General features: G+C 52.0%; 70 protein-coding genes, 1 other RNA gene and 1 pseudogene. 47 read left to right on the top strand and 25 right to left on the bottom strand.

The annotated features are described in order from the left end of the window. Both ABYK60_RS03450 and ABYK60_RS03445 read left to right on the top strand, forming a co-directional pair. A pseudogene (locus ABYK60_RS03450) lies at positions 1–233 on the top strand (M61 family peptidase); the annotation flags it as partial. Between the two features lie 360 nt (positions 234–593). Continuing rightward, positions 594–3,845, top strand: coding sequence for a S41 family peptidase (locus ABYK60_RS03445; RefSeq protein WP_372870529.1), 3,252 nt, complete (start codon positions 594–596; stop codon positions 3,843–3,845). 145 nt (positions 3,846–3,990) lie between these two features. On the opposite strand, the gene ABYK60_RS03440 is transcribed toward ABYK60_RS03445, so the two are convergent. Beyond that, positions 3,991–4,428, bottom strand: a complete 438-nt coding sequence (locus ABYK60_RS03440) for an OsmC family protein (protein ID WP_372870528.1) — start codon at positions 4,426–4,428, stop codon at positions 3,991–3,993. Between the two features lie 447 nt (positions 4,429–4,875). Here ABYK60_RS03440 and ABYK60_RS03435 point away from each other — a divergent pair, with 447 nt between their 5' ends. Both ABYK60_RS03435 and ABYK60_RS03430 read left to right on the top strand, forming a co-directional pair. Continuing rightward, a complete protein-coding gene (locus ABYK60_RS03435) occupies positions 4,876–6,417 on the top strand; it encodes a S8 family serine peptidase (protein WP_372870527.1) in 1,542 nt (513 codons plus the stop codon). A gap of 205 nt (positions 6,418–6,622) precedes the next feature. After that, positions 6,623–8,179 carry a POT family MFS transporter gene (locus ABYK60_RS03430; protein ID WP_372870526.1) on the top strand — a complete coding sequence of 519 codons (1,557 nt, stop codon included), beginning with the start codon at positions 6,623–6,625 and terminating at the stop codon, positions 8,177–8,179. Positions 8,180–8,251: 72 nt separating this feature from the next. Here the strand turns inward: ABYK60_RS03430 and ABYK60_RS03425 are convergent, their stop codons facing one another. Next, positions 8,252–8,974: a YebC/PmpR family DNA-binding transcriptional regulator gene (locus tag ABYK60_RS03425; protein WP_372870525.1), complete on the bottom strand. Its 723-nt coding sequence runs from the start codon at positions 8,972–8,974 to the stop codon at positions 8,252–8,254. A 325-nt stretch (positions 8,975–9,299) separates the two neighbouring features. Here ABYK60_RS03425 and ABYK60_RS03420 point away from each other — a divergent pair, with 325 nt between their 5' ends. Further along, the gene (locus tag ABYK60_RS03420; protein ID WP_372870533.1) at positions 9,300–9,554 is read left to right on the top strand and encodes a TIGR02922 family protein; all 255 of its coding nucleotides are present in this window, start codon (positions 9,300–9,302) and stop codon (positions 9,552–9,554) included. 58 nt (positions 9,555–9,612) lie between these two features. On the opposite strand, the gene ABYK60_RS03415 is transcribed toward ABYK60_RS03420, so the two are convergent. Beyond that, a complete protein-coding gene (locus tag ABYK60_RS03415; protein WP_372870524.1) occupies positions 9,613–10,191 on the bottom strand; it encodes a TetR/AcrR family transcriptional regulator in 579 nt (192 codons plus the stop codon). 124 nt (positions 10,192–10,315) lie between these two features. On the opposite strand from ABYK60_RS03415, the gene ABYK60_RS03410 reads away from it, so the two are divergent. Beyond that, positions 10,316–11,359: an alkene reductase gene (locus ABYK60_RS03410; protein ID WP_372870523.1), complete on the top strand. Its 1,044-nt coding sequence runs from the start codon at positions 10,316–10,318 to the stop codon at positions 11,357–11,359. Between the two features lie 88 nt (positions 11,360–11,447). Here ABYK60_RS03410 and ABYK60_RS03405 read toward each other — a convergent pair whose 3' ends face one another. Next, the gene (locus ABYK60_RS03405; RefSeq protein WP_372870522.1) at positions 11,448–13,820 is read right to left on the bottom strand and encodes a Lon protease family protein; all 2,373 of its coding nucleotides are present in this window, start codon (positions 13,818–13,820) and stop codon (positions 11,448–11,450) included. A 320-nt stretch (positions 13,821–14,140) separates the two neighbouring features. Between ABYK60_RS03405 and ABYK60_RS03400 the strand changes: the two genes are divergently transcribed. The 3 genes from ABYK60_RS03400 (at position 14,141) to ABYK60_RS03390 (ending at position 18,119) form a co-directional block, all read left to right on the top strand. Further along, positions 14,141–16,456, top strand: a complete 2,316-nt coding sequence (locus tag ABYK60_RS03400) for an EAL domain-containing protein (protein WP_372870521.1) — start codon at positions 14,141–14,143, stop codon at positions 16,454–16,456. Positions 16,457–16,549: 93 nt separating this feature from the next. Continuing rightward, positions 16,550–17,773 (top strand): DEAD/DEAH box helicase, encoded by a 1,224-nt coding sequence (locus ABYK60_RS03395; protein ID WP_372870520.1) that lies wholly within the window; start codon positions 16,550–16,552, stop codon positions 17,771–17,773. 97 nt (positions 17,774–17,870) lie between these two features. After that, positions 17,871–18,119 carry a DUF3297 family protein gene (locus ABYK60_RS03390; protein ID WP_240591667.1) on the top strand — a complete coding sequence of 83 codons (249 nt, stop codon included), beginning with the start codon at positions 17,871–17,873 and terminating at the stop codon, positions 18,117–18,119. A gap of 162 nt (positions 18,120–18,281) precedes the next feature. Here ABYK60_RS03390 and ABYK60_RS03385 read toward each other — a convergent pair whose 3' ends face one another. The 4 genes from ABYK60_RS03385 to smpB all read right to left on the bottom strand — a co-directional run bounded on the left by ABYK60_RS03385 (position 18,282) and on the right by smpB (position 21,550). After that, on the bottom strand, positions 18,282–19,310 hold the full coding sequence (locus ABYK60_RS03385; RefSeq protein WP_372870519.1) for an FRG domain-containing protein: 1,029 nt from the start codon (positions 19,308–19,310) through the stop codon (positions 18,282–18,284). 104 nt (positions 19,311–19,414) lie between these two features. After that, on the bottom strand, positions 19,415–20,428 hold the full coding sequence (locus ABYK60_RS03380; RefSeq protein WP_372870518.1) for an NERD domain-containing protein: 1,014 nt from the start codon (positions 20,426–20,428) through the stop codon (positions 19,415–19,417). Positions 20,429–20,615: 187 nt separating this feature from the next. After that, positions 20,616–20,971: a transfer-messenger RNA gene (ssrA, locus tag ABYK60_RS03375) on the bottom strand. 96 nt (positions 20,972–21,067) lie between these two features. Beyond that, on the bottom strand, positions 21,068–21,550 hold the full coding sequence (smpB, locus tag ABYK60_RS03370; RefSeq protein ID WP_214507074.1) for an SsrA-binding protein SmpB: 483 nt from the start codon (positions 21,548–21,550) through the stop codon (positions 21,068–21,070). Between the two features lie 182 nt (positions 21,551–21,732). On the opposite strand from smpB, the gene ABYK60_RS03365 reads away from it, so the two are divergent. Both ABYK60_RS03365 and ABYK60_RS03360 read left to right on the top strand, forming a co-directional pair. Next, positions 21,733–22,167 carry an SRPBCC family protein gene (locus ABYK60_RS03365; protein ID WP_372870517.1) on the top strand — a complete coding sequence of 145 codons (435 nt, stop codon included), beginning with the start codon at positions 21,733–21,735 and terminating at the stop codon, positions 22,165–22,167. After that, complete coding sequence (locus tag ABYK60_RS03360; protein WP_372870516.1) at positions 22,157–22,489, top strand: RnfH family protein; 333 nt, start codon at positions 22,157–22,159, stop codon at positions 22,487–22,489. The genes ABYK60_RS03365 and ABYK60_RS03360 overlap by 11 nt, the downstream gene beginning before the upstream one ends. Positions 22,490–22,548: 59 nt before the next feature. Here the strand turns inward: ABYK60_RS03360 and ABYK60_RS03355 are convergent, their stop codons facing one another. Then, positions 22,549–23,037 carry an outer membrane protein assembly factor BamE gene (locus ABYK60_RS03355; protein ID WP_372870515.1) on the bottom strand — a complete coding sequence of 163 codons (489 nt, stop codon included), beginning with the start codon at positions 23,035–23,037 and terminating at the stop codon, positions 22,549–22,551. 323 nt (positions 23,038–23,360) lie between these two features. Between ABYK60_RS03355 and ABYK60_RS03350 the strand changes: the two genes are divergently transcribed. The 6 genes from ABYK60_RS03350 to ABYK60_RS03325 all read left to right on the top strand — a co-directional run bounded on the left by ABYK60_RS03350 (position 23,361) and on the right by ABYK60_RS03325 (position 32,088). Beyond that, a complete protein-coding gene (locus ABYK60_RS03350; RefSeq protein WP_372870514.1) occupies positions 23,361–24,152 on the top strand; it encodes an SAM-dependent methyltransferase in 792 nt (263 codons plus the stop codon). An 83-nt stretch (positions 24,153–24,235) separates the two neighbouring features. Continuing rightward, on the top strand, positions 24,236–24,454 hold the full coding sequence (locus ABYK60_RS03345) for a hypothetical protein (protein WP_372870513.1): 219 nt from the start codon (positions 24,236–24,238) through the stop codon (positions 24,452–24,454). Positions 24,455–24,664: 210 nt separating this feature from the next. After that, positions 24,665–26,275 carry a diguanylate cyclase gene (locus ABYK60_RS03340; RefSeq protein ID WP_372870512.1) on the top strand — a complete coding sequence of 537 codons (1,611 nt, stop codon included), beginning with the start codon at positions 24,665–24,667 and terminating at the stop codon, positions 26,273–26,275. A gap of 1,047 nt (positions 26,276–27,322) precedes the next feature. Then, a complete protein-coding gene (gene aceB / locus ABYK60_RS03335; protein ID WP_372870511.1) occupies positions 27,323–28,951 on the top strand; it encodes a malate synthase A in 1,629 nt (542 codons plus the stop codon). Between the two features lie 78 nt (positions 28,952–29,029). Beyond that, positions 29,030–30,349 carry an isocitrate lyase gene (gene aceA / locus ABYK60_RS03330; RefSeq protein WP_372870510.1) on the top strand — a complete coding sequence of 440 codons (1,320 nt, stop codon included), beginning with the start codon at positions 29,030–29,032 and terminating at the stop codon, positions 30,347–30,349. Between the two features lie 272 nt (positions 30,350–30,621). Further along, positions 30,622–32,088 carry an HDOD domain-containing protein gene (locus ABYK60_RS03325; RefSeq protein ID WP_372870509.1) on the top strand — a complete coding sequence of 489 codons (1,467 nt, stop codon included), beginning with the start codon at positions 30,622–30,624 and terminating at the stop codon, positions 32,086–32,088. A 55-nt stretch (positions 32,089–32,143) separates the two neighbouring features. Here ABYK60_RS03325 and ABYK60_RS03320 read toward each other — a convergent pair whose 3' ends face one another. From ABYK60_RS03320 to ABYK60_RS03295, 6 genes are all read right to left on the bottom strand, one after another. After that, on the bottom strand, positions 32,144–32,617 hold the full coding sequence (locus ABYK60_RS03320) for a nuclear transport factor 2 family protein (RefSeq protein ID WP_372870508.1): 474 nt from the start codon (positions 32,615–32,617) through the stop codon (positions 32,144–32,146). 59 nt (positions 32,618–32,676) lie between these two features. Then, positions 32,677–33,501, bottom strand: a complete 825-nt coding sequence (locus ABYK60_RS03315) for a zinc-dependent peptidase (RefSeq protein ID WP_372870507.1) — start codon at positions 33,499–33,501, stop codon at positions 32,677–32,679. A 163-nt stretch (positions 33,502–33,664) separates the two neighbouring features. Then, positions 33,665–35,410, bottom strand: coding sequence for a diguanylate cyclase (locus tag ABYK60_RS03310; protein ID WP_372870506.1), 1,746 nt, complete (start codon positions 35,408–35,410; stop codon positions 33,665–33,667). Beyond that, positions 35,407–36,846, bottom strand: coding sequence for an ABC transporter substrate-binding protein (locus tag ABYK60_RS03305; RefSeq protein WP_372870505.1), 1,440 nt, complete (start codon positions 36,844–36,846; stop codon positions 35,407–35,409). Before ABYK60_RS03305 ends, ABYK60_RS03310 begins: the two co-directional genes overlap by 4 nt. Before the next feature lie 306 nt (positions 36,847–37,152). Next, on the bottom strand, positions 37,153–37,536 hold the full coding sequence (locus ABYK60_RS03300; RefSeq protein ID WP_372870504.1) for a CopG family transcriptional regulator: 384 nt from the start codon (positions 37,534–37,536) through the stop codon (positions 37,153–37,155). Further along, positions 37,496–38,239, bottom strand: coding sequence for an AAA family ATPase (locus tag ABYK60_RS03295; RefSeq protein WP_372870503.1), 744 nt, complete (start codon positions 38,237–38,239; stop codon positions 37,496–37,498). Before ABYK60_RS03295 ends, ABYK60_RS03300 begins: the two co-directional genes overlap by 41 nt. A gap of 424 nt (positions 38,240–38,663) precedes the next feature. Here ABYK60_RS03295 and ABYK60_RS03290 point away from each other — a divergent pair, with 424 nt between their 5' ends. Together ABYK60_RS03290 and ABYK60_RS03285 are read left to right on the top strand one after the other, a co-directional pair. Further along, the gene (locus ABYK60_RS03290) at positions 38,664–38,876 is read left to right on the top strand and encodes a DUF3820 family protein (protein WP_372870502.1); all 213 of its coding nucleotides are present in this window, start codon (positions 38,664–38,666) and stop codon (positions 38,874–38,876) included. Positions 38,877–39,000: 124 nt separating this feature from the next. Then, on the top strand, positions 39,001–40,014 hold the full coding sequence (locus ABYK60_RS03285; protein ID WP_372870501.1) for a GNAT family N-acetyltransferase: 1,014 nt from the start codon (positions 39,001–39,003) through the stop codon (positions 40,012–40,014). On the opposite strand, the gene ABYK60_RS03280 is transcribed toward ABYK60_RS03285, so the two are convergent. Next, positions 40,011–41,771, bottom strand: a complete 1,761-nt coding sequence (locus tag ABYK60_RS03280) for a bifunctional UDP-sugar hydrolase/5'-nucleotidase (protein WP_372870500.1) — start codon at positions 41,769–41,771, stop codon at positions 40,011–40,013. The two genes, ABYK60_RS03285 and ABYK60_RS03280, sit on opposite strands and share 4 nt — an antisense overlap. 16 nt (positions 41,772–41,787) lie before the next feature. Then, positions 41,788–42,852, bottom strand: coding sequence for a CNNM domain-containing protein (locus ABYK60_RS03275; RefSeq protein ID WP_372870532.1), 1,065 nt, complete (start codon positions 42,850–42,852; stop codon positions 41,788–41,790). A gap of 149 nt (positions 42,853–43,001) precedes the next feature. Here ABYK60_RS03275 and ABYK60_RS03270 point away from each other — a divergent pair, with 149 nt between their 5' ends. From ABYK60_RS03270 to der, 8 genes are all read left to right on the top strand, one after another. Continuing rightward, complete coding sequence (locus ABYK60_RS03270; protein WP_372870499.1) at positions 43,002–44,123, top strand: bifunctional tRNA (adenosine(37)-C2)-methyltransferase TrmG/ribosomal RNA large subunit methyltransferase RlmN; 1,122 nt, start codon at positions 43,002–43,004, stop codon at positions 44,121–44,123. A 31-nt stretch (positions 44,124–44,154) separates the two neighbouring features. Then, the gene (gene pilW, locus ABYK60_RS03265; RefSeq protein ID WP_372870498.1) at positions 44,155–44,943 is read left to right on the top strand and encodes a type IV pilus biogenesis/stability protein PilW; all 789 of its coding nucleotides are present in this window, start codon (positions 44,155–44,157) and stop codon (positions 44,941–44,943) included. Continuing rightward, on the top strand, positions 44,940–45,911 hold the full coding sequence (locus tag ABYK60_RS03260; RefSeq protein WP_372870497.1) for a RodZ domain-containing protein: 972 nt from the start codon (positions 44,940–44,942) through the stop codon (positions 45,909–45,911). The genes pilW and ABYK60_RS03260 overlap by 4 nt, the downstream gene beginning before the upstream one ends. A 26-nt stretch (positions 45,912–45,937) precedes the next feature. Then, on the top strand, positions 45,938–47,056 hold the full coding sequence (gene ispG, locus ABYK60_RS03255) for a flavodoxin-dependent (E)-4-hydroxy-3-methylbut-2-enyl-diphosphate synthase (RefSeq protein WP_372870496.1): 1,119 nt from the start codon (positions 45,938–45,940) through the stop codon (positions 47,054–47,056). Positions 47,057–47,194: 138 nt separating this feature from the next. Next, positions 47,195–48,469, top strand: a complete 1,275-nt coding sequence (hisS, locus tag ABYK60_RS03250; RefSeq protein WP_372870495.1) for a histidine--tRNA ligase — start codon at positions 47,195–47,197, stop codon at positions 48,467–48,469. A gap of 37 nt (positions 48,470–48,506) precedes the next feature. Continuing rightward, positions 48,507–49,127, top strand: a complete 621-nt coding sequence (locus ABYK60_RS03245; RefSeq protein ID WP_372870494.1) for a tetratricopeptide repeat protein — start codon at positions 48,507–48,509, stop codon at positions 49,125–49,127. Positions 49,128–49,138: 11 nt separating this feature from the next. Next, positions 49,139–50,326, top strand: a complete 1,188-nt coding sequence (bamB, locus tag ABYK60_RS03240) for an outer membrane protein assembly factor BamB (protein ID WP_372870493.1) — start codon at positions 49,139–49,141, stop codon at positions 50,324–50,326. Between the two features lie 80 nt (positions 50,327–50,406). Next, positions 50,407–51,873, top strand: a complete 1,467-nt coding sequence (gene der, locus ABYK60_RS03235; RefSeq protein ID WP_372870492.1) for a ribosome biogenesis GTPase Der — start codon at positions 50,407–50,409, stop codon at positions 51,871–51,873. Between the two features lie 73 nt (positions 51,874–51,946). On the opposite strand, the gene xseA is transcribed toward der, so the two are convergent. After that, complete coding sequence (xseA, locus tag ABYK60_RS03230; RefSeq protein WP_372870491.1) at positions 51,947–53,290, bottom strand: exodeoxyribonuclease VII large subunit; 1,344 nt, start codon at positions 53,288–53,290, stop codon at positions 51,947–51,949. 120 nt (positions 53,291–53,410) lie between these two features. Between xseA and guaB the strand changes: the two genes are divergently transcribed. The 10 genes from guaB (at position 53,411) to ABYK60_RS03180 (ending at position 67,442) form a co-directional block, all read left to right on the top strand. Further along, positions 53,411–54,877 (top strand): IMP dehydrogenase, encoded by a 1,467-nt coding sequence (gene guaB / locus ABYK60_RS03225; RefSeq protein ID WP_372870490.1) that lies wholly within the window; start codon positions 53,411–53,413, stop codon positions 54,875–54,877. Between the two features lie 96 nt (positions 54,878–54,973). Further along, positions 54,974–56,551 (top strand): glutamine-hydrolyzing GMP synthase, encoded by a 1,578-nt coding sequence (gene guaA, locus ABYK60_RS03220; RefSeq protein ID WP_372870489.1) that lies wholly within the window; start codon positions 54,974–54,976, stop codon positions 56,549–56,551. A 110-nt stretch (positions 56,552–56,661) separates the two neighbouring features. Continuing rightward, positions 56,662–56,976 carry a glutathione S-transferase domain-containing protein gene (locus tag ABYK60_RS03215; RefSeq protein WP_372870488.1) on the top strand — a complete coding sequence of 105 codons (315 nt, stop codon included), beginning with the start codon at positions 56,662–56,664 and terminating at the stop codon, positions 56,974–56,976. 68 nt (positions 56,977–57,044) lie between these two features. After that, positions 57,045–58,634, top strand: a complete 1,590-nt coding sequence (locus ABYK60_RS03210) for an AAA family ATPase (RefSeq protein WP_372870487.1) — start codon at positions 57,045–57,047, stop codon at positions 58,632–58,634. A gap of 15 nt (positions 58,635–58,649) precedes the next feature. Further along, positions 58,650–62,090 carry an AAA domain-containing protein gene (locus ABYK60_RS03205; RefSeq protein ID WP_372870486.1) on the top strand — a complete coding sequence of 1,147 codons (3,441 nt, stop codon included), beginning with the start codon at positions 58,650–58,652 and terminating at the stop codon, positions 62,088–62,090. Beyond that, positions 62,090–63,781 (top strand): hypothetical protein, encoded by a 1,692-nt coding sequence (locus ABYK60_RS03200; protein WP_372870485.1) that lies wholly within the window; start codon positions 62,090–62,092, stop codon positions 63,779–63,781. The genes ABYK60_RS03205 and ABYK60_RS03200 overlap by 1 nt, the downstream gene beginning before the upstream one ends. After that, positions 63,781–66,129 (top strand): hypothetical protein, encoded by a 2,349-nt coding sequence (locus ABYK60_RS03195; protein WP_372870484.1) that lies wholly within the window; start codon positions 63,781–63,783, stop codon positions 66,127–66,129. The genes ABYK60_RS03200 and ABYK60_RS03195 overlap by 1 nt, the downstream gene beginning before the upstream one ends. Continuing rightward, positions 66,122–66,331: a DUF2997 domain-containing protein gene (locus ABYK60_RS03190; protein ID WP_372870483.1), complete on the top strand. Its 210-nt coding sequence runs from the start codon at positions 66,122–66,124 to the stop codon at positions 66,329–66,331. Before ABYK60_RS03195 ends, ABYK60_RS03190 begins: the two co-directional genes overlap by 8 nt. Next, on the top strand, positions 66,331–66,837 hold the full coding sequence (locus tag ABYK60_RS03185; RefSeq protein WP_372870482.1) for a hypothetical protein: 507 nt from the start codon (positions 66,331–66,333) through the stop codon (positions 66,835–66,837). Before ABYK60_RS03190 ends, ABYK60_RS03185 begins: the two co-directional genes overlap by 1 nt. A 2-nt stretch (positions 66,838–66,839) precedes the next feature. Further along, positions 66,840–67,442 carry a 4Fe-4S single cluster domain-containing protein gene (locus ABYK60_RS03180; protein ID WP_372870481.1) on the top strand — a complete coding sequence of 201 codons (603 nt, stop codon included), beginning with the start codon at positions 66,840–66,842 and terminating at the stop codon, positions 67,440–67,442. Here the strand turns inward: ABYK60_RS03180 and ABYK60_RS03175 are convergent. Together ABYK60_RS03175 and ABYK60_RS03170 are read right to left on the bottom strand one after the other, a co-directional pair. Continuing rightward, positions 67,434–67,832 carry a hypothetical protein gene (locus tag ABYK60_RS03175; RefSeq protein ID WP_372870480.1) on the bottom strand — a complete coding sequence of 133 codons (399 nt, stop codon included), beginning with the start codon at positions 67,830–67,832 and terminating at the stop codon, positions 67,434–67,436. The two genes, ABYK60_RS03180 and ABYK60_RS03175, sit on opposite strands and share 9 nt — an antisense overlap. 523 nt (positions 67,833–68,355) lie before the next feature. Then, positions 68,356–69,210 carry a GGDEF domain-containing protein gene (locus ABYK60_RS03170; RefSeq protein ID WP_372870479.1) on the bottom strand — a complete coding sequence of 285 codons (855 nt, stop codon included), beginning with the start codon at positions 69,208–69,210 and terminating at the stop codon, positions 68,356–68,358. Positions 69,211–69,352: 142 nt separating this feature from the next. Here ABYK60_RS03170 and tadA point away from each other — a divergent pair, with 142 nt between their 5' ends. Next, positions 69,353–69,832: a tRNA adenosine(34) deaminase TadA gene (gene tadA, locus ABYK60_RS03165; RefSeq protein ID WP_372870478.1), complete on the top strand. Its 480-nt coding sequence runs from the start codon at positions 69,353–69,355 to the stop codon at positions 69,830–69,832. 406 nt (positions 69,833–70,238) lie between these two features. On the opposite strand, the gene mltF is transcribed toward tadA, so the two are convergent. Beyond that, entirely contained in the window at positions 70,239–71,672 is a 1,434-nt protein-coding gene (gene mltF, locus ABYK60_RS03160; protein WP_372870477.1) for a membrane-bound lytic murein transglycosylase MltF, read from the bottom strand. A 236-nt stretch (positions 71,673–71,908) separates the two neighbouring features. On the opposite strand from mltF, the gene purL reads away from it, so the two are divergent. The 5 genes from purL to ABYK60_RS03135 all read left to right on the top strand — a co-directional run bounded on the left by purL (position 71,909) and on the right by ABYK60_RS03135 (position 80,016). Then, a complete protein-coding gene (purL, locus tag ABYK60_RS03155) occupies positions 71,909–75,790 on the top strand; it encodes a phosphoribosylformylglycinamidine synthase (RefSeq protein WP_372870531.1) in 3,882 nt (1,293 codons plus the stop codon). Positions 75,791–76,791: 1,001 nt separating this feature from the next. Beyond that, positions 76,792–78,348, top strand: coding sequence for a cytochrome ubiquinol oxidase subunit I (locus ABYK60_RS03150; protein ID WP_372870476.1), 1,557 nt, complete (start codon positions 76,792–76,794; stop codon positions 78,346–78,348). A 15-nt stretch (positions 78,349–78,363) separates the two neighbouring features. Then, positions 78,364–79,503 (top strand): cytochrome d ubiquinol oxidase subunit II, encoded by a 1,140-nt coding sequence (gene cydB / locus ABYK60_RS03145; protein ID WP_372870475.1) that lies wholly within the window; start codon positions 78,364–78,366, stop codon positions 79,501–79,503. A 12-nt stretch (positions 79,504–79,515) separates the two neighbouring features. Further along, positions 79,516–79,629 carry a cytochrome bd-I oxidase subunit CydX gene (cydX, locus tag ABYK60_RS03140; RefSeq protein WP_372870474.1) on the top strand — a complete coding sequence of 38 codons (114 nt, stop codon included), beginning with the start codon at positions 79,516–79,518 and terminating at the stop codon, positions 79,627–79,629. Between the two features lie 102 nt (positions 79,630–79,731). Continuing rightward, positions 79,732–80,016 (top strand): TfoX/Sxy family protein, encoded by a 285-nt coding sequence (locus tag ABYK60_RS03135; RefSeq protein WP_372870473.1) that lies wholly within the window; start codon positions 79,732–79,734, stop codon positions 80,014–80,016. 57 nt (positions 80,017–80,073) lie between these two features. Here the strand turns inward: ABYK60_RS03135 and ABYK60_RS03130 are convergent, their stop codons facing one another. Then, positions 80,074–82,074, bottom strand: coding sequence for a methyl-accepting chemotaxis protein (locus ABYK60_RS03130; RefSeq protein WP_372870472.1), 2,001 nt, complete (start codon positions 82,072–82,074; stop codon positions 80,074–80,076). A 199-nt stretch (positions 82,075–82,273) separates the two neighbouring features. On the opposite strand from ABYK60_RS03130, the gene ABYK60_RS03125 reads away from it, so the two are divergent. Both ABYK60_RS03125 and ABYK60_RS03120 read left to right on the top strand, forming a co-directional pair. Then, positions 82,274–84,964 (top strand): TonB-dependent receptor domain-containing protein, encoded by a 2,691-nt coding sequence (locus tag ABYK60_RS03125; protein ID WP_372870471.1) that lies wholly within the window; start codon positions 82,274–82,276, stop codon positions 84,962–84,964. A 156-nt stretch (positions 84,965–85,120) separates the two neighbouring features. Beyond that, complete coding sequence (locus ABYK60_RS03120) at positions 85,121–85,366, top strand: YdcH family protein (RefSeq protein ID WP_372870470.1); 246 nt, start codon at positions 85,121–85,123, stop codon at positions 85,364–85,366. On the opposite strand, the gene ABYK60_RS03115 is transcribed toward ABYK60_RS03120, so the two are convergent. Beyond that, entirely contained in the window at positions 85,354–88,422 is a 3,069-nt protein-coding gene (locus ABYK60_RS03115) for an efflux RND transporter permease subunit (RefSeq protein WP_372870469.1), read from the bottom strand. The genes ABYK60_RS03120 and ABYK60_RS03115 overlap by 13 nt on opposite strands. A gap of 3 nt (positions 88,423–88,425) precedes the next feature. Continuing rightward, positions 88,426–89,538: an efflux RND transporter periplasmic adaptor subunit gene (locus tag ABYK60_RS03110; protein WP_372870468.1), complete on the bottom strand. Its 1,113-nt coding sequence runs from the start codon at positions 89,536–89,538 to the stop codon at positions 88,426–88,428. Positions 89,539–89,695: 157 nt separating this feature from the next. Here ABYK60_RS03110 and ABYK60_RS03105 point away from each other — a divergent pair, with 157 nt between their 5' ends. Both ABYK60_RS03105 and ABYK60_RS03100 read left to right on the top strand, forming a co-directional pair. Further along, positions 89,696–90,316, top strand: coding sequence for a TetR/AcrR family transcriptional regulator (locus ABYK60_RS03105; protein ID WP_372870467.1), 621 nt, complete (start codon positions 89,696–89,698; stop codon positions 90,314–90,316). A 53-nt stretch (positions 90,317–90,369) separates the two neighbouring features. After that, positions 90,370–91,269, top strand: a complete 900-nt coding sequence (locus ABYK60_RS03100) for a DUF6268 family outer membrane beta-barrel protein (RefSeq protein WP_372870465.1) — start codon at positions 90,370–90,372, stop codon at positions 91,267–91,269. Positions 91,270–91,351: 82 nt separating this feature from the next. Here the strand turns inward: ABYK60_RS03100 and ABYK60_RS03095 are convergent, their stop codons facing one another. Continuing rightward, positions 91,352–91,447 carry a chalcone isomerase family protein gene (locus tag ABYK60_RS03095; protein ID WP_372870530.1) on the bottom strand — a complete coding sequence of 32 codons (96 nt, stop codon included), beginning with the start codon at positions 91,445–91,447 and terminating at the stop codon, positions 91,352–91,354. Between the last annotated feature and the right edge of the window lie 3 nt (positions 91,448–91,450).

The raw sequence follows: 91,450 nt of genomic DNA, 5'->3' as shown, positions 1-91,450 counted from the left end.
CCGACGGCTTTGATAAACGTCTGGCTGACTTCAAACCCGGCGATAAGGTGCGGGTGAGCTATTTTGCCGACGATAAGCTCAGCGAGACTGAACTTGAGCTTAGCGCCCGCCCCGAAGGCAAGGCCGAAATCAAGCCGCAGGGCAAGGTATCGTCCAAGCAGAAAGCCTTCTTCAAGGCCTGGCTCGGCATTGATTGGCCGTTCGATGCCAAGGGCGAATTTAAGAAGAGCTAAGGCCTCTAACTTATCCTAAGAAATACCGCCGCAGTGTAACCACAGCGGCGGTATTTTTTTGGGCGGGTCTGGTTTCAGCTCACTGTATTGCCTCGAACCCTGGTTGTAGTTTCAGTTAACGCACAGGGTGCCAAATACACATTTGCTAAAACTTCTGTTAACGGTTTCTGCTGCCAAGGGCGTGCTGCTCTGGTAGTGTCGGGTTTATTTTGCCAAGCCCAGCATCGGCTTAAGTTTGCGCCTTTATCTGGACTCGGCATGGAACTGCGCCAACTCAGGCGTTTGGCGGCATGGTTTATCAGCGATAAACGTTCCTGATACAGACAAAAAAGATAGCTAAAACGACAGGACAATCACCCAATGAAATTGCGTCTCTCCGTTGCCGGTTGCTTGCTGGCCCTGGGCACCTTTGGTCTGCCAGCGTATGGCAGTGAAGGTTACTTCCGCTTCCCTGAATTGCGCAAGGATACCCTGGTGTTCACCGCCGAAGGCGATCTCTGGCTTGGCCGTGTCGGCAGCGAACAGACTAGCCGTCTGACCACCCAGGCCGCCGAAGAAACCCAGGCGCGCATTTCTCCTGATGGCAGCCAACTGGCCTTTGTTGCCAACTATGATGGCAGTGATGAAGTGTATGTGATGCCAATTAAAGGCGGTGAACCCAAGCGCGTCAGCTTCGAGAATGCCCGCGTTCGCCTGCAGGGCTGGAGCCGGGATGGCAAGGTGCTTTATGCCACCGATAATGCCTTTGGCCCTGCCAATCACTGGGTGCTGCGCCTTGCGGATCCCGTGTCGCTGAAGACCGAAGACCTGCCACTGGCCGATGCCATTGAAGGCGCGCTCGACAGCAGTGGCGACTATGTGTATTTCGTGCGTTTTGGTCTGCAGGCCACCGGTGACAATGCCAAGGTGTATCGCGGCGGTGCCCGTGGTGAGCTGTGGCGCTATAAGCTTGGCAGTAAAACGGAAGCCGAGCGGCTGCTGTCTGGTCATGAAGGTTCGCTGCGCCAGCCAATGTTCTGGGATGGACGCCTCTATTTCATCAGCGACGCAGATGGTAACGACAACCTCTATTCGGTGACGCCGGATGGTCAGGACCTTAAGCAGCACAGCCAGTACAAAGACTTCCAGATCCGCGCTGCCCGTATTAATAACGGCAAGCTGATTTTCCAGATGGGCGCCGATATCCGTACGCTGGATATTGCCACTGGCAAAGACAGCGTTCTGCCGCTGCAGCTGACGTCGGATTTCCCCGCCCGCCGCGCGCGTTGGGTAAATAATCCCATGGATTATGTCAGTGACGTGCGCTTTGCCCCCTCTGGCGATAAGGCCGTAATTACCGCCCGCAGCCAGGTGGCCATTGCCGCAACCGATGGTCGCCGTTTGGTGCAAATCAGTTCGCCTGCCGAGAGCCGGGTATGCAACGCCGTGCTCGGCAGCGAAGGCAAGTATGTTTACGGCATCAGCGATGCCTCCGGTGAGCAGGAGCTGTGGCGTTTCCCTGCCGATGGCAGTGAGGGCGCGGTGCAGCTGACCAAGGATGCCAAAACCATGCGCATGAGCCTGGTGGCCTCTCCGGACGGACGTTATCTGGCCCACGACGACTACGAAGGCAACCTGTACCTGTATGACATCAAAAAAGGCAGCAACAGCCTGATAGTCTCCGGTCATCAGGGCCTGGGACCCTACGGCGACATTATCTGGTCACCGGACAGCCGTTTTATTGCCCTGTCGATGAGCGAATTGGGCAAGCAGCGTCCTCAGGTAGTGCTCTATAGTCTGGATGAGAAAAAGCAGCACAGTCTCACCAGCGACAAATACGAGTCCTTCTCCCCGGCTTTCAGCCGCGATGGTCAGTGGCTCTACTTCCTGTCGAACCGTGAATTTAACGCCACCCCAGGTTCGCCATGGGGCGATCGCAATATGGGGCCGGCGTTTGACCGCCGCACCGGCGTGTTCGCGCTTGCGTTGACCAATGATGCCCGCTTTGCCTTCGAGCGCCCCACCGAACTCAGCACCCCGGCGCCCGAGAAGGGCGAGGGCGAGCTTAAGCTCAAGGTGGACTGGGATGGTATCCAAGGCCGCCTGTGGCAAGTGCCTGTAGGAACAGGGAATTTCAGTAACCTGAGTCTTGGCGAGGGTAAGCTTTATGTGCTCGATGGCGATATCGCCGGTCAGCAGTCATCACTGAAGGTCGCCAAGTTTGATGGTCTTTCGCCCAAGCTTGAGACCTTTGCCGACGATATCGGCAACTATGTGTTGTCGGCTGATGGCAAAAAGCTGCTGCTGTCGAAAAAGAGCAATGGCAAAGAGCTGCTGATTGTGGATGCCGGCGACAAGCTGCCCGGGGATCTGGCAAACGCCAGGGTGCGTACCCAGGATTGGCAGATGGAGCTTAGCCCCAAGGCTGAATGGCGCCAGATGTTCGATGATGCCTGGTTGATGCACAGAGACTCTTTCTTCGACAAGAAGATGCGTGGCCTCGATTGGCAAGCTACCCGCAACAAGTATCTGCCACTGCTGGAGCGGGTCACTGACCGCCATGAACTGAACGATCTTTTTATGCAGATGATGGGCGAGCTGGATGCGTTGCACTCACAGGTACGTGGCGGCGATGCTCCAAAGGATGCCAATACGCCAAATCCCGCTGGCCTGGGTGCCCGTTTGGCGCAAAGCTCCCAGGGCGTGAAGATTGAACATATTCTGAAAACCGATCCTGAGCTGCCCAATATGGCACCGCCGCTGGCCCGTCCCGGCGTGGATGCCCGCGAAGGCGACCTTATCACCGCCATCAATGGCCGCAAGGTGGCTACCGTGGCCGATGTGGCTTCAATGCTGCGTAATCAGGGTGGCAAGCAGGTGCTGTTGTCACTGAAGCGCGGCAGCAAGGCGGTGCAAACCGTGGTGTGGCCAGTGTCGGCACAGGACGAAGCCAAGCTTAGATATCAGGACTGGGTAACCCATAACGCCTCCAAGGTGAGCCAGGACAGCGATGGCAAGATTGGCTATCTACACCTGTACGCCATGGGCAGTGGTGACATTGAATCTTTCGCCCGTGAATTCTATGCCAACTATGACAAAGAGGGCCTGATTATCGATGTGCGCCGTAACCGTGGTGGCAATATCGACAGCTGGGTGATTGAGAAGCTGCTGCGCAGGGCCTGGGCCTTCTGGCAGCCAACTCACGGTGATGCCAGCACCAACATGCAGCAAACCTTCCGTGGTCATCTGGTGGTGCTGACCGACCAGCTGACCTACTCAGACGGTGAAACCTTCTCTGCCGGTATCAAGGCATTGGGGCTGGCGCCTCTTGTTGGCAAGCAAACTGCCGGTGCCGGCGTCTGGCTATCTGGCCGTAACGCCCTGACCGACCATGGTATGGCGCGGGTGGCCGAGTATCCTCAGTATGCCATCGATGGCCGCTGGGTGATTGAGGGTCGTGGTGTGAGCCCGGATGTCGAAGTAGACAATCTGCCTTATGCCACCTTTAAGGGTTTCGATGCCCAGCTCGCCAAGGGCGTTGAGATGCTGAAGGCCAGAATTACCGCTGAGCCTGTGCCCGAGCTTAAAGCCAAGCCCATGCCTGCCAGGGGGGAGGCGGCGGACATCAAGTAAGCGTGAGGCCTGTTTAACTCAGGCAAAGAAAAAGGGCGACCAGGTCGCCCACAGTTTGAGGGCTGTACCGGCAACGTAGTTCCCAGTCGGTACGGCCCGTTTTTTATCCTTTCACCAGCCTGGCGCGATAGACCCAGAACCCGGATTAGAAGCGGATTTCCACTTCACAGTCGAGGGTGTTGGCGATAAAACAGTTGGCGTGTGCCTTCTCGTGCATTTTTTCCAGTGTTTCGCGGCTGACTTCCACTCCATCCATAAACTCCACTTCGGGATTGAGCTGCATATAGTTCACTGCCAGCTTGCCATTATCGCGTTTGCCAAGTTCGGCCAGGGCATTGTCGTTATAGCTTTTCACCGGCAGACGCTTTAAGTGCGCGATGGCGAGGAAGGTGAGCATATGGCAGGACGACAGCGCCGCCAGCAGACTCTCTTCCGGGTTTACCATGGCTGGATTGCCTTTATATTCAGGTGCCGATGAGGCCTGAATTTTCTGGCCGCTGCCGAAATGAATGAGGTGATCGCGGTTGAATTCGCCTTCCGGGGCGTCGCTGGTCTGCCAGCTGGTCTGCAAACGGAAACTCACGTGGATGCTCCTTGTTGGGGTAATCGTCTTATTGCCACTGCCGGTAGCAGCCCGTATGTCATTGGCAATGAGGAGTGGTAAAGATACGTCAGCAAAGCTGGTGGGGTAAAGTGCTTGGCGGTAGTTGTTTCTTTATTGCCTCATTCTGGGAATAGAATGGTGATGAGCAGAGGAATGTCTGGAATGATATTCGCGTATAAGCGCTGCTTTTATAGCTTTTTGTATTGATGTGAGTGTGCTTTATAGTTTGTGACTCGGCCGCCGCAGTTGATTTGAACTACAGTTGAGAACGTTTTTATATAAAGGTACGGTCCGGGTTGTTGGCTTGCCCTCCCGTGTTTATAAGTTATCAATAGAGGTTGTTACACTTCATTAACCCAATTCCGCAGCAAGGAAGTTGAAATTTGCCAACGGACGGGCCTCCAGAACTCACGTAAGGAGCCGGTCATGCGCACAGTCCTTCTGCCTCTGGTTGCCGCTGTTTCTATGGCTCTTGCACTGCCAGTGCAGGCTGCTGAAATGTCGCGATACATAGTCAAATTCAAACAGGGCCAAGCCGAACAGGCGCGATCTGGCATTCACGCAGCGGGCGGGGAGATGCTGCTGGATTTGTCCCGCCATAATGCCGCTGCATTTATGTTGCCTGCCAGTGCAATGTCGGGTCTTATGCATAACCCCAACATCGAATATGTGGAAGCCGATGTACCTAGGTATCCCATGGCGCAGACCATTCCATATGGTATACCCATGGTTCAGGCTGATGAGGTCAGCGATGATGATGCCGGTTTGCTGACAGTCTGTATTATCGATTCCGGTATCGACCGCCAGCATGAAGACCTGAACGCTAATCACCTGACCGGGACGAACGATGCCGGTACCGGAAATTGGTTTACCGATGAAAATAGTCACGGTACCCATGTCGCAGGCACTATTGCCGCGCTGGACAATGATGATGGTGTTATTGGTGTTAATCCCAATGGCCGGCTGAATATTCATATCATCAAGGTATTTGACGCTTCTGGCTGGGCGTACTCATCCAGCCTGGTTGCGGCGCTGGATAAGTGTGACGATGCCGGAGCCGTAGTTGTCAACATGAGCCTTGGTGGTCCGCTTAAGAGCCGCACCGAAGACAGGGCATTTGCGGATGCCGAGAACAGAGGGATCCTCAGCGTGGCTGCTGCCGGCAACGACGGTAACACGCGGCATTCCTATCCGGCGTCTTACAGTGCCGTGGTTTCGGTTGCGGCCATCGATTCTGCAAAAGTGGTTGCTGACTTCTCACAACGCACAAGTCAGGTAGAGCTGGCTGGTCCCGGAGTTGGGGTCTTGTCTACCGTGCCAATGGGGGCCGCGCAGTTGGCCAGCGTTACCATAGATGGCGGTGCCGTGTCAGCGGTGGCGATGGAGGGCTCAGTGCAGGCAAGTGTCAGTGGCAATCTGGTGAACTGTGGTCTGGCTGAAACTCCCTGTGCCGCCAATGGTCAGGTATGCCTGATAAGCCGCGGGAATATCAGCTTTGCTGAAAAGGTACTTAATTGTCAGACGGGAGGCGGCGTTGGTGCCATTATCTATAACAATGTGGCCGGTGATCTCCTGGGCACCTTGGGCGGTGTGCAAACAGCTATTCCTTCAGTTGGGGTCTCTGACACGACAGGCGCGGATTTGCTGGCAAAGCAGGGGCAGCTGGCAGATGTGACGGTCGCTGCTGACCATTATGCATATTTCAGTGGAACCTCTATGGCGACTCCCCATGTGGCGGGTGTCGCGGCACTGGTATGGAGTCAGCATTTGAACTGTAGCAACAAGGAAATCAGGGCAGTACTCAGAGCAACTGCTGAGGACTTGGGGCCAGTTGGCAGGGATGATGCTTATGGCTATGGTCTTGTACAAGCCAAAGCAGCATCAGATTATATCTATGCCAACGGCTGTACTGTAAGCGGCGGCGGTGGCGGCGGTAGCGATACATGTAAGGGAAAACGGTGTAAATAGCTGTTGTCGCATTATTGTGAAAACGCCGCCATGATTGCGGCGTTTTCTATTATATGCAGCAGCGACATTAAAGGGCGTTAGATAGTAGTCTGTGTACGCAATAAATATGGTGTTTTTGTTTTTGGATGAAATGAATACAGGCTATGCAGAGTTAAAAAAAAACTTGTAGGATGGACACACTTTATTCCACTCATTAAGGACAGCCATGGCTCACATTAATCAGGGACACTGGCCAAAACAAATCCCCTACATTATCGCGTCTGAAGCCTGCGAGCGTTTCAGTTTTTACGGCATGCGCAACATCCTCACTCCCTTCCTGATGACGGCTTTGTTGCTGTCGGTGCCAGAACATCTGCGGGCTGGTGAAGCTAAGGATGTGTTCCACTCCTTCGTGATTGGCGTGTATTTTTTCCCGCTGCTGGGGGGCTGGATTGCCGATCGCTTTTTCGGCAAGTATCACACCATTTTATGGCTTTCGTTGCTTTACTGTGTGGGTCATGCCTTTCTGGCGATTTTTGAAGACAGTAAAACCGGCTTCTACTCGGGATTGTTTCTGATTGCTCTGGGCTCGGGGGGCATAAAGCCGTTGGTGTCGTCATTTATGGGTGATCAATTCGATCAGAGCAATAAGTCGCTCGCTCAGAAAGCCTTTGACATGTTTTATTTCACCATCAACTTCGGCTCCTTCTTTGCGTCTTTGACCATGCCCCTGCTGCTGAAATATTTTGGCCCGGCAGTGGCGTTTGGCATTCCCGGGGTTCTGATGTTTATTGCCACGGTATTTTTCTGGGCTGGAAGGCAGCGTTACGTGCATATGCCGCCGCAGGAAAGGGATCCCAACGGTTTTTTGCCTGTAGTGAAAACCGCGCTGCTCAGCCCAGATGGTGGCCGCAGCGGATTGATACTGGCAGTGATAGGCACAGCGTTGGCGCTGGCGGCTCTTGGATATATTCCCACATTGGGGCTGGTAACCTCTTTGTGCCTTGCACTGGTACTGCTGATGGGATTTGTGGGGGTGGGAGCCACGATGCAGCTTGAGCGTGCCCGTACTCGTCATGGCGATGATGCGGTTGAGGGCGTGCGTTCGGTAATGCGTATTCTGGTGCTGTTTGCGCTGGTAACGCCCTTTTGGTCGCTGTTCGACCAAAAAGCCTCTACCTGGATTTTGCAGGCCAATGAGATGACCAAGCCTGAGTGGTTTGAGCCTGCCATGATGCAGGCGCTGAATCCGCTGCTGGTGATGATCCTCATTCCTTTCAATAACTTTGTTTTGTACCCCACGCTTGAGAGGATGGGTTTTCGACTCACGGCGCTGGGCAAGATGGCCTCAGGCATAGCGTTTTCAGGGTTATCCTGGATAGTGATTGGCAGTATTCAGCTGATGATGGACGGCGGCAGCGCCGTGTCCATAGTATGGCAGGTGTTGCCTTATGCGCTCCTTACCTTTGGTGAGGTGCTGGTATCGGCAACAGGGCTTGAATTTGCCTACAGCCAGGCGCCCAAGTCGATGAAGGGCACCATCATGAGCTTCTGGACCCTGTCGGTTACGGTAGGCAATCTGTGGGTATTGCTCGCTAATGCCAGCGTAAAAGGACAGGGTATGACCGATTGGATTGTTGGCACAGGGCTGTCGGTCACCGCATTTCAGATGTTCTTCTTTGCCGGATTTGCGCTGGTTGCTGCAACGATGTTTGCCTTATACGCAAAAAATTATCGTATGCAGGATCACTACCGGGCAGCAGGGGTTGCCAACCCAGGTTGAAGCGCCCAAACAGGGACTTCAGTACCATAAAAAAACGCAGCCATCTGGCTGCGTTTTTTTTATTCTGGATGCTTACTCAAGGATGTTTGCGTTGTGGTAAACGTTTTGCACGTCGTCACAATCTTCCAGCGCAGCAATAAACTTATCGAAAACTGCCACGTCTTCTCCGCCGACATCGGTTTGTGTCTGAGGAACGAAGGTGATTTCTTCCACTTCAAAGTTTACTTCAGGCATTGCATCTTGCAGGGCTGTCTTGGCCTTGTAGAATTCTGTATGAGGTGCATAAACGCTTACCATGCCGTCTTCTACTTCCACATCACTCACATCCACATCTGCAGCCATGAGAATTTCAAGAATTTCTTCATCGTTCTCACCGGCAAAAACGAAAACAGCCTGATGATCGAACATGTGAGCAACTGTGCCTGGGCCGCCGAGCTTAGCATCGTTTTTTACAAAGGCCTGGCGTACTTCAGTGAAGGTGCGCTTACCGTTATCGGTCAGACAGTCTACAATCACCATGCAGTTGCCCGGACCGAAGCCTTCATAGCGGGCGGTATCATAATCTTCACCGCCACCGCCTCTGGCCTTTTCGATACCACGCTCGATGACGTGTGCGGGAACCTGATCTTTTTTGGCGCGGTCAATCAGACGACGCAGTGAGAGGTTGCCGTCGGGATCGACACCACCATTTTTGGCACAGACGTAGATCTCTTTTCCGTAGCGGGAGTAGAGTCGGGTCTTTTGGGTGGCGGTTTTGGCCATGGATTCTTTGCGGTTTTGATATGCTCTGCCCATCTTGTAATCTCGTTAACGCACAAAAAAATTTTCCGGATTCTACCAGCTTTCTGCGGGGATGTGCACCTTTGGCTGAATGCATGGCTAAACGGCTGTAGAAGTCACGGTTTAGTAAATAGTTGAGCTAACCCCCCCGGCAAGTATTGCGCTCGGTAAAGATTTATAGTCATATGTAAAAACTAATGGCGTGCTAAGCTGTTATATGGGCAAAGGCAGGATGCGTTGGCCCGATACTCGACCCTTTGAGTCGGTTGGAAAATCAGGCTCAATACAGAAGGAATTACTTAAGATGCAAGGCGGTAAATCAGAACAACAGCTTGCCAACATGGCAAACGACTTGCTTGACTTTGAGGCAGAAAACGGGGCTACCGTGACTGTATTGTATTACGATGCGCCAGCCGGTCTTATTATGCATAACGCTGTGCTGACCGGTTTGCCAGTCAGTGATACGGGGCGGGTCATGATTCCTCAGTCGTTCCGTAATAGCAAATCCATCATAGCGGTGCTGGAAGGAGAGTGTAAAATTCTCAACTCGCTCGGCGAGCGGGTATACGCACAAAAAAATATCGGTCTTGGTTGATAGTTTTCCTCCCTGGCACGCTGACAAAAATCCCGGCTTTATACCGGGATTTTTTGTATCAGTTGCAGCTATCTTTCAGCAGTTTGCTGGCCAGGCGACGTAAGGTTTCATCAGAGGGATGAGTTTGCGCCAGTGTGCGAAGTCCATAAACACCCATTAAAAAATACTCGGCCCTTTCATCGCTGGTCTGATTGGCTGGTATTTCTCCACCGTCCATTGCTTGCTGAAATTTCGATGCCAGCCCTCGCTTGCAACTGTCCAGACTTAGGCACAAGAGCTGACTGATTTCTGGGTCTTGCTGTGCCAATTCATTTAATGATTTGGTCAGCAAACAGGCTTTATCTGCACCACCAAGGCACTCAGATACTATATTGGCAAGGTAGGAAGCAAGTCCTTCGATGACTTTATCCCCTTCGGGAAAATAGGCCTGAAACTGGGCTGTTCTGTCACTCTGGTACTGTTCAATTGCCGCTACAAGCAGGCCTCTTTTATTTTCAAATGCACAATATATCGAACCGGGATGCAGGCCCGTGGCACGGGTCAAATCCTGCATGCTGGTTTTACTGTAGCCTTTCGCCATAAATGCTTGCATGGCTTGGCGGAGCACTTGTTCTCGGTCAAATTCGGCGCTGCGCATATCTCACGTCTCTTGTTGCGTACCGCCATAGGGTAACAGAATTTTTGAATGCACGTTCAAAAAAATACTTGAATGATTGTTCAAGAATCTTTATCTTGAACGCATATTCAAGTAGGAAGCCGTTATGACAGATATTCTATTTACACCACTGCGCCTCAATGAGCGCCTGACGTTGAACAACCGTATTCTGATGGCGCCATTAACCCGCTGTATGGCGGGTGAAGGACTGGTGCCAACTCAGCAAATGGCTGACTACTATGGTCGTCGTGCTGATGCCGGGCTAATTATCAGTGAAGCCACTATTATTCGCCCTGATGCACAGGGCTATCCCAATACCCCCGGGATTTTCACACAGGCACAAATCGCTGGTTGGCGTCTGGTTACAGACGCTGTGCATGAAAAAGGCGGAAAAATATTTGCTCAGTTGTGGCATACCGGCAGGGTTGCCCATCCACATTTTTGGGGGGGAACCGATGCATTGGCTCCGTCTGCGGTAGGTATAAAGGGCACAGTACCAAGAATGCGTGAACTGAGTTACGTGGTTCCGCGCGAGGCGACAGTAGCTGACATTGCGCAGCTGGTGGAGGATTATGCCAAGGCGGCAGAAAATGCCATTGAAGCGGGTTTTGATGGTGTCGAAATCCACGGCGCCAACGGTTATCTTATCGATGAGTTTTTGCACCACGACACTAACCGTCGTGAAGATGAGTTTGGCGGCAATCCGCAAAACATGATCCGTTTTCCGCTACAGGTGGTCGATTCCATAATTGCGCGTATCGGAGCCAATCACACTGCCCTGCGTATTTCGCCGGCAGCTTACTTCAATATCCAGCCCGATGCCCGTGACCGTCAGGTATTTGATTTACTGTTGGCTGAATTGGATAAGCGTGAGCTTGCGTACCTGCACGGTGGCATATTCGACGACAGTGTGGAATATGATTACCTGGATGGCAAAGTGAGTGAATACCTGCGTCGCCATACCCGCCACACCTTGGTCGGCGTGGGTGGCTATAGCGCTGACTCTGCAGCAGAGGCCATAGCTGACGATAGATTTGAATTGATTGCCATCGGTCGGCCTTTCATTGCCAACCATGATTATGTTGCCAGAGTCAGAGAGGGCAAAGAAACCATTGCGTATTCTGACGAGCAGCTGCCGATTCTGTATTAAGTTGAAATAGTCGAAAAAAAGCCCCGTATTTACGGGGCTTTTCAGTGGGTGTTTAGGCCTTGTCAGTTAAGCCATTGTTGGGTGTTGCTCAGTCATCTCTGGCATTTTTTGCTATTTGATTCAGCCTGGCCATGGCGCGGCCAAGCAGTGTTTCCAGGCTGGCGTCATCTACATTGCCCACATCCAGACCGGTAAGCAGCGCCATGGCCTCAGTTACATGATCTACTGCATAGATGTGAAACTCGCCGTTTCGGACTGCTTCAACAATATCCTGACGCAGCATCAAATTTTTAATGTTGCTGGCGGGAATGATTACTCCCTGTTCTTTGGTGCGCCCCTTAATGGCGCAGACATCAAAGAAGCCTTCAATCTTCTCATTAACACCACCAATGGGTTGGGATTCTCCGAACTGGTTCATTGAACCTGTAATTGCCAGATCCTGACGCAGTGGCACACCGCTGATAGCAGACACAATAGCGCAGCATTCCGCCATGGAAGCACTGTCACCATCTACGCCACTGTAGGATTGCTCGAAGGTAAGATAGGTGGTCAGTGGAATGGCTTTTTGCCTTCCCAGCAGTGATGAAATATAGGCCGTGAGGATCCACACTCCTTTGGTGTGGATCCGACCGCCCAGGCGCACTTTGTGCTCTATATCCAGTACCTCACCTTTACCGAAGGCTGTAGTGGCCGTGATGCGATTGGGGGCGCCAAATTCGTGATCTGTGGTGGATATGACCGACAGGGCGTTGATTTGGCCGGTAACCATACCAGCTGCACTGAACAGGGTTTGTCCGTTCTTGAACTGCTGCATCACCATGTCTTTCAGACGGCACACCCGCAGCTCCTGGTTTTTCAGCGCCATCTCTACATGTTCCCGGGTAATTTCCCGGGCTCCTACCTGTTTGGCACAGTAGTTGGTTTCCCGCAATAAATTGGCAATGTTGGCGGAATGCAGTGACAGTCTCGTCTGGTCATCGGCCTGACGGCTGGAATATTCCAGAATCCGCTCCAGTGCACAGCGGTTGCAATGCAGCATGCTATTGTCGTGCACAATCGAGGAAATAAAGCGGGCATACAGGGCTTCGGATTCATCCGTGCGAGGCATGACATCCTCAAAATCGGCAGTAACCCTGAATAGTTCATTGAAGTCGGGATCGTAGTGCTGCAGCAGCTGATAGGTTTGATAATCGCCAAACAGAATGATTTTTACATCCAGCGGAATGGGCTCCGGTGCCAGCGAAATGGTACCCGAGAGCGTGACTTCCCGCTCCAGGCTGTTTAAATCGAGATTTCGCGAGCGTAATGCTTTTTTCAGGCCATCCCATACATAGGGGCGCTCCAGCACTTTAATGGCGTCCATCAGCAACACGCCACCATTAGCCCTGTGCAGCGCACCGGGGCGGATTAACGAAAAGTCGGTAAAAACAGTGCCCTTAAAAGTGGCGTTTTCGATATAACCAAACAGGCTGTGATAACTTGGGCTTTCTTCAACTACTACAGGGAACTGGTGCTCGTCCTGACATACAAGCACATTGATTTGATATCGTCTGGGCATTTTCTTATCCAGTGCGGCATAAGCAAGTCCCAGCTGCTCTTCACTTTCTTCGAGGAAAATATCCAGATTATCGAGTATGTCTTTTTGCATCTCGACCAAAAAGCTGCGGATTTCTTCAAGGTCGCGATATTTGCTCTTGAGCGGTTTAAAGAAGTGAGCCAATACTTCTTTGGCTACCTGTTCATCGTGCTCCTGTTGCTTATCGGAGAATTGCTCTTCCCATTCGGTAAGCTGACGAATGATACCGCGCAGACGTTTTTCCAGCCCTTTAATGGCAGTGTCAAATTCGGCGCGTTCTTCGTCGGTTAGGGCATCGTAACTTTCTTCGGTGTGGGGCTCTTCGCCATTCATGGCAATCAATTGATAGTCACCCTGCACTGAAATCGACAGGCTGATATTTTTCTCTTTGGCCTCTTGTGACAGTGCAGTCAACGCCGTTTCCTGCTGACGGGCCAATTCACCCTTGAGCTTGTCTGCCCGGGAATAATACATCTCATTGTCGAATGCCAGCGGCATAGCTTTGACCAGCCGGATCATGAGTTTTTCAACGTCTTTTTTGAAGCCATTGCCTTTACCAGCAGGTAAGCGCAGTACCCTTGGCGAGCGGTTGTCATCAAAATTGGCAACATAGCACCAATCATGCAGTTGACTGTCTTCAAATTGATGGCGTTTCAAATAGCGCAGCATCATGGTGCGCTTGCCCAAGCCATTCTGGCCGATGGCGTAGATGTTGTAGCCCTTTTCATGGATGGACATGGCAAATTCAACCGCGCTTTGGGCACGTTCCTGCCCAATGATGTCATCCAGTGGTGGTAAATCGGCCGTAGTTTGGCAATCCTCGGCCAATCCTGCGAGGGTTGATACCCGATAAAGGCTTTGGGGATCCAGTGGGGTTATGGCCATATAAACCTATCCTTTAAGATTTAATTCTCTATGACTGACAATAAGATGGCTGAGAATGAATGGCAAATCACTTTGTGGTGACTGCTGGAAAATCAAGCAAATTTAAGCCGTTTATAATAAGTGCTGTAAGGCGTGAGAGTTGTGGAGTTCAGCCCGCAATTAGCGCTGACAGTCGAACTGTGCCAGCTCAATAACTGTGTTGGCTGTCAAACACAAACAGTATGTCACCCTTTATAATGTTGCCCGTTTTCACGAGGCCTTATTTGCATGGCTGGTCGTGAGCGGTAAACTGTTAGAGAGAGTATTTGTTGGGGAATGGATTGAATACAGGAAGTAAACCGGATCGTTACCAGGCACTGACAGGCATTTTGCCTTTGTTGGAGCTCTTTGCAAACGCTCACTCTCTTAGACTGAGTCTGGCACATGGTGACAAGGTACTTTGGTGTTTTGGCGATAACGCCTGCACAAAGGAATCTGCCGTGGTGACGGTGAATGGACTGAACCAGATCTGGTGCCTGGAACTTTACGGTGAGCAATTATCAGAGCCTGTTATTTCCCGCGCTCAGGTGTTGCTCGAAGGGGTCTGTGCATTGTTAACCGATGACAGGAACGCACTCTTACAAAGCTTCCTCAATGCTTTCGAAGAACACATCTGGATAAAAGACACCCAAGGACGTTATCAGTTTGTCAATACAGCCACTCTGCTATCCTGGAATCGTTCTCCTGATGAGTTGATTGGAAAGACTGACACAGTGCTGTTTCCGCAGCGAAAGGCCGATTTTGAGAGTACGGACCAAGAGGCTGCATTGGCTGGCCGCCCGATTATTGTGGCGGAATGTATCGACAGGGATGTGGACAAGGGCCGTATCTGGTTGGAAACGGTCAAGGCACCCATGTATGACGTTCATGGTCAACTGATTGGAATCATAGGTAACACGCGGGATATCGCCCGTTATAAAGAAGCGCAAGAGCAACTGATGCTCACTTCCAAAGTATTCGAAAATGCCATTGAAGGGGTACTGATCACTGACCCGAACGGGGTGATCACCGATATCAATGGTGCCTTTGAAAAAATTACTGGCTATACCCGAAGTGAAGTTATTGGCAAAACGCCAAAAATGCTCAACTCAGGGCGCCACGACAGAGACTTTTTTGAGAATTTCTGGCGCACCCTCAAATCGCAGGGACACTGGCAGGGCGAAATCTGGAACCGGCGAAAGAATGGCACCCTGTACGCTGAACAAATATGCATCAGCACCGTGTATGCAGAAGATGGCGCTGTTAGATGTTATGTCGCCGTTTTTTCGGATATTTCACTGTTAAAGCAAACAGAAGCTGAAGTGGCGCAGCTGGCCTGGCACGATCCTTTAACCAAACTGCCCAATCGTTCCAAATTGACGACCCTGATGCAGCAACAACTGAAAATGGCTGCCCACAGTAAAACACGGTTGGCACTGCTGCTGATTGATGTGGATTTGTTTAAACATATCAATGACAGCTTCGGCCATGTCACCGGTGATAAGGTGTTGTTTTCATTGTCTGAACGTTTAAGCGCTTTGCTGGATGAAAAGGACACCCTTGCGCGGATCGGTGGTGATGAATTTGTGGTGCTGACGGAAGTTGCTTCGCGCAATGAGGTAACCAATGCGCTGGAGTCCATTCAAAGAGCTTTTGATACCAGTTTTAATGCTGCCGGTCAGCAGGGTGGGGTGCGCCTCAGTGCCAGTATCGGCATCGCCATCTATCCCGATGATGGTAAAGATCCCGATACCTTGCTGAAGAATGCTGATGCGGCCATGTACCGGGCCAAACAGCAGGGGCGTAACAGCCATGCTTTTTATACAGAGCAAATGACTCAAAGCTCAATTCAGCAACTTAAACTGCAGACGGCATTGCGTGAAGCCGTACGCAACAACCGTTTCTATCTGCTTTATCAACCAAAAATTGACCTACAAAGCCGCAGGATCCATGGTATGGAAGCGCTGTGTCGCTGGACAGACCCGGAGCTTGGCAGCGTATCGCCTGCTGACTTTATTCCGGTTGCCGAATCCATTGGACTCATGCCGGAAATAGGTTTATGGGTGTTGAATGAGGCATGTCGCCAGACCAAGAGTTGGATTGATGCCGGTCGTGATCCCGGCCGGGTTGCGGTTAACGTGTCCGGTTCCCAATTGGCTGTGGCTGGTTTTGTTGATGACGTGGCGGCGGTGCTGAAAAAACATAAGCTTCCCGGCGCCAGTCTGGAGCTTGAAATCACCGAAAGTATGTTACTGCACAATCCCGACGGCGCCATTGAAACACTGGAAAGACTGAAAAGCATGGGGCTAACCCTTGCTCTGGATGACTTTGGTACCGGCTATTCATCACTGAGCTACCTGCGCAAACTTCCAATAGATACCCTCAAGATTGATCAATCTTTTGTGCGGGATCTGCGGGATGATCAGGACAGTGGCGCTATTACCAGGGCGATTATTGCCATGGGGGAAGCGCTCAGGCTGAGTGTTATTGCTGAAGGGGTTGAAACCGAAGAACAGGCCAAGCTGCTTTGCCAGCTTGGTTGCACCCAAGCCCAGGGCTACCTGTTTGCCCGCCCACAATTGTCTTTTGACCTCGCAGCCATGTTGCCAGTGTTGTAACCCTTAACTGGCAAAGGGTTCCGGCCAATACCTGAACAAATCAGTGATGCAGTGTTAACATAGCGACTTTTGCGTTGTCGGCCGGAGCTTATCGTGTCATTTGCAGCCTTTGAACTGCCACTCCCCTTATTGCAAAACCTGCATTTGCTTGGTTTTATGCAGCCCACTGAAGTACAGGCGCTGGCTATTCCCGCTTTTATGGCGGGTGGCGATATCATGGTGAAAGCGGCCACGGGAACCGGTAAAACGGCCGCTTTCCTGTTGCCCCTGATGACGAAACTGCTTACCGACAGTGCGCCACAGCGCAACCAGCCGGCACCCCGGGCTCTGGTTCTGGTACCTACCCGTGAGCTGTGTCAGCAAGTGTCTGATGCGGCGGCTCAGCTTGCCAAAGGCTCCGGGCTTCGACTGGCCATGGTCTATGGTGGTGTACCGTTGGAGAGCCAGCTCAAGACCTTAAAAGGCGGCGTCGACTTGCTTATTGCTACTCCCGGCAGGCTGATTGATCACCTGAAAAAACGAAGCCTTCGAATAGACACCGTTGAGCTGCTGGTGTTTGATGAAGCCGATCGCATGCTCGATATGGGCTTTGAAGATGAAATCCGCGCCATTATCAAAAAGCTGGGGAAGACACGTCAGACGGCGCTGTTTTCAGCGACCTTGGGTGAGGGGGTATGGCGGGTGGCCAAAAGCCTGATGGCAGCCCCAACTTTGGTGGAAGTTGCGGCCGCCAAAGAGGATAAGCCGCTGATAGAAGAGCGTATCTACGCCATTGATACGGTGAGGAAATATGAATTTTTGAGCCATCTGCTCAGCCAAAACAACTGGGCTCAGGTGCTTGTTTTCAGCCGTACCAAAGATGGCGCCGATAAGCTTACAAACGGGCTTATCAATGCCGGTCACAGCGCGGTAGCCATGCACGCGGATCTTTCACAAAAACAGCGTGAGCAAAACCTGGCTGGTTTCAAGTCCGGCACCAGCCGGATCCTGGTGGCAACTGACGTCGCCGCCCGAGGGCTGGATATCGAGGCGCTGCCCTGTGTTATCAATCTGGAGCTGCCTTTCAAGCGCGAAGATTATGTGCACCGTATCGGACGCACCGGCCGGGCAGGGGTTCCTGGGCTTGCCATAAGCCTGCTCGACCCCAGTGACGAAGCCCTGCATCATGAGCTGGAAACCTATCTCGACCGCCGTCTTGCCCCCCAATGGTATCCGGGGTTTGAGCCTGATTTAACGGTCAAAGCAGAACGTCCACGCAGCTTAAGTAAAGCCGCTCAAAAGCAAAAAGCCCGCAAGCGGGCGTTGGCAAAACGATAAATATCAACCCCGGGACAGGGCGCACTGCCTGCACTATTGAGCAAGGCTTGGTGATTGCCTACAATGGCGCAGGTTTTATTTACCCAAGATGACGATTATGACCGATACCAAAGTACCACCAGCTCTGCCAGACCGTTTGTCCATCAACCCACGCAGCCCGCACCATGTGGCTGAAGTGTTTGAGTTTGATGTGGGCATTCGCATCAACGGCAAAGAGCGCAATGACGTTGAAGAATACTGCATCAGCGAAGGCTGGATTAAAGTGGCTTCTCACAAGGCTCTCGACCGCCGCGGCCAGCCCCTGCTGATGACCATCAAAGGCGAAGTAGAAGCTTTCTACAAGTAATCTTGTGGCTTCCGCAGACATAAAAAACAGGGCAAAGCCCTGTTTTTTTGTTCAGTGTGATAGGTACTCATCCGTTTGCTGTTGCGGTTTTGAGGGAAGCAGTCATACAACTAGGATTTTTCTTGCGTTATATGAGGTTGTAAACTCCTGCTTGCAAAATTCCTAAAAAACGCAATAGCTTTTTATGTCAGCGGTTTGATACTCAAGTTCAGGGAATAGAGTTGCTTCAGTTATTCCGCAAAGCCTCAATTGATTTCGCAAATCATTCTTTTTTTCTTCTGGTACTATTGCGTATGCAATTTCAGGTATAGTCTTTTTAAGGTTATGCTCAACCTTCATGAATTCTTTGTTAAAGTAACATTTTCCGTAATGTATGGTGAATTTTCCACCTTGTAGCATCAAACGTTTATTTATTGTTGGCGGGTCATAAGTCACTATAGCGTTGCTCAGAGGTATTGGATATACATCATTCCCTGCGTAAGTAATGTCAATGAGTCCTAAGTCAAAAGGAGGGGATACATTCTTCATTGCAGCAAGTTGTTTTGAAAAAATGTCAAATGTCAGAGTTTTAGCCCAAAAATCCTCAGGATTGATTTTGTTTTTATTTAGATAAATATCATATAGTTGAAATGGGTAATTTTTTGAGTTTTTTAACGTGATAAGATCGAACCTTAAAAAATCAAGGACTGCAGCATCAGTTTTATATGCAAAGTCAGCTTGATATTCAAATGGAGACTCGTATTTAATTTGGCTAATTAATAACTCAAGAAAGAATGTCGAACGACCAATTTTATCATCATGTCTATCTTGTTGAAAAATAATCAATTCACCATCTTTATTTTGTCGTGTTTCTTTGTCCACAACTTCAGATGTTGCAAAATATAATGCTACCAGAAGATTTTCTGTCCAATCTAGCAGTCGGGTAGGTAAACCATAATGTTGTGCGTAGGTCAGTAGCTCAAGAGTATTGGTGTGCTTTTCCTTGGCTTCTGGGTGCCTGCGTACAAATTCACTCAGTAACTTGGCTTCATCATAATACTTACCGCTTCCGGGACTGGTTTCACGAAATACCGATGGTACTAATTCCCACGATTTATCAGCGTGCCCCCTAAACCAGCACTTACCAACTTGGGCGGCGGCAAACTCAATCGCATCGGCGATACAGGTGATGGGTTTATGCCATTCAGCCATTGGTTATGCTCCATGAGGTGATGTAGCGGCTTCGATAGCTTGTGCCGCTGGAAAATAATCGGTTAGCAGAGACTCTTTTTGTACAGGATTCTTCCAGTTATTCATCACTGCTCTATCAATAAACCGGACTTTTCACCACAGGCGCTGCAGTTGAGACTGTATTCACTGCCGCGTTTGCTTACCTTGGTCTCTTTACTCTGGCAACTGGGGCAGGGGCGCTTCATTGGCGTATTACCCTCACATTGGCTGCACTTTACGTAATACCCGTACTGCCCCCAGCTCGGCTGTAATTGGCGAGGGCTCTCGCAGTGCTTACAGCTAATCTGAAGTTGAAGTGGTTCAAGTTTTAGTGGCTGAAGTTGATGTGACTGAAGTTTATTTGACAGTTCAGCAGGTTCTGTTTGGACGTTTTTTTCAACTTCGGCGCTGCTGTATATCGGGGCGGTCGGCTCCTGGATGCTGTGTTCTACAGAGCCAGAGCTGTGCTTCAGCAAAAAGTCACAAATTGCACCAAGTTCGCTTTGGTTGAAGGCAGGCCTTGTATCAAGAACATTTATCACCCTACTGATACTGCCTTTAAGGTTCATTAATTCGTTAAGTTTATCGACCAAAAATTCTGATTTGACCAGTCGCTTGGAAATGTCCTTGGGAATGGTGTCTCTTTCGATAATGGCATTACTTGATATGGCACAGATACTGTGCCAGCAGCGCCCACCAAAGCCTTGTTGCAGCATTAAAAATTTCGGCAGGATCTTGGTTTTGTTATCAATTAACAGCTGTTGAAGCAAGTTACTCTGTAGTTCTACCTGCTTGATGGGGGAGGCCATGCCTTGCCATTTCCCCTGCCAACTGCGACTCCATTCCTGATGGCTGTTTACAGTGACTTCGCCGGTAATACTTTTCGATTCAATGAGAATAAAGCCATAGGTGTAAACAATCAGATGATCGATTTGGGCAGTCTCGCCATTGTGGCTGAGCTGCAAATCGTTAAACACCATGACTTCGGGATGGTCTTTAAATGCACGGCGAAGGAAAAATGCGACACTTGATTCCTGCTTTTCTCCGGCGGCAATCAGTGGATTGTCGCTGCCTGTTAACTGCTTGTCTTTAAGGATCACACTAAATTCCCTGTGTTTTACGGCAACTTAGGTAATTTTGCCACAGGGTAGGGATGCGCTCAAGCGGGGGGCGGTTGCACTTGCCTTTACAATAAGATCAAACAAAAGGGTCACCATTGCGTGTGGTCCTTTTGTGGAAAAACACCAATAAAAAAGACGTCCGAAGACGTCTTTTTTATTTTAGGTTTGGTGGAGGCGGCGGGACTTGAACCCGCGTCCGAAAAACCTACGCTCAAGGCGCTACATGCTTAGTCTCTCTTTTATTTAACCGCTCGAACTCCGAAAGACAGGATTTCTAACGGTGAGCCTGGTACTGTTTTGCGGTTCACCCCCAGACAAGGTTCCCTCGCTAGCACGATGTAAGGTGACCATCATATCCACTGCCCATGTGCGAGACCTGTGGTAGATGGCTGGCGCTAATTAAGCAGCCAGAGCGTAGTTATCGTCGTTTGCAACTATAACTTTGCGGCTTTTTACGAGGCCAACCGCCCCTCGGCATGCTCCCGGAGTTTCGCGAATCCCGTCGAATCCAGAATCGCCCCCAAGATGGTTTGATTGTACTCCCATGCAGCCCAGAATTCCAAGGCATTATTTGGCAGTGACAATCAACTGTTTGTTTTCCGCCCGAAAACAAACAGTTTATTTGTTCTTCATCACCCGGGCTTTTTCCAGGGCCCAGTCGCGCTGCTTGATGTCTTCACGCTTGTCGTGATCTTTCTTACCTTTACCCAAACCTATCTCTACCTTAACCCAGGCACCTTTACGCCAGTACATGGAGATAGGCACGATGGCATAGCCCTGACGTTCAACCAAACCGGCCAGACGGTCGATTTCTTTGCGGTTGAGCAGAAGCTTGCGCGGGCGGGTCGGGTCACACACCACGTGGGTGGAGGCCGCGTGCAGCGGGGTAATATGGCAGTGGTGCAGGTAGGCTTCGCCGTTTTTCAGCATCACGTAGCTTTCAGAGATGTTGATTTTGCCGGCGCGGATAGACTTGACCTCCCATCCCATCAGGGACAGGCCTGCCTCGTATTTTTCATCGAATCGGTATTCGAAGGTCGCGCGCTTGTTGCGGGCGATCGTGGCCGGCTGAGCGGCCTTTTTTGCATTTTTCTTTACCATAGGCGGGCTATTATAGCGTGGGGTATGTAATTTGGAATTGACCACTCAAGAATATTTGTATCTTTTGGCAAGCGAATGTTTTTATTGGTGAGTTTTTGAGCTGGTGAGCAACTGCCACACTTTGGTAAAGCCGTGGTACAATCCGCGACCATATGTTTTCGCGATAACATGAATGTAAGCCAATGCCTAAAGTTACCCGCAGTGTGCTGGTCAGATTCAGTGCCATGCAAATGTACAATCTGGTCAATGATGTCGAATCTTACAAAGAGTTTTTGCCTGGGTGCGTCGGCGGCAATGTGATTTCGTTTGATGGTCACACCATGGTCGCCTCGGTTGATGTGAGCAAGGCCGGCATTGCCCGCAGTTTTACTACCCGTAATCAGGTGGTTGAGGGGCAGCACATTGCCCTGAAGCTGGAAAATGGCCCCTTTAAACATCTGGTGGGTGAGTGGCGCTTTACCGAGCTTGCCGAGGATGCCTGTAAGGTGGATTTCGAGCTGGATTTCGAGTTTTCAAGCGGGCTGGCTGATTTTGCGTTTGGCAAGGTATTTAAAGAGTTGGCTGCTTCCATGGTGACGGCGTTTACCAATAGGGCAAAGGTGGTGTATGGCCAGTGACAATGAAAAGTTCGGCGTGGATGTGATTTATGCGCTGCCGGCAAAGCAAAAAGTCGTGCATGTGATGATTACACCTGGCACGACGTTTATTGAGGCGGTGCGCCAGAGTAACATTGCCGGTTTTTTCCCCGAGATTGATTTGGATAAGGTAAAACTGGGGAGCTTCAGCCGTCTGGTTAAACAAGGTGATGAAGTCATGCCCGGTAACCGGATAGAGATCTACCGCCCATTGATTGCCGACCCCAAAGATGTACGTCGTCAGCGGGCTGAAAAAGCGAAAGATGAAGGCCGCGCTAATAAAATAACCGGCGGTAAACTGTAATTTTTCACATCATTAGTAAAAAAGCGCCCTTGGGCGCTTTTTTACTGTCTGATATTTGCTTAGAACTTGCGGATGGATTTAGGGTCGTTCTGACCTTCTTCAACCAGAGGCTTACTGTCACCGCGCTGCTCTGGCACCAGTGGTTGGTCGTCACTGCCTGTCACTGTAGGCAATTTGCTCTGCTCCAGCGGCGTGTTGAACTCGGCAGACAATTCATAATCGCCACTGACCTTGGTGAGGCGATCGTTTTCAAAGTGCAGCACCAGCTCTTTATGGATGATGCTGGCATCGCGGCCGCTCTTGAAGTGGTACACATAATACCAGGTGTCATCAGCGAAACTGTCTCTGAGTACCGGACGCCCCAGCACGTACTCTGCTTGCTCCCGGGTCATATCAATGCGCAGTTTTTCTACCTGTTGCGGCTCCATGTAGTTGCCCTGAGGGATATCCGGCTTGTACACCAGCCAATCGAAAACACCGCAACCGGACAGAGACAATGAGAGGGCCGCGGCCCCCAGCAGGGTGAGACTATGTTTCTTAATCAACATCGTATGTGCTTATTCCTTAAAAACTGCGGCTCATCATACCCAAGGGCAGGCCGGACTGACAAGGGCGACAGCTATTTGACCGTGACTTATCTGTAAGGTTCATCCGTATTGGCGTGAATTAGCCAGTTAAGCTGGCGGGTATCAATCTAAGGTATGAAAGTTCGGACAGTATAAAGGTACCAGGTGACGCAACTCTATCTGTTTGTCTGACAATCAATCGGATCGTGTGTTTTTAGCATATTCGAACTTTGCTGCCCTCTCTATTGCATTGGCTGTGGAAAGTTATAAAAATGTGAGTTTTGAGCAAGAACTCGGAGTCTGATTTGGCTAGTTTGGTATGTGTAGGAACTGGTATCGGTCTGGCAGGACAAATCAGCGTACGGGCCAAAAGTTATATTGAAAACGCCGAGCTGGTGTTCAGTCTGATGCCTGATGGTTTTGCTCAGCGTTATGTTGAAGGGCTAAACTCGAATGTGGTCGACCTGCAGCAGTTTTATGCCCGTGAATATGAGATAAAAAGTCGCCGTGTTACCTACGAGCAGATGACTCAGGCCATGATGGAGGCTGTGATGGCGGGTAAACGGGTAGTCGGTGCTTTTTATGGCCACCCCGGAGTGTTTTCCTGTGTGCCGCACATGGCTATTCGCCGCTGTAAGGCTGCCGGAATTGACGCCTGGATGGAGCCTGGCATATCGGCAGAAGATTGTCTGTGGGCTGACTTGGGGATAGATCCAGGCCAGTGTGGTCATCAAAGTTTTGAAGCCAGTCAGTTTATGTTTTTCCGCCACCGACCTGATCCATGCAGTCATTTATTGTTGTGGCAAATCGCACTGGCTGGGGAGCATACACTGACCCGGTTTCACACCAGTCGGGATCGGCTGAAGGTGCTGGTTAAGCAGCTCTGTGAATGGTACCCGTTGGATCATGAAGTAGTGTTATATGAGGCGGCTTTTTTGCCAGTGCATGAGCCGCAGATTTGCCGGGTTAAGCTGCAGGACTTACCTGATGCACAGCTGACTCCGGTAACGACTTTATTGGTACCGCCGGTAAGAAAGCTTGAACACAATACAGAAGTACTGGCAATGTTGGGATTGACTGCGGCCGATCTTGCCTGAGATTTGCAATATAACAGGGTGTTTACAGACAGCATCAGCTGATACGGGATCTAACAAAAAAATAACAATAAGCGGAGAATCAAATGGCGACACTGAATGAGTTTTTAAAGCAGTTGGGTGAAGATGCGGCACTGCTTGAAGCATACAAAAAAGACCCTGAAGCTGTGATGCGTGCCCATGGTTTAAGTGAAGATGAAATTCAGGCCATACTGAGCGGTGATAAGAATGAACTCAGGTTGCTCTGTGGTGATGAGGAACATCAGACGTTTGTCATCATTCATCATGGGAATGATGGCGAATAAATGAAACGGATTTTTTTCATTGCGCTTCTGTTGGTGTCATCTGTGTATGCCGGTGATTCGACAGAAATTGATGCGTCTTTGAACGACATTGAGGAGCTATTACAAAAGTCTCCGGATGTTGCTCTGGGTAAATTGGATGTTCTGCTCAAGGAGCAGAGTCTGACCCGGGAGCAAAAAGCCCGGGTTGAAGTGTTTCGGGCTATTAATCACATGGTGCAGGGGGATTATGCCTCCGCATCCACTTTGCTTGAAGGTGCACTGACTCATACGTCAGACATCAAGCGCCGGGTTAAAATTCTTGGTTATTTGGCTACCGCCAAGTTGTTGCTGAAGCAATATGCCGATTCTTTAGCGTTTATCGGCGACATGCTTGCCCAAATAGAAGCGATAGATGACCGCGATATTCAACGCTATGCCTATATTCGACTTTCAAGCATCTACTACCAGATGGGGCTGTTTGAGCAGGTGGGTATTTATGCCCAGAAAGCATTGGCTCTAAGCACTGAAAGTAATGGTATGGATAATTGCCATTCTTACCTCTATATAGCCGCTTCATTGATGGAAGCAGGTCATTTCCGAAAAGCTGTCGATGCATTTGAAAACACCCGGTCTTATTGTTCAAAGAATAATTTGCCTTTGATTGTCGCTATGGCAAACAAAGGTAAAGGTTGGAGTTTTTTGAGAGATAAGCAAACAGAACCTGCGATTTCCTACCTGCAGCAGGCATTGGCTGATTATCAAAAGTTTGGCTATGAGCTTGAAATTGCCAGTACCCAAAGTTTGTTGGCCAAGGCATTCATGGCGGCAGATAACTGGAAAGATGCCGAAGCTTCAGCTGTTGCAGCGATAGACAAGGCTGCCGCTGAGGACAGGGCATTACGCGACGCTTGGGAAGTATTGGCTGCTGTCTATGCTCAAAAAGGTGATTTTAAAGCGGCGTTTCAGGCTCAGGAAAAGGAAGTAGAGCATGCCGATCGTATTGTAGACGAGACAAAAGCCAGGGAGATTGCCTATCAGGCGGCTAAATTTAATTTTGAAGAGCAGCGGCGGGAAATTTCGTTGCTTAACAGCGAGCGGGATGGGTATTTGGTTCGTCAGGAAGCCATATCCAGGGAGCACTCTGGCTCGCTGATGGCATCGACAGTGTTACTTGGTGTGTGCCTGTTTTTGTCGCTGTTTCTCGCTGCCGGGCTTGCTCAGCGCAATCGCTTCAGGCGATTGGCGCAAAGAGATGGCCTAACAGGCGTGTACAACCGGGCAACCGGACAGGACAAAGGCGAAAACGCTCTGGTGCGCTGTATGGCAAGAAAAGAGCCTGTTGCTCTGATATTGCTCGACTTGGATTTCTTTAAGCGAATCAATGATGAGTATGGACATGCTACCGGTGACTGGGCTTTAAAAAAAGTCGTTGAAGTGATCCGCCCCGAACTCAAGATAGAGCATATTTTTTCTCGAATCGGAGGGGAAGAATTTATGATAGTCCTGCCGGATTGTACTGGCATTATGGCTGCGGAGATAGCCGAATCCTGTCGGCAGGTTATTGCTGAAGTTGATACCCATTATTCAGGGCACAGGTTTACTCTTAATGCGAGTTTTGGTGTGACGTCTCTGACTGAGCTGGATTTGAGTTTGGATCCCTTGCTTTGCCGTGCGGATGAGTCGCTCTATTGCGCGAAACGTTTGGGGCGGAATACTGTTGTGTTGGATGGTGAGCCATATTCACCTGTGGTCATTGGCAATGCACCGCGTAAACGGGGTAATAAAGCCGCTGTAGTGGCACTTGATGAGATCCCGTCGCAAGTGAAAAAAAACGGCACTTAGCATGCTCCCGTTGCAGCGGCTGAGTGAGCGCATTTGCATTTCTCTACTTTGTTCTTTTGTGGATATGGGCACCGCATAGCGCTGTTCATCTTGTTGTCTATTTCACCGCTTCTTATTGCTTTAAATCTTCTTGCCACAGGAGGGTGGATGCAGCTTTCGCAATATCGCGATTTAACCTTGAAAACGTTTCGTGCTCAGTGAGAAATCTTAATGTGGCGCAAACTATCCGTTTCTTTGATTTGCCTCGGTATCCAAGCCGCTCATTTGGTATGTGTGCCTACCTGTTCTTTTCTTATCAACTGGTTTGCTCTACGTGGAACGTCTTAAGGCGTTAAGGGCAAATTTTCAGTAAAGAGTTCTGCATGTGCTCATTCCAGCTGCCACTCCAACTGCTTCCCTAATACAGTCGGCAATTTTTTTTGCAAAAAAATTGAAAAAAACTGAATTTTTTTCGACTCAACCAATTGTTGCCGGCTTGTTGATCTGGCTACGAACGGCCTGATGTTGTCTTCAAGTAAAAAAGCATTCTTTACGTTTACGTAATGGTAAGAGTAAAACGACTGTTTTAATTGGTGGCTTGGCTTTTGTTTTATTTTTAATTGAATCTAAACGATTTTTTGTGTTTACGCGTGCTGCAGTTCAAAACAATTCTTGATGATTAGACCAAAGTCAAATTACACAATTAAAGTAAATTTATCTTTACGAGTGGTAATTTAATTACGTTTATAGCGAGCATTTACGGTTATTGGTTATTTGGTAAGACAAATTTTATGAAATTAGGAATGGTTCAGTTTTTTGTTTGCCTATTGTTGTTATTATTCAATGTGTTGCGTGTTTGTTTTGTTTTTGGTCTTACCAATTTATCCAGAGTTTGTTGTGTGATTTATCATCGGGATTGCGGCTTTTTGACTGTTGCAATTACAAATGTTTGTCGTTAGTTTTTTGTCTGAAACGAACATTTGGCGGTTTTTTGTGATGTGTAATGAGCCAGCGGTACAGGCTGGTATCTGTTAACGCCACATACTGCAACAGCCGGAGACTGAGACAATGACAGAGCATATGTTGGATAACGAACAGATAACAAAAGGGCTGGAGATCACCGGTCATCAGGTTCAGGGCCAGGAAGATATATTCACCGAGGGTGCATTGGCATTGCTTGAGAGTCTGTGCCGTCAGTTTGCTGCTGAGGTAAGTGGCTTGCTTGATAAGCGTCAACAGCGCCAGGCAAGGATCGATAACGGCGAGCTTCCTGATTTTTTACCGGAAACCCGTGCCATTCGTGATGGTAAATGGTCAATCCGTGGCATTCCGGAAGATTTGCAAGACCGTCGGGTTGAAATAACCGGCCCGGTCGATCGCAAGATGATCATCAATGCACTTAACGCCAATGTAAAAGTCTTCATGGCCGACTTTGAGGACTCTCTGGCTCCCAGCTGGGAGAAAGTGGTCAGTGGGCAGATTAATCTGCGCGATGCTGTGCGGGGAACCATTGAGTTCACGGCACCTGAAACCGGTAAGCAGTATCGACTCAATGACAACCCAGCGGTATTGATTGCCCGGGTGCGCGGCCTGCATTTGAAAGAAAAGCATGTGCGTTTTAATGGTGTTGCCATTCCCGGCGCTTTGCTCGATTTTGCCCTTTACTTCTATCACAACTACCACCAATTGCTTGCCAAGGGTAGCGGCCCGTACTTTTACGTGCCCAAGTTAGAGAGCCATTTAGAAGCGCGTTGGTGGGCCAGGGTGTTTGCCTTTACCGAAGAGCGATTTTGTCTGCAGCCCGGTACCATCAAGTGCACCTGCCTGATTGAGACTCTGCCAGCGGTGTTTGAGATGGAGGAAATCCTCTATGAACTGCGCTCCAACATAGTGGCGCTCAACTGTGGTCGTTGGGACTATATCTTCAGCTATATCAAAACGTTGAAGAACCATCCGGACAGAGTGCTGCCAGACCGACAACAGGTGACCATGGATAAGCCGTTCCTTAGTGCCTACTCACGATTACTGGTCAAGACCTGCCACAAGCGCGGTGCCCTGGCCATGGGCGGTATGGCGGCCTTTATTCCTGCCAAAGATGCCGAAGCCAATCGATTGGTGCTGGAGCGGGTGTGCCGCGACAAGGAGCTTGAAGCCCGCAACGGCCATGATGGCACCTGGGTGGCTCACCCGGGGCTTGCTGACACCGCCATGTCTGTTTTCAACCAGTTTATTGGTGATGACCATTGTAACCAACTGCACATTACCCGAGACGTGGACGCACCGATCCTTGCCAGCGAGCTGTTGAAGGCTTGTGAGGGCGAGCGCACCGAGCATGGCATGCGTCTCAATATCCGTATTGCACTGCAGTATATCGAAGCCTGGATCAGCGGTAATGGCTGTGTGCCTATCTACGGTCTGATGGAAGATGCGGCCACAGCCGAGATCTCACGCGCCTCAATCTGGCAGTGGATCCGCCATGGTAAGAGTCTGTCAAACGGTAAGCCGGTGACCAAAGCATTGTTCCGCGAGATGCTGGTTGAGGAGCTGGCCAATGTTAAAGAAGAGGTGGGCAGCGAGCGTTTTACCCACGGCAAATTCACTCAGGCGGCTGTATTGCTTGAGGACATTACTACCAGCGACGAGATGGTGGAGTTTCTCACTCTGCCGGGTTACGAGCTGCTGACCAAACAACACTAATTCGCAACTGAAACTATTGAACATCTTACCCGCCACACCAGTGGCGGGCAGATCCTGACATCCCTAAGGAGAGTTACCATGAGCAAGTACATCAGCCGCCAGGAACAAATTGATGCCCTGAAAAAAGACTGGGCCGAAAATCCACGTTGGAAGGGAGTGCGTCGTCCGTATTCGGCCGAGGAAGTGGTTTCACTGCGTGGCTCCTTCGTTCCTGAAAACACTGTGGCTCAGCGTGGGGCTGAAAAACTGTGGGAACTGGTAAACGGCGGTGCCAAGAAAGGTTATGTCAATTCCCTCGGCGCCCTGACTGGTGGTCAGGCCGTACAACAGGCCAAAGCAGGTATTGAAGCTATTTATCTGTCTGGCTGGCAGGTTGCTGCCGATGCCAACCTCGCTGGTACCATGTACCCGGATCAATCTTTATACCCAGCCAACTCGGTGCCTGCTGTGGTGGGTCGCATCAATAACTCATTCCGCCGCGCTGACCAGATCCAGTGGAGCAATGGTGTTGATGCGCAAGACGAGAAGTTTGTCGATTATTTCCTGCCTATCGTAGCTGACGCCGAAGCTGGTTTTGGTGGGGTACTGAATGCTTATGAGCTGATGAAAAGCATGATTGATGCCGGCGCTGCTGGTGTGCACTTTGAAGATCAGCTGGCCTCGGTGAAAAAGTGTGGTCACATGGGCGGTAAGGTGTTGGTGCCTACTCAGGAAGCGGTACAGAAGCTGGTTGCAGCCCGTCTGGCGGCAGACGTATCTGCCGTACCTACTCTGGTGATTGCGCGTACGGATGCCAACGCGGCTGATTTGCTGACGTCTGACTGTGACCCATATGATGCGGACTTCATCACGGGTGAGCGTACCAGCGAAGGCTTCTATCGCGTGCGTGCTGGTCTGGATCAGGCTATCGCCCGAGGCCTGGCTTATGCACCTTATGCCGACCTTATCTGGTGTGAAACAGCCAAGCCAGATTTGGAAGAAGCCCGTCGCTTTGCCGAAGCTATCCATGCGCAATATCCGGATCAGCTGTTGGCCTATAACTGTTCGCCATCGTTTAACTGGAAGAAGAACCTGGACGACGCCACCATCGCCAAGTTCCAGCAAGCGCTGTCTGATATGGGCTACAAGTATCAGTTCATCACACTGGCCGGTATTCACAATATGTGGTTCAACATGTTTGACCTGGCTTATGACTACGCCCGTGGCGAAGGAATGAAGCATTATGTTGAGAAGGTACAGGAAGCTGAGTTTGCTGCGGCAAGCAAGGGCTACACCTTCGTCGCACATCAGCAGGAAGTAGGGACAGGTTATTTCGATAAGATGACCAATATTATTCAGGGTGGTGCATCCTCGGTGACCGCACTTACCGGCTCTACTGAAGAAGAACAGTTCCACTGATTTTGTTGTACCACAGCCTTTGCTGTGTTTTCCCTCCGCGCGGTGTTCCTACGCGCCGCGCGGAGTTTTTTAGCTAAGCTGAAATCTTCCCATCCTTTTGTTGTTTCTAACCACGTTGCTTGTGTTTTGCGGCCTTTCATGGGCCGCTTTTTTTATTGATGGGGCAGCGATGGATATTTGACCTTATGCACAAAAGTTGACGCTGGGTGGTCGCGTTGACGGCAAATCCCTGTCTATAATCGAAAAACACTTTGTTAACACGTGGCTGAATCTTGAAAATCGGTGGCAATGAACCTAAAGGGGCCGATTACTGGACCAAGAGAATAAGTGAGCAGGAAATGCCTGCCCTGTGTTCTACAGTAAAAACCCTGGAAAAACTGGCCAAGGATGACGTGTCTTCCATGGCCATACTCGGACGCAGTGTTATGCACGACAATGCGCTGACGTCCCGTATCCTGCGAGTAGCAAACAGTGCTACCTATAACAAGGGCATCAGCCAGGTTACCACTGTGAGCCGTGCCGCTGTGGTATTGGGTTTCGATACCATTCGCAATATCTGCATTACTGCAAAGCTTCTGGCCAGTTTGCTCGAGAATAAAAACCTGACTCCCGGCGTATACCAGAGGTTATTAAAGTTGATGGCACGCTCTTTTCAGGCGGCCATGCTGGCCAGAATGATGTTGGCCGGCCATGATGAAGAAATGCAGGAAGAGGCTTTTATTGCTGCGCTTTTGTATCATCTCGGTGAAAGTGCGTTTTGGAGTATGGGTGGGCCACTGGCAAATGAGCTGGATAAAGCTTTGGATGGGGTGGATGATCATGTGGCCACCCTTTCTTTGGTTCGGGAGCATCTGGGCACGAGTTTTGGTCAGCTCACTCAGGGTATAGCCCGTCATTGGGGGCTGGGTGAGGTGTTGATTAAGTCACTGAACAACCCCGATGAACGCATGCCCGAAATCCGGGCAATATTCGTGGCCAATAAATTGGCGCAGGAATTATCTGAGCCCTATCCGGATCTGGCTGAATTGGAAAAGCGGGTGAAGCAGGGCGCCGAGATGATGGGGCTGAAACCTGAAGAATTTAAAAATCGCGCTATTCAATGCGCCAATGCCACCCATAAGTTGGCGGAAGCCTACGGCGCCAAGGAGTTGATTGAGTTTTTACCGCAAACAGAGCGCTTGCTGGAAACCCAGGAAAGCCTTAATGCCGGGCGCTGGCGTGAAGCGGACGTGTCATTTCAATTGAGAAAGCTAAAAGAGTTAACAGGCTTTGCCATAAATAAGGCTGATATCAACCAGGTGATGCAAACGACTCTGGAAGGCATATTGCAAGGGGTGGGAGTAGACTCCTGCGCTGTGTTGCTCCTGTCTCCCAGCCGAAAAATGCTGCAGCCCAGAATTGTATTGGGTGATAACAGTGAAAAAATTAAACGTGAATTCATTGTTGATATCACAGAGCCAACTCATTTATTCCGACAAGCAGTGGAATTAAAAACGCCGATGTGGATTGACTCTCCAGACTCGCCGCGCTGGCGACTTCAGCTGGATGAGCAGCTTAAAAAGTCCGTGTCAAAGCAGGGTTTTTTATTGGCTCCTATGATGGTCGATACCAAGGTGATTGGCGTTTTTTATGCTGACCGGGGATTATCCGGTAGAGGGTTCGATGAGGAAGAGTTTGATAATTTCACTCACTTTACACAACTGGCGAATGTGTGCTTTTCGGCATCGGTCAGGCAATAGCCTGCTGCCAATATTTTCCGATGAAAAAGGCACCTGACGGTGCCTTTTTCATATGTTACTTTTTTTGCATCAGTTGTTTTTCAAAAGCCATAATGGTGCCGGTAACTTCTTTGGCAACTTCGTTGGGTACGGGAAAACTCAGATGGTATTGCAGTACCTGCCATCCTTTATTGGTTTTAATCATGGCTCCGGTACCTCTGGAGTGGCCGTATTTGTCGTTATAGAGAATTTCATCGAATAGCAGTGTATCGCCATGCTCGATAAATTGACGTGATTGGGGTTTATAGTCCCAGCCGTTGGTCGGTAAAGCGTAGCGGCGAAATTCATCCATGTTCCACCGCTCTTCGGCAGCGGTACCAAGAAATACGGCATTGTCGGTATAGATGGCGAAATAGGTTGGCCAATCGGCCTTGGCGGCCGCACTGTGCAGTGTATCCAGTACTTTTGCAGCTTCAGCCTGCTCCTGAATACTGCCAAGGGTAAAGGGTGACAGTATAAGAGCTGCAATCAGAAGTGTGTTTTTTATCATTTTGTCGGTCATCTGTTGTGGTGAGCTGTTATTTGAGTTGGGTTTACTTTTTCAAAATATCACCGCCATTGAGCGGGATCCAGTCTATAGTAATTTGCCAATTCTTGATAAAGCGCCGGATGAAGCGCTGAAAACTCACGGGATTTGCTAAAGAACACTTCAGTAATCACCGCAAAGAATTCTGCCGGTTCTGTGGCACCATAATAATCGAACAGGCTTGGTGAGCCCCATTGAGCCGCCTGACACAATGAGTCATATTCCCGCTGCATAACAGATGACCAGCTTTGATAGCGTTCGGTACTGGGTAAGGGCGGTGCGCCATCGGCTCGGCCATCTTGCTGGTCTAATTGATGGGCAAATTCATGAAAAATGACATTAAAGCCATCAAAAGGATGGGCGCAGTCCTGTGCTATGTCTCGCCATGAAAGCAGCACCTGTCCCTGATTCCATGACTCCCCTGACAGCAGAGCATGCCGCTCCCATACTACGCCTGCGGCGTCCTGCTCGCTGCGATTGACATAAAAAGCATCGGGGTAAATCAGTATTTGTCTCAACCCCGGATAAAAGTCTGTGTCACGATTCAAAAGCAGCAGACAGGCGTGTGCGGCAATGGTTACCCTGACTTCGTCGTTAATCTTGAAACCGTTACAGCCAATAAACTGCTTTTCCGCTACAAAAACGAGTATTTTACGTCTCAATTCCTGCTGCAGGTGGTCAGGCAACTGGCCATAGGCAAACACTCTGCGTTTCAATATGGCTCGCCAGGATGCGGGAAACGGACGTCGGGCAATACCTTGTCTGCGCTTGCGGATGCGCATCGGGTTGCTGGCGATCCAACAGATAGTTGCCAGCCCAAGCAAAGTGATGACGAAAAGTGCTGACATGGCATTCCTGAGCGAGGGTTTCTACAACAATGGGGGCTGGGGAAAACTAAATCAAGCGGGCGCACTGAGTTGTTTACCACCTTATTGCGGACTGTTATGACGGGCAGGCATGGCTAAACAGGTTACTGGCCGGGCTGTTGATGATGTTTGAGGGTGACTGCAATCAGGACTGCTGGTCACTGAGCTGCCCGGTTGGTGGTGTCACTAATATTATCTCTGAACAGTTTCTTCCGCGGCTTTTGGCCAGATAAAGCGCCTTGTCGGCGGTATCAACCAGTTCAGTCGTGCTCATCATGGAGTCTGCTGGCAACAGGGCTCCACCGATGCTGATGGTTACTACACCTTCTTTGCTGTTTTTGTGGGGGATTTCCAGCTCCTCTACCGCCAGTCGGATGTTTTCTGCAATATCGACCAGAGATCCCCAGTCACAGATGGGTAAGAGCAGAACGAATTCCTCACCGCCATAACGGGCAAAGGTTTCTCCGTGTCCGTGTACCAGCCTGCGCACTGTACTCACTACGGCTTTCAAACAGGAATCGCCGGCAATGTGGCCATAGTAATCGTTGAATTGTTTGAAAAAATCCAGATCAAACATCAGCAGTCCCAGACTGCTTGTCATTGTCTTGGCAGCCGCCAGTTGCTGATCAAAGTAGCGCCGGTTATGGATGCCGGTTAACCCATCGATTTCGGAAATGGCTTTAACCTGAGCGGCATAACTCTTAAGCGTCTCCAGGGAGCTCATCATTTGCTGCAGTTCCAGGTTGTCGGCTTTGGGCAACTCCGTATCCAGTTTCTCGTTGGCAATGTCATTCATGGCGTTACGGGTTGCAATGACAGGTTTAATTATGCCCTTGGCAATGAAATGCCAGTTAGTGAGCCAAATGCAGCCACAGTAGAGCAGTCCGGCTACCAGTATCAGTACCAGAAAGGCGATGGCATCACGCTTAAGTTCTATACCGGCGACCTGGATATTGGCGTCCCTGAGTCTGAATTGATTTTGAAAAAAATCCGCACTGGCCTGGGCTCGGAGTGATTGTTCTTCCAGATGGCTGTAGACGATTTGATAGCGTCGTTGCAGGTTCCTGCTGAGTTCAAAAAGATTATCCTGACCTATCATTTCGTTGCGCAGCTGCGAAACCCAGTTGGCTGCTCTTTGCTGCTCACCGGCAGAAAGGGATTGTATGAGCGACTCCATTTGCAACAGCTCACGCAGCCCTTGCCTCTGTAATAGATTGATTTCACGAGCATCTGAGTTGGTTGCAGCCCTTTGAAGGGTGGTGAACAGTCTTTCTCCGGCATACATAATAGCGACGCTGGCGCTATGATTTTCCAGCGCCTGGCTCAGAAACTGATGGTCACGCCGTGCCAGTGCCTGGTGTGTCAGTGTGTCTTGCTCTGTGAGGATGTTACGGTATTCTTTCGAAAAACTTGTTTGCAATACAGTGACATTATGCGACAGGTTGTCCATTTGCCGCCTTGCCTGCAGCAAGTCCCGCGTCAGGGTATCCAGCCTGGGCAGTTTGGTCAGCATCGTTTCCTGAACGGACGCTTCCTGGCTTAATTCCTGAGCTGCTGCGCCATCAGGGTGGCGCTCTATCAGATCGCGTGTTCCTCTTTGCAGCAACAGCCATTGTGACTGCATGTCACCAAGCAGATCCTGCCGCTGGCGTTCATCGGTAAAATTTTGCAGTTTGGCTATCGTAGTTTGCAGTTGTTCTGCCTGGCGGATCTGAATCATGGCCAACCGCACCGCTTCCAAATCACCGCTCACCATGGCATCGACTTGATGCTTCAATGATTGGGAGATTGTCACCGCGATAAAAACAATACCCACCGTCATCAGAAAGATGAGGTAGAACACCATGGTCAATTTTCGTTTAAGGCTTTGTAAAGGCTTTATTGTCGTCATTTTGCCAAGGCCGCTGTCTCACCAAAGGTGTTTTGTAACCTCAGAATGGTTTGGTTCAGTTCGCCAAATAGCGCTGCGGCTTTTTCCGGATTTCTGCTGACCGCAAAACAGCTGCGAGTGAGTTCTGGATATATCTGCCCCATCGAGGTGCTGGTGAAATGCCCAAGCTGATTGACATCGTTGTTCCAAGTCAGATTTGCCTGGTGACTGGCGAGAAATGCACCGCCTATGGCTTTCAGCTCCGGTGCCTGAAAGTCGGGATGGGTTACAACGTCCATCCGACAGGGATTGCCGCCGCCCATGGCATAGTCATATTGTGCCTGATAAGACCCCATATATTTCAATAGCCAATAGGCGGCCTCAGGATTGCGGCTATCGTAGCTTACCGCAAACGCGTAAGCCCCGACGTAGGGTTTTCCGCCCGCAACCTGGGCGACATCCAGTATTGCACCTTCAATATGCTTTTCAACAGCTGATGATTTATACCACAGATTATTATAGGCAAAGGGCCACATTGCGACCCGGCCAAACGCGACTGCCTCTGCTGCTTCATTAAATGCAAAGGTGTCATCAGCCGGAACTGCAAAGCCTTTTAATTCATTGTACAGGGCGGCCACTTTCAGTTTTTTCTCCATGTTGAGGGACACATCAAAATGCGTCAGCGCTCCGGTTTTACTGTAAGCAGGAGAAAGCCAGGAGTCTCCTTCACTCCATAGCATGGCTGAAAACTCATCGTTGATGTGGGGTCTGTCACCGGACATTAACGCAACACCGTAAAAGGGGGCATTCAATCGTTTCCCTGCAAGGCTGTCACCGGCACGACGGGTAAAAAAGGCAGCAGTATCTCTGAGCTGCGTCAGCGTTTTTGGTGGTGCGAGTGGATAGCCAAATCGTTTATTGAAGGCCTGCTGTTCTTCCGGGTTATCGAACAAATCTTTACGGTAGTGGTTGCCCATCACGTAATTGTTATACGGGATGGCATGTACCTCACCCCGATAGGACAAAATATTCAGCAGTGCAGGATAGTAAGGTTCAAGATATTGGTTTATTGCTCTGGCACCACCGGGATCATAAAGGGTGGCCAACTCTTCAAGGGGAACCGTATAGCCATTGGCAGCCCACTCTTTGGCCCAGCCAGCCTCCATGGTCAGTAAGTCATAACTGCCACGGGCGTTGGTTAATGATTCCTGTTGCAGGGTAAACATATTATCCAGTGTTGTGCTGTACACCCTGACTTCAACACCTGTTGCTTCGCTGAACCTGGGCAGCATTTGTTCTTTCAGGTAGTCGGTCCAAAAACCGGTTTCTGCTACTAAAGTGATGGGGGCTTTGTTTTGGAGGGGAGGAATTTGGTCCAGTGAAAAATCGGCCCTTACCGGGCAGTTTAACAGGCTTAGCAGCAGTCCCATAATGCCAATTCTATTGAATAACTTCATATTGTTGCCCTGAAGGATTCTGCCGGTTATGTCACTCGGCGGGGTGAAGAAAGCAGTGGTGCGCCTTCCCTGATGGCTAACTGGATTATGTACCCGAGGGGGTGGGAATGCCAGAATTAGGGGAAACAGCAGTAAAAAAAGCTGGCAGCTCAAGGATTAAAAACGTTCCATGCTGCCAGAAACCGGGGAGGATAATGCGAATGAATTGGATTGCAGCAGGAGTCTGATTGGACAAACCACTCAGCTTGTTCCTGACTGCTCGTTCTCAGGCTGCTTTCACACAGCGACTGCTGGGGTGAAAATCGGTTAGTCTGTCTTCAGTATTTGCTCAAGTTGCTTACGCTCGGTGCTGCTGAGCCGATAGTGATGTTCAATTAAAAAGCGTAACAGCTTGGACTTTGCCATATCGCAGCCGCTTGCCATTTCTGCCAGCTGGGTAATTGCCGTTTCACCTAAGCTGAAGGTTGCTTTGCGAAAAGGCCCCTTACGGCGGGGAAGCTCTGGTCCATTGGATGCCGGTTTTTGCCGCCGTTCTTCGAGAGAGATGACCGCAGCCTTGTGTTTGGGCAGCCCCATTGCATATCGATTGGCGCCGTCAATGAATTCATCTATGAATTCGTCGATTGTCTTTTTTTGCTGTATTTGGCCGTCAGACCGCGTAGAGTTTTTCTTGAGATCTGCCAGTCCCATAATGTCCCCTCATTTTGCTTATCTGAGCTTGCTGCAATTGGTTGCGTACTTCGGTAACATCGCGTGCCTCAAGCAATTCACAGGCGATGGCACGGATTTCATCGGCGGCTTTGCCGTTGGCTTCGATTTCAATTACTGATAATCCAGATTCTTCACTGTCATCATAGATATTGCGGCAGTAAGTGATGGCATTCAGTACATGGATGTCGTAAGTGCGGCAGACCTCTTTGGCCTCAATTATCCGATTGGCCTGGCTGGGTAATGTAGGGCACTGGGTGATAACGAAGGACGCACGCATCTTGGGGTTAATCATCATACAGGTGGCCACCACATCATCCATGTGACTCACGGTTTTTAAGTCACGGCGCTTGGGGCGCAGCGGCATTAAAATATGAGAGGCTACCGACATGGTGGCGCGAAGTGCCAGATTGTCCTGACCACCGCAATCCACAATCACATAGTCATAGTGTTGTTCCAGGCTCAGCAAATCATTGCGGATTTTGCCGTAGAGTTGCACACAGTTGATGGCTGGCAACTTGGGATTGTTGTTGCGGGCCTGGATCCAGTCTGAGGTGGTACGCTGGGGATCACAGTCCACCATGATAACTGAACCACCACATTCCTTGGTGAGAAACACCGCGATATTTTGGGCGAGGCAGCTTTTGCCACTGCCACCTTTTTCACCGCCGACCAGAATTATCATATTATTGCCCCTTCATTTAACCCGTGAGTCCAGCCTCACTGGTCATTGCATCCGCTAAGCTAGTGCCAATCTAAATGTTGGTTTAACTCTGGTCAATTACCTGATTTTTGACGTTTTTTTTATATTGTCATCCTGTCGGAAGTCTGACGCTGATGCTGAAATTGTCAAAAAAACGACGTCGGGGGCTTCTCTCAGTCACAGATGTTAAAAAGTCTTTAACTACAGAGTGTTAAAACATTGTTGGTGCATGTGAACTGTTGTTTTTGGGCGGGATTTAGTCGATTTCCGTGGCTGCGGAATGTCTTTATATTCCACGGTGGAATTAAATTATTGGATTTAATTGCTTAATGTTCTAGTTGTGGCGGCGCAGATTGTTTCTGCCATTGTTAGGCTAGAGCCCCCGTTCAGAGAACCGACGGAATATATGGACCCCAAGTTATTGAAAGATGCCGTAAATAGAAAGATGCCCTTTGGAAAATATGCCGGTCGGCGTTTACTTGAATTACCAGAGCCTTATTTGGTGTGGTTTAAAGCCAATGGATTTCCACAGGGGCGGCTGGGAGAGGAGCTGGCTTTGGTGTATGAAGTTAAACTCAATGGTCTGGAAGCCATGTTAAGGCCATTGCTGGATGACTGAGCCTGGCATTGTGTTGCTATTCCATGTTCCAGTGCTTACAACATTCAGCCCGATAGTTAATGGCACACAGCCCTCAACATTCGATGCGAACTACTTATCCATACTCTGTTAGTATTCAATCACTATGTCTGACTTTGCCACTGCCATCACCGCTGTAACCTCTTCTCCTGTGCCTGCTTTGGGCAGGCGCATCCGCCGCTCAGTACCTCTGACACCGGGTCTGCTGAACGAAATTGCCGTCCTTTATCACAGCGCCGTTGCTGCCCTTGCCGGTATGGACTACAGCGAAAACCAGTGCCGAGCCTGGAGCGGCGGGGTGCGCAACTGGCGTTACTGGCGCGCCCGTTTGGCAAGCAGTTATGTTCAGTGGTTAAGTCTGGATGGCAAGCTGGTGGGCTTTATTGCCTGTGAGCTTCGCTTTACTGAGCGCGGTTATATCAGCCACTTATATGTTGCGCCGCCATATCAGGGGCAGGGTGTTGCCACTGAGCTGGTCAGGAATTTAATGAAAGCAGCGCCAGAGCTTGGAATTGTGCGTCTGAGCACAGACGCCTCCCGGGTATCCAAAGCGGTATTCGAGCGCTGCGGCTTTACGCTGCATGGCCGCAGCTATCAGCAAAAGTCAGCCGAGGTATTTGAAGGCTTTCAGTTATCGTTCAAGCCCGCTTTTTATGTGGATGCCATGCAAGCCGCTGATGTGCCTGATATAGCGCGGCTGTTTCACCAAGCGGTGCAGGGGGCGGGCGAGTTTTACAGCGCCGCTGAGCGCAGCGCCTGGTCACCTGCGATTCGCTGTGATGCTGTGTGGCGAGCGCGCCTGGCACCGACCCGAGTGTGGGTAGCCCGTAATGACAGCGGCCTTGCCGGTTTTATCAATCTGTTACCAAAGCAGCAGGGTGAAGCTGAAATAGATTGTCTGTTCACTAACCCCAAGCTGGCACGAGCGGGCGTGGGCAGTGCGCTTTATAAGGTGCTCGAGCAGACTGCGCGGGCACTGCAGATTAAACGGCTAACGGTCGAGGCTTCTTATTTCGCCAGACCCTTCTTTTTAAAGCAGGGCTTTAATGAGAACCGCCGCAACGAGCATCCCCGTCACGGCGAAATTTTGGTGAACTTCAGTATGGACAAGCTGCTTTAGCCAAGGTGGCTGATATACGACAGCTGCGGCAACATTTCTTCGGTAAAACCACCGTGTCGTTCAATAAAGCGGATAAAGGCGCCGGGCAGGGTGAGATTGGGTACCGGCTCCTGCCAATGGCACAGTGACAGCGCCTGATAGCCCTCTTTCCCCGATGCGGTGTAGGCCGTCGACACTCCAACGTACACCTTGCCCGCTTCAACCGGCACCCACAGGCCCCCCTGGCACAAGGTGAGCGACAGAATTCGCTCGCCCTGAGCCCGTCTGCCATCGTAGTGGTATTTAAGCCCAAAGGTGTACGGGAAACTGCCGGCACCGGTACCGATGACACTGTTGTTGGTGGCACTGTTAATGGCTGATTCCAGCGCTTCAATCAGGTAGTGGCCTTCGATTGCGTATTTAACCAGTGGCAGCTCAAATGGCAGCAGACGACCGACTACATCGGCCAGGGTGATTTTGCCCTGACTCATGGATTGACGTACTCCGCCGGCGTTGTGCAGTGCAAATTGTACGGCACCATCTAAAATGCGGGTTTCTTCATACATGGCACGGCTGACCCAGGGGGCAACCTCGCTGCCGTGGGGAAGAGATTTGCTTGGCAGACGGGAATGAATAAGCTCGCGCGGCACCATGGCCAGCACCTGATGATCGAGTGCGGTAATGGCAGGGCGGAACTCCTTATCAATTATTGCCTGCATGCGGGGCTCGGCCTCACACCAGAGGATCCCCGGATGCGCCTTCAATTGATTGAGCGCCTCGGCTCTGAGCTCTGCATCTAAGTTATCTATCAGGGGATGTTCATCGAGCATCAGGTAATTGCCCCCGCCAAGGTGGGTCACCTGACCTGCCTTATCAAACTCTATGCGGGCAAGGCCGATGGTTTCAGCATATTTACCAGCATGGAGAATGGGCGTGTTGTTGACCCGCTCGCCCCAGGGCACGCAGGGCAATCCGAGATTGGTAAAATCACCCATCAGTGTGTGGCTGTGGCCGCCCACAATCAGACTGATGCCATCCACCGCAGCGGCCAGTTTACGGTCGCCATCCAGCCCCAGATGGCTGAGCACCAGAATATGATGGATCCCGTCGGCTTTCAGTGCCGCTACCGTTGCTCGGCAGGTTTCTATGGCATCCAGGAAGCTGGTGTCGGGATCGGGTCTGGCGATAACCTGCATCTGGTCGAGGGTGATGCCAACAATAGCCATCTGCTTATCGCCAAGTGGCTTTTTCAGCACCTGGGCACAGCCGCGCTGTTTATCGTAGTGCAGCAGATTATCCAGGTTTGCCAGCGCAAAGCCCTTGGTGGGATCTTCTGCTGATAAATCCATGTTGCCTGCCAGCATGGGGAATTCGATAGCATCGATAAAGCGGTGCAGCGGCGCGTTGCCGCTGTCGATTTCATGGTTGCCCAGCACTATGGCGTCGGGCCGCAGCAGGTTCAGCAGTCTGGCATTGGCTTTGCCGCGGAATTCATTGAAATACAGGGTGCCCTGGAAGGTGTCGCCGCCATGGAGGAATAAAAAGGGCGTATTTGCCGCTTCGGCCTCGGCTCGGGCATTGGCAAGCACAGTCGCAAGACGGCCGTAGCCGCCGCTGTGGGCGGCAACCTTGATGGGCTCTCCAGCGCCGCTGACTTTGAGTGTCAGCGACACGGGATCGAAGTTACTGTGGCAATCATTGATATGTGCCAGTTGCAGTGTGTAGGGAGAAGTCTGCAAAGAAAAAACCTTAACCTTATAAAAAAACTTGCCCGGCATCAGACCGGGCAGAGGATTATTGCTGTTCGTTGTCCTGATCGTCCGACAGGCGTATGCCTTTTTCTTTCATCCGCCGTTTCCACAGCTGCCGCGCGAGGCGTTGCATATCAATGGCAGGATCATTTAAATCGACAATCTCGAGTCCCAGCATGGATTCAATAATGTCCTCCTGGGTCACCAGACCCTGGGCTGAGCCATACTCATCAACCACTACGGCAATCTGGGTATTGCGCTTAATCATCAGTTCCAGCAGCGGTAACACTTTTGCAGTTTCGGGCACCGCCAGCAGGCTGCGCTTGATACTGGCAAGATTGGCATCCGGTGAATCATGGGCACCCAGCAGAATATCCGTCCGTGTAACAAAGCCCTGAATATCATCGGTATCATCACCGTAAACCGGCAGACGGCTGAAGGGTTTGACAATGTATTTATCAACAAACTCTTTCTGGGTCATGCTCATGGGCACAGAAAACATCACAGTGCGCGGGGTCATGATGGCGGTAACCGGCATTTCCTTAACCGACAGGATTTGGGTCAGAATGCGTGACTCCTGAGCATCCAGTTCACCGGATTCATGGCCCAAACGCGCCATGGCGCTCATTTCCTGACGTATGTACTGGCCTTCTTCGCCCTTGCCCAGCAGCTTGGTTACTTGCTGCGACATCCAGATCAGCGGTCGGGTGGCTCGCTCCATCCACAGCAGCGCCAGACTTACCGAAGGCGCCAGACTGCGCCAGTAGTTGGCACCAATGGTTTTGGGGATGATTTCAGAGAAAAACAGAATGATGAAGGTCAGTACCGCTGAGAACACGCCCAACATTTCATCGCCAAATACATAGGCAGCCTGGGCACCGGCAACGGCGGCACCCACGGTATGGGAAATGGTGTTCAGGGTGAGAATCGCTACCAGGGGCGCTTCAACGTTATCTTTTTGAGCCCGCAGGCGTTTGGCCGCGGCGGCGTTATCCTGTTCGAGAGATGCAATATAACTTGGGGTGACGGATAACAGAACGGCTTCAAATACGCTGCATAGAAAGGACACGCCAACAGCAACGATTATGATAATAATGAGGGTGACCATATAAGGTACAAACAACTCCATCGTTTAGGTCAATATTGACCGGCGGCAATGGTAACACAGACTTCGTCTGGCTGCTGGCGAAATTGTCGCTGCATCGGTATAATTCGCGACCCCCCGGGTGGGAATAACTGGTTTTTGAGGTTTGTCTGATGAGTGAAAAGAAGATCAATTTGCTGGACCTGGATTTACAGGGACTGAAAGCGCTGCTGACTGAAATGGGGGAGAAACCCTTCCGGGCTCAGCAGATCATGCAATGGATCTATCATTTTGGCGTCAGTGACTTCAGTGAGATGACCAACATCAACAAGGTGCTGCGCGGCAAGCTTGAAGCGCGCTGTGAGATAGTGGCGCCTGAAATCACCAGTTACCAGAAGTCCTCCGATGGCACCATTAAGTTTGCCATTAACGTGGGTCAGGGCCAGGAAGTGGAAACCGTGTACATCCCTGAAGATGACCGCGCTACACTGTGCGTTTCCTCCCAGGTGGGCTGTGCTCTGGAATGTACCTTCTGCTCTACTGCCCAACAGGGATTTAACCGTAACCTTACAGTGGCAGAAATTGTTGGCCAGATATGGCGGGTTTCTCACTTTCTGGGTTTTCAGAAAGAAACCGGCGAGCGCCCGATTTCCAACGTGGTGATGATGGGCATGGGCGAGCCTTTGCTGAACATGGCCAATGTGATCCCCGCCATGAACATTATGCTGGATGATTACGGTTTCGGATTGTCCAAGCGTCGGGTTACCCTGTCAACCTCAGGTGTGGTGCCAGCACTGGATAAGCTTGGCGATATGATTGATGTGGCGCTGGCGGTCAGTATTCACGCTCCCAATGATGAATTGCGGGATGTGCTGGTGCCCATCAACAAAAAGTATCCGCTGCAGCAGTTTCTGGCTTCTATCCGAGGTTATCTGGAAAAATCCAACGCCAACCGTGGCCGTGTGACGGTTGAATATGTGATGCTCGACCACATCAACGACAGCACGGATCAGGCCCATGAGCTGGCGCAGCTGATGAAGGATACTCCCTGTAAAATCAATCTTATCCCCTTTAACCCCTATCCGGGTTCGCCTTATGGCCGTTCATCAAACTCGCGTATTGACCGCTTTGCCAAGGTGTTGATGGAATACGATCTGACAGTGATTGTGCGCAAGACCCGCGGTGATGATATCGATGCCGCCTGTGGTCAGTTGGCAGGTGATATTCGCGATCGCACCAAGCGTTTGGCAAAAAAACGCATGCAAGAAAGCCAGATTTCGGTCACAATGAAATAACTCATTGTTTGCACAAATAATAGGTTTGAGCATGAAGCAAGGATTGCCATTATTATCTGTAATCTTGGTACTGTCTGCGACTGTGTCAGGGTGTGTTACCGAACAAACCTACTCGGGAACAGATACCCCGGTTTCAGAACGCAGTTTTGACAAGGTTGGCGCAGCCAAAGAGCGAACCCAGCTTGGGCTGACCTATTTGCAGCGCGGTAATATGGAACAGGCCAAATTCAACCTCGACAAAGCCATGAGCTATGCGCCGGAGCTGGAAGAGGTGAATGTGGCCATGGCTTACTACTATCAGACGGTGGGGGATGTGCCCCGTACTGAAGATGCTTATCGCCGAGCAGTGCGTTCCCGTGATGCCAGTGGCGATTCCATGAATAACTTCGGCGTGTTTTTGTGTCAGCAAAAGCGATTCGATGAGTCCGAACAAATGTTCCTCAAAGCCATCGAACAACCGAATTACAACCGTACTGCATCAAGCTATGAAAACCTTGGCATTTGCAGTCGTGATGCAGGCCATATAGAAAAAGCGCGACACTACTTTGATATGGCGCTAAAGTATGACCCGAGGCGCGTTTCCACCCTGCTTGAGTTAACAGAAATTGCTCTTGAAATGCAGGATTATTTGGAAGCAAAACAGATGTTGGAACGCCTGCATTCTGTGGTTTCCGATTCACCACAAAGCCTGGCTTTGGGAGTCGAAATCGAACGCCAACTGAACAATACCGATGCCAGCAGCCGTTATGGCATTTTGCTGCTGGCTAAATATCCCGCTTCACCAGAAGCCAAAGCTTATCGGGCCAGTCTGAATCAATGAGCGAAGAATTGAACGTTTCTTCACAAGAACCACAAGAAGTCCCGGAAACCAGTCTGGGTGCCATCCTCAAAGCCGCCCGTGAAGCGCGGGGCATGTCTGTCGCCGATGTTGCGACGGCTTTGCATTTGCGGCCTTCCATAGTGAAAGACATCGAAGCTGATGACTTCAGTAATATAGGCTCGTCGACCTATGTTCGGGGTTACGTTAAAAATTTTGCCCGCATTGTTGATGCGGACCGACAGCAGGTAGAAGCCTGTCTGGCGCGTCAGGTTGCCAGTGTGAGCCAACCTGCCATGCAGAGTTTTTCCCGTAAAACGGTACGGCAGGCACGTGACAGTCGTTATCAAATGGTCACCTGGCTGGTGCTGATAGTACTTATTGTGTTGATGATATTCTGGTGGTTACAGACCAGTAAGTTTTTCAACAGTGCAGGTGTCGACTTTTCCCACCCGACGGCTGAAGAAGTTGAGGCATCCTCAGACACTGATATGACATCAGTTCCTGTGAGCCTCCCTGGTGTGGCAGAAATGGAAGCCCCTGAGTCTGTCAAGGCAGACGATAACGTTGAAGCTAAAGATAATTTACAGGCTGAGAGCGAAGCGACGCTGGAAACGAATCTGGCTCCGGCACTGCAAGAGCCGGTGCAATTGCCAGAGGCGCAACCGGTCCAATTGCCTGAAACAGAAACCGCAGTTTTACCTGACACGCCTGCTTCAATCACTCAGGACACCTTGGCGTTGGCGCTGAGTGCTGATTGCTGGATCCAGGTGAAAGATGCCTCAGGTAAGGTACTGTTCTCTGAGCTGCGTAAAGCGGGTCAGTCGCTGAATATCAGTGGCAAAGCGCCTTTCAGTTTAATCCTGGGAGCCCCCCAAGCCGTTACTGTGACTTTTAACGGTGAAACTGTCGGCCTCAATGAATTTTCCAACGGCAAGGTGGCCCGTTTCACTTTGCCGAAAAACGGTTAAGCACAAGGCATAAGAAGTATTTGACCATGTACAACGAGACCCCTATCAAACGTCGCCCCTCCACCCGGATATACGTGGGTAATGTGCCCATAGGCGATGGTGCGCCTATTGCCGTGCAGTCGATGACCAATACCCGCACCACAGATGTGGCAGCCACGGTGGCGCAAATTCGTGCGCTGGAAAAAGTGGGTGCAGATATTGTTCGGGTGTCCGTACCTACCATGGATGCGGCTGAAGCCTTCAAGCTGATTAAGCAGCAGGTGCAGGTGCCGCTGGTGGCCGATATTCACTTCGATTATCGTATCGCCCTTAAAGTGGCCGAATACGGCGTAGACTGTTTGCGTATTAACCCGGGTAATATCGGTAACGAAGAGCGCATTCGCTCAGTGGTTGATTGTGCCAGGGATAAAAATATCCCCATTCGCATTGGCGTCAATGGTGGCAGTCTTGAAAAAGACCTGATGGACAAGTACAAGGAACCCACGCCCCAGGCGCTGCTGGAGTCAGCTATGCGCCATGTGGATATCCTCGATCGCCTCAACTTTGATCAGTTCAAGGTAAGTGTTAAGGCATCTGATGTGTTTCTTGCCGTGGAGTCGTACCGACTGCTTGCCAAACAAATTCGCCAACCGCTGCACCTTGGCATTACTGAAGCAGGCGGTGCCCGCGCCGGTGCTGTGAAGTCCGCTGTGGGTCTTGGAATGCTGCTGGCTGAAGGTATCGGCGATACCCTGCGTATCTCGCTTGCCGCCGATCCGGTGGAAGAAATCAAAGTGGGTTTTGATATTCTCAAGTCGCTGCGTATCCGTTCCCGTGGCATCAATTTTATCGCCTGTCCGTCCTGCTCCCGTCAGGAATTCGATGTGATCAGCACCGTAAATGAACTTGAGCGTCGCCTTGAAGATGTGACCACCGCTATGGATGTGTCCATTATCGGTTGTGTGGTGAACGGTCCCGGCGAAGCTCTGGTATCGCACCTGGGACTGGCCGGCGGTCATAAGAAGAGCGGCGTGTACGAAGACGGCGTGCGTCAGAAAGAGCGTTTTGACAACGAAAACTTAGTGGATGCTCTGGAAACCAGAATCCGTGCCCGCGCGGCGCTGATGGAAAGTCGCATCCCGGTCAAAGACGCTGGCAGCGACTGACCCCGCGGTTTTACCTTTGACCGCCAACCCCCTATAATGCGGGGCTCCTTTTGCCATTGAATGTGGTGAAAAGTGCTGGTGGCGATACGCCAACAGTTAGAATTACTGATTTTTAAGCTATCCAACGAGTCGATTACAGTGGCAAAACAGATCCAAGCGATTCGCGGAATGAATGACATTCTGCCAACCCAGTCTCCCGTGTGGCAAAAACTCGAAGGCGTTCTGCGCGAGAGCGTAGCCGCCTTTGGTTACAGTGAAATCCGCACCCCCATCGTGGAAAGCACCGATCTTTTCAAGCGCTCTATCGGCGAAGTCACCGACATCGTTGAGAAAGAAATGTACACCTTTGAGGACAGAAACGGCGACAGCCTGACCCTGCGCCCCGAAGGTACTGCCTCTACGGTTCGCGCCGGTAACGAGCACGGTTTACTGTACAACCAGGAGCAGCGCCTGTGGTATACCGGCCCCATGTTCCGTCATGAGCGTCCGCAAAAGGGGCGTTACCGCCAATTCCACCAATTTGGTGTGGAAGTTTATGGCATTGCCAGCGCTGACATTGACGCCGAAGTGCTGATGCTGTCCAACATGCTGTGGCAAAAGCTTGGCCTGACAGAGCACGTAACACTCGAAATTAACACCCTGGGTGACAGCGACGAGCGTGCCACTTACCGCGAAGCCCTGATAGCCTTCCTCGAGCAGCACAAAGACAAGCTCGATGAAGACAGCCAGCGCCGCATGTACAGCAACCCACTGCGGGTGCTGGACACCAAGAATCCTGAGATCCAGACCCTGCTGGCCGATGCCCCCAAGCTGATGGATTACCTGGGCGAGGAAACCAAAGCACATTTTTCCACTTTGTGTGAACTCTTGCAGGCCGTAGGCATCCAATACCGGGTTAACCCCCGTTTGGTGCGCGGGCTGGATTATTACAACCGGACTGTGTTTGAATGGGTCACCGATAGCCTTGGGGCTCAGGGTACTGTGCTTGCCGGCGGTCGTTACGATGGTCTGGTCGGGCAGCTTGGCGGTAAAGATACTCCGGCGGTGGGCTTTGCCATGGGCCTTGAGCGCATAGTGCTGCTGATGGAAACTCTGGAACTGGCTAAAGATGTACCGGCAGCAGTGGACGTGTATGTGACTGCCATGGGTGACAGCTGTGTTGCAGCGGCTTTTGCCATCGCCAACGAGCTGCGTCAGGCCATGCCCGGTGTGCGTATTATGAGTCACTGTGGTGGCGGCAACTTCAAGAAGCAGATTAAACGTGCCGACAAGAGCGGCGCAGCGGTAGCCCTGATTATTGGCGAGAACGAACTGGCCGAGGGCAAGGTGGCCATCAAGCCACTTCGCAACGATAACGAACAACAGCTGGTGGCCCGTGAGGCGCTGGCACAAGCAATCAACGAATTGATTTAAGTCCCTCTACGGGGATGGATTACAAGGGGACGTGCGCGTGGAAATTTATAGCACAGAAGAACAACAGGTAGAGGCCATCAAGAGCTTCTGGAAAGAATACGGTACTTCCATCGTGGTAGGTGCAGTGGTCGGCCTGGGTGGTCTGTACGGCTGGAATACCTATTCAGATATGAAAGTGTCCAAGGCCGAAGCCGCCTCTGTGGCATACCAGCAGCTGAGCGTTAACCTTGCCGACGAAGCGGCGCTGCTCAAAGCAGCCGAGAGCTTCAAGGCCGAGCACAGCCAGGCCGGTTACGAGCTGCTGATTGAGCTGATGGTTGCCAAGAGTGCCGTTGATGCCAAAGATTTTGCTAAAGCAGAAGAATCGTTGAAAAAAGTGATTGCTGCAAAAGACGCTGCGGCGCTTGGCAGTGTAGCGGCACTGCGTCTGGCTCGTATTCAGGCAGAGCAAGGCCAGCAAGCCATCGCACTTTCGACTCTTGATGCCGTGACAGATCCCGCTTTCGATGCCCAACGCGAAGAAATCAAGGGTGACATTCTGGCAAGCCAGGGTGAAACCGATAAAGCCAAGGCGGCCTATCAGGCGGCCATGGATAAAAGCGGCATTTCAGCAAGTCCGATGCTGAAGATGAAGTTGGATAACCTGAACCAGGCATAAGGAATTCGCCGATGAAGTCTTGGTGTAAAAACCTGCTGGCCGCTGGCCTGAGTTTGGCTGTGCTGTCTGCCTGTTCTTCCAACGATGTGGAAGAAGAGCCGGTCAGTGAACTGAAAGAGCTCAATGCGAGTGTATTCCCGCAAATTAACTGGAGCACAAGCGTAGGGGATGGCGTAGGCGACTACTATTCCCGTCTGCGTCCAGCAGTGGAATACGGCAAGATTTATGTGGCAGACCGTGATGGTCTGGTGGTGGCATTTGAAGAAGAGACCGGAAACAAGGTCTGGGAAGCTGACTTCAGTAACCTGTTCAAAGACCGACTGCTGGGTAAAAACAAAGGTGCCCGTATTGCGGCTGGTATCACAGTTGCCCGCGGTAAGGTGTTTATTGGCGGAGAAAGTGGTTTGTTAGGCGCTTTGGATGCCGAAACCGGTGCTGTGGTTTGGAGCGCTCAGGCCTCAGGTGAACTGTTGTCGGCACCAACCGTGGGTGACAACACTGTAGTGGTCAACGCCAGCTCGGGTTCACTCGATGCCTTTGATGTGGACACAGGTGAAAAGCGCTGGAGCTATGAAAATGCCTTGCCCAACCTGACCCTGCGAGGCACGGGTTCTGCGGCTTTCCTGGCGGGTGGTTTCTTTGTAGGCACCGCAGATGGCAAAGTTGCCGTGGTGATCAAGGAAAATGGTCAGGCAGCCTGGGAGCAAGCCATTTACACACCCAAGGGTGGTAATGAGTTCAGCCGCATGGCCGATGTGGATATGACACCACAGGCCGTAGGCGACAACCTGTATGCGGTGAGCTATAACGGTAATCTGGTATCTATGGAGATGCGTTCCGGACGCATTCTGTGGACCCGTAAATATTCGAGCTTCAATGAGCTGGCAACCAGCGGGGTTCAATTGTATCTGGTCGCTGACAATAGTCGCGTCTATGCAGTGGACCGTCGCAACGGCCTGGAGCTGTGGAGTAATTCAGAGCTTGCCAACCGTGAACTCACCTCGCCGGCTGTGGTGGGTAACTACCTGGTGGTGGGTGATTTTGAAGGTTACCTGCACTTTATCGACCGTAACGACGGCACCATTGCCGGTCGTATCGAAATCGACAGCGATGGTCTCTACAGTCAGCCGCTGGTCATTGATGATAAAATATACGTTCAGGGCCGCAGCGGCAAAGTGGCTCGCATAGTACTTCCTTAAGTCAAGGTTCGACCTTGCCAAGCCCCCGGAAGTACACTTCGGGGGCTTTTTATTGAAAAGATTGTAATAGAGGCAAACACATGATCCCAGTAGTGGCCCTGGTGGGTCGCCCCAACGTGGGCAAATCGACCCTGTTCAACCGACTCACGAGAACCCGGGACGCCTTGGTAGCGGACTATCCGGGGTTGACCCGCGATCGCAAATACGGCCGCGCTTACCTGTCTGGCTATGAGTTTATCGTGGTGGATACCGGTGGTATCGATGGCACTGAAGAAGGCATCGAAACCAAAATGGCCGAGCAGTCGCTGGCGGCTATTGAAGAAGCCGATGTGGTGCTGTTTATGACCGACGCCCGTGCCGGTTTGACCGCAGCGGATCTGGGTATCGCCCAACACCTTCGCAGCCGCGAAAAGGTCACCTTTGTGGTGGCCAACAAGGTGGATGGTATTGATGGTGATTCGGCCTGCGCTGAGTTCTGGCAGTTGGGGCTTGGTGAGGTGTATCAGATGGCGGCGGCTCAGGGCCGCGGCGTTACCGGTATGGTGGAATACGCGCTGGCGCCTTTTGCTGAGGCCATGGGCATTACCCGTGATGGTGAGGAAGAAGAAAGCACTTCCGAGCGTTTTTATACTGAAGAAGAAGCCGAAGCTGAGCAGCAGCGTTTGATGGAACAGCCCATCAAGCTGGCGATTATCGGTAAGCCTAACGTAGGTAAGTCGACTCTGACCAACCGTATTCTCGGCGAAGAGCGGGTTGTGGTATACGACCAGCCCGGCACCACCCGCGACTCTGTGTACATTCCCATGGAGCGCGAAGGTCGTCAGTACGTTCTCATCGACACCGCCGGTGTACGCCGCCGCGCCCGGGTACATGAGGTCATCGAGAAATTCTCGGTGATCAAGACCCTTAAAGCGGTTGAAGATGCCAACGTAGTGCTGCTGGTGATTGATGCCCATGAAGGTATTGCCGAGCAGGACCTGGGTCTTCTGGGTTTTGTGCTCAACGCCGGCCGCGCACTGGTGATTGCGGTGAACAAATGGGATGGCCTGGATCAGGACGTTAAAGACAGAGTTAAAACTGAACTTGACCGTCGCCTTGGCTTTATCGACTTTGCCCGTATTCACTTTATCTCGGCGTTGCATGGCACTGGTGTGGGCCACTTGTTTGAGTCTATCGAAGAGGCATATGAGAGTGCTACCCGCCGCGTGGGTACCTCAATGCTGACCCGTATCATGCAGATGGCACAGGACGATCACCAGCCACCAATGGTTAATGGTCGCCGGGTGAAGCTCAAGTACGCCCACGCCGGTGGTTACAACCCGCCTATTGTGGTGGTACACGGTAACCAGGTAAGCAAGCTGCCTGACTCTTACAAGCGTTACATGATGAACTACTACCGCCGCTCACTGAAAGTGGTGGGTACGCCTATCCAGCTGCGCTTCCATGAAGGCGATAACCCGTTCGAGGGCAAAACCGAAAAACTGACTCTGAGTCAGGAGCGTCGTCGCAAGCGGATGATGAGCCATATCAAGGCCAAGAAGTCCTGATAGCAGCCATTCAGCAAAAAGCCGGGCATTGCCCGGCTTTTTTGTACCCAAATTTTGCTGTGACAGCCTCAGATTAGTCGGTAAACACCTGGATCACTTCGGCGCTGAAGCGCCCCGATTTAAGCTGGGTTTCTACTTTGTCACCCGAGCTTAAGTTGGCAGACGATTGCAGCACCTTGCCATCGCTGTCCTTGGTAATGGCGTAGCCCCGTGACAGGGTGGACAGCGGCGATACCGCTTCGAGCTGATGGGCAACCTGTCCAAGGCGGCTGTGGGCGTCTTCAAGGGTGTCTTTCAGCGCGGCGTGCAGCCTTGCATCGAGATAGCCAAGGCGCTGGGCTTCAAGACGCAGCTTTTGTGCCGGAGACTGGCGCTCAAGCCTTGCTTTCAGTCTCTCGAGCAACATGGCTTGGCGGGCAAGGCGTTTGTCCATGGCAGCGCCAAGGCGCAGTTCAAGCTCATCGAGGCGCTGAATTTGCTGCCCCAGCGCCCGCTTGGGGTCGTGTCTGTCGAGCCTTGCCTGTAAGGCGGCAAGCCTGGCCTGGCTGCCAAGCAAATAATGACGCCAGCTTTGTTGCAGACGCGAGAAGGTGGCCGCCAGCTTATGGCCTTTATCACTCTGATCGCCTGAAAGCAGCTCGGCACCTGCCGAGGGGGTGGGGGCGCGCATGTCGGCTACATAATCGGCGATGCTGGTGTCTACCTCGTGGCCCACGGCGCTCACTATGGTCAGGGCGCTGTTGTAGATAGCATGGGCCAGGGCTTCGCTGTTAAAGCACCACAGATCTTCGAGGCTGCCGCCGCCACGGGTAAGCAGAAGCACATCCACCTCCAGCCGCGCATTAGCAAGCTCAATCGCGCGGATGATTTCCCTGTCAGCGTCTTTGCCCTGCACTGCGGTGGGATAAATCACCACCTCTATGCCCGGGTCCCGGCGTTTCAATACATGCAGTACATCGCGTATGGCGGCGCCGGTGGGGGAGGTGATAACGCCAATGCGGCGAATGGACTCAGGCAATGGCCGTTTGGTTTCCAGCGCAAACAGACCTTCGGCGGCAAGTTTCATCTTCAGCGCTTCATACTGTGCGGCCAGCATGCCGTCGCCTGCAGGGAACATGGCATCAATCAGCAGCTGATAGTCACCTCTGGGCTCATATACGCTGATGCTGCCACGCACCAACACCTGCTGGCCATTGGCTGGGCGAAAAGTGACTGTGCTGTTGCGGCCTTTGAACATGGCCGCACGAATTTGCGAGTGGCTGTCTTTTAAGGTCAGATACCAGTGGCCGGAAGAGGGGGAAGAGTAATTGGATATTTCGCCGCTGAGCCAAATCCGGCCCAATTGCCCTTCCAATAACTGCCGTACTTCACCGTTGAGGCGAGAGACGGTATAAACATCATTTTTAGGGGCTTGCATTGAAATTTCCGGGCAAATGGTAATTTTTCACAATTTTGCATTTACCGCTCCCCACTTGCAAGGTATAATGCCGCCGCAATATTTCACCTCTACTTATCCTACCCAAGGGGAGATGTTGCAATGCTACGTTTAATCAAAGAAGCGCTGACTTTTGACGATGTGTTACTGGTCCCTGCGCACTCTACAGTCCTCCCTAATACCGCAATCCTCAAGACTCGACTGACTCAAAAAATCGAGCTCAACATTCCTTTGGTGTCTGCCGCCATGGATACCGTGACTGAAGCGCGCTTGGCAATTGCCATGGCTCAGGAAGGTGGTTTGGGCTTTATTCATAAAAACATGAGCATCGAGGCACAGGCTGAAGAAGTTCGCAAGGTAAAGATTTATGAAGCCGGTGTGGTTCAGGATCCTGTTACCGTGACGCCAAGCACCACGCTGGCTGAGCTGCGAAAACTCACCGAGCGTAACGGCTTTGCCGGCTACCCTGTGGTGAATGAAGCCCATGAGCTTGTTGGTATCATCACTGGCCGTGACGTGCGTTTTGTGACTGACTGGTCCAAAACCGTACAGGAAGTGATGACCCCGAAAGAACGTCTGGTGACGGTTCCTGAAGGCACCAAGCTGGAAGACGTGCAAAAGCTGATGCACACCAACCGTATCGAAAAGGTACTGGTGGTTGATGACAGCTTCTGCCTCAAAGGTCTTATCACAGTAAAAGACTTCGAAAAGGCTGAGCGTAAGCCAAACGCCTGTAAAGATGAGCTGGGTCGTCTGCGTGTGGGCGCAGCTGTAGGTGCCGGTGCCGGCAACGAAGAGCGTGTTGATGCCCTGGTGAAAGCCGGTGTTGACGTACTGCTTATCGACTCTTCCCACGGTCACTCTGAAGGCGTGTTGCAGCGTATTCGCGACACCCGCGCCAAGTACCCTGAACTGCAAATCATCGGTGGTAACGTGGCCACGGCCGAGGGCGCGCTGGCGCTGGTTGAAGCCGGTGTCAACGCGGTGAAAGTCGGTATTGGTCCAGGGTCTATCTGTACCACCCGTATCGTAACCGGTGTGGGCGTGCCACAAATCACCGCGGTGTCTGACGCTGCTGAAGCCGTGAAGCACCTGGGTGTACCTGTGATTGCCGACGGCGGTATCCGCTTCTCCGGCGACCTCGCCAAGGCGCTGGCTGCCGGTGCTTCGTGCATCATGGCAGGCTCTATGTTTGCCGGTACCGACGAAGCCCCGGGTGAAACCGAGCTGTATCAGGGCCGTGCTTACAAGTCTTACCGCGGCATGGGTTCCCTTGGCGCCATGAGCCAGGGTTCATCTGACCGTTACTTCCAGAGCGATAACGCCGCCGACAAGCTGGTACCCGAGGGTATTGAAGGTCGCGTGCCTTACAAGGGCAAGCTCAAGGAAATCATTCACCAGCACATGGGCGGTCTGCGCTCCTGTATGGGCCTCACCGGCTGCGCTACCATCAGGGAATTAGGCGAAAAAGCCCAGTTCGTGAAGGTGACTTCAGCAGGTATGGGTGAGTCCCATGTGCACGATGTGACCATTACCAAAGAAGCCCCCAACTATCGTACCGGTGGCTGATTGAAAAGGGCGGCTCCGGGTCGCCCTTACTGTACCTGATGTCCGGGCCTTAGGGCGCCGGAACAAGATAAATGCCAAACAAGATAAAGGTTTTCCATGAGCAACATTCATGAGCACAAGATACTTATTCTGGATTTCGGCTCTCAGTACACTCAGCTGATCGCCCGCCGTATTCGTGAAATCGGTGTGTATTGCGAACTCTGGGCCTGGGATGTGACCGAAGCGCAGATCCGCGAATTTGCCCCTAACGGTATCGTTCTGGCCGGTGGCCCTGAGTCGGTAACTGAAGAAAATTCACCCCGCGCTCCCGAGTACGTATTTAACGCCGGTGTACCTGTGCTGGGTATTTGCTACGACATGCAGACCATGAGCGAGCAACTGGGCGGCAAGGTTATCCAGGGTGTTGGCGAGCGTGAGTTCGGCTATGCCCAGGTTGAAGTGCTGAGCGACAGTGCGCTCTTGCGTCACATCGAAGACGGCATTTCCGATGCCGGTAAGCCGCTTTTGGACGTGTGGATGAGCCACGGCGATAAGGTATCTGCCATCCCCGAAGGCTTTGTAGCCGTCGCCAAGACCGAAACCTGTCCGTTTGCTGTGATGGCCAACGAAGAGAAAAAGTTCTACGGCGTACAGTTCCACCCCGAAGTGACCCACACCCGTCAGGGCAAGCGCATGCTGGAACACTTTGTGATGGACATCTGTGGTTGTGACAACAAGTGGCAGCCTGCCTCCATCATCGAAGACGCGGTAGAGCGCATCAAGGCTCAGGTGGGCGACGATGAAGTGATCCTCGGCCTCTCCGGCGGTGTGGATTCATCTGTGACAGCCATGCTGCTGCACCGCGCCATCGGCAAGCGTCTGACCTGCGTATTCGTTGACAATGGCCTGCTGCGCCTCAACGAAGCCAAGCAGGTAATGGAAATGTTCGGCGACCACTTTGGTCTCAACATTGTGCACGTGGATGCTGAAAATCGCTTCCTCGAGGCGCTCAAGGGTGAAAACGACCCTGAAGCCAAGCGTAAGATCATTGGCCGCGTATTCGTGGAAATCTTCGACGAAGAAGCTTCCAAGTGCGTAAACGCCAAGTGGTTGGCCCAGGGCACCATCTACCCTGACGTGATTGAATCTGCAGGCAGTGCCACCGGTAAAGCCCATGTGATCAAGTCGCACCACAATGTGGGCGGTCTGCCGGATGACATGGAGCTGGGCTTGGTAGAACCGCTGCGCGAACTCTTCAAAGACGAAGTGCGTAAGATTGGTCTCGAACTCGGCCTGCCATACGACATGCTCTATCGCCACCCATTCCCTGGCCCGGGTCTTGGCGTGCGTGTACTTGGCGAAGTAAAGAAAGAATACTGCGACCTTTTGCGCCGCGCCGATGCCATCTTCATCGAAGAGCTGCACCGCGCCGATCTGTACAACAAGGTCAGCCAGGCGTTCACCGTGTTCCTGCCGGTTCGCAGTGTGGGCGTGATGGGCGATGGCCGTAAGTACGACTGGGTTGTGTCGCTGCGCGCCGTGGAAACCATCGACTTTATGACTGCACACTGGGCGCACCTGCCATACGATTTCCTTGGCCGCGTGTCCAACCGCATCATCAACGAAGTCGACGGTATCTCCCGCGTGGTGTACGACATCTCCGGCAAGCCACCTGCCACCATTGAGTGGGAATAACCGGTACTGGCTGGCAACGGCAGGCTTTATACCGCCTGGTAGATGGAATTACAGGGTACCCTGCTCAACGTGCTAACCTGAGCCTGTAATAACTTCGCAAGGATGCAAACATGTTACCGTTGCCGGTTGGCAGGGAAGCCAGCCCGAGTGTCGGCGCACCACTGCATGTGCGCCATCGCCCGGAGCGCACCCTTCTTTATCAACTTTCGGCTCGTGGCTTTATTGCGATTGTTGAACAGCATCTGAGTCAGAGCCAGTGGCTGGCCGGTGAGCACTACAGCATGGCTGACAGTATGCTGACGCATCTTACCCGAATGCCGGTACTGGATGAGCATAGGCAGCTTATTCCGGTGGAATCAGCCTGTGCGGATTATTTACAGCGGGTTAGGGTAAGAAGCTCCGCTTGGGTGCTGGCGGAGACTTGATATCTTTAATACTTACATGCATCTGGCATGAGGTTTAGTTACTAGCAATTCAACATGGAGGTTAGACAATGACGTTTAGGGATTTGTTCACGCTAAATACGGAAGCAGCGGCACCGGTTATTCAAATCATCAGTCACGAAACCCTGCGTATTCGCGCTTGCTGCATTCAGTCTGCCACAGACCTGAACAGAGACCTCTACGTATGGAACATGCCCCAGGGCTTGAGAAAATACGATTTCGAAGACGATTCCTGGGAATCGGAGGATGAGGGTGAACAGCCTCAGGAAGCTCTGGAGTGGCTGGTTAAATCTTCGCAAGACCAATCTGGATTCATCCTGCTTCTGGAAGACTTCCATCATTTCCTGAATGAGCACACCCTGACCAGCCGCTTGCGAGCGTTTGCAATTGCAATTGCCAGCCGTGAAATCAATAACGTCACTGTTGTGCTCTCCCAACCTGCTCCGCTGCTGCCTGCAGAGTTGGAGAAAGAGGTGCAGGTGATGGAAATGCCATTGCCGGATGCCGATGATCTGAAAACTCTGATGCTTCAGGCCAAGCAGCGCTATGAATTGGATGACAGGGATTATCAGGAGTCATCCGCTCTGATCGAGTCTGCGCTGGGTCTGTCCACCAGTGAGGCACAATTGGCTTTCTCAAAGGCTGCTTGCCAGTTCAAGCGCCTGACCGAATCTGAAATCCCTTTTATCGTTAAAGAAAAAGAGCAGGTGATTCGCAAGAGCGGACATCTGGAATACTTTCATCCGAAAGCCACGCTCGACGATATCGGCGGCCTGGACAACCTCAAGTCCTGGCTGAACCGCCGTCGTCAGTCGTTCACCAAAGACGCCCGTGATTTTGGCCTGGAAACCCCGCGAGGGGTGTTGCTGCTGGGTTTGCCGGGCACAGGTAAAAGCCTGGCCGCCAAAGCAGTGGCGAATGCCTGGCAACTGCCTCTGTTGCGACTGGATATGGGCAAAATCTACGGCGGTATTGTGGGGCAGTCGGAGGCTAATATCCGTTCGGCACTACAAACTGCCGAAGCGCTGGCACCCAGTATTCTCTGGGTGGATGAAATCGAAAAAGGTCTGTCGGGCATGCAAAGTTCTGGTGCCACAGATGGCGGTACGACATCCCGCGTACTAGGTACTTTTCTGACCTGGATGCAGGAAAAAGAGAAACCGGTGTTTGTGGTAGCGACCGCTAACCATATCGCCCAATTACCACCCGAGCTGTTGCGTAAAGGCCGTGTCGATGAAATCTTCTTTGTGGACCTGCCGGTGCAGCAGGATCGCAAAGACATTATCTCTATTCATCTGAAACGTCGTAATCGTCTTGATGATTTTACGCAAGACGAATTGGATGAGCTGGCGCTCGCCAGCAAGGGCTTTACCGGTGCTGAACTGGAAGAAGCCGTCAAGGAAGCCATGTTTCTGGCTTTTGATGAAGGCCACCAGTTAAACAAGGACGATATCCTCAAGGCCATTCAGGCCACCTCTCCACTGTCATTTACTATGGCGGAAATGATTCAGGATACCCGTGCCTGGGCCAAGGGGCGCGCTGTGGCTGCCAGTTCTGCCGAGCCAGAAGCTCTGGATACTTCCAACAGTAAAAAACTCCGTCTTAAACAGGAAGGTGAAAACCCTTTCGTGAAAAAATAATCTGGATAGCTTGTTATGGAAAACCCGTTTTTTACTGCCCTTGAACAGGAAGGCTTCAAGGCTGCCACACTGGCCAGCCAGACCAAGAGTGTCCTGACGCCGTTTATGAATTACCTGAATAACAGCATCAAGGCACTGGAGAACAAGGAAGTCAGCTGCGAATGGAAGCCTGTCGCCAACAAGCGCTATCAGCTCAAGCCTGACAAACGTATCTGGCAACTGTTGCCGGTGAGCGAAATAGAAGTAGTCGTCGGCAAGGAAGGCTGGTTTGAGATTCTTTCTGTCGATGGTGATCTACCCAATGCTGATTTTGACCCGGATGAGAATGACCCTGTTCTGCAAGGAAAAGGCAAAGGACGACGAGAGACGGGTATACCCGACGGTGGTTATAACGCCTCGGAACATCAGCTGTATTTGCCCGACCTTGAGTTAGATGATGACCCGATATTATGGAGTGGTTATCAGCTGGAACTGCGCCCGTTAGCCGTTCAGCTGGACCAGCTAGCGTCGGTTTATATCGACGGCCAGCCATGTAAGGTTACGAAGCAAACTGACGCTCGTCTGGTTCTGCAAGGTCATGTGAAAGCGAGCAGCAAACTGTCTATTGATGGGCAAGACACGCCTTTCACCCTGATCAAAGGGCTGGATGAATCCCGGCTTAAACAATGGCATGGCAAATCTGAAGGTAATGGCTGGCTGCTGTTTTCAGAGGCTCGTCCACAGCTGGATGGCCATAAGCTGGACGACATTACAGATAAGCAACTGGCTGGGCTGAATTGTGGGTACTTTCAAAGTCAGGGGCGGTCCCTGCAAAGTGATCACTGGGAACTACGTGTAGAGGGTAGCAAACAAGCGCAAAGCCTGATACTGGAAAGTCGTACTAATCAGGAGTTCAAGGATACCGACTCTCTTATATGCCCTGAATTTCCAGCTCTCTGCTGGCAACTGGAAAAAGCTCGGGTTGAAAAGAAATGGATTCAACTCATCGAAAAAGAAGGTGGCGATGATACAGGCAAATCCGATCTGGATTACTTCTTTGGCGATAACCAGAACCTCAAAATCCTCGATTCTACTCAAGGCAAGTCTGATGATGGCTTCCGTGTACTTGAGGTTCGACAGGATGAGCGCCAGATCCTGCTGGCCAGAAATATCAAAGGCAAGAAAAACTGGAACAGCGAGTATCCCTCACAACATGGGAAAACATCTGAGATTCGCGTCAGCGTAGACACCAGCCAACTCAAGCGCCAGAAGGATGCCATCAAACAGTTGATGAATCGCCCTTCAGCAGGCCACTGGCCTCTGATCCAGATATTGCAAAAGCCTGAGCAAACTCGTTGGCCGGATGTGCGATCTGTGCAAATCCCGGAGTCCGGTTGGAAAGTACTGACAGACCCGAACTTCGATGGTTGTGATCGTCAGCGCGAGTTTGTCGCCAAAGCCTTGGCTAACGAAGATTTCACTATTTTGGATGGCCCACCAGGGACGGGAAAGACCACAACCATTCTTGAATTGATCATGCAGCTGGTACTGCAGGGTAAGCGTGTTCTGCTATCGGCTTCTACGCATGCTGCGATCAACAATGTGCTGGAACGCATCAAGGAAAATCCAGCGCTGTCAGCACAGATATTTCCGCTGCGCATCGGGGATGAAAACAACGCCATCGGCGTTGAAGAATACCAGTTCGATAATCTGCTCAGCGGCCTTCAGAAAAAACACGGGTGTGAGCAGCTCAGCAAGCAGCTGATGGTAGATTCTTCCAATCTGGTTTGTGGCACCACCATAGGTATTCTGAGACTGTTCAAAGAGCGCGAGGTGTCACTGGATATCGGCGAACCGCCGTTTGATGTGATGATCATCGACGAGTGCAGTAAAACTACCTTTCAGGAATTCCTGGTGCCTGCGCGCTTTGCCAAACGCTGGGTATTGGTAGGCGACGTGCGTCAGCTATCACCGTTCACCGATCGTGAGCAGATTGTTGCCAACCTCGATAATTTGATGCTGGTTCCGCCCAAAGGCAAAACACTATCTGCAGCAGTCCAGCAAGCCTGCTTCCTGCTGGAGGAGCTGCGAGGTGACCATCGGAATCCCTATTCCCATCCAGTGTTGGTGACTGTTACCCGTGACGTTGCAAGTGCATTGGTTGCAGAAATTCGAACACGTACTTCGCTGCCAAAACTTGCCAAGGGCCTCGATAACCTGTTGGTCGTAACGGCAAACGCAGGACGTGATGCAGATAGCCATCAGCTTGGGCTGAAACAGATCCAGCAGAAGCCGGATCAACTGTATCGCCACAGTTTATGTTTCGTCGAAGAAGGTTGTCTGGGCGAACTGACGGGCTGGATTCCGGACGATATGTTGATTCTGCATCCCGATTGGTGCCGCACGTCCCAAGCAGCGCAGCATAGGGTTTCAGGAACGGTTTGTAAGTCGTTCAAAGTTAAAACCTCTGAATACACGGATACCGTTCATGTTCATAAAGAATTGCTCGACCGTATCGACAGCACTAAATGGTCGGAAGAAGTGTGCTGGCGTCTAGAGCGTGAGTACTGGCTGCGATTATCTGCCAACCAGAAGCAGAAAACCGGTTATCTGGAAGATACACTGGAACGGCTTTTCCCCAAGTCAGTATCAGCTGATGGCCGTATTCATATGCTCAAAAATATCGCCTTCCCATCGATTCTGGAGGCGTTGTCAGGGGATGGTCTGGTCAAACGTAAGAATGATGATCCAACCACCTTGAATCAGGGTTTTGATGCTTATGAAAAATCCCAACGCTACACGACGCTAACCTATCAACATCGTATGCACCCTGATATATCGGTATTCCCTCGGCAGCAGTTTTACCCCAAAGGTGTTCTGGCGGATGGAGGCAAAACGACTTCCGACAGAGCATGGCAATACACAAGGTATGAGTCTCGTAATATCTGGCTGGATGTTCTGGGAACCACATTGCGGGGCAATAGTAACAAGCAGGAAACTCAGGCTCTGATGGCTGAGCTGAAAGCGTTTTGTGATTGGGGGCAAGGCAAAAGCAAAAACAAAAAAGGCGAAGCCTTCGACGTTGCGATTTTGACCTTCTACAAAGGTCAGGAAAAAGCCCTGCGGGAAGCCCTTCAAAAGCTGCCGGGTAATGCCAATCGTTATGCGCGGTTTAATTTCAAAGGCATATCGATCAAGTTGGCGACGGTGGATTACTTCCAGGGGCAGGAAGCGGATGTGGTGTTCTTATCGATGGTGAATACTGATCGTGATGGCTTTATGGACTCACCCAACCGACTAAATGTCGCCATTACCCGTGCCCGCTATCAATTGGTGATTGTGGGGCATCATGAATATTTCTCTCAGCGTTCCCGCACGCTGGAGCTAAAGAAACTCGCAGAATCCTGCCATGTTTCGACTGCAAGTAGCACACAACAGTCGCACCATCATGCAGGTAAGAAAGGGAAGTCTCATTAATGAGTGGCAATCAAAACAACAAAATGAAGTCGTTAGCGGAACATAAAGGGAATGCTCCAGCAGATGCTGCTAATCAATCCAGGCCTGGCAAACATGCTGATAGTAAAGCAGGCTCGCTAGCCTTAACGCTCAGCAGAACCGTTCAGCTGAAACGCTTTCCCATCATCGCCAGATGTACGTTTTTGCGGAAGCGCCCCGATCTGGTGTCCTTGTTAAAGGGCGTTCAGAACAATCCTGCCGATGTTCCTTCTCGACTGAAGGTGTATCTAAAACGGGAAGCGCTGTGGGATGAATCAGGCATCTCGGATAAAGGCCAGCAAGTTATAGATAGCGGCCTGTTCGAAGCCAAAGAGCGCGGTCTTTATCATATCTGGTACACAGATAATGATCCGTTGCTGAGAACTCGTCCGGTCTTGATGCAGCGAGATACGGCGTTCTTTGATCCCAATATGAAAGGCTGGAAAAAAGGAGCGGACGCAGCTCGGTCAGAATTCCAAGTAAAGCAGCCTGTAAAGCTGAACGTTCTGGAAGAGTCCTTTGTCGATCGTAACAAGACTGAGCCTAAGCATTACAGCCTGCAGCTGGCATCGCTCGAACCCGAAGTGATTTGCTCGCCCGAAAAATTAGCACAGATTGAGCTTGAATGGACGCTCGACTTTTCGCAGTCGCTAGTCAGCTTAAAAGGCCAGTTGGATATGTTGCAATTCAAACAGAACAAAACCGGCTCACGCCCAGAAGCTCTGATTCTCTCCATTGACGATTTTGGTGATCGCCTGAACGATGTCATGGCGGCTATTGCCGGAGAATTCGACGGCGATTGGTTGATTGAAGACCGTCGCTTGCAGGCATCTCTGGAGTCGATTCAGCGTTATCCATCCGCTGTCCAGAAATTACAGATCGGTAGCTTGAATTGTTCGGGTCTTTCAACTGTTATAGGTCGGTTTAAGTCAGTTCAGACTAAGCATATTCCCATTCAACCAGTCGACCAGCTTGATGCCGAGAAATGGCAGCGCTTTTGGCTTGAAGATTTCTACAGCGGAAAGTACCAGTCATCGGCGGAGGCCCGTAAACAGCAGTCACAATGGCTGGATCATATTGCATTGAATGACTTTGAGTTACCACTTAAAGAACAGCAGTCCTTGCTGTCAGAGATTTCACGCGAAAGTCAGCCGCAGGCTTATTGGCATGTTGCGGCAATGGCGGATCTGACCCCATCCAAAAGCAAAAAATTGAGGTTGCCAATCAGTTTGGTAAACGGTGATGTATTGGATCTCGATGATCTGCTGAAACAGTTGTCAGGAGGCGAATACATTGAACACATCATCTATTCAGATCGTTATGTACATACCCCACGTCAGAGCCGCAACCTGAGCTATGTGGCTGCTTATTTTTCTGATGCCGAAGGCTTGCTGTTGACGCTGGATAGGCAGCACGGAAAAGAAGCAGAACTGCCAGACAGCTGGTCACGCGAAATCCTGCAAAAGCAAAATGATAACCATGGTCGCTACTGGATTCTGGTTGGTACGGAGCATACCTGGTGCTGGGAATGCAGCAGCGGGCTTGATTTTATTCGTGAGAGTGCTGGCCGATTTATTGTTGATGGCTCACCGACCTTCACTCCGAAAGAAGAGGCTGAGTTGCCTCGATACTTGCAAGACCAGATCAATAACACAGCCGCGGAGGCTCTCTGATGACACGGATCGTACCTCGTCAGGAACAATTTCGAATCGATTACCAGAACGAGCATTTACCGGCTTTGTTCAGCAAACAGGAGTCTGATGCAGACTTCAGTAGCGCTTTGCCGATGCTGAATAGTGAGTTTCTCAGCCGGATTATTTCCATGGCTCGTCTAACTCTGCTGATTGCCTGTGAGCAACTGAAAGACGAATCGCTGATTCAGGCCATCAAAGAGCAGGCAGAAAAAGGCATTCGTATTTATCTGCTATTGGGCGAGAAAAACACCAATAAGGTGGCGATTGATACTCTGTCTGGTCGTTGTCTGATTCGCACGGGTGTGAGCCAGCAAGGTGCTTTGGTGCTGGTAGATCACACCACCACTCAGGCTCAAGGGCTGCTGTTGATGTCTGGTCAGCCTTTGGTATCTGCTGATCAACCCGCCTGGGGAATCAAGCTGGAGCCTCAGCAGATCGATGACAGTTTCCGCAGCTTCTGTAAACTTTTCTGGGAGCAGAGCAACGAGGAATACCTGCAACAGAATCAGCCGCAATCCAGCGTTCAGCATCCGGATGGCGCAGTCGTTACCAACCATTCTCATCATCTATGTGGCACCTTACGCGATTGCCTGGGCGATACGCTGGAAAATCTGCAAGCAGCCTCTCATTCTGGTTTCGGTGCTACCGGCGATGGCTGGCGGCTGCTGTTGGGAACGCAGTCCCGTGAGATAAAAGAGCAGGCTCGTACAGGCGTTGCACTCAGTGATAACCTGATTCCGTCTTTATTGCTATCAAAGGACGGAAACTGGTTGTTGCCAGACCAAACGGATTTCTCTGCGGCCAATTGGTGTTTGAAATTATCAGCACAGCAAAGTCAGAAACTTGGTCAAGCATACGATCAGGCATTTGAAGAAGCTGCATGGCAGTATCGAGGCGATTCTTCGATTCGTGAATACGTTGATCAGCAATCGCTTCGTTTCGCCGACCAACCTGATCAGGAATGTGCGGTTGCAAAGGTTCGTGAAATTGAACTTAAGGATATCAACACTCAGGACATTGACAGCTTCCGGAATGGTAAAGCCGAACAGCTGGCATCTAGGGTGACTGCCTGGCAACGCAGACAACTGGCCCACTTTATTGATTATGACGTGGTGGTGCACCCGCCCTACTGCCCTGAGTCTGCAAAGCCGGATGCCTTGTATCAGGACTGGGAAAAAGCAGAAAAAGATTGGCAGCAACGTCTTGAGCTACTGAACATTGCCCAATCCAAGATTGATCAGCAGCAAGCAAGTATCGCTGACAAGTTAAGAGGCTTTATCAAAGGGTTCTTGCTCGGGCAGGGACAATCGGTGAAATCCCTGAATCTGGAAATAGACATCCTTAAGAATTGGTCTGTCACCAAGGCTACACCGGCAGAGCGAGAGCTGCATCGCCAACAATTAGAGTCCTTGCAGGATAAAATTCGCAAGCGTGGTTCCGACACTGAACAGGAGTTGGATAAAGCCGAGCAAAACCAGCACTGGGAACTCCAGCGTGACAGTCTGAAAGCCGATCAGATGAAAAAGAGCGACTTGTCCCAACAGGTGTTGTCAGCTCTCGAACAGCTGAAAAAGAACAAAACCGAGGCCACTTTTCAGGTTGAGCAAAAATTCAGAGCTAGCTGGATCTCGGCTGCCGAAAGGCTGACAGATCAGCAGCTGAATGACATCGAAGTCAACGGCATCCAACCTGAACAGTTTTTGGCAGAAGCTTTGCCTGAAATACCTCAGGCGGCACCAAAAGACGCTATCGATCCGGAAAAGCAGGCTCGACAGGAGGCTATTCAACAAGCCAAAGCCAGACGTGAAGAATTAACACAACAGGCTCGCCAGGCCTGTATAAAAGCCAGACGAGAAGCTCTGCAGTCGATGGATGTGGGTAAGGCTAACAATTGGAAAACATCCATTAAAGAGAAACCCTGGAAAAAGCATTACAGCGCTTTTGAGCGCTGCTTGGCTGATCATGAACAAGGCGTGAAGAAAATCGAGCGTGATATCCAGGAGGCTCAAAAAGCACTGGTTAACAGCAGGGCTGAACAGGAGCGAGCAGAAAAAGCACTGAATGAACACGGTTCATCGTTTGTATATCAGCCGAAACAAGCATCTGATGCCTTTGCCAAACAGCTCGGTCTGAAAGGTAATACAGCTGCTGAAAACCAATTCCTGTGGCCATCAGAAGAGCTGCCCGTAGAAGGAACAGAACTGCGTACACATCAACAGGATCGTTATCTGGTGATATTCGATGACGACCTGATTGATCGAGCTAAACTGGATGCTGGACGTTTGAACGCAAAAATTGTATGCGACAAGGAGTCCGCCAATGCCTGAACAGAAAATTACCCTGACGATTGATGACGACGGAGCCATTAGCGCCAAAACCAGCGGATTCAAGGGCGAAAGCTGTCTGGAGGCGCTGGATGAATTACTCAATTTGGAAGGTATCGTGAGCAGCGTCAAGAAGACCGATGAATATCATCAGCAGCAGCCTCAACAAACGGCTCGGGTTCAGTCGCTCAGGAGGAAATCCTGATGAGTGCTGTAATCAAAACCGCTACGCCATTTGTGATTGAGGAAGTGCTGATAGAGGCTTTAACAGCGGTTGGGGCTGAACCACAAAGAGTCACTTCAAGTGATGTTGATCTTGTTCAGCGCAATCGACTTCAGCTTGGGGATATTCTAACGAATCGTAGTGATTACAACGGCCGCCAGCTATTTCGGTTTGAGCGAGATCGTTGGGTAATGATGCATGATTCAGATGAGTATGCAGGTCGCACCGTCGATCGCTTTTCAGAAAAGGGTTATATCAAGGTTTCCAGATTTCTGACTGATGTGAGTGGTGCTTACGAATCTGCTTATGAAAAGCATCTGGAAAAACTGGCTGAGCAGGAACGAATCCGCCTTGAGGAAGAACGTAAAGCCAGGGTTGAAACTACTCGCCAGCAAGCCATTGCCAAGGCCAAATCCCAGGGCTACTCCGTTAAGGAAACCACCAATAGTAAAGGCCAGATCCAACTGGTTCTGACCCGGATGGTGTAGCCGTGGCCAAAAATTACGGCGAATACTTCAACGTTGCCCATATTGAACCAGAAAGCCATATATATGGCCCTGGTAAACGTTACGTTATTTGGCTCCAGGGGTGTTCGTTAGCTTGTGAAGGATGCTGGAATCAGCAGATGTGGTCATTTGAGCCTGAACAATTGATACATCGGGAGCAATTATTGGATGACATTCTTCAATACAGGGATATTGATGGCATAACCCTACTTGGAGGTGAGCCTCTACAACAGGCACCAAACACACGTTGGTTATTAAGGTCTATCAGGCGCTCCTCGGGCTGTTCGACGGTTTTATACACCGGTTTTACGTATAGTGAGCTAGTAAAACGTAAGGATTGGGCGTTGCTCAGAGAAAATTGTGACTTGATGATAACCGGTCGCTACTCTTCTTCTTTTAGGAATACGAATCTTCGTTGGAGGGGCTCGTCAAATCAGGAATTAATTTACCTGGCGGGGGGCAGAATTCCTCTGGAGCCGCCAGAAGACGCTAACGAGGTCGAAGTCATTATTGATGAAAATGCTGCTATCAGAGTTCTTGGTTACCCGGACAGCAGCTTTTTCGGGACTTTAATAGATTCAGAGTGACTTGGATTGGTCCAGCCAGACTTCCAGCCCCTGGGTGTTGAGGTTGGCATCTGTTGCCAGCCAGGCGAGGGCCTGTTGCAGGTCTGCCACGGGGTTGATGGTCGCCTGTTGTGTTGTCAGCCAGTCGAGCATGGCTTCGGCAATGCGCTGGTGACGACCTTCAAGCGGGCTGGCGTGTTGTTCGGCGATGGCGACAAAGGCATCCAGTGATGCCAGTAGCTGCCGGACATTCGCGGCAGTCGGCTGAAATGGCCCGTAGTGGGTCAGGTACATAAACCTGGATTCAAGTGCGACGAGCCGTTTGATGCTGGCACGAATGGCGAGCGGGCCTAAATGCACCGGTGTGGTGGTGACAAACAACAGGTTTTCGCCCGCAGGCGAGTTGAACACCTTGTAGGAAATGCCAAAAGTATCACAGGTGGAAATGCTGTGACTGCTGCTGTCGTGAACACAGAAATGGAGTTTGGCGTGTCTGGGGGGCGTCTCAACATGCCGCTCTTGGCGAAAGATGCTTTGTAAAAGCCGTCCAAGGCCTCCTAGTTGAGCTGGATGTTTGTGATGGTAAAGCGGGTGAGTTGGTCATCTGAAGGGGCTAATCCGACATCTTGAGCGTTTTTACGATGCATGGCATTTTTCATGGTTTTTTGTTTAGGTTGTCATTCAAGGCATTGTTTTATAATTTATTTATTATTCTATTGATAATGAAGTGGGAATAATTGCCGATAAATCCATTTGGCACCAAGCCGATGTGAAATAATTAAAAGCCCATGATGTCATGGGCTTTTTTTTGGCTAAAATCACCTTAGTCGGGAAGTGGTGAGCGTCACAGGTGGTGCTTTTTTGTGGGGTCGCCGCCGCATTTAGACGCAATAATATGGATGGTGGCTGCGGAGCTGGATAATTTTCAGGACACTCAGGCGATCACTACCTTGTTCCGCCCAGAGCCTTTGGCTCGGTACAAGGCATCATCCGCTGCCTTAATGGCCTGCTTTATGCCACCCTGTATGGTGCTTACGGGGGCAATGCCTGCGCTGATTGTTATCTTGATAATTTCTCCCTCAAAGTTGAAATGGCTGTCATCTATCAGACTTCGGAGGGTGTCTATTCTTTTACTCGCCTCAGCCACCTGTACCCCTTTCAATTCCAGCAAAAACTCTTCGCCTCCCCATCTGAATATTTGGTCATTCTGACGGATTTGGCTGCTGATTAACTTGGCAAGTTCCACCAGAATAAAATCACCGGCAGGGTGGCCAAAGGTGTCATTTACCTTTTTGAAGTGATCAACGTCCATCAATACAAATACCGAATCTGTTGCTGACTGGGGTAATTGCAATGCCCTGCGATTCAGCACGCCAGTAAGTGGATCTGTTCCCGCAAGTTTTTGTAACAGCCGGTTTTGCCTGGCCTGTTGTTTAAGCAGACTTATCAGTCCTGCCCCGGCTACGAGCAGACCGGTAGATTGAATGATGTCTTCCGGCGCAGCCAGATGATTCAGGTTCAGCAGTTCATCCAGACAGTCGAGTAATGCTCCGAGAAAAGACAGGGCACTGCCACTCATAAGCAGTAAATATGTCCATTTGTGGTGTTGAGTGTGGTGACTTTGAAACATCAGTCCCATCCAGAACAATAGTGGGATGGATTCCAATGCAAACTGACCGTATTTTGGCGATGGCTGAAGTGGCGTTGTAAAGAACAACATGCTTGCAAGCAAGATTGCCAGCAGGCATACCATGATGGGGTGGAGGGAAGTGGCGGGTTTTGACAGCATAGCCTGAACCTTGTCCGATGCTTGCCCTGAGTGTAGTTTGGGTGCTGGATTTTGCCAGTGGGGGGCACGGCCGGTTATACTTGTCCCAGAAATAACAGTGGAAGTCCTCCCTTTGCATCAGTCTGAGCAAGATACCTTTTTTATGTCAATGGCCCTTGAGGCTGCCAAAGAAGCTGAACAGCGTGGTGAAGTACCCGTGGGGGCTGTGCTGGTGAAAGACGGCGAAGTTATTGCCCGCGGGTTTAACCACAATATTGGCCTTAACGATCCCAGCGCCCATGCCGAGATGCTGTGCCTGCGTGAGGCGGGCAGGGTGCTGGGCAATTACCGGCTGCTGGATACAACCTTGTATGTCACCCTTGAACCCTGCGCCATGTGCGCAGGAGTGATGGTTCACAGCCGTATTTCGCGACTGGTATTCGGTGCCAGAGACGAGAAAACCGGCGCGGCAGGTACTGTGGTCAATCTGGTGCAACACTCGGCATTCAATCATCAGATTGACGTGGTGTCCGGCGTGCTGGCCGAAGAGTGCAGTGCCATGTTAAGCAGCTTTTTTCGTCGTCGCCGTAAGGAGCAAAAAGCACTGAAGCAGGCTACTCGCAGTGAGCAGCCTGAATCTTGATTTAAGGTGGGAGAGCGGGGCGATAAAAAGAGGATGTCGCCCTGAAGGCTGGTGAGTCCGGATTAGTCTTCCGGTTGAATCAAACTGAAAAATAACTTTTGACGGCGCAGCAAACGGCTGTGACGAAACTTTATCAGAGTGCGCCGCCGCGCTGCCGCATGGGCGTGGTTGTTATTCGCTTTTCTTTTCATGTAAGGCCCCTTTAAACGCATTGGTCCTTAATGGCCAATTTCCTGATTATTCCCTGCACATTAACAGTGGTATCAGTCTCTTGCAATAGCGCCAGATCAGGGGTTCAGCGTTCCCGGTGCTTTTATGCTCGCCAGTCAACCGGTTTTTGTGTGTCAGTGCCAGTAAAGTGAGGTTACCAGATTTGGCATTGATAACTGCGGTGTGGAGTGTTCGATTACTCAGGTGCCCGGGTATCTTCTGTGACCACAGCAGTTGACGCCGTTTCTTCCGCCAGCACGGCATCGGGTGAGGGGTCTTCCAGTGGTTTATTCTGGTTATCGACCCACACCAGGGTGTCGTAGTATCGGCGGATAGAATCCACGTAATGCACAGCTTCGCCGCCACGGGCGTACCCATAGCGGGTTTTTGAGTAAAACTTGCGCTTTTGCAGTTGCGGCAGTACCTGCTTTACGTCTCGCCAGGCACTGGGGTTGAGGCCCTGAGTCTCCGCCAGACGACGGGCATCTTCCAAATGTCCGAGCCCAATATTGTACGCGGCGAGGGCAAACCACATCCGTTGGTTTTCGGGAATGGATTCAGGCAAGCGGCCAATCAAGTCGCGCAGATACTGGGCACCACCCTTGATGCTCTGGCGGGGGTCGAGGCGGTTGGTGACTCCAAGGGAGCTGGCGGTGGCGTTGGTCAGCATCATCATGCCGCGCACCCCGGTGGGTGAGCGGGCATTGGGGTTCCAGTGGGACTCCTGATAGCTGGCGGCAGCAAGCTTTCGCCAATCCAGATCGCCGGCGTATTCTTCAAACAAAGGCCGGTAGCGCGGCAGCTTGGCGTCGATGGCGCGAATAAAGGCGCGGGTGTCCACATAATCGAAGCGTTTTACGTGGCCAAAATACTTTTCATTGAGGTGGGCAAGAGTGCCTGAACGCTTCTCCAAATGCCAGAATGCCAGTAATTGACTCATCAGTTCATCGCTGTTTTTGGCGGCAAGCAGCCACACTACCGGGCTCTTTTCTTCCAGCACCAAACCGGAGCGCAGCTCAGGCATAAAGCGGCGGTTAATGTCCAGAGTGGTTGAATGAGCCAGAGTAAAAGGCAGCTCCCCGGCGTCAATCAGGGCAATCAGTTCGTCGTTGTCCTTTTCACCGGTTTGTTCCCAGCTCAGATTCGGGCTGGTTTGCTGTAGCTTTGTCAGGGTTTCCACAAAGGCGGAGTCGGCGACCACAGTGATCTTGCCACTGAGTTCTTCTACAGACTCCGGAGGACGGGTTCCCTGCTTATATACCACTACCTGATTGACACGATACAGAGGTGGCCCCATGCGGAAACGATTGCGCCGGTTTGGTGTTTCGGTCATGCCGGCGGCGATAATATCAATATCGCCCCTGGACAGTGCATCATAGAGCTCGCTACGGCTGTTAAAGGGCTGCATTTCCAGGGGCTTGCCGAGGTAGTCAGCAAAACGTTGTGCCAGTTCGTAATCAAATCCAGACAGACCCTGACCGGTACTCATGTATATTTGGGCGCCATAGAGGGTGCCGACCCGCAGTGTTGGTGAGGGCGCCGAAGGCTGAGTTTCACCCACGTCAACCACTGGCGGCTGACAAGCGGTCAGCACCAGCAAGGCTGTGAGCAATATCCAGACTCTTCTCATAATAATCAACGCATTAAACCCATTATTGGCAACATCTGCGACTCGAGGCGGCGCCATTCTACCCTATTTCTTCTGAGCCGTGGCTGAACAGCAGGTAAACCTGTTTCAATCTCGGCTTGTTATATCACAGGAAACTCTGTTTTGAGTATGCGAGGCAGGTGATTTACGGGCCGTATTTCCCTATAATAGCGCCACCTCTGACCCTGTAATTATAAAAAGTAAGGTGAATTGACGTGATGGAGATCATCCGTGGAGCTCCTGCACTCTCGGCGTTTAGAGTGCAAAAGCTGATGGAAGCCTGTGAAAATGCAGCACTTCCTGTACGCCAAATCTATGCTGAATTTATTCATTTGGCGGATTTGAATGAGGCACTCGATGCAACTGAGCAAGAGCGACTCGCCAAAATCCTGACCTACGGTCCCGCCATCGAGCCCCATGCCCCCACAGGAAGCCTCCTGTTTGTTACTCCCCGTCCCGGCACCATCTCTCCCTGGTCCTCCAAAGCTACCGACATTGCCCACAACTGCGGCCTTGAAAAAATCAAGCGTCTGGAGCGTGGTGTTGCTTATTATGTTGAAGCGGATGCCCTGAGTGATGCACAGCACAAAGAGCTCAAAGCCCTTATTCACGACCGCATGGTGGAAGTGGTACTGGCAAGCTTTGACGATGCGGCGGTGCTGTTTGCCCACACCGAGCCCAAGCCGTTTACCAGCGTGAACATTCTCGGCGAAGGCCGTGCGGCGCTGGAACTGGCCAACCGCAACATGGGTCTGGCACTGGCGGAAGATGAAATCGACTATCTGGTGGAAAACTTCACCCGCCTGGGTCGTAACCCCAACGACATCGAGCTGATGATGTTTGCCCAGGCAAACTCTGAGCACTGTCGTCACAAGATTTTCAACGCCGATTGGACCATCGACGGCGCAGAGCAGCCCAAGTCGCTGTTCAAGATGATTAAAAACACCTTCGAAACCACCCCGGACAATGTGCTGTCTGCCTATAAGGATAACGCCGCCGTGATGGTGGGTACCGAGGCTGGCCGTTTCTTCCCGGATGCCGACGGTGTCTACAACTACCATCAGGAGCCTGTGCATATCCTGATGAAGGTAGAAACCCACAACCACCCAACCGCCATCAGCCCTTACCCGGGTGCTGCCACCGGTTCAGGCGGTGAAATCCGTGACGAAGGTGCCACCGGCCGCGGCGCCAAGCCAAAGGCGGGGTTGACCGGTTTCAGCGTATCCAACCTGAAGATCCCGGGCTTTGTACAGCCTTGGGAAGGCAATTACGGCAAGCCAGACCGTATCGTGACTGCGCTGGACATCATGACCGAAGGCCCACTGGGCGGCGCAGCCTTTAACAACGAGTTTGGCCGTCCGGCGCTACTCGGTTATTTCCGTACCTACGAGCAGGAAGTATCAAGCCACAACGGCGTTGAGGTGCGTGGTTACCACAAGCCGATTATGCTGGCCGGTGGTATCGGTAACATCCGCGAAGATCATGTACAGAAAGGGGAAATCACCGTTGGCGCCAAGCTGGTTGTGCTCGGTGGCCCTGCTATGAACATTGGCCTTGGCGGCGGCGCGGCTTCTTCCATGGCCTCGGGCCAGTCCAGTGAAGATCTGGACTTTGCTTCTGTACAGCGCGACAACCCTGAGATGGAACGTCGCTGTCAGGAAGTGATTGACCGCTGCTGGCAGATGGGCGACAACAACCCCATCCAGTTTATCCACGACGTGGGTGCCGGTGGTCTGTCCAACGCCCTGCCTGAGCTGGTAAACGATGGTGACCGCGGTGGCCGTTTCGAGCTGCGCAAGGTGCTGTGTGACGAGCGCGGCATGAGCCCGCTGGAAATCTGGTGTAACGAGTCCCAGGAGCGCTATGTGCTGTCTGTGGCTGCCGAAGATCTCGACACCTTCGCCGCTATCTGTGAGCGTGAGCGTGCGCCATTTGCCGTAGTGGGCGAAGCCACTGCCGAGCCGCACTTAAGCCTCAATGACGAGCACTTTGGCAACACCCCAATCGATCTGCCACTGGAAGTGCTTTTGGGCAAGCCGCCCAAGATGAGCCGCCAGGTTGAAAGCAAAAAGGCGGTAAGCCCTGCGCTGGATCAGAGCAAGATTGCCGTAGGTGAAGCCGTGAAGCGCGTATTGTCACTGCCAACCGTGGCTGACAAGACCTTCCTGATCACCATTGGTGACCGCACTGTGACCGGCCTTGTGGCACGCGATCAGCTGGTTGGCCCCTGGCAGGTGCCTGTGGCTGACTGCGCCGTAACCGCCGCCACCTTCGACACCTACGCCGGTGAAGCCATGTCCATGGGCGAGCGCACGCCGCTGGCTCTGCTGGACTTTGGCGCCTCTGCCCGTATGGCAGTGGCCGAGTCCATCATGAACATTGCCGGTGCCGACATTGGCTCGTTCAAGCGCATTAAACTCTCTGCCAACTGGATGGCTGCCGCCGGTCACCCGGGCGAAGACGCAGGTCTCTATGAAGCCGTTAAGGCCGTGGGCGAAGAGCTGTGTCCTGAGCTTGAACTCACCATCCCCGTGGGCAAGGACTCCATGTCCATGAAGACCGCCTGGGAAGTGAACGGTGAGAAGAAAGCCGTTACCGCCCCAATGAGTCTGGTGATTTCCGCCTTCGGTGCAGTGAATGATGTGCGCAACACAGTCACTCCGGAGCTGCGCTCAGACAAGGGTGACACCAGCATCCTCTTTATCGACCTTGCCAATGGTCAAAACCGCCTCGGTGGTTCGTGCCTGGCGCAGGTATTCGGTGAGCTGGGTGATGTGGCCCCGGATCTGGATAACGCCGCCAGTCTGCGCGGTTTCTTCGAGACCATGCAAAAGCTCGTTGCCGCCAAACAGGTGATGGCATACCACGACAAGAGCGACGGTGGTCTGTTCACCACGCTGGTGGAAATGGCCTTTGCCGGTAACACGGGTCTGGATATTAACCTTGCCGGGATCAACGGCTCTGACCTTGAGCGCCTCTTCAACGAAGAACTCGGCGGTGTTATTCAGGTCAGTGCCGGCGATGAAGCCGCCGTACGCAGCGCCTTCGAAGCTGCCGGTCTTGCCGTACACGCCGTTGCCAAGCTGAACGCTGATGGTCAGGTACGTATCCACGATGGCGAGCGTCTGGTGTTTGCAGACAGCCGCGTAGCGCTGCGTACTGTTTGGTCTGAGACCACCTACCGTATGCAGGCCCTGCGTGATAACCCTGAGTGTGCCCGCCAGGAGTTTGAACTTAAGCAGAAGGCCGACGAGCCGGGCCTGACCGTGAAGCTGGGCTTCGACCCAAGCGACGATGTAGCTGCGCCTTATATCCTCAAGGGCGCTGCGCCCAAGATGGCGATTCTGCGCGAGCAGGGCGTTAACTCCCATGTGGAGATGGCAGCTGCGTTCGACCGCGCAGGGTTTGAGAGTCGTGACGTACACATGTCCGATATTCTCTCTGGCCGCATCAGCCTCGAAGAGTTCCAGGGCCTGGTAGCCTGTGGTGGCTTCTCTTACGGTGACGTGCTGGGCGCAGGTGAAGGCTGGGCTAAGTCCATCCTCTTTAACCAGCGTGCCCGCGACGAGTTCAGCCGCTTCTTCGAGCGCGACAGCAGCTTCGCCCTCGGTGTGTGTAACGGCTGTCAGATGATGTCGAACCTTAAGGACATCATCCCAGGTGCCGAGCATTGGCCACGTTTCGTGCGTAACCGCTCCGAGCGTTTTGAAGCCCGCTTCAGCCTGGTAGAAGTGCAGTCGAGCCCATCGCTGTTCTTCTCGGGTATGGAAGGCTCTCGTATGCCCATCGCCGTGTCACACGGTGAAGGTTTTGCCGAGTTTGCCAACGCCGAAGCGCTGGCCCGCGCCGAAGCTACTGGTACAGTGGCGCTGCGTTATGTAAATGGTCATGGTGACATTGCCACCCAGTACCCGCAGAACCCGAACGGTTCGCCAAACGGCCTGACCGGTATCACCACCCTGGATGGCCGTGTGACCATCATGATGCCGCACCCTGAGCGGGTATTCCGCACAGTGGCCAACTCCTGGCATCCGGACAACTGGGGCGAGGACAGCCCATGGATGCGCATGTTCCGTAACGCCCGGGTAAAGCTGGGTTAATTCCAACGCCGCTATGCGTTGAATAAAAAAGGAGCGACATGAGTCGCTCCTTTTTTTATCCACTTTAGTTAACAGACAAAAAAATGCCCCGGACCTTTCGGGCCGGGGCCGTTTTGCGCTAACAAAACATTCATCACTTCAAAAGCAAAAGGGGGCTTACGGCAATTACAGTGGCTTGGCGGTGTAGAGTTCAACGAACACGCGCTTGTAAGCTTTGATTACACGGTTAAAGAATTTAGTCATGGGACAATCTCCAAAGTCAGTTTCAGGGGGGAGTCTGCCCCTTTCACGTCCGTTGGGGCTGTCTCCTCGATATGGCGGTATATTAGCCATGCACAGCCAACACATCAAACGAGTAAAATTAAATCTATTGATTAGAATAACTAATGAGATACTGTGTGGTGGCGTGCGGCTTTGTTGTGTATCTCTTTGTTTTTACTTAATTAATATCTATGGAATTTCTATATTGGATTTGTTTGTGTAATCCGCTTTATTAATTTGTGTTAATTATTGCATCTTGTGCTGCTGTCGCAACAAAAGTCATAAAAACAGTTATTTTTATGGTGGGCCATTCGTTTCCTATTGGATCTGTCGTGTGGTGTCAATCACGATGTGATTCAAAGTGTGTTCTGGGTTGCATTTCGGCACTTAAGCGGTGACTTTGATTGATTTACATCAATTTCAAGTGGTATAAATTTGCTGCCGGATTTTCGCAAATAATTAGTGTAATTTGCTGATTGTAATAAATATTGGTGGTTTTTTTTCTGCGGAATTCAGTGGGTGCTCGCAATTTATCGCCAAAATGTGAACTGGGTCATTAAGGCTAAAGGTTTCGCCTGCGACGGTATGAATTGTGAGCCATAACGTCAAAATTACGCCTTGGTTTTTACTGACCAGTCAAAGGCAAAAAAAACGAAATTTTAACTATCCTACAAAGGTTGCCTCCCTCATCGATGGGGATCGGATGAAGGTGGCAGGACGCACCAGGTAAGGAGTCACTGATGATTGTCGAAGAGGTTGTTGAGCTATCGCGCCTGCAGTTTGCGCTGACAGCAATGTATCACTTCTTGTTTGTTCCCTTAACCCTTGGCATGGCTTTTCTGCTGGCTATCATGGAATCGCTTTACGTGATGACCAACAAGCAGATCTACAAGGACATGACCAAGTTCTGGGGTAAGCTGTTTGGTATTAACTTTGCCCTTGGTGTTACCACGGGGCTGGCCATGGAATTCCAGTTTGGTACCAACTGGTCTTACTATTCTCACTATGTAGGCGACATCTTCGGTGCGCCGCTTGCCATTGAAGGCTTGATGGCCTTCTTCCTCGAATCCACCTTTGTGGGCATGTTCTTCTTCGGTTGGGACAGATTTTCCAAGCGCCAGCACCTGGCAGTTACCTGGCTGATGGCGCTTGGCACCAACATGTCGGCGTTGTGGATTCTGGTGGCAAACGGCTGGATGCAGAATCCGGTCGGCTCTGTGTTCAATTACGAAACCATGCGCATGGAAATGACCAGCTTTGCCGAAGTGGTCTTTAACCCGGTTGCGCAGGTGAAGTTTGTGCATACTGTGGCCTCTGGCTATGTGGCCGGCGCCATGTTTGTGCTGGCTATCAGTGCTTACTACATCCTGAAAAAGCGTGATCTGCCGTTTGCCCGTCGCTCATTCGCCATTGCCGCAAGCTTTGGTATGGCGTCCATCCTGTCGGTTATCGTGCTCGGTGACGAGTCAGGCTACAAGGTAGGTGAAGTGCAGCGTGTAAAACTGGCTGCCGTTGAAGCCGAGTGGCACACAGAACCAGCACCAGCGCCCTTTACCGTGGTGGGTTTCCCGAATCAGGAAACCATGCACACCGACGGTGCCATCAAAATTCCTTACGCCATGGGAATTATTGCTACCCGTTCATTGGATGAAGAAGTGACAGGTCTTCGCGATCTGATTGATGAGCACGAAGTGCGCATTCGTAACGGCATGAAAGCCTATGCCATGCTTGAAGAATTGCGTGCGGGCAATAAAGACCCTGAGCTTAAGGCTGCGTTTGAAGACGCCAAAATCGATCTTGGTTATGGTCTGCTGCTCAAGCCGTACACCGACAAGGTTGTGGATGCAACCGAGGAGCAAATTAAGGCCGCCGCCAAGGATTCAATCCCTAACGTAGCACCGCTGTTCTGGAGCTTCCGGGTGATGGTGGGTCTGGGCGTCATCATGCTGTTTGTATTTGCTGCCGCTTTCTGGCAAAGCACCCGTCACAAGATTGAAGAGAAGAAGTGGGTTCTCAAGGCCGCCCTTTACAGCCTGCCGATGCCCTGGATTGCCATTGAGTGTGGTTGGTTTGTGGCCGAGTATGGCCGTCAGCCATGGACCATCTCTGAAGTACTGCCCACTTATATGTCGGCCTCCAGCCTGACGGTCAGCGATCTCTGGTTCAGTATCATCTCCATAACCCTGTTCTACTCGGTATTGCTGGTTATTGAGCTTTTCCTGATGGTGAAGTACGCCCGTATTGGTCCAAGCAGCCTGAAAACCGGCCGCTACCATTTCGAGAAACAGGAAGCCTAAGGGAAGGAGTCGACTATGTTTGATTACGAAATCTTGCGTTTTATCTGGTGGGCGCTGATCGGGGTTCTGTTTATCGGCTTTGCCGTGACCGATGGCTTCGATATGGGTGTGGGTGCGTTATTGCCAATTATTGGTAAAGATGACACCGACAGACGGGTGATGATTAACACAGTAGCTCCCCACTGGGACGGTAACCAGGTGTGGCTTATCACCGCAGGTGGCGCGCTGTTTGCCGCTTGGCCCATGGTGTACGCCGTGTCATTTTCTGGTTTCTATGTGGCGATGATGCTGGTGCTGATGGCGCTGTTCCTGCGTCCGGTAGGCTTCGACTATCGTTCCAAGATTGAAGCGCCAAAGTGGCGTAAGTCATGGGACTGGGCATTGTTTATCGGCTCCTTCGTGCCGCCGCTTATTATCGGCGTGGCCTTTGGTAACCTGCTGCAGGGCGTACCCTTCAATTTTGATGAGTTCCTGCGTGCCAAGTACCATGGTGGCTTGTTTGGTTTGCTTAATCCATTCGGACTGTTGGCCGGCCTTATCAGCGTCAGCATGTTTATGATGCAGGGCGCAACCTGGCTGCAAATGAAGACCGAAGGTGAGTTGCGGGTTCGTGCCACCAATGCCGCTCAGATCCTGGCGCTGCTGCTGGTGGTGCTGTTTGCCGCTGCCGGTTTCTGGGTTGCCAATGGCATTGATGGCTATGTGGTCACCTCCGCCATCGACACACATGCGGCTTCTAACCCAGTGGGTAAAACCGTGGAATTGGTCAGTGGCGCCTGGATGTCTAACTACCAGACTTATCCGCTGACCATGGCTTTCCCATTGCTGGGGCTGGCAATGCCAGTGCTGGTTATTCTTGCAAGCCGTCTTAACCGCAGTGGTTTTGCCTTCCTGTTCAGCTCGCTGGCGGTTGCCGGTGTCATCCTGACCTGTGGCGCGGCCATGTTCCCGTTCGTGATGCCATCATCACTGGAGCCGGGGGTGAGCCTGACCATGTGGGATGCCACCGCCAGTGAAATGACCCTGACCGTGATGACCTGGGCTGCCATCATCTTTGTCCCGATTGTGCTTTCATATACCATCTGGACTTACTACAAGATGTATGGTCGTGTGAGCCGTCAGTTCATCGACAACAACAAGCATTCACTGTACTGATAAGGAGTCGCTATGTGGTATTTCACCTGGATTTTGGGCGTACTCTTGGCCTGTTCTTTCGGTATTATCAACGCCCTCTGGCTTGAAAACACTGAAAATATGGACCGAAGGTCAGATGAAGAATAAGCGCCTGTAATATCACAAACCCCGCCCTGTGCGGGGTTTGTTTTTTTGTAAGCTGCGATATGCTGGCGTTGTTATCCATCTGTCCCTTGTGAGTTTTGTTGCATGACCGCGATTACCAATGCCGCCAATCTTGGTCCAAAATCTGCTCAGTGGCTGGCTAAGATTGGGATTACTGAGCTTGAACAGGTGAGGGCGCTTGGCAGCATAGAGGTGATGCTGCGGCTTAAAGGTGCCGGTATTCCGGTGAGTTTGAATCTGCTTTATGCCCTCGAAGGTGCCCTTGAAGGGCGGCACTGGCAGGAAATAAAGTGTGAGCGAAAGGCAGAACTCATCGTGATGTGGGATGCGGCGCTGAGTCAGCACAGGCTTTGGCAGAGCAGGGATTGATAGGCCCGCAACAGGAAAAAAGCCGCCCGGGGGCGGCTTTTGCGCTGCTGAACTTTACTAGGTTCTGAACACCTCAACCTGCTTCTTCAGCTCAGCAGCGAGACTGCCAAGCTTGTCCGCACTCATCACAGTTTCACTTGCACGGGTTTCACCTTCCCTGGCAAGGTCGCTTATCAGGTGCAGATTGTGGGTAATGTCTTCTGCGACCGTACTTTGCTGATGAGTGGCGCTGGCAATACTGGCCGACACTGTTGCCAAATCACCGATGCGGCGGGTAATACTTTCAAGTTCCTGGCCTGTGGTACTGCCCTGGCCTGCACAGGACTGACCGAGTTGATGGGCCTCATTAATTTGACTCGCAGTCGCGCGCACCTTTTGCTGCAGATTGCTGATGGTCTGGCTGATTTCGGCAATCGATGACTGAGTACGGCTCGCCAGGGTGCGTACTTCATCCGCTACCACCGCAAAGCCGCGTCCCTGCTCGCCGGCGCGTGCCGCTTCAATGGCGGCGTTCAGCGCCAGTAAGTTTGTTTGCTCGGCGATGCTGTTAATTACTTCAGTCACCCGACTGATGGCTTCGCTCTCCCGGGCTACGTCTTCCACAGCAGCATGACTGGTGGCAAGCCGTTCACTCAGTATTTCCAGATCTTTTACCATACCATTGAGCATACGCTGGCCATCTGTTGCTGCCGCGTCGACCCTTTGGCTCTGGTTAGCACCTTCAGAGGCGTGTTCCGCAACGTCACGGATAGAAGTAGACATTTCCTCAATGGCGGTGGCGATTTGGTCGGTTTGGGTCATCAGGGCGACAGCTTCCTCGCCGTTCTGGTGTGCGATGTATCGGGATTCTTCGGCGATGTTACCCAGAGTTTGTACCGAGGATTTAAGCGATCCAATCAGCGTTTTTAAATTAGCGGCCATGGTGGCGACGCTGCCGCGGATATGCTGCACTTCGTTCTGGGTGCTTTCGGTGCAGGTTTGCCAACATTGATCAAGTTCACCACGACCAAGGCCCTGCAGTTGCTGCTTAAGCTCGGTAAGGGGCCGCAATGCCCGCACCAGCACCCAGGACAGACACAGGGTAATCAACAAAATGCCGCCAGTTGAGAGCAGGGCATTGGTTTTCAACAGGCTGATGCTTTCTTCATGCAGCTCTGCGGTGGGCACAGTGGCCAGCAGTCGCCATTGCCAGCCGGGCACCTCCCGCAGGATCAGGAAGCGCGGTTTTCCCTGATTGTCGGTGAAGGCGGCTCCTTCAGACGAGCTTGGCAGCTCAGCCGGTGACAGGCCATCGAGCAGGGCGGTATTCAGCGGGCTGCCACTATTTGCGCCAGCGGCAAATATCACCTCATCCTTCTGGTTTATCAGCATAAAGTGGCCGCTGGTTTCTACTTTGAGTCTGGAAACAGCAACACGCAGTGCTTTAAGAGAATCAGTGATGTCGAAGCCAATATAAAGTACCGCAACGACTTCGCCGCCGCGGTCACGCACGGCGCGGTAGTTGGTCATATAGTCGCGACCAAAGAGATTGGCATAGCCTTCATAGCTGCCGCCGGACATCAGTAGCTGATAGGCGGGATGACTTTTACCAAGATAAGTGCCGAGAGCACGACTGCCATCAGCCTTTTTCAGTGAAGTGGAAATGCGCAGAAAATCATCGCCGTCACGGACAAACACAGTGGCTGAGCCGCCGGTGAGGTTGGCATAGCGGTCAACCTTACTTTTGGTGGCATTGATTTGTTCTTTTTCGTGCATCAGCACCGGAGTGTCCTTGCCCAAAACCTTAACTGTGCGGTCTGGTTTATGGAAATTGCCCGGATACATTTCCCGCAGCACGTCGGCGTTACGGCGGGCGAGGGCGGCCAGACTTTGGTACTGCAGCGCCAGCATATCGGTTACCGCATCGGATTTGGCCGACATGGCGGCCATCCCCTTTCTTTCCAGGGTGCTGGAAGCACTCTGATAGGCGATAACTCCCAATAAACTGAATACCAGAAAGGTGAGTACTGTGGTGAGCACGCCTATCTGTTTTGCCAGTGACCATTGGTTGTAGTTCATTGTTTTTCCTTAAGGTCCGGTAGGGTTCCCAAATTTACCGTACTGGCATCAGCGAAAAATTGACCAGCATCCAACTCTTCCGATTCTGCTGTTAACCAATTTAAAACATATTGTATACAAAATAATGTATGTGATATAAACGTTGTGCATTTTGTATCCGGTGTACCGGACATAACAACAACGACTAGGGAGAGAAAACGTGAAACAGAGCAAACTGGCACTGAGTCTGGCGCTGATTTTTGGGGCGCCAACCTTTATCGCAGCCGCTGAAGAGGCCTTGGATGAGAACAAGGTGGAGCGCATTGCCGTCACTGGCTCCAACCTCAAGCGCATCGATATGGAGGGAGCCACCCCCATTACTACCATTACCGCAGAAGAGCTGGCCAAATCAGGTTTTGCCACTGTGGGTGATGCCCTCAGAAGTTCAAACCTCAATGCCTTCGGTTCCTGGGGCGGCGGCTCGAACAACGGCTGGGGCTCACAGGCCACGGTACAGTTGAAGGGGGCTTCGGCGTTTCACACTCTGACGCTGCTCGATGGCAAGCGTATGGCAAAGTCACCTGTGATGGATGGCGGCGCAGCCAACATCAACACCATTCCCATGGCGGCGGTTGAGCGCATTGAAATTCTGACTGATGGTGCCTCAGCCATCTATGGCACCGACGCCATTGCCGGGGTAGTGAACATCATCCTAAAGAAAGATTTTGAGGGTATTCAGCTGGATGGACGTATGGACCGCCCCGTTCAGGACGGCGGTGAGTCATCCAACTTGTCTTTCACCGGTGGCCTGAGTTCAGATAAAGGTCATCTGGTGTTTACATTCGAACATTATGAAGTCGCGCCCATCATGCAGTCTGAGCGCTGGTATACTCAGCCGTTCCTCAAAGAGGGCGGTAATCCTAATGACTATCAGGATTGGGTCAATATCAGTCCAACCGGCCGCACCCTGACTCAGGGGAGTGCCGGTGGCTGGGTTTATTCTGCACCCTTTGCCAATGCCGACAGAAGCTGCGCCGATGTGTATGGCGACAAGTTTTTGGGTGTGCTGGATGACTCAGACTATCCCGGCGACACCCTGTGCGCCTTCGACTACACCAAGGCAGCGGCCACCAGTGTGAATGCCCGCCGCGATAACACCCTGCTGCATTACAGTTACGATCTGACCGCTGAAATACAGTTTACCGCCCGCGCTTACTGGGCTGCCAACGAGACGCTTGATATTTCCGCGCCTGTGCCCTCGTGGATCTCCATTCCTCAGGGCTTGCCAGCCTACACCACAGCCGATGGGCTGCAGTTGGTGGAGCTGGTTGCCGACCCTGATGCCGGGATGAACTTCCGTTTCGACACCGCAGGTGACCGATTGGCTGAGCACCACGACAACATTTATGACTATATGTTGGCTCTGAATGGCAACCATGAAAGCTTTGCCTGGGATTTGGCGGTGAACTATAACAAGTACGCCAACTTTACCTGGGGTACCGGCTATCAGCTTAAAGGCGCCACCACCGATTTGGTAGGCCACTGGGATACAGCCAGCAACAGCTTTGTAGGCTGGGACCCCCGCGATCCGAATTCTTCAATGCCCGGCGGCGCCACCGCCAACTATGATAAGCGCATGACTGCGACTTATCTGGATATTTCAGGCGGTGTGTCCGTAGACCTGTTTGATTTGCCAGGCGGAACGTCGGCCATGTACGTGGGCGGCTCTTACCGTGAGGAAAGCCTGGACTCCAAGGTGGATGCATTGGCAGAAGCCGGGCACATTGTTGGCGGCAACGGTGGCAGCGGTGGTCAGGGCGAGCGTGATGTCAAAGCGCTGTATGCCGAATGGGTGCTGCCGCTGCTCGACAGTGTGGAGCTGAACCTGGCTGGTCGTTACGATGACTACTCCGACTTCGGTGGCACTTTCAACCCACAGGTTTCCTTGCGCTACAAGCCAATCGATGCGCTGCTGCTGCGTACCTCATGGGGCACGGGTTTCCGCGCACCGACTCTGTCAGATCTCTATCAGGGAACCTCTGAAGGCTTTGGTAATATTACCAACTACCTGAACTGTTACAGCAATGGCGAGGACATTGACTCCTGTGCCCGCCGCGACTACGCGCCAACCCGCACCGGCGGTAACCCAGACCTGGAAGCCGAAGAGTCTGAATCACTGAACTTTGGTCTGGTATGGAACATCACCGACGATATCAGCTTCAGTGCAGACTACTGGGAGCTGGAAACCACCAACCTGATTGAAGAACTGTCGGCCAGTGAAATTGTCCGCACCCAGGCCAAACTTTGGGAAGCGGCAGACGCCTTGGGTGTGCCTCGTCCCGATGTGTCCAGTGTGTACGCCGGGACCTCGATTTCTCAGAAGGGTAATGGCCGTATCGACTATGTTGACAGTCAGAAGCTGAACCTGGGTCTGTCTGAGCGTGCTGGTCTGGATATCAAGGCCGATGCCCGCTTCGATACCGAATTCGGTGAGTTCAAGCTGGGCATGGGCTGGTCACACTACTTTAAGTACAAGTCCACCTATGCCGATGCCGGGGTACAGGTGTTGGGTGACGATCTGGCTGGCCGCGAAGGTGTGCCGGAAGACCGCCTTAATCTGACTCTGGATTACAGCTTCGGCGATCACGCTGTGAACTACTATGGTAACTTCGTGGGCAGCCAGCAGAGCTGGGATTATCTCGATGGCAGCGAAGAACTGTATGAACTCGACAGCCTCTGGACTCATAACCTCAGCTATACCTATAACCTGCCATGGAACAACAGCCTGTCAGTGGGTGTGACCAACCTGACTGATGAAGATCCCGTGTTCGCCTATGACGGTACTTACAACGGTAACCTGTACGACATCCGTGGCCGTACCTACTGGGCTTCGTTCCGTCAGTCATTCTGATAAGGCGTTCGCCTGAACTGTCTCACAGGGCGCCCTAAGGGGCGTCTTTTTATTTGCGAAACCACCAATGGGGTATTACCTTGAATGAGTTGTGCAAAAAATGGCCAGTCTGTTTGGGGCTGGCTTCTTACCCATTCAAGTCTCACGGAGGTTAACATGCTGGGAGAAAACCACCTGCTATCCAATGAGTTTCCGCAGTACAGCGATCTGATCCAAAGCCTCAAGGCCAATGACAGCGACTTTAACTCCAAGGCCAGACGTTACCATGAACTGGACCACAAGATCCGCGGTTTGGAGGTCAACAAGGTGCCCACCACGGACGAACATTTTTCAGCGCTCAAAATTGAACGCGCTGAGCTCAAAGACCATATCTACCACGCCCTTAAGGCTCACGCCGGTTGAGGACACCCCTGCGGCTGTGACGTTTTTTGCATCAGCAGCCGGTACATCACTGGCACCCACAACAGCGACAACATGGTTGTTAATGCCGTGCCCCCCGCAATCGCCACCGCGAAGGGGGGCCAAAACCCTCCTCCGGCAATGATAAGCGGTAAAAAGCCGCCCACAGTGGTAATGGTGGTGGAGGTGATATGACGGGTACAGCTTGCCACTGTTTTTACCAGCGTTTCCGGGCTCATGGCGCGCTTTTCGGGCACATCCTCGAGTTCAGCCAAAATCACAATGGCGGCGTTGATTGCCAGCCCCATCAAACCAAGCAAACCTATGATGACCGTAAATCCAAAAGGATAATCAAAAAGATATACCGCAAGCAGCCCAAGCCCTGCCGATTGTGCGGCGCTCAGCAATATGATGCCGGTGAGCCGGAATGAGTTGAAACTCAGCACCACAGTGGCCAGCAGCAGTGTTATCACCAAGGCCACCGACGACAGCAGATTACCCACGGCTTCGTTACGTTTGGCGCTCTCGCCGCCCACCTCGATATGGTAGCCGGGGGGCAGGGGCAGGGCGTCCACCTCCTGCTGCACTTCTCTCAGTACCTTGGCTGGCAGCACGCCGGTTTGGATATAGGCCTCAATGGTGTTGACACGCTGACCGTTGCGCCTTGGGATGGCGCCGCGGCTGACGCTGATTTGCGCCTCAGACAGGGCTGAGAGCGGAATGCCGCGCCCGGACTGAGACACAAGCTCAATGGCGCCAAGTCGGCCTTGCTGTTCACGCATGCTGTCATCAAGACGCACCCGTACCGGCAGCGATTCGGTCTGCTCAAGGATACTGCCGCCGCTGCGACCTGTGGTGGCCATTTGCACCTGATTGGCAATATCACTCAGCGACAGGCCGCTCATCATGGACGCGTCTTCATCCACCGCCAGTTTTACCTTGGGCGCACCCGGACTTAAGGTGGCGCGGGTATGAATAACGTCGCTGTGGCGCACCAGAACCGAGCGCACCTCGTCACCCAGGCGTTTAAGCTCTTCAAGGGACGGGCCATAAATCAGCAGTTCGACCGGCGCGTTGAAGGGCGGGCCCTGTTCGAGTTTGCGCACCAGCAGCTGGGCTTCGGGAAAGTCCAGATCCAGTTTTCGCTGCAGTTTGGGGATAAGCTCGTTGGCGGTCTCGAAATCCTTTACCTTCACCATGGCCTGGGCATAGTTTGCGGCGCCTTGCTGACGCTGGGTAATGTTGTAGTAAAACGAGGGAATATTACCGCCCACCACCCAGTCGATGCGCTCTATGCCCTCGGTTTGCTCAAGCTGTTTGTCCATGGCCGCTATGGTGGTCTGAGTGCGCTCGAGACTCACCTGGGATGCCATATACACTTCGATTTGGAACATGTCCCTGTCCGATGGCGGAAAAAACTGCTCTGTCATGCGGCCCGCCGCTATAAAGCCGAGCAGCGGCAGCAGACCAATCAGCAGTGCGCTCTTGATGGGGCTTTGCAGCAGTTTGCTGAGCAACGCCTCGTAGGCGGCCGCAAGCTTTGGCATCCGTACCCCGTGGGCGCGCCAGTCGTGGCCTTCGGTGGCGGGGCTGAAGCGACCGGCAAGCCCGGCAATCAGGGTGTGGGAGATAAGGTACGAGCCCACCAGCGCAAACATCACCGAAATCGCGATGCCGCCCACGAACTCACCGGCGGCGCCCGGCATCAATACAATGGGGGCGAAGGCCAGAATGGTGGTGAGGGTCGAGCCTGCCAGTGGCAACCACAGGTGTTTCAGGGTGTTGGAGACGGCTTCGAGGCGGCTTTGGCCTGCCTGCCGGCGCTGGGAAATCGCATCGACAATCACGATGGCGTTATCCACCATGATCCCGAGTGCCACCACCAGGCCTGTTACCGACATCTGGTGTATTGGCAAGCCCACGGCACGCATACAGGCCAGAGTGAACAGGGCCGTCAAAGGCAGTGACAGCGCCACCACCAATGCGTTACGGGTGCCCAGGGTCAGCATCAGCACCAGCAGAATGAGCACAAAGCCCTGCAACAGGTTAATGGCCAGTTCGCCAAGGCGGCTGCTGGTATAGCTTTCCTGCTCGAACAGCCACTGCACCTCAATATTGCCGGGCATTCCGGATTCAAGCTCGGCTACTGTGGTACGCACCTGTGCCAGCCACTTATCGACCCGGGTGTTGTTGAGCATGCGGGCGCTGACCATCAGCCCCCGTTCTCCGGCCAGCAGCGCCACACTGTCAGGGGGCGTTTTGTATTGGCGCGAGACATTGGCCACATCGCCAAGGCGGATGATCTGCCCGGTGCCATCGATTTTCAGCGGCACCTGACGGATACGGGTTTGCGAATCAAGCTCGCCTGACACTTCCACCAACGCCCGGAAATGGGCGTTGTGGATTTCACCGGCGGAGATTTTACTGTCGGCGGCGGCAAGAATACGGGCGATGGCGCCGGGCGTGAGGTCCAGCTGATTGATTTTATTGCCATCTAGTTCAACCAGAATTTCCTCTGTCGGCGCACCGTACAGGCGGGCAAAGTCGGTGCCCGGCAACAGCCGCAAGCGGCTTTGCAGCTCCTTGGCGTAACGGCCGAGGATATCGACCCTGGGCTCGCCACCACCGCGCCAGGCCAGTCCCAAAATAACGGTATTGGCGTAACCAATCTGGTCATCCAGGGTGGGGGATATGACCCCATCCGGCAGCGACTGGCGCGCATCGGCCATCAGATCACGGGCGCGGGACCAGACGGGGTCGGTCAGGTCGATTTCATCTTTCAGCTCCAACTGGATAACCGAGATGCCCGGCCGCGAAGTGGACTGGATAAGCTTGAGCTCCTCAAGGCGGCGCAGCTGATTTTCCAGCACTTCAGTCACCAGCGCCTCAACCCGCTCGGCGGAAGCGCCCGGGTAGTGGGTGATAACCGACGCGTATCTGTTGGTGATATGGGGGTCTTCCATGCGGGGCAGGGCCGACAGCGCTCCGAGACCAGCAACCATCAGCAGGGCGATAAAAAGCGCCGCCAGACGGCCGTTTTCAACAAATGCCTTGACCATGGCTTACCTCGTCGCGACCTGAGTGGAAGGGCGAACCTGTTCACCGACCACGAGTTTATGCAGCCCTTGGGTGACAATCTGGTCGCCCTCGGCGAGCGCCCCGGTGAGGAAGGCCCTGTCTTTGTCGGTGTAGAGGATTTCCACATCGCGCCGCTCAATCACAAACTCGCCCTGACCTTGTTCGACCACCACATAGAGGTTCCAAAGGCCACGCAGGCCGTCGGTAAGTGCAGACACAGGCACCCAGAAGCCGGGTTTATCCACTTGCTGGCGATGGCTTAGGTAAATGATTTCGCCGTTCAGTACCTGGCTGTCGGCCGGCATGGAGAGGCGAATTTCCACGGTGCGGGTCACCGGATTGATGGCAGGACTGATGCCTTCAATCTGCGCTCTGAGGTGACGGCTGCCGGTGCGAAGCTCCACCCACTGGCCTTGGCTCAGGCTGCGGGCAACGTCCGCCGGCACCCCAACATGGCCCTGGGGCGCACTGTTTTCTACCAGAGTGAACACCGGCTGCCCCAGTGGAACCACTTCGCCGAGGTTAAAGCTGCGCTGACTGATGCTGCCATCGAAGGGCGCCAGCAGCCGCGATTTTTCCTGCTTGAGACTGTTGGCATAAAGGCTGGCATTGAGGCGCTCGCGCGCACCTTCGAGACTGCCAAGTTTGCCTTGTAATTCATCCAGTTGCTGCACCGAGGCGTAGCCTTGTTTTTTCAGCTCCTGACTGCGCTTTAAGGTAGAGCGGGCCAGATTGAGATCGGCACTGTTTTGCGCCAGTGCCGCTTCCAGTTCACGCTGCTCGGCAACCAGCAAACTGGTGTCCAGGGTGGCAAGCAGTTGGCCCTTGCTGACCTGATTGCCGCTGTCGGCCAGCAGGCTGCTGAGTTTACCGGCAAGCTCAAAACCTACCCCGGTGGTGTTGGCGGCCCGCACTGTGCCACTGAATTCCAGTTGGCGGCTGTAGCCCTGGCTTTGGCTTAGGGATTCGGTGATGACGGTAGGCAGGTGCTTGCTGTCGAGCGGGACGGCATCCTTGTCCTGACAGGCGCCAATCAAGCCCAGCCCCAAAAGGAGCGGCAAGGCCTTAATCCATGGTTGGCGATTCACTCTGTTCATGGCAGTGTCCTGGCTGTAGGTTAAAAAGTGGTTAAACTGGACTGTCTAGTCTATTTTGGTAAAACTGGACTGTCTAGTCTATTTTATGCTTAAATTAAGCGAATTTTTTGACAGGCTGCCGACGATTGCGGTGGCCGGAACCTATGGATAATGTCCCATGATATCCAGCCAAACCGTTAGTCTCAGCCGCAGTGAGCAAAAACGTGCCGCCATCCTTGAAGCGGCCATCAGCCTTTTTTGCGGTCAGGGGTTTCCCAATACCAGTATGGACGAGGTGGCCAAAAAGGCCGGAGTCTCCAAGCAGACCGTCTATTCTCATTTTGGTAACAAAGACGAGCTGTTTGTGGCGTCCATCGAGTCCAAATGCGTGATGCACGATATCACTCCGGACATGCTGGCAGATGTGGTGCATCCCGAGCGGGTGCTGACGCAGTTTGCTGCCCGCTTTGGTGCCATGATTGTCAGTGAAGAAGCGCTGACGGTGTACCGTGCCTGTGTGTCTCAGGCCGACACCCACCCTGAAGTGTCAAAGCTGTATTTTGCCGGTGGCCCAAGTGTGATGCTGGCGCTGCTGAGTGACTACTTCCGCCGGGTCGAGGCCGAGGGTAAATACCGCTTTGGCGATACCCGCCATGCCGCCATTCGTCTGTGTCTGATGCTGTTTGGTGAGCGTCGACTCAGGCTTGAATTGGGTATGCCGGTTGACGACAGCGACGAAGAGCGCAGTCGCTATCTGGAAGATACCATCAGCATGTTTCTGCGTGCGGCAAGGGTTTGATCCAAACCGCTGCTCCGTACGTACTGGACATTACTTTTATTGAGGAGTCAGGGATGCGCTGCGTAAATTCATTAAACCGCTTTAGTCGCTTGGCCACGGTAGTACTGTCCGTCACTGCAGCCAGTGTGGCGTTGCCCGCGCTTGCCGATGGCAAGCCGTCTCCCTTTTCACTTCAGGCGGCCTGGGTGTCTACCGATAAGGCCGATGTGGGGGATGCAACCCTGGGCCGCAATCTGTATATGTTTGACGCCAAAGGCAGTTATGCGCTTTCCCGTCAATGGTCAATTGGTTGGGGCCTTGGCTACGATGTGCTGGATTACAGCTGGCGCACCGCCGATGGCAAGCTGCTTGGCGGCGCTGCCAGTCCCTGGAGTTCGATTAATCGCTACAATGTATCGCTGAATATTGGTTATCGAACCGGTAACTGGCTGTTTGGTTTCAGCCCCATGTTGCAATATGCCTGGGCTGATACGGCATCCTCTTCCGATGCCCGCAGCTGGGGGCTGGTGGCCAGTGCCATGCACCGATTTGACGATGGTAATCTGCTCGGGCTTGGGGCGATTTACCTGGATGACATCGGGGAAACCCGCGCGCTGCCGTTTCTGGCGGTGCGCTGGCAACTGACGGATTCACTGACCCTTGCCAACCCCTTTGACGCCGGATTCAGTGGTCCCGCCGGGCTTGAACTCAGTTATCGATTCAACCCCAGGTGGGAGCTTGGCCTTGGCAGCTCCCGCCGTAGTCAGCGTCTGCTGCTGAATGACGATGGTCAAACGGTGGAAATCGATGAATGGGTGTCGTTTTTGCGCCTTGGCTGGCAACTGGGGCAGAAGGTGAGCCTGAATGCCTACGCTGGCTACATGTTTGGCGGTGAAATGGAACTTGGCAGCGGCGAGCGAGAGGACCTGTCGGCCGAAGGCGCCGGCGCCATTGCTTTCAATGTGGCATTTTAACCAGCGTTGATCACCGTTATCCATTTAAAAAGGGACCTTCAGGTCCCTTTTTCGTTTTTGCAGCGGCGTTATTGCAGCGCCATCAAAGCCCCAGCATTTCTTGCTTCAGACTTTTTTGGGCGGGTTTGTCGCCAAGCCAGATATTCAACAGTGCTCTGGCAAAGTCGGTATCACCGATTTT

It is taken from the genome of Shewanella sp., assembly GCF_041630135.1.
Lineage (GTDB): Bacteria > Pseudomonadota > Gammaproteobacteria > Enterobacterales > Shewanellaceae > Shewanella.
Note: the sequence above shows the minus strand (reverse complement) of the source record. Positions and strands in the feature narration are given on the sequence as shown.

Bases quoted from the DNA above. Each gene is read 5' to 3' on its own strand.
- ABYK60_RS03270 (WP_372870499.1), top strand. From the start codon at position 43,002: ATGAGTGAAAAGAAGATCAATTTGCTGGACCTGGATTTACAGGGACTG.
- ABYK60_RS03385 (WP_372870519.1), bottom strand. From the start codon at position 19,310: ATGGCTGAATGGCATAAACCCATCACCTGTATCGCCGATGCGATTGAG.
- ABYK60_RS03300 (WP_372870504.1), bottom strand. From the start codon at position 37,536: ATGGGACTGGCAGATCTCAAGAAAAACTCTACGCGGTCTGACGGCCAA.
- ABYK60_RS03280 (WP_372870500.1), bottom strand. From the start codon at position 41,771: ATGCCGGGCAAGTTTTTTTATAAGGTTAAGGTTTTTTCTTTGCAGACT.
- ABYK60_RS03355 (WP_372870515.1), bottom strand. From the start codon at position 23,037: ATGTTGATTAAGAAACATAGTCTCACCCTGCTGGGGGCCGCGGCCCTC.
- ABYK60_RS03360 (WP_372870516.1), top strand. From the start codon at position 22,157: ATGGCCAGTGACAATGAAAAGTTCGGCGTGGATGTGATTTATGCGCTG.
- cydX (WP_372870474.1), top strand. From the start codon at position 79,516: ATGTGGTATTTCACCTGGATTTTGGGCGTACTCTTGGCCTGTTCTTTC.
- ABYK60_RS03105 (WP_372870467.1), top strand. From the start codon at position 89,696: ATGATATCCAGCCAAACCGTTAGTCTCAGCCGCAGTGAGCAAAAACGT.
- ABYK60_RS03410 (WP_372870523.1), top strand. From the start codon at position 10,316: ATGACAGATATTCTATTTACACCACTGCGCCTCAATGAGCGCCTGACG.
- der (WP_372870492.1), top strand. From the start codon at position 50,407: ATGATCCCAGTAGTGGCCCTGGTGGGTCGCCCCAACGTGGGCAAATCG.
- ABYK60_RS03170 (WP_372870479.1), bottom strand. From the start codon at position 69,210: ATGCTGTCAAAACCCGCCACTTCCCTCCACCCCATCATGGTATGCCTG.
- bamB (WP_372870493.1), top strand. From the start codon at position 49,139: ATGAAGTCTTGGTGTAAAAACCTGCTGGCCGCTGGCCTGAGTTTGGCT.
- ABYK60_RS03115 (WP_372870469.1), bottom strand. From the start codon at position 88,422: ATGGTCAAGGCATTTGTTGAAAACGGCCGTCTGGCGGCGCTTTTTATC.
- tadA (WP_372870478.1), top strand. From the start codon at position 69,353: ATGTCAATGGCCCTTGAGGCTGCCAAAGAAGCTGAACAGCGTGGTGAA.
- purL (WP_372870531.1), top strand. From the start codon at position 71,909: ATGGAGATCATCCGTGGAGCTCCTGCACTCTCGGCGTTTAGAGTGCAA.
- ABYK60_RS03445 (WP_372870529.1), top strand. From the start codon at position 594: ATGAAATTGCGTCTCTCCGTTGCCGGTTGCTTGCTGGCCCTGGGCACC.
- mltF (WP_372870477.1), bottom strand. From the start codon at position 71,672: ATGAGAAGAGTCTGGATATTGCTCACAGCCTTGCTGGTGCTGACCGCT.
- ABYK60_RS03120 (WP_372870470.1), top strand. From the start codon at position 85,121: ATGCTGGGAGAAAACCACCTGCTATCCAATGAGTTTCCGCAGTACAGC.
- aceB (WP_372870511.1), top strand. From the start codon at position 27,323: ATGACAGAGCATATGTTGGATAACGAACAGATAACAAAAGGGCTGGAG.
- ABYK60_RS03430 (WP_372870526.1), top strand. From the start codon at position 6,623: ATGGCTCACATTAATCAGGGACACTGGCCAAAACAAATCCCCTACATT.
- ABYK60_RS03190 (WP_372870483.1), top strand. From the start codon at position 66,122: ATGCCTGAACAGAAAATTACCCTGACGATTGATGACGACGGAGCCATT.
- ABYK60_RS03285 (WP_372870501.1), top strand. From the start codon at position 39,001: ATGTCTGACTTTGCCACTGCCATCACCGCTGTAACCTCTTCTCCTGTG.
- ABYK60_RS03205 (WP_372870486.1), top strand. From the start codon at position 58,650: ATGGAAAACCCGTTTTTTACTGCCCTTGAACAGGAAGGCTTCAAGGCT.
- ABYK60_RS03435 (WP_372870527.1), top strand. From the start codon at position 4,876: ATGCGCACAGTCCTTCTGCCTCTGGTTGCCGCTGTTTCTATGGCTCTT.
- ABYK60_RS03415 (WP_372870524.1), bottom strand. From the start codon at position 10,191: ATGCGCAGCGCCGAATTTGACCGAGAACAAGTGCTCCGCCAAGCCATG.
- aceA (WP_372870510.1), top strand. From the start codon at position 29,030: ATGAGCAAGTACATCAGCCGCCAGGAACAAATTGATGCCCTGAAAAAA.
- ABYK60_RS03260 (WP_372870497.1), top strand. From the start codon at position 44,940: ATGAGCGAAGAATTGAACGTTTCTTCACAAGAACCACAAGAAGTCCCG.
- ABYK60_RS03420 (WP_372870533.1), top strand. From the start codon at position 9,300: ATGGCAAACGACTTGCTTGACTTTGAGGCAGAAAACGGGGCTACCGTG.
- guaB (WP_372870490.1), top strand. From the start codon at position 53,411: ATGCTACGTTTAATCAAAGAAGCGCTGACTTTTGACGATGTGTTACTG.
- ABYK60_RS03150 (WP_372870476.1), top strand. From the start codon at position 76,792: ATGATTGTCGAAGAGGTTGTTGAGCTATCGCGCCTGCAGTTTGCGCTG.
- ABYK60_RS03405 (WP_372870522.1), bottom strand. From the start codon at position 13,820: ATGGCCATAACCCCACTGGATCCCCAAAGCCTTTATCGGGTATCAACC.
- ABYK60_RS03390 (WP_240591667.1), top strand. From the start codon at position 17,871: ATGACCGATACCAAAGTACCACCAGCTCTGCCAGACCGTTTGTCCATC.
- ABYK60_RS03305 (WP_372870505.1), bottom strand. From the start codon at position 36,846: ATGAAGTTATTCAATAGAATTGGCATTATGGGACTGCTGCTAAGCCTG.
- xseA (WP_372870491.1), bottom strand. From the start codon at position 53,290: ATGCAAGCCCCTAAAAATGATGTTTATACCGTCTCTCGCCTCAACGGT.
- ABYK60_RS03290 (WP_372870502.1), top strand. From the start codon at position 38,664: ATGGACCCCAAGTTATTGAAAGATGCCGTAAATAGAAAGATGCCCTTT.
- ABYK60_RS03195 (WP_372870484.1), top strand. From the start codon at position 63,781: ATGACACGGATCGTACCTCGTCAGGAACAATTTCGAATCGATTACCAG.
- ABYK60_RS03100 (WP_372870465.1), top strand. From the start codon at position 90,370: ATGCGCTGCGTAAATTCATTAAACCGCTTTAGTCGCTTGGCCACGGTA.
- ABYK60_RS03365 (WP_372870517.1), top strand. From the start codon at position 21,733: ATGCCTAAAGTTACCCGCAGTGTGCTGGTCAGATTCAGTGCCATGCAA.
- ABYK60_RS03340 (WP_372870512.1), top strand. From the start codon at position 24,665: ATGGTGCAGGGGGATTATGCCTCCGCATCCACTTTGCTTGAAGGTGCA.
- ABYK60_RS03315 (WP_372870507.1), bottom strand. From the start codon at position 33,501: ATGTCAGCACTTTTCGTCATCACTTTGCTTGGGCTGGCAACTATCTGT.
- ABYK60_RS03295 (WP_372870503.1), bottom strand. From the start codon at position 38,239: ATGATAATTCTGGTCGGCGGTGAAAAAGGTGGCAGTGGCAAAAGCTGC.
- smpB (WP_214507074.1), bottom strand. From the start codon at position 21,550: ATGGTAAAGAAAAATGCAAAAAAGGCCGCTCAGCCGGCCACGATCGCC.
- ABYK60_RS03210 (WP_372870487.1), top strand. From the start codon at position 57,045: ATGACGTTTAGGGATTTGTTCACGCTAAATACGGAAGCAGCGGCACCG.
- ABYK60_RS03110 (WP_372870468.1), bottom strand. From the start codon at position 89,538: ATGAACAGAGTGAATCGCCAACCATGGATTAAGGCCTTGCCGCTCCTT.
- ispG (WP_372870496.1), top strand. From the start codon at position 45,938: ATGTACAACGAGACCCCTATCAAACGTCGCCCCTCCACCCGGATATAC.
- cydB (WP_372870475.1), top strand. From the start codon at position 78,364: ATGTTTGATTACGAAATCTTGCGTTTTATCTGGTGGGCGCTGATCGGG.
- ABYK60_RS03135 (WP_372870473.1), top strand. From the start codon at position 79,732: ATGACCGCGATTACCAATGCCGCCAATCTTGGTCCAAAATCTGCTCAG.
- guaA (WP_372870489.1), top strand. From the start codon at position 54,974: ATGAGCAACATTCATGAGCACAAGATACTTATTCTGGATTTCGGCTCT.
- ABYK60_RS03345 (WP_372870513.1), top strand. From the start codon at position 24,236: ATGGCGACACTGAATGAGTTTTTAAAGCAGTTGGGTGAAGATGCGGCA.
- ABYK60_RS03320 (WP_372870508.1), bottom strand. From the start codon at position 32,617: ATGATAAAAAACACACTTCTGATTGCAGCTCTTATACTGTCACCCTTT.
- ABYK60_RS03310 (WP_372870506.1), bottom strand. From the start codon at position 35,410: ATGACGACAATAAAGCCTTTACAAAGCCTTAAACGAAAATTGACCATG.
- ABYK60_RS03425 (WP_372870525.1), bottom strand. From the start codon at position 8,974: ATGGGCAGAGCATATCAAAACCGCAAAGAATCCATGGCCAAAACCGCC.
- ABYK60_RS03130 (WP_372870472.1), bottom strand. From the start codon at position 82,074: ATGAACTACAACCAATGGTCACTGGCAAAACAGATAGGCGTGCTCACC.
- ABYK60_RS03200 (WP_372870485.1), top strand. From the start codon at position 62,090: ATGAGTGGCAATCAAAACAACAAAATGAAGTCGTTAGCGGAACATAAA.
- pilW (WP_372870498.1), top strand. From the start codon at position 44,155: ATGAAGCAAGGATTGCCATTATTATCTGTAATCTTGGTACTGTCTGCG.
- ABYK60_RS03275 (WP_372870532.1), bottom strand. From the start codon at position 42,852: ATGGTCACCCTCATTATTATCATAATCGTTGCTGTTGGCGTGTCCTTT.
- ABYK60_RS03215 (WP_372870488.1), top strand. From the start codon at position 56,662: ATGTTACCGTTGCCGGTTGGCAGGGAAGCCAGCCCGAGTGTCGGCGCA.
- ABYK60_RS03185 (WP_372870482.1), top strand. From the start codon at position 66,331: ATGAGTGCTGTAATCAAAACCGCTACGCCATTTGTGATTGAGGAAGTG.